This is a genomic window from Corynebacterium sp. 212_CJEI, assembly GCF_001055915.1.
Lineage (GTDB): Bacteria > Actinomycetota > Actinomycetes > Mycobacteriales > Mycobacteriaceae > Corynebacterium > Corynebacterium jeikeium_D.
Map to the genome: position 1 here is coordinate 1 of NZ_JVPT01000083.1, position 83,169 is coordinate 83,169.

Genomic DNA, 83,169 nt, shown 5'->3' on the forward strand with positions numbered 1-83,169 from the left:
CCCGTTACCTTGTGAGTGTCCCCGATAATGGGGATAGTCGCTGGTCCCGGTATGGCTTACCTGCCCTGTAGTTTCCATAATCCGGGGGGGTGTTGCCGCCGGGTGCCAGGACTTTCGATGACAGCTGATAAGGACACGGCCAGTTTTAAACTAGGTCTCTTTGTAACGTGGGTGCTTGCAACGAAGGTCATGACACCAGCGACTGGAACAACGCCATACCCATCTCGTTTTCTAGGAGCTCATCATGTCTCCGGAGCATTCCATCGACATATTCCTTGGGTTAGACGTCGGCAAATCTGAACACCACGCCTGCGCCTTAGACCGTGATGGCAACAAGGTCTTCGACAAACCGTTGCCTCAACTCGAATCCGAACTAGCAGGCGTTTTTCACCAGCTTCAGAAGCTTGGCACCGTGCTCGTGATCGTCGACCAACCCAACACCATCGGCGCACTACCGATTGCTGTAGCCCGGGACTGCGGTTGCGAAGTCGGATACCTGCCAGGTCTTGCGATGCGCAAAGCTGCAGATCTCTATCCGGGACGTGCAAAAACAGACAAACGCGACGCATTCATCATCGCCGACACCGCCCGCACAATGCCCCACACGCTACGTGCCGTCGACCGCAATGATGAGGTACTCTCCGCCCTAAAGATGCTGTCCGGCTTCGATGATGACATCGCCCGCGATTGCACTCGCACTGTCAATCGGCTTCGCAGTGTCCTCACCCAGATCTACCCCAGCCTGGAACGAGTTTTTGCTGGTAGCACCCTGACTCGCACGCCGATCCTGGAATTATTGATCCATTACAAGGGACCGCAGGGGCTAAAAAGAGCCGGATACCAACGAGTGTTGAACTGGATGATCAAGCGCACACGTAAAGACCCCACCCCGCTGGTAGACGACATTTTTACAGCGCTGAAAGCTCAAACAGTCACCGTGCCTGGAAGCGATGCCGCCGAGTTAGTAATTCCTCAACTGGCTGCAAACATCCAGGCCCTCAAAGAGCAACGAAACACCATTGCTGAGCAGGTTGAAGAGATGCTCGCTGATTTCCCTCTTTGTGAGGTCTTGATGAGTATGCCCGGAGTCGGCATCAAGACCGCAGCGCAGATCCTTCTTGCGATCGGTGATGGCTCCGACTTCGCTAGTGCTGGCCACTTAGCTGCTTATGCTGGAATAGCACCCGTGACTAGACGATCCGGTTCGTCGATCAGAGGTGAATTCCCGGCACGGTCAGGCAATAAACGACTGAAAAACGCCTTGTTCTACTCCGCATTCGCAGTTATCCGCAGCCACGAACCGTCACGGCGGTATTACGAACGCAAACGCGCTGAAGGAAAACGCCACAACGCAGCAGTCATCTGCCTGGCACGACGCCGATGCAATGTCATCTACGCGATGCTGAAAAACAAGGAGTTCTTCCGCGAAATCCCGCCACGCCCCGTCGCCGCATAAAGCCCCAAAGACGAAGCCGACCAGCACACGCTGGCCGGCTCCTAGGCACGCCTAAGAAACTACTCCCAAGACTGTGCTCGTCAACATCGGTCTGGCACTTGACAAAAACATAGGGACACCCCCCCGGGGTGAAGGATAAAAAGTGTGCCCGCATCAGCAGTGGGAGTTGGGCATAAGAAATTCCCCCGGTCAAACGACCGGGGGAATTTGTTCCTTGTTACTTAGACGCTCATTTTGATACAAGACTCTGGGTGGGTGCATGGAGCAGCAAGGTGGGTGCAGTTGGCGCGAGGGTGGGTGCACAATCGACCTTTCCCAGGCACGCGGGGCTGTCAGCTCTAAACGGTGCCGACTAGCAACAGATGTCAACTAGAGATGAGTCCCGACAGAATCTGCTCGAGGAACCGTACGTTGACGTTCCCTAAGTTCTCAGGGGTTTCATTACTAAGTTGCCCCATGAGGCCAACTGCTCGCTCTTTGTTTGTTTCAAAGACATCACGGATATCAGAGGTGAGCTTAAGGGAAATGAGCATGCCCATCATATTGATAGAGATCGCCAGCATTCTCGAAGCCATTTCTACCACTGCTTTGTCAGGTGGTATGTCGCCGGTCTGCCTTGCCTTCGAGAAGAACAACTTCACGAATTTATCGGCAGTTCCGAACGCTTTGTCTGCCTCGTCAATATTGCCAAGCCTCCAGTAGCATGACCCCAAGTTCATGTAGGCACGGCTGAGGATACCTAGATACAAGGCCCAGTGTTCCGGTATTTGGTCAAAGATCCTTTCGGTATCGCGAATCACAGCTACCTGATTGGCGATTTTGGGGAACTCTCTCCCGCCTTCGATGAACCAAAGTGGGTCACTGTCTACTCCAGTTCCGCTCAGGCGTCCGAAACGACCGTTCTTCTCTTGCACCAGAGGGTAGAAGTCAATATATTCCATTTCACTGTTTAGTTCACGCAATCGTGCATCGACCAAATCGATAAGTGTATATCCATTACTTGAATCAATAGTCAACGCTGCGCGTACCCTCATAAGTCGCTCAATAGCTTTAGCACCTCGCCCTTGAATTTGGTAGATCCAGGAGAGAAGGACTTCCGCTCGCACTGTGCTGCTTCCTGTAGCACCGACCGCGATGCGCGCGTTCTCTGTCAACGTTTCCAAAACAGACCGCGCCTCATCGAATTGCTCGAGTTGAAGCAACGCGTATCCAAGCTGGTGCGCGGCACGCAGGCCCAGTGGATCATAGGCTCCGTGGTGCCGATGGACGATGGAAAAGCAGGCAGATAGCCATTGCTGAGCATCGGCGAACCTCTTCTCGTTGAGAGCAATGCCTCCCGCCCAGATATACATATCGGCCCGGAGAGTTGCATGATTTCTCGACTCTGGGATTCTCCCATCCAAGTCACGGAACGCCTGCTCGACATCCGTAATCTGATTGGCATAATATCCAAAAACGATCACATCCGCTTCCACCTCGAGCGCAGCAGGCGAATCCTCGCCGACTGCTTTTCGGATTCTTGCTAGAAGTGCTTTCCCTTGGTCAAAGGCTTCATCGCTAGAGGAATTTCGTGCATTCACCGCCCTAAGTCGCTTCATCTGAAGCATGAGAGTCTTAGGAGAATCCTCCCCGAAAATCTCTGTCGCCGCACCGATACCTTCCTCGTAAAATTCGATGGCATCCTCGTATGCCCAATTCTCGAAGGCTACATCTCCCTTTAGCGTTACCAACGGGATGTATACAGCTTCCACAACATCCGCTGAAACTGGTTCGTCCGAGTACCTTTCTAAGAGCATCGCTGTGATGTGCATCAGGACTGGCATGGCTTCCAGCGGGTCTCCGCTCCTCAGCAGGAGTCTCGCGTGGAGGAGCTTGACCACCAATGTGTCAGGATGGTTTTGTCCATCCAATTTAATCTGTAACGGTAGAAGCTTCGAAAGGATCGCTTCGGCATCAGTAAACTCAGACATTGCGTAATAACAATCCGCAATTTGCCTGAGCACGAAAATCTGATCGCGTACGTCAGCGTCCCCGCCAAGAGCGCCAAGAGCAAAGTTGAAATGCTCGATCGCCTTTGAAAAATCAAATGCCGCTATGTTGCGTCTCGCAACGTGGATGTGCGCCGCCGCTGTTGTGAGAGGTAGCCCCTCCCCACCGAAGGTAAGATACCAGTCCACCACTGCATCTACTTGAGAGCTGCTGGGGAGATCGAGATGCTCACGCTGATCATCAAGCCAATGTGTGCAAGCTTGTTGCGCGAATCTTTGTGCATGCTTCTTTAAGGTGGACCGGTCTTGAACGGTTTTCCTCACGTGTCGGGTCAACAAGGGATCGGCGAAGTGGGCTACCTCTGTTGATCCCTTGCACCATCCGATGGGATTTCGAGCTTTATTAATCGCATCGTGAGCGCTTTCCGGTGACTCTTGGTAAATCTCGTTGATGACCTCGGCGATGACTGTCGGCACGAATCGATTAAGTATGTCCTGAGCTGGATCTGAGGGGTTTCCTGCGACCGCTGCCGTCAGCGCGTTTCTCACACCTTCAGGCAGAGCCTTCCAGCGGCTCTCGACTACTCGTTCGACACTGTCTGGTAGCTTGAAATCATCGGAAAGAAGAATTTTGTGACCTGATAGTCGAATCTCAATCGCAACGTTGGGGTCGGTAATCCAAAGAAGGAGAAACAATGGCGTATTAAGTTTCTCCACCACCTGTTTCGCAACGTCGGCAGACGTTTCTGGGGCATAGCGCAATAGGAGTTCGACGAGTGAGTTCTCCTTGAGAGAAGGGACATCCACATCAATAAGTTGCGCTTGAACATCCGAGTTTTCTTGCATGTCTGAATGCCATTGTTCGAAGTCGTCCTCGACCATTCCCTCAGGCCAGGCAGTACCAATCACCATCACGGGCCGCTTCAGGTCAGGCTCGCTGAGCACTGTCAGAAGCGAACGGAGTTCCGGCCCCATCAGGTGCATATCCTCGATGACGACAATTCCGGGGAGGCCTTTTGCAGTCAAGGATCGAATGGCTTCAGCTAGTTCCGCACCAGCGTCCTTCTTCGACTTGAGGTGCTGTTCCCCCATGTATACGTCTCGGTGAAGATTCTTCGAGTTCTTTCGTCTCTTGCCAAACCAACGAAATACATCGCCTAGCCACGATGTGAGAGTAGCTGGAAGCGGAATACCGATACTCAACGCTTCAAGAGAATACTCAAGCAATGTATCGGCTGCATCAGCCTGCAAGTCCTTGCGGACCCGAGGAACTACTTCAGAGAGCACTTTCCCAGCACGAGCGAGAGCTCCAGAGGCATCCCACCACGCCAACGACAAGGGGGCCAGGTGGGTCGCCATCTGTTTCTTACCCGTTGCCACGACATCGAGTTTTTGGTTGTTCCGCAGCTCTTGACAATTGAATGACCACCAACCAAACGTCGGGAGCGTGTCTTCCTTCCAAATGAAGGAATCCAAATCAGGGGAAAGAACCGCGCGGCCTCGTAGTGGGTCGGCTTCACCATCTGCGAAAGTCAGCTCGGGCCAGTATTGCCCATATCCGTCCTTGGATTTTTCCGCCTTATCCAAGCGAAGTAACTCGTAAAGGCGCTGAATGATAGCTGTCTTCCCAACACCGGATGCCCCCCGAAGCATCAAAACAATAGGACCGTCATAGCAACCGCCGGAAAGAGCCTTCACCCGATCATGCAGGTCTCGCGCGATCGATTCGTGTTGTCCAAGGAGCTCAGGCACCCTAGTTCCTCCCACAAAAAACGCATGGCCCAAAACCACAGTCACGTGACGTCACCGTCAAGATAAGGAGACCTAGAATAATCGCCATGTCAACTGCCAAGCTACATTCCATTCTCACCGAACATCGAGTGCTTCTCAACCGATCCTCTGAAACTGGCATCCTTAAACCCGATTCTGAGGGTGCCGTCCGTGTCGACCTCGGCGTGGTCGACGAGGGTGTTCCATGCTTGGTCGCTGTATTCGAGGGGTGGCTGGGTGGTGAGGAAGTCACGGACTTCTACGGCCTGGGCGCGGCGGCGACGCAGATCGTCAATCTGTTCAGTGATGTGCTGGTATTGGTTCTCCAGCTCGCTGTGCCGGGCTTCGAGTTGATGGTAGCGGTAGGTCGTAGTCGTCAGGGTCATGGGCTGTTGCCGCTGCAGACGCGATGAGTTGGTTCATCAGCGTAAGGGTTTCTTCGATCCGCTCTGTTAGGTCGGCCTGCTGGGTTTCCAACTCGTGGGTGTTGTAGACCGTTTCATCGAGCAGACGCATGGTGTCATCGGGCACGGCGTGGTCGGTGACGCGCCCGGTCAGGGCTTTGACGAAGGCTTCTTTGATTTGGTCGTCAGTGACGTGGGGCGTGGCGCAACGGTGAGTTTTCTTGTATTTGTTGTTGCAGCGCCAGATATGGTGGCGGCATTTGCTAGTGGAGTGCCAAACTTTCCGTCCAAACCAGCCGCCGCAGTCGGAGCACTTGATGCGGTTGGCGAACGGGTTGCTGTTGGCGGTTCCCCGGCCTGCGCGGCGTGCAATCCCTGCTTGAACGGCGTCCCAGGTAGCGGGATTGATGATGGGTTCGTGGTTACCGGTTACGTAGTACTGAGGACTTCGCCTTCGTTGACTTTCATGGTTTTGGTCAGAAAGTCAGTGGTGAAGCTCTTTTGCAACAGCGCATCGCCTTTGTATTTCTCATTGACAAGAATCGACCGCACAGTGGAGGGCGGCCACACTGTCTTGTCGCGCGGGGTGGCGATTCCATCGGCTGTGAGTTCGAGAGTGTCCGATAGTTTGTGTGCGGGGGTTTGGTTTACAAGTAGTCTGCGAATCGGTCTGGGTATGCCACGGCTAGTTGGTTGATGGCTTGTTTCCACCCGGTGGCTTTCGCTCCTTCAATATGGCAGTCACACTCAACGCAAACTTGGCAACGTCGTCCCAATGACTCGAATCGCAAGAGATTTAGCAAGGACACTCGTTGCAACTAATGTCAACTACTCAACTACATTCAAGCCTCATGAAGTTTCCGAGCTAAAGAAACATTATAATATTTACCTACGCGCCTACATTGAATTAATACTGGCTACTGAGCATGAACTCCGTCAGGCATGGGCTCTCTCTAAAACATTTACATTTCTTGAAAAAGATGATGACAACAGCGCGATAGAGTCCCTGAGTACGAGCCTAATTCAGGCCATTGCCACTTTCCAGGTACGCGGCAGCTTTACTGCATCACTAGGTCACGTGAACGAGGCTACGCTGAGAGAGAAGCTGCTCCTACTAGGGCTTGTTGCTGATGTTGACTTTAACCGAAATGATGTCGATGTTTCAGCAATACTATCTGCTACCGAACCAGAAGAGGTCAGCGCCCCAGAAGATGTGCCAGTAGGCAAAGTGCGTGCTTACGACTTCATCCTGCCCTTCCGAGTCCCTGGCTGGGGAGAGAAACCTCGCCTTTTTATTCAGTCTCAGTTCTATGAGGGCGACAGCGGAAGCGTCTCGCACAAGGTCGTCGATCAGACTAGTAGTTCCCGGATACAAACCCGAGAAAGTTACCCAAACTCGGCATTTCTCGAATACCTTGACGGCGCAGGGTACGCAGGCGCTTTGCGTGGCGATCTTGGACACATGCTTAAGTTTGAATCCACTGAGGATTTCATACAAGTAAAGTCCATTTTGGTGCGCCTACGTAGGGCACTTCAGCAGATCGGCTTCCTGACGCCTCTCGAAATCGAGCACGCGGTGCTGCTCTCACCAGACGGGGATCTACAAGGAGTCCGGCAGTACTTGGAGAACGACGGTTATTCTCCCGACGAGATCACTCGAGCTATTCAATCTGCAATTGTCGGTGGAAACATCCACAGCGAAGAAAACCGGCTCACCATTGCGCCAGAGAGGTTACCGATCGCACGTGCCCGCCTTCTCCTAGATCTTGTCGTTCTTTCGGCGCAGCTCCTTAATGTTCCACATGAGGACGCAGAAACAGTCTATATAGTCCCTGGGTACGGAGCCGACTTTGGCTGTACCCCAAGGTGAGCTGGTGCAGATGGTTGACCAAGCTGGTGCAAGCACCTTGTGGCCCGACGAAGCAACCCTTCAAGATGATCTTGAGTGGCTATTAGTCGAGCAAACGATTAGTAAGCGCCCAATCGATAACGAGTAGTGTCTTGGGATTTCTCAAACCGGGTGCGCGCACCTTTTGACGTCAGCCCGGACACTTTTGACGATGCCCTATAGATTTTGACGCCTGTCCAGAACAGCCCCACTACCCCGCTAGCCAACACCTAATCACGTCACACGAAACACCCTGAAACGCCGATGATCGCGCCTACTCAACGCCCTATCCACTCAAGAAACCACGTTTGACAAGACAAAACACACTCCACGTAAGGCAAACAATAAGACGCCCACTTTGTATCAAAATGAGCGTCTAAATGGTGGAGCTAACGGGACTCGAACCCGTGACCCCCACACTGCCAGTGTGGTGCGCTACCAGCTGCGCCATAGCCCCAGAATCAACACCGAAGCGGCTTACACCCTCCGTTGTGGACTCCTCAAAGGCTACATGGCGCTGTCATATATCACCAAATCCGCATGTAGAACACGCTTTTACATATCCTTCTGGCGCATCCAACAACATGACTTAAAGCTGAACTTCACAAAGCCCACAAGAGAACTAGCGCAGAGCCAGCTCGACCCACTCTCCCAGGCGACCGTCTTCGGAGATGTCTTGCAGAATGTCCTTACCATCGACAAAGACGTGCGGCGAGGAAACCTTGCCCAAGCGCTTCTCAAGGTCATCGAAGTTGGCGTTTGCACTTGCCTTGGCCTCGGTGGTGTCGATGCCGGAGCGGACTTCGCTGACAATATTGTCAGCAACACCGAGCTGCTCCAGACGGTCAGCCAGCTCATCATTGTCCCACGTGACGGAGTTCTGCTGGTCAGCCATCATCATTGTGTGGAAGTTCCAATATGCGCGAGCATCCCCGGTCTCAGCAATCTTGCGGGCAATCGCGAAGGCGCGAGTGGAGTGGCCGTCACGCTGCTCCTTCTCCTGACCATCCAGGAAGTTCAGCGTGCGGTATTCAGCGACTAGCTTGCCGTCGTTTAGTGCCTTGAGCTCATCATCGTGGCCCTCTTCGCTCATTTGAGCACAGTAGTGGCACGAGAAGTCCTCAAAAATCGTGGCTGTTTTAGCCCCTTCGGCGCCGTCCTTGCTCAGTCGGATGACATCGCCGTCGAGTGCGACGGAGAAGTCGACGTCCTCATCTGGCAGCCCCTCAATCGGCTGCGACCGGCCGATGTAGATAACGCCACCAATAACAACTGCAACGACAGCAAGAAGAGCAATCAGGCCGACGACGAAGCCACTGCCCTTTTCATTTGGGTTCTTAATCTTCTGACTCACACCGCTTACGATAGCGGTGTTTTCTTGCCAATGACACAATTGCGCCTGAGAAAACGGAAATGGTTACTAGGCCTATCACTAGACCCACCGCCTTGACCCCAGCCCCTTGTCCCTTCCCTCAGACTTCAACCTCTAGCGCGCGGGCTAGGCGTAAATGGCAAACTTCTTCCACGGCCACACGTACACAAATGCAGCCAAGGCCAGAAAACCTATATCTCGGGCGATTTCCGTCAGATACGTAGCGGGGCCAGCGTTCTCATCGTAGCCACCGCCACCAAAGCAACCGCAGTCAATCTGCAGGCCGCGCGCCCACGCCGAGATAATGCCGCCGATGAACGCCAGTAAGAGCAACCCCGACAGCACTGCTACCGGACGCAGGAAAAGCCCCAATACCAGTAAGAGTCCGAGGATGACTTCGAAGGCGGGCAGCGCAACCGCTACCATCGGCACCAAATCGCTCGGCAACAGCTCATAAGCTTGCACTGCCTGACGCGATTCCAGCGGGTTCAGCAGTTTGATAAGACCCGAGTACAACCAAACTGCAGCCAGGCCGAATCGTGCCACCACGCCTACGAAATTCTTCATGCACAGAAATGTTAGTACAGGCTAACTGTTTACAGCTAGCCCAACGGCTATCAATTACCCGTTCAGAACCGCGGAGACCACGTCCTGTGCCTCAGCCTGAACCTGGGCCAGGTGGTCCGCGCCCTTGAAGGACTCCGCGTAGATCTTGTACTTATCTTCAGTACCCGACGGACGTGCCGCGAACCATGCGTTTTCCGTAACCACCTTGAGGCCACCAATCGCAGCGCCGTTACCCGGTGCTTCGGTCAGTTTGGCTGTGATGGTCTCCCCAGCCAGGGTGTCGGCCTTGACCTGCTCTGGCGAGAGCTTCTTCAGGATTGCCTTCTGCTCACGGGTTGCGTCGGCATCGGTACGGGCGTAAGCCGGGGCACCGTACTTATCGGCGAGCTCTGCGTAGAGCTGCGATGGAGTCTTCTCGGTCACAGCCCTAATCTCGCTGGCCAGGAGGTCCAGGATGATGCCGTCTTTATCGGTGGACCACACAGTGCCGTCGTGACGCAGGAACGATGCACCAGCGGATTCCTCGCCACCGAAACCGATGGTGCCACCGAGCAGACCAGGGACGAACCACTTGAAACCGACCGGCACTTCCACGAGCTGGCGACCCAAATTGGCAACGACGCGGTCAATCATCGACGAAGACACCAGCGTCTTACCGACCGCGGTCTCCTGCGACCAGCCCGGACGGTGCGCGAAGAGGTAGTCAATGGCAACGGCCAGGTAGTGGTTCGGGTTCATCAGACCCGCGTCCGGGGTAACAATTCCGTGGCGATCCGAGTCCGCGTCATTACCTGTGGAGATGTCGAACTTATCGCGGTTACCAATCAGGGACGCCATCGCATTCGGCGAGGAGCAGTCCATACGAATCTTGCCGTCGGTATCCAGCGTCATAAAACGCCAGGTCGCATCGACCAGCGGATTGACCACAGTCAGGTTTAGGTTATGCGCATCGCCAATTGCGCCCCAGTAATCCACCGACGCACCGCCCATCGGGTCAGCACCGATACGCACGCCGGCATCACGGATGGCGTCGAGGTTGACAACATTCGGCAGGTCCGACACGTACGCATTGAGGTAGTCGTGCTTTACGACGAGGTCTCCTGCCTTATCCACCAGCTGGCGCTTAACCCCATCCAGGCCCTTAGCCAGGTATTCATTGGCACGAGCTGCAATCCAGTCCGTCGCATCCGCGTCCGCCGGACCACCGGTCGGCGGGTTGTACTTAAAACCACCATCTCGTGGCGGATTGTGGGAAGGGGTAATCACGATGCCGTCGGCACGCGCGGAGCTATTACCCGTCGGACCGCCCTCCACGTCGCTGTTGTACGTCAGAATCGCGTGGCTGACGGCCGGAGTCGGCGTGTAGCGATCCTGAGCGTCAACCATCACGGTAATGCCGTTGGCCGTGAGCACCTCGAGGGCGGAAATCATTGCCGGCTCGGACAGGCCGTGGGTATCGCGGCCGACGTAGAGCGGACCTTCAATGCCCTGGCCCTTGCGGTAATCCACGATGGCCTGGGTGGTGGCGTGAATGTGGTCTTCGTTGAAAGCGCCGTCGAGGGAGGAACCGCGGTGACCGGAAGTACCGAAGACGACCTTCTGGTCAGGATTAGTTGGGTCCGGGTGCTTTGTGTAGTAGGCAGTGACCAGTTCCGCGACATCGATAAGGTCGGATGGCTGGGCCAATTGCCCGGCGCGCTCATGAGCCATTGTGGGTATCCTCCTGCTAAATCAGCGAACTGCGCAACCGCCGATTTCATTGCCGACCAACCGGCCGGGACAAGGAAACCGAACTTAGATGCGCTTCCTCTTCCCAGTGTCCCCGTTTTAGGGCCAACGCGCATGGCCAGAACCACTCGGTAATGCAAACTCGCCCCTGCAATAGGGTGCATCAGATAGATTGCCGCGTGCCGACGGGAGCACCTTCTCGAGAGGATTCCGGGCTGCCGGCACCTGTCTCCTGTCTCCCCTTTAGCCGCTGTGCTAGCGTTTGCCCTGTGAATGAGGAATCTGTTGCTCCGAAGCTGCCATCAGCAGGACGAGCGCAGGTTCTGACAGCTCTGGCCGTGGCCGGCGGCGCCGCTGTTGGCGCAATATGTCGCTTTCTGTTCGGAGCGGCGATCGATGCAATCGTTGGCTCGGGAATTAGCGCAATCTCGACGACTGTCATCAACTTACTGGGCTGCCTTCTCTTCGGTCTGGTCAGCAGTATCGCGTTTGCTAATCCCCGGCTCGCCGCTTTCTTCGGCACCGGCTTTTGTGGCGGCTTCACCACCTTCTCCGCCTTTGTCATTCTCCTGTTGGCACAGGCCGACACGTCAGTCGCTCTTCTTATCAGTGTTGGGCTTATTCACCTGCTGTGCTGCCCTCTCGCCTACTGGCTGGGCACCAAGTGCGCACGGAAGGTCGCGGAATGACCGGCGATCTCCTCGACTCTTTTTCCTCGGCGCTGTCGGCCATCCTCGCTATCGCACTTGGCGCGGCAGTAGGTGGTGCGCTGCGCTATGCGCTGGCCGAGCTTGCGGTGAAGTGGGCTGATTCCAAACTGCCCGGAACGTGGACCGCGAATATGATTGCCTGCTTCGTCGCCGGTGTCGCTGCTGTGGTGTGGTCGCGGGGAACGTCGATAAGCAATGGCATGACACCTGCCCTGGCCTATGCGACGGTAATGATTGGCTTCGCCGGCGGCCTGTCGACGTGGTCCACACTCGCCGGAGAGATCACACGCCTTAAAAACCAACACTTTTGGAGGGCATGTGGGTACGTTGCTCTCACACTGATTGGCGGAATGATTTTTGCTTTCGCCGGAATACGTTTACCCCCACTTGTGGCGAATTAGTAGCACAATAATCATTTTCTGAGAATTTAATAATCGGGTTTAGGCTTTCTACCAGTAAAGTTCCACAGCATGGAAAGCTTCAGCGATTTTGCCTCAGCGGCGGATAGTTTTATTTGGAGTCCGTACCTCCTCATCCCCGCGCTGATCGGCACCGGAATCATCTTGACCATTCGCCTGGGCGCAATTCACCTGGTCAAACTCGGCCCGGCACTGCGCCTCGGACTCATCGACCGTAACGACGAAGACGCCGAGGGAGATATCACCAACTACCAGGCGCTTGCGACGGCTCTCGCGGCAACAGTCGGTGTCGGCAACATTGTCGGTGTCGCTACCGCGATCGGCCTGGGTGGACCCGGTGCGCTGTTCTGGATGTGGGTGACCGGCCTGCTTGGTATGGCATCGAAGTACTCCGAGGCATTCCTGGGTGTGAAGTACCGTCAGGTCGATGCAGCTGGCGAACAGTCCGGTGGCCCGCAGTACTACCTGCGCAAGGCCATCCCGAATGGTTTTGGTAAGACGCTCGGTATTCTCTTCGCCGTCTTTGCTGCGCTGGCAGCGTTTGGTATCGGCAACCTGACCCAGGGCAATGCCGTGGCCTCGAACCTGGAAAACAGCTTCGACATCGATCCGACGCTCTCCGGCATGATCATGTTCATCCTGGTAGGTGCGGCGCTGATGGGTGGCATTAAGTCGATTGGCCGCATCACCGCCGGCTTTGTGCCGATGATGATTGTGCTCTACATCGGTGCGGCCGTGTGGGTGCTCGTCGCCAATGTCTCGGCGCTGCCCGAGACCTTCAAGCTCATCTTCACCGATGCTTTCACCGGCACCGCGGCCGTTGGTGGGTTCGCAGGCTCCACGCTCATTCTCGCCCTGCAGATGGGTGTTGCCCGCGGCCTGTTCTCCAACGAGTCGGGCCTGGGTTCCGGTGCTATCGCCGCTGCCGCCGCATCGACCACTCACCCGGTTCGTCAGGGTCTGGTCTCCATGACTCAGACCTTCATTGACACCATCATCGTCGTGTCCTTCACCGGCCTGGTTATCATCAGCACCGGTGTTTGGCAGGATGGCAACGTCGACACTGGCGCTCTGACTGCTGAGGCATTCTCCCGCGGTCTACCTGGCCACTGGGGTGGCACAATCGTCACGCTGTCGGTTGTCTTCTTCGCATTCTCCACCATGCTGGGCTGGTCCTACTACGGTGAGCGCGCATTCGAGTCCCTGGTCGGTCGCCGCGGCACCGGTCTCTACCGTGCGGTCTTCACCTGCGTAGTCTTCGTCGGCGCTGTTACTCATCTGGAAACCGTCTGGTCCGTCGCCTCGGCTCTCAACGGCCTGATGGCGCTACCGAACCTCATCGGTCTGATTGTCCTGTCCGGGCTCATTGCGCGCGAGACAAAGGCCTACCTCAAATTTGACCCGCAGTTGCGCGCAACGGCGGCAGAGATTGATAAATGGCAGTCTCAGCAAAACTTCGAGGCCTTCAGCAAGAACTAGCTGAAACTAGCAGCTGCTCGTAGGGACTACGACAAAAACTACGAGCAGGTCTGCGCGGTCTCCGGCTTTTCGATTGCCGCAAGCGCGTCGTCAAGCACAGAGACCTTTACCAACTTCATATCGCCTCGGTCGGCAGTCACAGCCTCTGCGCAATTGCCTTCCGGCACGAAGAACATCTCGGCGCCCTCATCTCGGGCGGCCGAGATTTTGTGTGTAATGCCACCGATTTCGCCCACGTTGCCGGCAGCGTCAATAGTGCCGGTGCCAGCGAGGTGCTGCCCCTCGGTCAAATCGCCTGGACTCAGCTTGTCAATCACTCCGAGCGTCATCATGAGCCCCGCAGACGGACCTCCAATGCCGCTGAGCTGGTACTCAACCTTGGTGTCGTCCGCGGATTGCGCCCCCATCCCAACGCCGAGCAGCGCGGCATTCTTCTGATGCGGATTTTCCGCCAGTGTCACAGAAATATCGACGGCTTTCTCGGGGTCAGAGTCCTCGCCCTTAGCAGTCTTCTGCTTGTCGACGGTCGCAGACTTGACCCTCAACGTGACAGTATCGCCCGGGTTGCGTCCGGCAATAATCGCCTTGACTTGCTCAGGCTTGCTTACGGCCACCCCATCCACGGCGAGAATCACATCGTCTTCATGCAGTCGCCCATCGACGGGACTATCCGGCACTGTGTAGGCGACGGTGACTTCCATCGGCAACCCGAGATGTGCCAGCGCAGCGGAGGTGGCGTTGGCCTCTGACTCGGTGAATGCAGCCTTGTTCTCCTCTTCCACCTCGTCCTGACTCTGGCCCGGAGGGAAGACCGCCTCAATGGGGACGATATCGTTGTCACGATCGAACCACAGGCCAATGACCTGCGGCAATGTCAGGTTATGTCTGACTGCGACGGTTGTCATATCCAGCGTGCCCTTAGAGAGTTCGGAGTCCGCAGCACTGCCACTGACCGAGATAATGCTCTTGCCCTCGACATCGCTGAGAACATCGAAGACCGGGCCAGGCCCCTGCGCGGCATAGGGCACTGTCAGCGTTGGCAGCGAAAGCACAGTTGCCAACGCGGCGATGGGCACAGCGCCCGCAACAAGAGTTTGGGTACGACGATTCACAAATAACACCCTACATTCTCGCTATCTGCCTACTGGACACCTGATGAATCTTGTCCGTGTCTGTTCGCTGGGCGCGAAGTTGCCAATAAAGTGGTGCTTTTAAGTACTCACGCGGGTCATTGCCCGGTACGGTGGGAGCATGAGTTCTAACGGATTTGGCTTTGGTCCGAACGACAATGATGACGATCGCGACGACGCTGGCAACAATGACTCCGGCCAGGGCGGTCAGGGCGGCCAGGGCGGTCCTTTCGGTTTCTTCGGGTTTCCCTTCGGTGGCATGGGCGGCGCCGGTGGCTTCGGTTTCGGCGGCCCCGGGCAGCCCGGCAGCGGCGCCTCCGGCAAGGGGGACCAGCCGAACTTGGGCGATATTCTCAACCAGTTCGGCGAGATGTTCTCCGGCATGGGGCAGCGATTCCAGGAGTCTAACTCTGGCCCTGTCAACTACGACGCGGCCGAGCGCGTTGCGCGGACCCGTCTTGGTAACCCGGCTCCAGTGAAGGACTCGGCCCGCGAGGCGCTGACTGATTCCCTGCGCCTGGCAGAACTGTGGCTAGATGATGTCACCTCCCTGCCGGCTGGTGTCAACCGCGTAGAAGCGTGGAATAGCCTGCAGTGGTTGGAGAACACCAAGTCGACATGGACTCGCCTTGTCGATCCCGTCGCCAGCCGCATGAGTGATGCCTCCCTCGAGGGTGTTCCAGAGGAAGCTCGCGAGATGATGGGGCCGATGCTGGGCATCATGCGCCAGATGAACTCGATGAGTTTCGGTACTCAGCTAGGAAATGCGCTGGCGGAGTTGGCACAGACGAGCCTGACTGGTTCTGACCTCGGGCTGCCGCTACACACCACTGGTGCGGCGGTACTGCTGCCAACGCATCTCGTCGCTCTCGCGGAGGAACTCGAGGTTCCAGCGCGCGATCTGTTTATCTACGCCACTGCCCGCGAAGCTGCCCACCAACGTCTCTTCGACCGCGTGCCATGGCTGGCTGAACGCATGATTTCCTCTGTCGAGGAATACGCTGCCGGCATCGTCATCGATTACTCGGCGATTGAAGAGGCCGCCCGCGGTCTGGATATTGAGAACATGCAGGATCCGCAGCGTATGCAGGAGGCTATGAGCGAGCTGCAGAATATGGATCTGAGCCCGAAGATTCGTTCTCGTAACGAGAATGCTCGTACTCGTTTCCAGACGCTGCTAGCACTGGTCGAAGGGTGGGTGGACATGGTTGTCACCGATGCCCTCGGTGAGCGTCTATCGGGTGCCGCACAGCTGGATGAAGCCTGGCGTCGTCGCCGCGCCACCGAAGGTGCTGAACAGGCGCTGGAGAAGGCCACCGGCATTGACCTCGGATCCCCCAAGGTGCGTGAGGCAACCAACTTGTGGCACCGCCTGACCACCGCTGTGGGCATCGAGCGCCGCGACAAGGTCTGGGATCACCCGGACTTCCTGCCCGTGGCAGAGGATTTGGATGAACCCGCGGCCTTTATTGACTCGGTTCTTGGCGGCTCGGAAAACGATGACTTCGACCCGATCGCAGAGCTTGAAGAGCAGCTGCTCAAAGAAGCCGAAAAGCGCGCGGCTGACGGCAACGACAGTGACGCCGACGAGGACAATTCTGGCGACGCCGACGACGATAAGTAGCGAGTTAGCTCTGGGTTCCCCAGCGCTGATACGCCTCTAAATAGCCCCGTGCCCGTTCGTGGTACGGGGCTTTTGCCGCCCAATACCAAAACTCTTCGGTATGACCACCGTCGACGAAAGTGTGCACCAGTTCGTGCACAATGACGTCGTCGAGGACGTACCCCGGGACGTCGGCAAGCCTGTGCGAAATGCGAATGCGCCCAGGACTATCGACACCGCCGGTGACGGATGCCCACCTGCGCGACATGTTCTTGACCCATTTGATTGACTCGAACCGCGGGCGATCTTCCAGCACCGTACGAGAGAGCAGCCGTGCGCGGCGCTCCAGCTCGGAATTATCCAGGTTGCTGCCAACTTTCTTCCGCACTCGCGCAACAATTTCATTGACCTGCTGTTTTTCCGCAGCGGCGCTGAGATCGTCCGGAACCATGACAATGATCCGGTTTCCCTCCGCGCGGGCGGACACAGTACGGCGGCGGCGCTTCGAGCGCCGAACCTCAACATCCGGGCCGTACTCAGGTCGCTTGGTGCTCATGCTTTTTAAGCGTATATGCTCTGCGCTGCGATTGCGTAAAAGCTGGCCCCGGGGTAAAAGATATTTTTATGGGGGAATATAGGGATACGTCTCGGGGGCGGGATGGTACGGCTGGCGTAATAGGTTCGGACGCACCCGCGGCACAAACACTTGCCGCGCCTGCCACGGACTACGCGCTGCGGCCGGAGGTACCGATTGTCATGCGCCCAGGCGCGCGGATTCAGTTCGGCGTGGAACCGGAGCGCAGCATGATTCTGCCGCTTTCCGACGGCACCCCGCCGGGGCCTGTCTTCTCGGCGCTTCTTGCAGCTCATAGAGGTAGCACCTTAAGCGAGGCCTTTACTGACAGTCACGACAAACTGTCACCGCAGTTCATTACCGCACTTATCTCCGACCTTCACCGAGCCGCACTGGTCCAAAAACCACCGACACGGCGGAGGATTACGCTGATCGGTCGGGACAGCTTGCGCACCGGACTTTTAAAGGAGCTTCGTCGCACGGGTTGTGGTAGTTGGACGACGGCAATGTCGCCCACCCGCAATGCGACGCTGAAAATATCTCAATCCACACCGGAAGAGATCGGGCTCGCGGTGGTCACGGGCATGGAAGTACCGAGCATGCCCTTGGTTCGCGCTCTGTTTCATCGTGGAATTGAGCATCTGCACACGCATTTCCGCGATGGGGCACTGATTCTTGGGCCACTTGTTCAACCAGGTCAAGGACCCTGCTCGATGTGTTTCGAAGCTTATCGACGAGACCGCGACCCCGTCCGGGCACTGATTGCGCTACAGCTTCGCACTTTTACGCCCGTGGCCGCACCGGAATGGCTGAACACAGCGGTGCCACTGTTGGTTGGGCAGCTGCGGCGGCCGGATCTCTCAGATCTATGTGCAACGGAGGTGCGCATAGATCTGGAAAGCCTCGATATCACTCGCACTACTGTTGCTCCCCACCCGCAGTGCCCAGTGTGTGGTCATGGAAACTCGCAGATGCAGTTCATGTAATTCGAAGTGCCTTGAGCAGAATCTGACTAGGAATTCACGAAAGAATTGACGATTCCCAAGATGCCTTCGCCGAAATGATTGAGCTTCGCTTCTCCAATTCCGGGAATCTGCAGAAGTTCCTCCGGCGTAGTCGGCTGCTGCTCACCGATGGCCAGAAGGGTCGCATCGGAGAAGATTACGAATGCGGGGACCGTCATTTCCCTCGACATTTCCAAGCGCCATGCACGCAATGCTTCCAGTAGTGCAGGATCCGCACTGACTGGGCACTCTTCACAACGCCCTGAAATCCGCTCGGCATCGGTGTGCAATGGCTTAGTACAGCCCTTGCACTGTTTGGACTGCTGACGCTTACTGCGGGAACTAGAGCTCCTTGAGCTTCGCTGTGCCTCAGCCGAGTAGTCAGAGACATCAATGTCGAGTTCATCGAGGAATCGTGTGCGGCGACGTGACCTGCGGCCGCCTTCTGTCCGCGACAATGACCAAGATAGCTCCAGATGTTCGCGGGCTCGAGTAATGCCGACATAGAACAGACGGCGCTCTTCTTCGATGGCTTCCGCCCCCTGCGCAGGAGAACGGTCGAATTTATTCAGCGCATGTTGGATAGGCAGCGAACCGTCGGTAAGCCCAACGAGGAACACCGCATCCCACTCCAGCCCCTTGGCTGCATGCAGGCTAGCCAGCGTCACGCCATCCAGCGTCGGTGGATGTTTGGCCTGCTGCCGGGTGTGCAATTGGCCGAGGAGCGCCTGGATATTGACCTCGGTGTTGGCATGAACGATGTCTTTACACAGGTCAAATAGGGCGCGTAGTGACTGCCAACGTTCCCTGGCACCAGCGCCTTCCGGCTCTTGGTCAGTCATGCCAAGACCCGCGAAAACCTGCTTGACCAAATCCAACAGATTCGTGCCCTGCAATGTCGGAACAGTCCGTGAGGAACGGGAAACTCGCACAAGTGCAGCGATGGCATCGCGGATCTCGGGACGCTGGTAGAAACCGTCCCCGCCACGAACCTGGTAGGCGACTCCTACCTCGGACAAAGCCTGCTCAAAAACTGCGGACTGTGCGTTGATGCGGTACAAAACGGCAATCTCCGATGCCGGCGTTCCTGCGTCGATAAGCCGCTTGATGCTGCGCGCGGTCGCGCGAGCTTCCATCGGCTCATCGTCGTACTGGTTAAAAGTCGGCTCCGGGCCGTCTTCACGCTGCCCAATCAGCTTCAGCCGCGAGCCGGCGATACGCCCCTGCGCACGGCCGATGACATTGTTGGCCAGCTCGACGACCTGTGGGGTCGATCGGTAGTCCCGCTGCAGGCGGACAACTGTGGCTTCCGGGTAGTCCCGAGAGAAGTTCATTAGGTACTGCGGAGTCGCCCCTGTGAAGGAGTAGATCGTCTGGTTGGCGTCCCCGACAACTGTGAGGTTGTCACGGTCTCCCAGCCAGGCGTTGAGAACTCGCTGCTGTAACGGGGTGACATCCTGGTACTCATCGACGACGAAGCACCGATACTGGTTGCGGAATTCCTCCGCCACTGCACGGGAATTCTCCATCGCACCGGCGGTGTGGATGAGCAGGTCGTCGAAGTCAAGCAATAGCCCGTCAGGAGTGGTTTTTATGTCCTCGTAAGCGTGATAGCAATCGACAATTTTTTCCGCAGACAGAGGTGCCGTGCGCCCATGCTCCCGCAGCGCGGCCTGGTACTGATCCGCACCGGCCAGAGTGGCCTTCGCCCACTCAATCTCGCCCATGACATCGCGGATCGTTTCCTTGGAGGTGTCCAGGCCCACCCGGCGTACTGCTTGGGCGACAACACGGAATTTCTTGTCATCCAACAGCTGCCAGGGCATATCACCGGCGACTTGGGGCCAGAAGTAGCGCAGCTGGCGAAGAGCTGCCGAGTGGAAAGTACGCGCCTGGACTCCAGGCGTTCCCATCTTTGCCAGGCGGTCGCGCATCTCCCCTGCTGCACGCGAGGTAAATGTCACCGCTAATACCTTCTGCGGCTGCACAAACCCCTGGTCAATGAGGTACTTGATGCGATGAGTAATTGTTCGGGTCTTACCTGTACCGGCTCCAGCAAGAATGCACACCGGCCCCATCGGAGCCGTTGCTGCCTCGCGCTGGTCTGGATCCAGCCCAGCTAGATAATCCGGCTCGTTCACATCCGCCTCTGAGTAAGTCAAAAAGTTGTTAGACCCCATTTTTTAAACTGGTCGAGTGCTATTCGTCATTGCTGTAGACACGGCGGACGTACAGCAGCCGGTCGCCTGGCTCCACCGACTCACACTCCGGTGAATCAATTCGGTACAGCTCACCCGAGCGCACCACGCCGAGTGCAATATCCGCGAGGTGCCGTGGGCTGGCACCGATTTCCTCTTCGGTGACCAGCCTCTCTGCAACAGAGAATCCTTCATCCGGGCTCAGGAGGTCTTCCATCATCTCAACCACCGAAGGAGTCACCGTGGCCAGCCCCAGCATTCGGCCGGCGGTTTCGGAAGAAATAACCACTTGGTCTGCACCTGACTGCGTCAACAAGTGGCGGTTTTCTGATTCACGCACCGAGGCCACAATTGAGGCACCCGGCGCCAACTCACGGACCGACAACGTGACCAGCACCGCTGTGTCATCTTTGTTCGGTGCAACGACTATAGAGCGGGCACGCTGAATACCAGCTAACTTCAGCACATCGGATTTAGTAGCCGACCCATGCACCGTCGCCAAGCCTTGATTCGAAGCGTGGTCGAGTGCTTCCTTGTCCGTATCAATGACAACGATTTCTGCCGGATCTACGCCGTCCGCGAGAAGAGCTGCAATGGCAGAACGACCCTTGGTGCCGTATCCGATAACGACGGTGTGGTTGCGCAACTGTCTCCTCCAGCGCTGAATTTGCAGGGTTTTCCGAGATTCTTGGGTCAAAACGGTCAGAGTAGTACCGACCAAGAGAGCAAGGAAGGCCACACGCAGTGGCGTAATGATCAAAATATTGAGTAATCGAGCCCTCTGTGTCACCGGCGTGATGTCACCGTAGCCCGTCGTCGACAGACTGACAGCCGAGTAATACACCGCATCGATGAAGGTGAGAGGCTCCGTATATCCGTTGCGGTCGTAGTAAACCACGACGGATGCAATCAGCAGCAAAAATACGGCGTAGTTCAAACGACGTATGATTAGCCGCCAAGGATTCTTCGGCGCGGACTCAGGCAGGCCAATGACTCCCAGCAGTGCATGCCCGGGAAGATCATTGAGCCCGGTTTCGTATCCCGAAGATTTCCGAATTGGATTACGCAACCGCTCCTCGCCTGCCTTTCATGAAAACTCCTCCCGGTGAAAAATAGCGCATACAAACTGCTGCTTTCACCTGGATAACTGGCCACGGCCACGCGGCAGTTACATACGTAGATGATTATCCAATCAGCTCGCGCATTTTCCTGTCTAACTCTATCCTGCTTGGCAGTAGCGCTTCATCTGGTATTAGCGTCCGTCCTGCCGAAACGTAGAAAAACCCGGCTTCAATGTCTTCGGGGGCAGTTTCCATTCCCATCTCGCGCAGCCTATCCGACCACGCCAGGCGGTAAATCGCCAGCTGTAGCGCCGCTACTTCCCTTTCCTTTCCGCGCGGCATCTGGCCTGTCTTCCAGTCAATGACGCTCCACTTCCCGTTGTCGTTAAACACCGCGTCGATTCGGCCGACGACCCGCCTCTGCCCGATGGCAATTTCAAACGGCACCTCTACATGCGTTGGCGTGCGGTCAGCCCACTCAGATGCCTCGAAATTCGCCTTCAATTTCTCCAGTTCGCGTTCGGACGCGACTTGCTCTGTGCCGAGGAAGTCATCCAGTTGATCCCCGAAGAGATCCTCATCGTCCAGCAGACTGTGTGCACCGAAGCGATTCTCCAACCAAGCGTGGAATGCCGTACCTCGGCGCGCGAATCGGTTTGGCTTAAACGGCACCGGGCGTGCTTTCCGACGAGCAAACGCGACCGGATCCGCAATCATGGCTTGGTATTCGCTAGTGGACATGCTTGTCGGCATTGGTAGATGAATCTCCGCGGCCTTAGCTCGAAGGATTTCATCCACGAGAATGGTCGTTTCCGTTTCCCATACCTCAGACAGGTCACCTGCAATGGGGCGCTCATCCTGGTCTTCGCCCATGTAGCGCATGACGCTTTCGGCTGCTCGCTGCACACTATCTCGGCGGTTGCCCAGGGTATCGACGGGCCAGACCACCCCATCAACCGCAGTGTCGCAGTCCAAATCGACTTCAGTGTCCTCTACCTCAGGGTCCTCCCCATCTGTCCACGACACCACATAGTCACTGAATTGCGTGGCGATGGCTGCGAAGTCTGCCGACACGTCAGTGGGATTCTTCAAGCTCGGATTAGGCCGCCTGCTTGCAGTAACAATGAGCTTTTTTGCAGAGCGAGTCATGGCAACGTAGAAAAGGCGCTGCTTCTCTTCCCTTTCCACTTCTCGAAGCTCTTCCTTGTAGGCTTTGATCACCTTGTTGAGGTCGGTCTGGTTATCGGCGCCTGATATATCCAGTTCAGGGGCGTTGCTATCGACAGAATCAGCGACAGGAGTCCAATCGCCTGCTGCAAGCCGTGTTGCATCCTCTGTTGGTTCTGCACTAGCCGTTAGCGGATCCACCTGGGTAATTGCCCCAGGAGGAAGCTGAACTGAATTGGTGAGCCACGATGACAAATCAACTTTGTCGAACTTGCTGGTGGTGATGCCCGGAACAGCAACGGTTTCCCACTCCAAGCCCTTTGACTTGTGCATAGTCATGATTTGGACACAGTTTTCCGGCATGTTCATAGGTGCCCGTTCCAAGCCATCATCGTGTTCGACAGCGAATTCCAGATAGTTCAAAAACCCTGTCACATCGTCCGAGATATTTTGAGAATACGTCGCAGCGATATCGACAAACCTATCCAGATGTGCGGTTGTCGGCCTGGTTATCGCGGTAGCGGAACCGTACTGTCCAGCCGCTGCTTCTACGCGAATTCCAAACTCAGTAGCGATGTCCTCGACCAGTTCCGGCAGAGGCTTATTCAGCGAGAACCGGCGTAGTTTTCGTAGGCTTGCACCCAACTGTGCGATGCGCACCATTGCTTCATCTGTGTAGTTCAGTGACTCGCTGCAGACCAACCGCCCATTTTTTTCCACACTGCCGCGCGCCAGCGGGGTGCCGTCGTAAAAACGAATATCCGGGTCGGCGATGGCGTGCCCCAGCCCCACCGCGGACGATGCTGCTTCGGCATCTTCCACGAGCTTGTCATACTGGCGAGCGAGCTGGGAAAGCGGTGAGGAGTCTGAAGTCTCTTCGACGTTGCCCTTCTTGCGGGCCAACTCGTCCTTTCCTGCGATTGCCAGCTGATCTACACGAGTGCGAAGTGCCTCCACGTCTGCGGCACCCAAATTGAACTGTGGGCTGAGTAGCAGACGCAGAGCATCCTGGTCTGAACTGGGGTCGACCAATATCTTCATCACCGAGGTGATATCCATGACCTCGGGCAAGTGCAGTAATCCAGCGAGTCCTACAATGATTGCAGGCACACCCCGCTCAGACAGTGCATCTAAATAGACAGCCGATTCAGCATTTGTCCGAACCAGGATGGCGGCATCGAGCTTGTTGCCAGCTGCTTCACATTCGCGTAATTGCGCCTCCATGCAATCTGCGATGTATGCAACTTCTTCCTCACCGGTTGCAGTGAAAGCAAGCTGCACCTCGCCCTGGCCTGCTTTTGGCCCCGCATCCAGTGCCTCTACCGTACGAGCCTGCCCCGCAAAAGCACGGTCGGAGACTGCGTTAGCAAGCTGCAGCACTGACTGCGGGTTTCGCCAAGAAATGGTCAGTTGCTTTTTCTCCGCTGGCTGTCCATCCGACCGCGGAAAATCATTGACAAACTGCACAAGGTTTTCGGCCGTTGCTCCTCGCCAGCCATAAATTGCCTGCATCGGATCGCCGACAGCGGTGACACAACCACCGGAGAACAGCGCACGCAGGAACAGCCGCTGTGTATGCGACGTGTCCTGGTACTCGTCGAGCATGATGATCTTAAAGCGACGCCGCTCCTCCTCCCCGACTTCCGCGAAGTCGGTGGCTAGCCTGGCCGCACGAGCCATCTGCATACCAAAGGTGGCTACATTTTCTTCATTGCACCGAGCTCGAACCTGCTCTACCAGCGGCAAAATCTCTAATCTCTCCCGCTGCTTATCGACGATGCCCTGTAGATCGCCAATTAGCCCCTCGCGTTTACCCTTCTGCGGGGTCTGCTCAATATTGCTGATGAACGCTTCGGTTTCCTCGCGAATCGCCTGCGGGGTAGACAAGTTTGAGTCGATGTTCGACCCCAGCTCAATAATGCGACTGGCCAGCGTTGATGGCGCAATATCGACATCAATTTCGGTCACATTGCGAGCTGTTTCCCAGGCCAACTGCCACTGCGTCGCGCCATCCATAATGGTGACCCCCGGCTCCGTCGGCAGCAAAAGACCATAATTGCTCACGACTTCAGAGGCATAGGCATCGTAAGTAAGCGTGGTTGAGGCAATGACCTCGAGGCTTGCTAGCACCTCTGGTGAAGCTTGTGCACGAAATGCAGCGGAAGAAGCAAGGGCATTCAGCTGTTGGCGGATACGGACGCCGAGCTCGCGCGCTGCCTTCCTGGTGAAGGTCAAACCTAGAACTTCTTCTGGGCGGATAAAGCCGTTGGCGACCAACCACACAACACGGGCAGCCATTGTCGCTGTTTTACCAGCACCGGCACCGGCGACAACAAGCATTGGTTCCATCGGTGCACCGATTACCGCCGCTTGTTGCGGGGTGGGCGGAAAGTCCTGCCCCATCATCTCCGACAGGGTGACGGGATCAATGATGGTTCGTTCCTCCGACATGACTACCGATTCCCTTCTGCTGCCGGGCACGCCTTCGAAAGCGTGCAGAACTTGCAATGATCACCAGCGAGCGCCAAGGCACGCGGGCCAGACGTCGCACGTGCTACCTGCTCCACGCGACGCTCCCAGTCAGCCAACTTGTCTTCCGTGAGCTTTGACTGTTCGCGGCTAGTGATAATGGTCTTATTGTGTGACTTTCGCGGAAATACCAGGTATGCCCCAGATTGTTCAATGCCTTCGCCGTTGTCCACAGCGAGCCCATCTCCGCTTTCAACGAGCTTCCCCTTCGACAGCGCTAGTTGATATGTAGCTAGCTGTGCGTGTCCTTCTACTTCTTTACCGGAGGGCGCTGTCTTACCGGTTTTAATATCGACGATTTGAACTGCACCATCAGCGTCTTCAATCAACCGGTCGATTCGTCCGACAATCACGATGTCATCGTTGATGTTGACATTTACTGGGACCTCGGTTCCGATATCTTTCTTAGTCTCAATCCACCGCTGCCAATCCTCCAGCCCGGTCAACCAGGTCTCTTCCTCAGTACGCTTACGCCACTCCGGATCATCTGACAGGTCCCCAAAAACACGCCGGATCTCAGACTGAGCCTCAGGCACAGTCACTCCCTTGGCGACTGCTTCTACCGCCTGATGCAGTAGAGAGCCCAGATACATGGCCGATGTCGGTGCTGATTTATCCAACATGGCCTTCAACGGACAACTCAGGGTTGCTTCCACCTTGGAGGGATTGATCCTCATCGGCTTCTTGTCATTTACCGGCTTCGACGTCGACGGTGCACGGAGCCCCCACCAGGTGTCTGGATGTGCGCCAGCAACCTCAACCTGCGCCAATCGCGCGAGTTGACGTGCAGCTTGTCGACGCCGCGTCTCAGTCTCCGCATCGTCCACAACGGCTGCACGCAGTTCTGCCAGCAGTGACTCCACAGAGAGCACCCGTGGCAGGCCTTCACCGGCCCATGCGACATCTTCTGCCTCTGCAACATCCGGATTGCCGGCGTTTACTTCATTAGCCGTAGCCCCGACTCCGTTCGCAGACGACGAGGCTTCCGATTGTTTCGCCAGCTCCGTCACCGAATTACCGAGCTTTTCAACGAGCTCGATAATAAACGGACTGGGAACTCCAACATCGTCAGGAGAATCGACTGCGGTCAGCAGTACCCTGTCGCTCGCCCGTGATACCGCGACGTGCAGCAAACGACGTTCCTCCGCCAGCGCATCCGCCATGGAATTGATGTACTCCCGCGGCTCAATTCCGTGATCGACGAGACCGATGAACTCGTTCTGCTTCATCACCGAGCCAGTCACACCGAGGCTGGGCCACTGGCCTTCCTGGACTCCGACAACCGCTACTGCTTTCCACTGCCTGCCCAGAGCCGCATGGGCTGAGAGAATGCGCACGGCATCGCGCTCTACCCCGCTACGGTCACGTGCGCCGATGGGCAGCTCCTGCTCTTCCACAGAAGCGATAAAACCGTCAACCGTCAGTTTTGGATTCAGCTCCACACGGTCACCAGCAAAGTCGAACAGTGCCATCACAGCATCCAAATCGCGGTCAGCCGATGCGCCAGCTGTACCGCCGCGCAACGATGCCGCCACCAGATGGTCTGCCAAACCAGTGGACTGCCAAATTGCCCACAAAGTTGCTTCCACACCATCGCGCAACGCTTCACGAGCTGCGCTCAACAGATCCAGCGGCACCTGCAGCGCCTGACGTTCACGCTGCGACAGAGACTCAATAAGCTCCAGCTGTTCAGCTGTGAGTCCCTCTGCCTTCAAGATTCCGATGAGCTGAGTCATCGCGGCCCCGCCGAACAGGTCGGCCTTTCGGATTCCGCGCAGCAGACGCTCTTTGACAATCGGATCCATGTTGACCAATGGGCCGGAGAGGAACTCGTCCCACTCCACGTCATCGAGCTGGTTCATAGTTGCCCGCAACGCCACCATCAGCGCTCGCACCAATCGCTGATGACTTAGCACGATGTCCGTTGGGTCAATCTGCACAGGCACACCCGCACGCGACAACGCACGGAACAGAGAGGACTCCCCTGCACCGGACCGGACGATGACCGCCATATCCTTCCATGCCACTCCCTCGTCAATATGAAGGCGCCGGAAGTAGTCCGCGACTGTGGCTCGCTGTGCACGTTCAGAAGGATGAATAGCTATGCTTACTGCACTTTTAGCTGCGTACGAGTTTTCCGCTGCGACGGTATCGCTGTTGTTTCCAACTTCGGATTCACGAGCTTCCTGTGCTCCAACTGAACCGACAATGCCACGGTATGCAGGAGCCTTAGGCAAGCGCTGAGAAACTGCGTTGACTAAATCCGCGATATCAGCGTTACAGCGGTAAGACTGCTGCAAGTGGATTGCCTTGTACTCGACCTCACCAGTCCCCCGGAGATAGTCATTATTAGCACCGCGGAAATGGAATACCGATTGATCTTCATCACCAGTAATGACGGCTACGGCCGCCTGCGACACAAACCGATCCACAAGACGCGCAGCTTCCGGGGATAGGTGTTCAGCATCATCGACCAGCACCACCGACTTTCCCCACCGAGCCAGTGCTTGCGCGTCTGTATCCAGCTCCATCAATGCCGCAGAGACAATCTCTGCAGCGTTCAGGCTGGGCTCCCACGCCAACCGCATAGTCTGCTGATACTCCGCCATAAACTTGCCAGCCGCACACCACGACTCAATGCCATAGTCCACGCCGAGCTGCTGAAGCCTCGGGGCATCAATCCCCCGCTCAGCTGCACGCAGCAGAAAGTCACGAACCGCACGGGAAAAACCGACTAACGGAAGAGCCGGGCGCAACCGCTCTGGCCAATACGCACCACCATCTTCCGCATGACCGGCCAAAAGTTGCCGCACGACAGCATCTTGGCGTGCACCAGTGGTCAACGATGGTTCAGGCTCTCCCCGACTGACAGCGGCATCACGTACTACTGCATAGGCAAGCGAATGCACGGCACGCACCATGCCACCTTGACCTGCCCCGACCGAACCGCCTTCCCCCAGTTCAGAGGCAAAACGCCTGTCAATATCCCGCCTCAATTCCGCGGCGGCCTCTTTTGACTGTGACACCACCAAAATGCTGTCCGCCGGAATGCCCGCCTGCATGTAGTCCACCGCGAGATCTGCCAGCAGCGAACTCTTACCAGTCCCTGGGCCGCCTAAAACGCGCACAACAGACTGGTTTACAAGCTTGTTCTCTACCACGAGCGCCTGATTATGGGAAGGGAAAAGCGCCTCTACCGCAGTACCCAACCACTGCCGACGACGAGGAGGTTCCTCCTGGACGAACCGAACCTTCGGCATTCCATCTACGTTCATGTGCACCATTGTGGCACAACCTCCGGACCGATACTCGAACACCCATTCGAAATAAGGAGAAAAATACCCCCGCCCCAAAAACTCCCGTAAATACTGCCCGGCGTTACTTAGACACAAACGCGCGAACTAGCGAAGCCGCGCGGAACAGACCGCGATACGCACCCGGCTGCGATTCTGGACTAACAGCGTGGACAAAAAGTCGATAACACATCGCACGAACGAGCAACTGACCGAAATCCGGCAGGTGATCGAAGCGCCGCAGTAGCTCCTCATCAGCCCCCATCATGGACAGACAATCCACTGCCGCCAAGGCAGCTGTCCAACCACGGACATGCCACGCTGGCACGATATCGGTGAGAACCGGGGCGGCCGTGCCGTCGTAAAGCAGCGTGCCGACGAGGTCTGCGTGACAGACCTGCAGAAGCTCCGTTGGCACAACCATCTCTGCCCGCAGCTGGAGAAGATCACCGGAGATCGTGAGAGCCTCGGCACAATCGGCGCGGGGGACGCTATCCGCGTCGAGAAGCTGCTCGAGGATGCCGATTGGGTCAGAGTCCCAAGCTGCGCGATTACACATGACGAAGTAATCGGGCTCTTTATCAAGGAGGAACTGTGGCCGTTCAATACTGGCAAGCGACTCTTCCACGCGACCAGCGGCCACAATGGTTTCATCGGCACGTGGCGCGAATCCCCCCGGGATGAAATGACGAGCCTGCCACCCAGCAATAACCAAGCGGCCGTCACTGGTACGCACAGATTTCGCCACTCGGACGCCATCGACATCTAGCGCACTGCGAACCTTTGCAGACCACAGCGCCTGCGCCGAATTATGTACCGGCGAAAGGACAATGGAATCGTCGTAGACCCAGCCATTGTCCCAAGCTCGCCCGGCACGATGCGGCTCGCCCTCGGCACCAAAGGCCTCTAAAACACGGTCGGGAGGAGTGGCGATCATAATCTGCTACTACCTTGCTTTCTGAGTCGGTGCGGCCGTATCGTCGTCCGCCCCAAATGGGTACGGCCAGCCGTTGACAGAACACGTCTTACCATCGACCTGATAGACCTCGCTGCTGTCGATTTCGTGCAGTTCATCGTTCGACACGCTCAGGGTCTGCTGCATCATGATTGGCGCGATACCGCCGTCCCTCGGGCAGGGCTCGTGAACCGCGTACCCAAGTCCGTGACCAACCTCGTGATTAATAAGGTATTGGCGATACAATCCCAGATCCCCCTCAAAAGGCAGGGCACCTCGAACCCACCGGGCGATACTGACGACCACGCGCCCCGGCTCACCTTCCCGCTGCCCAGACAGGTAACAGGAGGTCTCCATTCCCAAGGTGTTGCCGCACAGCTGATGTGCGGTTCCAGTCGCGGAAAGCTGCACGACAATCGTCGGATCCTGGTCGCGAGGCACTGCCTCGAAAGAAAAATCTGGATTAGCTGTCCAGCCACGTGGATCGGCCAGAATCGAGTTCACCGTCTCTGCAAAGGCGCGCTCGCCACCAATCGAAGGAACATCAATGTTGTCTTCAATTTCCACGGAATAACTGACCGCATTGTCGCGCCCCTCCCCGACACGGGGATGCGCCACGGTGACATCTTTAAAATTTCCCGAGGGCTCCGTGGCAAAGGCCGGACCGGGTGGCAACTGCCCTCCCTCGTAACCATCACCGTATCCCTCACCGGGCACCGGACCAGGGCGACCATTGCCACTCTGCGAGGCGACAGTGCCAGTGCCGGAACCTGAAGAATCATCTTCAGCAGTGAAGATGTCGAAGAGAATGATGACTGTGAGCACCACAAGTACGGGGATGGCATAGGCTCGCCATCCCCAGCTCCTTGCAATGCGTACGAGAAAGGGTTCTTGCGTCATTAGGCGAAGAAGCCAACCTTACGGTCTGCGTTGTTACCGGTACGGACGTAGGCGACTTTGTCAGCATTAATCAGGTACTCCTGACCAGCGCCGTCGCTGAGCTCAATCACACCTTCGCCAGCAGCCAGCTTCTGAGAGATCGCAGCCTTGACCTCCTCGCCACCAGCGACGTTTTCAATGTTCAGCTCACGCGTATTGTCTGCAAATCCAATAGTGATGTCCATAGGTGACATCATAACCATTCCCAAAGCGGCTAGGATTAGAGAGACCGATTAAGCCGTCGTGTCACGTGAGGTTACAAACAGCAAAGGAGTCGCCGTGGCAGAGTCCCAGTCCCCGACATTCGTCGAATTGGGGGTCGCCGCGGAAATCTGCGACGCACTCGCCGACGAAGGAATCACCCGCACATTTGCCATCCAGGAACTGACGCTGCCCTTGGCGCTCGACGGCACGGACATCATCGGCCAAGCCCGTACTGGAATGGGAAAAACTCTTGGTTTTGGTGTCCCCCTTATTGACCGCGTCTTTGATGACGCCCGCATTCCAGAACCGGATGGCACTGCCCGCGCAATCATCATCGTCCCCACCCGTGAGCTATGTGTGCAGGTCGGCGAGGATTTGGCCCGCGCTGCGCACTCAACCAATCTGCGTGTGTGCACTATTTACGGTGGCCGCCCCTATGAGGAACAGATTGAACAGCTAGACCGCGGCGTGGACATCATCGTCGGTACTCCCGGCCGTCTCATCGATCTTTACCAGCGCAATAATCTAGAGCTGTCAGGCGTAAAGATTTTGGTTCTCGACGAGGCCGACGAGATGCTCGACTTGGGCTTCCTGCCGGACATCGAGAAGATTCTGGCTGCGGTGCCAGATGAACGTCAGACCATGCTCTTCTCGGCAACAATGCCGGGCCCAATTCTGACTCTCGCACGTACCTTTATGAATCGCCCGGTGCACATCCGCGCTGAATCAGGCGAGGAAGAGGCCACAGTCCACGAGACCACTAAACAGATTGTTTTCCAATCGCACCAGATGGATAAGGTCTCGGTCATTGCCCGCATCCTGCAAGCCAACGGTCGTGGTCGCACCATCATTTTTGCTCGCACGAAGCGCGGCGCCGCCTCGGTTGCTGAGCAGCTCGGCGAGCGCGGCTTCCTGGTCACCGCCGTCCACGGCGATATGGGCCAGCCTGCACGTGAGCGCTCGCTAACGGCGTTCCGCAATGGCGACGTCGACGTCCTGGTCGCAACCGATGTCGCGGCTCGCGGTATCGATATCGACGATGTCACCCACGTCATCAACCACCAGGTGCCCGATGACGAAATGACCTATGTCCACCGCATCGGCCGCACCGGCCGCGCGGGACACAGCGGTGTCGCCGTTACGCTCGTCGGCTGGGATGAAACCACAAAGTGGAAGGCTATTTCAGATGCTCTCGACCTGGACATGGCCGAGATTCCGACGTGGTTTTCCACCTCCCCCGAGCTCGCTGAAGCTCTAGACATCCCCGAGGGGATCGATGAGAAGGTCGGGCCAGCCCGCCCGGTGTTGGGTTCCAGACCACCTCGCGGGCGTGGCGGAAGAGGCCCGCGAAACAACCGCTCACAGGCTCATCATCGCAATCGCGGCCAAGGACGAAGCTCAAAGCGGGCCGGCCACTCCAATTCTCATCGTCGCAGCTAGGCCGCTGCGCGTGCCAACTCCCCGCCTCACCTCTCGCCACGACCACTCGTCGACAGGACATTCCAACCGTGCTGCAGTCACCACAAGCCAACGCTGAGCCCACCACTGCAGAGACCCGACTGCGCCGCAATCGAATCGCATCAGTAGTTCTCATCATCGCCGTAGTGCTAGTCGTCGGTTGGACATGGGTCGCTTCTCCGGCTCGTAAGGTCGATCGCACTGAATCCACGGCACCGACGAGCAGCACAGCGCAAGCCCCGGCCGCGAACGATCCGGAGGCAATGCCACATACTCTCCGGCCGGTGTGGTCCACTGAATCGTCGGCAAGCACAAGCACGCACACCATCTCCCCGGCGCCACTGGTGATGGACAACTCCCTCATCGTTGCTGAGAACAAGGGCGTGCGTGCTATCTCGCTTAACGACGGCACGGAGCGCTGGCACTATCGACGAGATATTCCGCTTTGTGCGCTCTCGGGCAGTGATGGCCAAGTTTTCGCGACTTTTCGTGGGGCAGCTGGCTGCGGTGAGACCGTTGCACTCAAGCCCGACTCGGGGCAGTATGTCGCGACCCGTAAATCGATTGCGGCTGACAGCCCTGCCGCCGTGCGCTCGAACTCATACGCGGGTGTCTACGACTCTGGATTCCTGGAGCTGTGGCGCTCTGACCTGGTCCGAGTAGTCGAGTACGGCAAGATTCCAGCGTCTCCGGAACCGAAGATGCAGCCGCATCCGGAGTGTTCGATTATCAGTGCGCTCACGCGCGTGGAGCTGCTGGCCGTCGTAAACAACTGCGATGGTCACGGGCGCCTGGTCATGCAGGCGGCAAATCCGGAGGAGTCTCGGAAACCGGAGGTCAAGAGCGATATTGACCTTGGTCCGGTAACTGCAGATATGTCACTGGTATCGATTGGCCAGGACACGGCGGCGGTACTGTCAGACAATCGCATCCGAGTTTTTCGTATGGACGGCACGATGCTAACTGAATTGGCGCTGGGTGAGACTACCCTGCGTCCAGCACCGGCTGAAGCTAACTCCGACGGCGATGCCCCGCGTGCGCCTTTTACAACGGATCTCCCCCATCACATGACGTGGTGGTCGCCACGTGGATTACTTGGCTTCCGTCCGAGCACCCTGGCACCGGATTTCGAGTTTCCTGAGGCCACAGGGACCCCAGCTCCATGGGGTGAGCATGTTTTCATGCCAGTCGCTGACGGAGTCGCGGTATTGAATGCCTCAACTCTCGAAATTATCGGCACACTCCCGTTGCCTGCAGCTGCGAAGTCCACTCATGCAAATGATGCGGACAAGCCGGAACTGCCCGTGCGTCTTGCAGTTGTCGGTGACACGCTACTGGTTCAGCGCGGTGAGTCAGTCGACGCGTTCGTCATCGAAATTTAAAAAGAGCGGGCAGCCCAGTCAATCGCCTTCGGACTAAACATACAGACCAGCGCCGCAATTGAAGCTGCCGCCGTCGGCAGAGCCAGCAGAAAAGCGCTCGAGCGGAACATGTAATAGGCCACACCCAGCAAGCAGAGGTTGAGCATAATAATCGGCCCGCGCCCCCAACGGGCGCCACGCAGCAACATAATCGCACCAGCGAGAACAGAGCCAAAAATGAGAAGGAACCACAGCGCGGTACCCCAACCGGAAATGACCGCGGCCTCGTCGCGGTACCCCATCAAATCACGAATCAGAAGGAAGACTCCGTAGCCCAGACCGAGGGTACATTCGGCGACACCGATCCACGCACCGACCATGACAACCTGAGGTGCGGCCATCGGCCCGTCAGTTACCGCAAGCTGGTCAGTAGTACGCGATTTGGACGCATTGCTGCTGTTTTTCTGGTTACTCACGCCCTACATGTTAGCCCGGTGAGAACCGATGAATACACTCTGGAGGCAAGTCGACCAATGCACCCATCACAGGTCTATTCATGCACTACTCTTGGTGCCTGTGCGTGCGTTGCTAATCTCCAATCCGAATTCGACCAGTAACTCTGCTCGACGCATGCCCAGCATTGTGCGGGCGCTTCGCTCAGTCGATGGGATCCGCTTGACATCCATGTTCACCGCTTACCCCGGCCATGCTGAGGAAATGGTCGCGGGAATAACGGTTCGCGATTACGACGTCATTATTTCCCTCGGCGGCGACGGAACCATTAACGAGATTGTCAATGGGCTCATGGACTCCAACCCATTCTCCGCACTGCCTGCCACTGACCTGCCTGCCATCGCAACAATTCCCACAGGCAGCGCCAACGTCTTGGCAGGTGCGTTGGGCATTCCCCGCGACCCCGTAGATGCCGCGTGGTACATCGCAAGCCTGCTGCGCTCCCGAACCCGCAGCGCTATTAGCGTTGGACATGCAGCAGAGCGATGCTTCGTCGTCAATGCCGGTATCGGCATCGATGCGGAAGTCATTTCCACCATGGAACAGCTCCGACATAACGGCACCCGCGCCAAAGCCGTGCGCTATTTGCCGGCAATTTTCACCGCATGGAACGAGTTGCGCAAAAGCCCGCCACAAATCACCGCAACTATCGACGGCAAGGAATTTGGCCGCGATCTCGCAATGGCTGTGGTGTCCAACTCCAATCCATGGACATTCCTCGGCGACCTCCCCATCGTCACCAACCCCACTGTGTCACTGCGCAGGGGCCTGGGGTTTTATGGCTTCACTTCTTTAAAGGGAGTGACGGGGCTTGTCGCCGCAGCCAATTTGGCCGGTTTCTTCACCCGACTGCGCTCCCCCTTCCACATAGAAGCCCGCGAACGACGCGTTGACAACGCTCAGCACATCCAGCTCACCGCTACTGCTCCACTTCGTCTCCAATTGGACGGCGAGTACATCAATCAGCGCGATTCCCTCAACATCCGCGTTAAGCAAGGCGCAATCAATTTTGTGGCGCGTGCCGACGATTACACCGAGGACCAGTTCACCAAGAAAGTCGCTACCCGCCCCGTGGACGAGCGCTTGCTCGTTGTGGTGACCAAAAAGGCCATGGATCGCACACGCCGCCTGTTCAGTACAAGCCAAAAGACCGAGGCAAACCCGGCTTAAGCTGTAACTGTTTACTGACAAGCCAACAAAAACGCGCCATACACCCTCACTACTGCAATTACCAAAACTAAAATCACCCCCACAAGGGGCTAGTTTTGACCTGGCGTTTTAACCAAAACTTCACTTTTCTGTGAGGTTTGGCACTTTTATTCATTTTGCTCTTTACGAACCGCCCCAGTCGTGAAAACATGTAAATCGTCAGCGAGACAGGCACGCAGTTCACTGGTTGTGTAACCATGCAAGTCTCGCCTTTTTAGGCGCAAACTCTTTGGTGAGTCCCCACTACCTTTCACGTCGTATAGGCGATGGAACAGGTGGCCCCTCCCAAGATGCCTAATACCCCTGGGCAACCGGGAATGAACCCCAAACCTTCGTTGAGATACGGCGATTTGTCGTGTCTGACGAAATCCATTTCCGGAGCTGCCTTCCCGCAAGGAAATTTAACCCTGCCCTCACCCGGGGCTCGTAATGTTTTAGGAGTTTGTCATGGATTGGCGTCACAAGGCCGTTTGTCGTGAAGAGGATCCGGAGCTGTTCTTCCCGGTCGGTAACTCCGGCCCGGCTCTCGCCCAGATTGCTAAGGCCAAGGTCGTTTGCAACCGTTGCCCCGTTACTGCTCAGTGCCTGGCCTGGGCACTTGAGACCGGCCAGGATGCAGGTGTCTGGGGCGGCATGAGCGAGGATGAGCGTCGCGCACTGAAGCGCCGTCGCAACCGCGGCCGCACCCGTCGCACTCGCACCAGCACCACGGTCTAATTAAAGGACTTACCCTCGTACCGTGTAATCTATACCGGTTGATACCTGTTTAACCCGATAGAAAGAGAGCCCAGCTATGAGCAAGCGTGGCCGTAAGCGCAAGGACCGCCGTAAGAACAAGGCTAACCACGGCAAGCGTCCGAACAGCTAAGTTGCCCTTAGTTGCAGCAGTCTTAGCCATCACCGGCTAAGACATCTCACTCCACTCCAGCACAACTCGGTATTGCACCGAGGGACGGGGTGGAGTTTTTTATGCCTCCAGCGGATACCTCAACGGGTAGCAGGTCTGAAAGTGACTAGGTTCATGACACATGAATTGAATTCACCCGCGGTTTTTTGTCATAAACCTAGTCACTTTCAACACCTTTTCGATGCCTCGTCGATACCGCATCCTCGCTTTCCGGATTAACCATCCGCCAGAACCTTACCAGCGAGTTTGGAGCCCAAACCCCACCGGAGTAACGTCTGAAAACAGAGCTTTTACAGCAGCTCCAGCTAGGTTGCTCGAAAGCAATGGGGCTATAGCTCAGTTGGTAGAGCGTCGCGTTCGCAATGCGAAGGTCAGGGGTTCGATTCCCCTTAGCTCCACAAATAGCTCCACAAAAATATCCCAGGCCACATCACCGTGACCTGGGATTTTCCCATTACGCATTTCGCATTACCGCATTACGCAACATCGCATTAAGCGTCAAAGGAATACACGCCAAAATCTAGCCGCCAGCAACTACCTGCGGTACTCCACCCGCGTATAGGACACGCGTATGCGGGTGGTAATGCGCTGGCGGAGGTCCTCAGGGGCAGGTTGCTGGCAGCACCGGCGCAGCAGCCGTCGGATAGCTTGCTCGGAACCGAACTCTTCTAAGCACTGAGGGCATTTGTGAATGTGTTCCTCGAGAAAGCGGCGCTCCTCCGAATCACACTCGCCATCCAAAAATGCGTGTAGGCGCGAGTGGACATCCTGACAGAAAGCATCTTCACAGGCGTGCCCGCGCTCTGGCGTCTGCTCCATATCTTGGCTCGACTCTCGGCTCATCGCGGAGAATCTCCCTTCTCTTCTTTCAAGAATCCACGTTCCACGGCTACGTTGTGCAACGCGTCTCGGAGCTGTTTTCTTCCACGGTGGAGCCGACTCATCACAGTTCCGATGGGCGTGCCCATGATTTCGGCGATTTCCTTGTAGGGCAATCCCTCGACATCGGCGTAGTAGACCACCATCCGGTAATCCTCTTTGAGACTCATCAAAGCGTCACGAATTTCCTCGTCAGGAAGCTTTTCCAGCGCTTCAACCTCAGCAGAGCGCAGCCCTATCGAAGTGTGCGACGCGGTTTCCGCGATCTGTGAATCGGTGATGTCATCGGTGGCGTACTCGGCAGGACGACGCTGCGCCTTGCGGTAGTTGTTGATGTACGCATTCGTCAGAATGCGGTAGAGCCACGCTTTCAGATTCGTGCCCGGCTTGTAGGAGCGGAAGCCCTGAAAAGCCTTTATATAGGTCTCCTGCACCAGGTCTTCGGCATCGGCGGGGTTGCGTGTCATCCGCAGCGCCGCTCCATAGAGCTGATCCAAAAGCGGCATGGCATCACGCTCAAAGCGCTGCGCAAGCTCCTCATCCGACTCATCAGTCCGGATGGCCGATGTTCCTGTCTGATCACCTGACATGCTACCTATCCTAAAACATCCGCACCCACGAGTCGGCAGACCCCCGTCACCAGGCATTTCGTAGCGTAATTGCGCTGGTGTGCAACGATGGGAAATTATGTCGAAGAAGTCCGCCAAAAAATCCGCTGCCGCCACCCCGGCTATCGCCTTCTGTCAGAACGCCGGAATCGACTTCCACGTTCACCAATTCCCCCACGGCAGCGACAACTTCGGCGAAGAGGCCGCCTCTTGGCTGCTAGAACACCTCGGCGTTGAGCCCGAACGCATCTTCAAAACTCTCATTATCGAGCTATCCGGCAAACGCACTGGGCTGGCCATCGCCGTCGTCCCCGCCACTGGAATGCTCAACCTCAAGGCCGCCGCCGCGGCTATCGGGGCTTCCAAGGCCACGATGGCCGACCCGCATGACGCGTCACTTGCCACCGGCTACATTCCCGGCGGCATCTCCCCGCTTGGCGGTCGCCGCAAGCTCCCCACTGTCATTGATGAGACAGCCACTCTCTCCGACACTGTGTTCGTCTCCGGTGGTCGCCGCGGGTGGGACATCGAAATGTCACCCGCTGATTTGGTTTCGCTTTGCGACGCCACGGTCGCCGACATCGCCCGCTAATCCTGCGGCTACTCCTGCAACCTCCCCGCTGATACGGCCTTAAAACAGCTCCTCGTTGTGGCCGGGTACCGCGCCATCGGGCTCATCCAACAGGTGCGACCCTTCATTCGCAACATTACCGACGACGCGGTTGACCGGTCGGATGGTCAGCTTGTCCACCACCTCGGCGCTGGTCACGCCAACATCTCCGTTTGCTGCCCAGGCCGAGAGATCCAGCCAATCGCTGACTTCATCGTCGGCAAGCACGCGCGGCATACGATGATGCAGATCCACGAGCTGTCCCACGGCGTCGGTGGTGAGAATTGTGGCGGAGACTATATCTCCCCAGCGTGCCCACAGACCCGCGACGGTGAAAAGCGGTGCGCCATCACCGAAGCTGACGAAGTAGGGCTGGCGACTTTTCCATTCATACCAACCGTTCATGGGGATTGCGCAGGGAAGGCCGTCCCGGAAAGTCGGTTTGGACTGCCAGGTTTCCGCACGGGCGTTGAAGAAAGGTGTCGTTGGCACTTCGCGGGCCCACTGCGGAATTAAACCCCAGCGCACGGTGGCTGCAATGGTTCCTGTGCGGCCGGGATGCTCGCGGGCAAGAGCAACTATTGGCATGGTCGGGCCGATGTTGTAGCGGGAGGTGGGCAACGGGCCGTCGGCACGCACGGGCGCCAAACCGGGAATTTCAGCCGTGGTGCTGAGCAGCTTTTCGGCGACTGTGAAATTGACGAAACGACCACACATACCAACTGATTGTGCCGATGTCTCCCCCTCTAGTCGAGGTATGGAGTGAAAGTGTTCCATAATTGGTTGTGTGTGTTCCCAAAATCAGAATTGGTCCGCCCCTACTGTAAGTGTCGACGGTGCCGAATCCGGTCGACAGCCTTTTAGCGCCACGGTGCAGATTGCCGGCTCGAAGTCGATTACGAACCGTGCTCTTGTCATCGCGGCGCTATCTTCGACCCCATCGGTTATCCATGGTGCTCTGCGCTCTCGCGATACCGATCTTATGATTCGCGCACTGCAGGCCCTGGGAACTGACATCAGTGCCGACTCGACATATTCGGGTTCCCCGAACCACACGCTCCGTGTCACTCCACGCATGCTCCGCGGTGGTGTCGTGGAATGTGGCCTTGCAGGTACGGTTATGCGCTTCGTGCCGCCTATCGCAGCTCTGGCACAGGGGTCGGTGTTCTTCGAAGGCGACGTAGAGGCCAAGGCTCGCCCGATGTCAGCCGTGCTGGATGCCCTGCGCAGCCTCGGTGTGAACATCGCTGGAAATGGGCTTCCTTTCACGGTCAATCCACAGGGGCCGAACCAGGGCAACCGCCTCGGTGACTCGGTCCAAGAGCAAGATCTGCCGGACATCGGCGGCGAAGTGGAAATTGACGCTTCGGCCTCAAGCCAGTTCGTCTCCGGCCTGTTGCTGTCAGCGCCGCGCTATGGCCGTGGCCTCGTACTTCGCCCGACCGGAGAGATTCCATCCCGCCCGCACATTGACATGACCCTGGACATGCTCCGTGAGGCCGGTGTGCAGGTCGACGAGACCACGGCCGACGCACCTGAGGGATCACGCACAACGTTCACCATTCACCCCACCGAAATGATGGGTCGTACTTGGCAGATCGAGCCCGACCTGTCCAACGCTGCCGCCTTCCTGGCCGCTGCAGCTGTCACTGGTGGCAGCGTCACCGTGCCCGACTGGCCAGAGCACACCACGCAGCCGGGCGACCGCATCCGCGAGATCCTCACCGCAATGGGCGCTACCGTGACGTTCAACCGTCACGAGGGTGGCCGCACCAGCCTCACCGTCGTGGGCCCAAAGCCGTCAGAGCTGCGCGGAATCACGATGGACATGTCCGAGATTGGCGAGCTGACCCCAACGGTCGCTGCCATCGCCGCCCTGGCCACCACCCGCACCGAGCTGACGGGTATTGCACACTTGCGCGGTCACGAAACCAACCGTCTTGCCGCGCTCACCACGGAAATCAACCGCCTCGGCGGTCGCGCTACGGAGCTTGACGACGGCATTGCGATTGACCCCGTTCCGCTCCACGGTGGCCTCTGGCACAGCTACGCCGACCATCGAATGGCCACCGCTGGTGCCATTGTTGGCCTGCGCACGGAGGGCGTGGAAGTCGAAAACATCGGTACCACCGCTAAGACCATGCCTGGATTCGACCTGCGCTGGCTGGAGATGCTCGGACTGGCCTCCCCCAGCCCTAGTTCGTTGGAAAAGTCGGTCGACACTCGACTTGATGGCATGGAGGACGGAACCGAGGCAGGGAAATAACAGTGGCGGCACGCAGGCGTGGACGGCAATGGGACGAGTCCGATGTACGCATCCGCCCCGGTAGAGGGTCTCGGCCACGGACGAAGGATCGCCCTAGCCACGCAGATGCCCACTGGGGCATGGTGGTGACCAAGGATCGTGGTCGTTGGGGTGTAGTCCTCGATAACAACGCTGATGTTGCAGTGACATGCATGCGTGCCCGCGAGCTCGGCCGCACCAATATCGTTGTCGGTGACCGTGTCGGTGTCGTCGGCGATGTCAGCGGCCGTGAGGGCACACTGGCCCGCATCGTCAAGCTGGCAGAGCGCAGCACGGTTTTGCGTCGCACCGCCGATGACAATGACCCGTATGAGCGCATTGTCGTGGCCAATGCCAGCCTGCTACTCATTGTGTGTGCAGTCGCCGATCCTGAACCCCGCACCGGTTTTGTCGAACGCGCGCTGGTCGCGGCCTACGCCGGCGGTGTCCGTCCCGTGCTCTGTCTGACTAAGTCTGATCTGGCTGACCCAGAGGAATTTGCCGGGGAGTTTTCCGCACTCGGAGTGGATGTCGTTGTCTGCGGTATTAACGATGACTTGGCTCCTTTGTCAGAGCTCATCGATGTTCCAGAACGAGTGACAGCTTTGGTTGGGCATTCCGGTGTTGGGAAATCAACCCTCGTCAACCGGATTGTTCCCGAAGCCAACCGTGAGACCGGCGAAGTCAGTGGTGTGGGTAAGGGCCGCCATACCTCCACGCAGTCGGTGGCGCTGATGTTGCCGTCGGAAAGCGAAAACAGCGCGCCCTCGTGGATCATTGATACCCCAGGCATTCGTTCCTTTGGCCTGGCTCATGTGACACCGGAGACGCTACTGGCAGCGTTTCCAGATATCCAGGCGGCAACAGATGGATGCCCACGTGGTTGCACCCATTTGGGACCACCCGCGGATCCAGAGTGCGCCCTGGACAAGTTGGAGGGAGTTCAGCACCGTCGAGCGATGGCAGTGCGTCGTCTATTGATCGCTATCAGCGACAACGAGGACTGGGAGCTGGACATTGAAAGAGACTAGCCACACCAATTCTGCGGAGACGCCCTCTGAAGCCTCGGCAAGTGCTGAGTCGAACAAAGAGGACTCCGGTCTCTACCCCGCTCCCGGCAGCTGGATTCGACTGTGCATCTACACGCTTATCGTGGGTCTTGCGACGGGGCTCGGAGCAGCCGGGCTCGCGCTGATTATGCACGGGATCGAGTACGCGGTCTACGGGCAGCACGAGGGTGACGTAGCGGTCGTGACCGATGGCACCACCGGCCTACAGCGCTTTGTCGGGATTGTGTTGGCGGGGCTGATTGCAGGACCAATGTGGGCCGCTTTGCGTACAAAGGCGAAGCCCATTGAAAGCGTTGAGGCGGGCATGCACGGCCGTCTCATGCCTGTGTGGTCGACTCTTGTCAATGTGTTTTTGCAGATGGCGACCGTAGCCGCAGGTGCATCCATGGGACGCGAGAATGCCCCGCGTGAGCTAGGTGCAATGGTGGCCTCACAGATGTCGCATCGACTACGCATCGATCCGCTACACCGCCGTATTCTGGTCGCAGCAGCGGCCGGTGCCGGCCTGGGGGCGATCTATCACATCCCGCTGGCTGGAGCGGTTTTCTCGTTGGAGATTCTGCTGGGCTCACTGAGCATTACCGCGGTGATGGTGGTGCTGGCGTGTTCGGCCATTGCGACGGTGACGTCGGGCATTGTGGTCGGAAGTAGCCCGCTCTACAGCCCAATCAATCTCTCAGACGGATGGGGCAACCTCGGTGCGGCACTGCTCCTCGGCGTTATCTGCGGCGCCATTGGCTACGCATTTCGCATTCTCAGCTCGCGGGTGTTAGACAAGGCACCGACTGGCTGGCATTCTGCCTGGGCCATCCCCCTCGCGTTCACGCTAGTTGGTGTGATTTCACTGTGGGTTCCAGAAGTCTTGGGCAATGGCCGTATCGCTGCGACCACAGTTCTCATGGACCGCCCGCTGCTGGGTTTTGCTGTCATCCTGCTGATTGCGAAGGCTATCGCGGTTCTCGTTACTTTCCGTTCGGGGGCCGTCGGTGGTCTCTTGACTCCCGGCTTTGCCCTTGGCGCGCTCAGCGGTTTCATCGTCGGCTGCTTCGTACAGCCATTGATGCCCTCAGTTCCGCTGAGCGACTTTGCGATTCTCGGCGCGGCGGCCTTCCTGTCGGCGTCCATGGCAGCTCCACTGTTCGCACTGATCGTGACCGTGGAGTTTACCGGCCAGAATTCCTCGGCTTACTTAGCGCTCTTCCTCGCTGGTGCAACTGCGACACTAACTGTGACCATAATTCGCGCCTGGCTACGGCTCCCCCACAAGCAATCAATGCCATGGAACCGCAAACCGGCAGCCGCAGCTGCGATCCGCAAGCGGGTCGAGGGCTAACCGTGCGCAGCAGTGTGCGTTGAGCGACCTGTATAGGCTCGGACAATTTCCCGGACGCCTGGGCGAAGACGGCGGAGCATTCGCAGCCCCGTCGCTAAGCCCTTGCGTTGCGGGGAACTGGACTGGAGCTCCGCTTCAACCTGCGGATACTTCTTGAACGCCGCCTCCGAACGCACCTCTGGGGCGTTGTCCGGGTCAGCGACTAAGAAGCGATTCGGCAGCGACAACTTTAGTAGTGTGCGCTGGACCTGGAAGAACTGCTTCGGGAACGACCCCGTGTTGTACGGCAGGTCGTATTCCCGGCAAATCTGCTGAACCTGCTTCGAAATCTGCATGAGCCTGTTGGATGGCATGTCTGGGAAGAGGTGGTGCTCAATCTGGTAATTCAGATTTCCCGAGAGCACCGACAACGCCAGCCCACCGTGGAAGTTCGCCGAGCCCAGCATTTGGCGCAAATACCACTCACTCTTGTCCTCGGTGTTGTACTGCTCCTTGGTGAAAGTCTCGGCATCATCCGGGAAGTGTCCGCAGAAGATGACAGCGTAGGCCCACAGATTACGGGCGAGGTTGGCCATCATGTTCGCAAATGCCACTTCGCGGTAACGCGGACCCGCCATCGCCGGGAAAAGAACGTAGTCCTTGACCACCTGGCGCCCCGACTTGTTGAGCACCTCCATGAGCTGCGGTCGGGCCTCATCCCAGGATTTCTTGCCGGCGAACACGCGCCCGAGCTCGACGTCATAGAAGGCCACTGCCCATTGGAAAAGGCTGGCCAACACCACGTTTGTCACCGGCTGCAGCAGCGTCGATGGCTTCCAACGGCGGTCACGAGTCACCCGGAGAATGCCATATCCCACATCGTTGTCCATACCGAGCACGTTGGTGTACTTGTGGTGGACAAAGTTGTGGGAGTGCTTCCACCCGCTGGATGGGCAGGAATTGTCCCACTCCCAGGTGGCCGAGTGAATCTCGGGGTCATTCATCCAGTCCCACTGACCGTGCATGGTGTTGTGTCCGATTTCGAGGTTTTCCAAAATCTTTGCCAACCCCAGCGCTGAGACGCCCGCCCATTTGAAACCCCAGTGCGCGGTGTTCTTCCACGACTTCGGCAGCATCCCCAATTTGTTCAGGGCCATGCCGGCGGTCGGCACCATCAGCAGGCCTCGACCAGTCACCTCAAGGGTGCGCTGAATGCGGATGAGCGTGCGGATGTAGCGAGCATCCTTCTGTCCCAGCGAATCGCGGTGTTGCTTTTCGATTTCCGCAAACCGACGCCCAATCTCTGCGACGTCTTCTTCGCTCAAGTGCGCATACGATGCGATATCGGAAATTGCCATGGGAAGGGTCCCAACTCCTTTAGGTAGTTTCTCCTGGTTAATGCAGGTTGAGATAGATGTGGGGCGAACTTACAGTTCGATACGCGCGTGCCCCGCCGGCGCACAGACGCACGTTCGGACCCGCTCGCCCGCCACAAACGTCGCCCCGGTGCGGATGTCCCGCGCTGCGCCGTCGGAGAGTTGCTGCACGCACGTCGCACAAATTCCCATCCGACAGCCGTACGGCAGGTCAACCCCGACGCTCTCGGCCGCCTCCAGGATGGTCGTTGCACCGTCTACGTCGATATCGCCTCGGCTGCCGAAACTCACCGTGCCGCCGACCTCCCCCGCCGCCGAGCGGTCAACGGTGAAACGTTCCGTCCGCAGCCCGGGAAACTCCGACTCAAGGTTCTTCAACAGTTCAACCGGACCACAGGAATAGGCGCTTGCCGACGATGCCAGCGCTCCAAAGTCAGCAATGATGTCGGTAACCGCCGCAGCGTCAATCCGCGGCTGCGTCTCGGTATTCCGGGCATGCAGGTGATACTTCAACGCGCTAGTAGCGCTGCGCTGTTCCAGCTCGCGAAGTTCGTTGACAAACACAGCTTCTGCCTCGCCGCGGTAGGAGTGAATGTGCTCGACTTCCACCGAGGCATTGCGAGCTGAAAGATCACGCAGCATCGAAATCACCGGAGTGACGCCGGAGCCTGCGGTAACAAACGCAATGCGGGCTGGGAGCGGCTCCGGAAGATGGAAATCCCCAGCCGGGGCAGCCAGGCGGACGACAGTACCCGGCTTGACATTGGCGACGAGGTGTTGGGACACGTAGCCGTCGTTGAGCGCACGGATGTTGATAGTCAGCAGCCCGTCATGAGGCCGCGGCGCATTTGTCAGCGAGTAGGAACGCCACAGGTATTTCCCCTTGACCTCTACGCCAAGTCCGATGAACTGGCCTGGCTTGAAGTCTGTTGGCATCCCCCAACCCGGACGGATTATCAACTCTGCTGAAGTAGGAGATGTGGGATTAATGGCCTCAATCTGACCGCGCAGCTCGCGACTTGACCACAGCGGATTTAGCAAATGCGTGTAATCATCGGGCAAAAGTGGCGTGGATAAATGCTTGAATACCCGGGAAACTTTGGTCTTAAGCCCCATTTTTGGCCCTCCTGACTGTCACGGGCGAACAAGTAATAACGCTGTTCATCAGTAGGCATGCCCCACCCGATTCATTATTACGTGTCCGTAGGTTACTTAGACGTAGACTACGGAGCGGTAAGTTATTGGTCAAGAGAAACAAATGATTTTGACACAAATAGCGAAATTGTCATTACCCCCACCCTCGTGCGAAACACCCCCTTTGACATGGAGCTTATCTACACAAAACAATCCCGCCTTTTATACCCCCGCCGAAAACACTTGTGCCATACAAAAAAGGGGCTGGGTTCCTAAACCCAGTCCCCTTCATCAACGCCAAGCACGCGCTACTACAGGAAGTCGACCACCATGCCGAGCTCAGCTACGTCGTACCACGCCAGCGGGATCTCCAGCGCATCGCCGACAGTGAGCTCCGCATCCTCGTCACCGAGATCTGCCTTATCGACGGCATCAATCGCAGCCTCAACCTTGCTTTCCGCCTCTTCCACATCAATGTGGAGCGCTGCAACGTCGGCAAGCGAAATTGGGCCGCCGACCTTAACCACGGCATCTCCCATATCCGACTGCGGCTCCGCCTCCACATCAACGGAAATGACCACTCGACGGTGCGGGAACTTCTCTTCTGCGGCATCGAGCAGACGGAGCGACGCACGCGCAGCCTCATCAAAGGCTACGTCTGCCAGTTCCTCATCATCGCCCTCAGTATAGAAATCGCGCAGCGCTTCAGTGACAGCAAAGCCCCAACCACCGCGGGCGTGGAAGAGCTCATCCTCCTTAAGCGCCTCAAGCATGGAGAAAGTCGCTGGGATATAGACGCGCATTAGAACTCGCCCTCGAGACCCAGTAGACCGGCAATCTCGACCACTGCGCGGTCGAACTGCTGATAGAAGACTCCCACCATGCCGTTAGAGACGGCCGCATGGATGTTCTCAATCGAATCATCTACCAGCACGCAGTCCCGTGCCGGCAGTTCAATAGCCGCAGCGGCTGCATTAAAAGCCTCTGCCGAAGGCTTCTCATGGCCAATTTCACCAGAGAGCACAACTGCGTCTACCAGGCCCTCATCTTCGAGCTTGCGAATCGGATCCGCCGATGGGCCACCTGGGTCATTCGACAGGACTGCCAGGCCAACACCATTTGCACGCGCCTCTACCAGCAAATTACGCCAACGTGCCTGGTCTTCATCCGTGCCGTCAAGGACACCACAGTAATCGATAATCATTCCGCGCATGACCTGTAGTTTATCGCATGACCTGCACGTTTGCCTTTTTTTCCAGTTCAGCGTGTTAATTGGCTGTTCGTTACGCCCATTTATAGACGACCAGAACGGCCTTGACGGAAACCGATAGGAACATTAACAGCGAAACACTCAGCCCATTTCGCGACTGCGCCTTCTCCCCAATCCCCCCCACGCCGGCCGTGAATTCCCCTTCACAAGCTGCACACTTAAAGCACTTGTAGGACAATGGTCTTCAGCAAGGGGGAACTTGCCAATGGAGCGTTTTTAGGGGGATTAATCCATGGCACCAACGTCTCACGTACCAAAATCTCAGACACCGATGCCCTACGCGCTGTCGCACGCCGCTGAGCACCGCTCCAGTGGCAGGGAATCCATTGAACCGGCAACGGGCTTTTCGCTTCTCCACACAATTCAACTCGGCCAGTCAGCTAATGCCGCCGCCTCTCAAACCGCAAAAGTGGCACCGACCTACAGCGGATGCTCGGCTGCCACCGGAGCCGCTGTCATGACGGCATTACCGCCCGTCGCGGCCACTCCTGCTGCGAAAAAGACGCCGCAAACACCGCACGTTGTCCAGCACTGTGAGCAGAATCTGAGACAGGAGCTTGGCACGATTACTCGCCGCGTCTTCGACATCATCGCGGGTCGCAGGCGAGTCAACGATTTGCGTCGCATCAATATCGACCCGATTATTCACGCTGCGATACTCACGCTGTCGAAGAACACCAGCCTCAAGGGTGTCGCGTTGCAATCCTTCCACGCCAGCGCTTCCGCGGACGGCAAAAAGGTCGAGTTCCTGGGTAGTTGCCGTGTCGGTCCGAAGGTTCGCGCGTTCACTGGCACGTTCCGCCGCGGAACAGCAAAAACGCGGCCATGGACCATGACCGCGTTTCGTGTGCTTTAGTGCTTAGCGACGGCGCTTGCGAGCCGCCTTCCGACGCTGTGCTCGGTTGCCCTCAGACTCTTGATCCACGCGCTGCTGCTCTGCACTGCCGTCCTCGCTGGGACCGGAGTAGGTCATCTGCTGATTTTGCTCAGCAGCTTCCGTCGGCAGAGCTGGAGCCTGGTTTTCCTGTCCCTCAGTGTTTTCCACTGCGGGCATAACCTGCTTACGGATTAGGAACAGCTGACGAACCGATTCTTCCTTGATGCCGTCCATCATCGCGGTGAACATGTCGTAGCCCTCACGCTGGTACTCCACCAGCGGGTCAGCCTGGGCCATGGCGCGCAAGCCAATGCCCTCCTTGAGATAGTCCATCTCGTAGAGGTGCTCGCGCCACTTCTGGTCCATGACGTTCAGGATGGTGAAGCGCTCGATGTTGCGCATCTGGTCGTCGCCGCCAATTGCGGAGACCGCATCCTCAAGCTGGTCGTAGCTGGCCGAGATGTCCGCGTGCAGAGCCTTGGACAGCTCATCGGCCGAGAGGTCACCCGGAGTACCGAAGTCAGAGCCATCAATGAGCTCTTGCGCGGTAAACGTCGGGCTATAGAGCTGCTCAAGGGCATTCCACAGCTCGTCGAGGTCCCAATCCTCCACGTAACCGTCAGCGGTGGCACCGTTGACATACGCATCGACTACGTCATCCTGCATGTCACGGACCTGAGTCTTCAAATCCTCACCTTCGAGGATGCGACGGCGCTCAGCGTAGATGACCTTACGCTGCTGGTTCATAACCTCGTCATACTTCAGAACATTCTTACGGATTTCGAAGTTCTGGCTTTCCACCTGAGCCTGGACGCTCTTAATGGAGTTGGAGACAACCTTGGAGTCGATAGGAACGTCATCCGGAACATTCAGAGTGTTCATCAGCGCTTCCATGCGCTGACCGTTGAAGCGAACCATGAGATCATCGCGCATGGACAGGTAGAAGCGGGTAACACCCGGGTCACCCTGACGACCGGTACGACCACGCAACTGGTTGTCAATGCGGCGCGACTCATGGCGCTCAGTGCCCAGGACGTAGAGGCCACCGGCCTCACGTACCTTGTCAGCTTCTTCCTTCGACTGCTGACGAACACGCTCAATCTCAGCGTCCCACGCCTCTTCGTACTCTTCCGGAGTTTCCACCGGGTCCAAACCACGAGAGCGCAGATTCAGGTCAGCGATGATGTCCGGGTTACCGCCCAGCACAATGTCAGTACCACGACCGGCCATGTTAGTTGCCACGGTAACGCCTCCGAGCCGACCCGCCACTGCGACAATCTCAGCTTCCTTCTCGTGGTGCTTAGCGTTCAGCACAGAGTGAGGAATACCTTCGCGCTGCAGGAGCTTGGAAAGGTACTCGGATTTCTCGACTGACGTCGTGCCAACGAGAACTGGCTGGCCCTTTTCATGGCATTCGCGGATGTCCTCGACAACAGCGGCGAACTTTGCCTCCTGCGTCTTGTAAATCAGGTCGGGCAGATCCTCACGCTGCTTCGGGCGATTCGGCGGGATCGCCATGACGTTCAGCTTGTAAATCTGGTGCAGCTCAGCCGCTTCGGTCTCAGCCGTACCGGTCATACCGGACAGCTTGTCGTAGAGGCGGAAGTAGTTTTGGAGCGTAACGGTTGCCAGCGTCTGGTTCTCGTTTTTAATCTCCACCCCTTCCTTGGCCTCAATTGCCTGGTGCATGCCCTCGTTATAGCGACGGCCTGCCAGCACACGACCGGTGAACTCATCGACAATGAGGATCTCACCATTACGAATAATGTAATCCTTGTCGCGGGTGAACAGTTCCTTGGCCTTCAGGGCATTGTTCAGGTAACTGACCAGCGAAGAGTTTTCCGGAGCATACAGGTTGGCAATGCCCAGCTGATCCTCAACGAATTCAACACCCTCTTCACGAATACCGATGGTGCGCTTACGCTCATCGACTTCGTAGTGAATATCGCGCTTCATACGCGGCACGATCTTGGAGAACGCCAGGTACCAGTGCGGATCGCCATCTGCCGGACCGGAAATAATTAATGGGGTACGGGCCTCGTCAATCAGAATCGAGTCAACCTCATCGACGATGGCGAAGTGGTGCCCACGCTGCACCAAATCGTCGAGCGAATGCGCCATGTTATCGCGCAGGTAGTCAAAGCCGAACTCGTTGTTCGTGCCGTAGGTGATGTCGGCAGCATAGGCCTTGCGACGCTGGTCCGGACTGAGCTCAGAGAGAATCACGGAAGTCTCAAGCCCCAGGAAGCGGTGGACTCGACCCATCCACTCCGCGTCACGCTTAGCCAGGTAGTCATTAACCGTAACGACATGAACACCCTTGCCTGCCAACGCATTGAGGTATGCGGGCAGCACACAGGTCAGGGTCTTACCTTCACCAGTCCCCATCTCGGCAACGTTGCCGAAGTGCAGTGCCGCACCGCCCATAACCTGGACGCGGTAGTGCTTCTGCCCCAGCACGCGCCAGGATGCCTCGCGCGCCGTGGCGAAAGCATCCAGCAGCAAATCGTCTACATCGGCACCGTCAGCCAGCTGCTTCTTAAACTCCTCGGTCTTGGCACGGAGTTCATCGTCTGAAAGAGCTGCGTACTCGTCTTCCTTGGCGATGACCTGATCTGCAATATTGCCAAGCCTCTTGACAGCGCGGCCTTCACCAATGCGGAGCAACTTGCTGAGCGAAAACACTAAATTGGGACCTTTCCGGCCGATTCACGTCGAACTTTAATGTGCAACGGTTGATTATACGACGAACCCGCCTTCCCTTCTAAGAGAAGACGGGCTCATGTGAGCAATTACTTACCAATACACAGCTCTGCGCGGTATTGCGTGCTCTTTTTGGTGAAGACTTACTTCTCGTCTTCGTCTGCCAGCTCAATCAGACCGTAGTCGTATGCGTGACGACGGTAGACCACGGACGGACGAGAGGTTGCCTCGTTAACGAAGAGGTAGAAGTCGTGACCGACGAGCTCCATCTCAGACAGAGCATCTTCCACCGTCATCGGAGTTGCGGAGTGCTGCTTGGTACGCACAACCTGGCCCGGGGTCACGTCCTCAACCAGATCCTCGTACGGATCAGCCTTTTCCGGAGCCGCTGCCTCAGCCTCTGCAACCAGCGAAGCAGTTGCCTCGCCGACGGACATCGGTGCACGGTGGCCAGAACGGCTAATCTTGCGGCGAGCCTTCACCTTACGCAGGGAGCGCTCCATCTTGCCCAGAGCAGACTCCAGTGCAGCGTAGAAGCTATCTTCCTTCGCTTCCGCACGAGCCAGGTGTCCCTTGCCAGTAGCGGTGATCTGAATACGGTCAGAGCGGTCTGCACGGCGCGGATTCGGCTCGTGCTGGAGCTCCACGTGGAAGAAGGTCAAAGTCGGGTCGAGGCGCTCAATCTTCGCCAGCTTCGCCTTAACACGATCTGCGAAGTGCTCTGGAACCTCAACATTGCGCCCGGTGATGGTCACCTGAGCGTTCGGGCTGAGTACCTCGTTGTTGTCAGCAGGTGTGGACACTTGCTACCTACCTCCCGGTATGGCCACCGCCCTTCCGTGAGCGGGATTACTCACGGCGTCTACGGTGACGAGTCTTTCTGCACCCCCAGGATACAGTTCCGGGGGTAACCAATGCCACGTTCCCCTCGTTTATTTTTCGCTTGCCGACGACACCCCTGCGTCTACGCCCGGGCGAGCACCAACACCATATCGATGCGAATCCCCAATGACGCTGCCACCAACTCGGTTTCCGCTGCAGTGGCACCAGTGGTGGCCACATCATCAACCAGAATTACTGTCGCCTGCGCACAGCGTTGTCGCAGCTTGTCGCTAATTCCGTGCTTGAATTGCGCCAGCGGCACAATGTGGCCAGAAAGATTTCGCCTGCGTTGAGAAGCCCCCAGCTCCGCGGAATCCCGCGTGCGCCCGCCAATGCGCACCAGGGGCAATACCGAACTGGAGGGGAGCTGACTGCAAGCAAAGTCGCAGGCAATTGTTACCGGATCCCCACCCCGTTGTCGACGGGATGACAATCTTGTCGGCGCGGGAATCAAAATGACGGGGGTAATTTCCGGGGGCATTATATGGCCGTCAGAGGCCAGCCTTCGTACCGCAGCGGCGAACACGGCCCCCATGATTCGTCTGGCTTCACCACTGCCCCGTTCTTTGGCCGACAAAATGAGATGTCTCCTCGCACCGGAGTACGGACCGCAGGTCCACGCTGCTGCGCGTAACGCAGCCCGCGGTGAAAACCGCACTGGAGGTTGCTGAAGATCGTCCTTGCAATCGCGACACAGCGCCCCGGAGCAGCCGCACACCGGACAGGTTTCCGGTATCACGAGGCCGATTGCATCGCGGGTGACGTCGTAAAGCGCGCGCAGTAATTCCTGCGATGACCTCCCCTGCGCCATTGATCCCCTCCCCGATTTGCACTTATTCCACAGACACCGGAGCCATTCGACCACGCGCACCCGGAACCTGGCGCCAGAACTGCTGCTGCCCCTCGCTGGAGATCAGCTCCATGACACCGGTGGCATCCAATGCGTAACGCTTCGACGAGGTCGCGGTAACTACAGGAATTGGCGGTGTCAGGTTGAGCTTCGGCAGAACGGAGCTGGTCGCACCGTCCGGGAAGGCACTCCACATCGGGGTGTCTCCGCTGTAACCGCCCACCGTGACCGTTTGATTCGGCGACCACGTCAGCGACACCGGGGAAACGTTTTCAGGGAGCGGCAGAGCACGCGGGTGCGTCAACTTCCACGGTTTATCGTCATGCCTTTCGATGGTGGCGATATAGACTTCACCAGCGATAATCATCGCTACCTGCGTGCCTGAAGAATCGACGCGGAATTCAGAAATGCCGGCGCTCGGGCGCCCCGTTCCTTCGCCGCCGTCAAGAAGGTGGCTGAGCTCAGAGGTATCAACCTCCTCCTGCTGAATCCGGGACGACGTCGACTGCCGAACCAGACGTACGACGGTTGTACCGTCCTTCACCGTCCAGACCGCCTCGGCATCTGGAGACCATGTCGGACGGGTGAGGCTCTCGCCAGTCAGCACAGGAACCGGCTGATCTTGTATTCCGCCCAGCATCAATGTGGACTCCCCGAGGTCGTACGAACCGGCACGACCATCCACGGCCGAACGGAACACGGCGGCAATAAGCTCGCTGCCATTGGGGTTGGTGCCCACTGCCGCGGAAAACACCGCAGTGCTGCCGCTGGCGGTCCAGCCGCGTCCCACAGGTGTAGCGTGGCCGTCAGCAATCTCGTAGATACCGCTGCGGTCGACCGTCCGCAACGGTGCGTTATCAGCCGGTAGATGATTCGGGTCGTAGAGCTGGATTGCGTCAGTGTCCTTCGTCCACGGCTCGTCGTGGCTGGCAACCAGTGGTTCGCCGTCGGCCATGAGGATCCACGGACCACGGAAATCTGCCGAGTCGAGAGTCCAGATAATCTGCGCCGCGAGCATGACACGCAGTTCCTCGGAAACATCACCCAACCCGGTGATTTCGACCCTGCGACCGTCCGCGTTGGACACAGGTCCTGCTTCCACCGCAATCGAGGCATTGGGCTTGAGCACGGTGGTGACGCCCGGTCGCAGTGGTGCTGATGGGCCGTTCTTCAGCTTCGTCAACAGATTGGTCGCGCCATCGGTGACGCCACGATAGAGCCAACGGCGATCTGTGACCAAATGATTACCCGCCGGGTCGAGGAAATAGACATTGCGAGGCACATTGTTTTCCAGGAATGCCTGACGCTCCATGACAACACCGTCGGGCAGCGAGGAAATGCGCCACTGCCCATCCGAACCGAGCTTCATCTCCACGGTTTCCTCATAGTCACCGGACTGGGGCTCATACGCACCATCAGTACCGAATTGACCAACGCTGCGACCTCGGGCAACGAAGGACTGTCGCGATCCTCCTTCATCCCTCTGGGCGATGAGGTTGACACCGTCGAGAATGCGGGCACTATCCTGCGGTTTCCAACTGGCCGCAAGTTCCGGGGTCATAAAGGCGCGCATAGCTTGAAAATCATCAACCGGATGCGCGGCCGCGGCGAAAAAGTCGCGCAGGACAATGTCTGCATTGACATTCGGACGTGGCTGCGGAACTTCAATACGAACTTGGGGCGGCTCAAACGGACGCAGCACCTGGGGGCTGGTGTTCCGCGGAATGGTGGTACATCCTGCGGCCGTGCCCAAAATGATCACCGAGCTAAGCGCCACTGTCTTACGCAGGACGCGACGAGCCTTCGACTGTTGCTGCGCCGTCATTTAACTATCCTCCTCTCGTGCCTGTTGGGATTCGCTATCGCTAGCCCTCTGCCCCTTACCCTGATCCTGGCTCTTGGCTTGCGGTGCATTCGATTCCGATTCCAACTCCCGTGCACCAATTTCCTGCTGGTGCGGAATCTGATCAGGCAGCGGGGGAACTTCCAGTCCGAGCGGATGCTCACCGAAGCTCGCATCGGGCTCCAGTGGCACAGTCAGACGGAAACAGCTACCGACCGTCGGCACGCCAAATGCCTCCAGCTCCCCACCGTGCAATTGTGCGTCCTCACGCGCGATCGCCAAGCCAAGTCCGGTACCGCCGGTGCGTCGGACACGCGAGGGGTCAGCACGCCAGAAACGGTTAAACACCAGTTCCTGCTGCTCCGGCTTTAGCCCCACACCGTGGTCAACGACCGTAAACGAAACCGCGGAATCGCTCGCCCGCACTGTGACATCCACCGGATTGCCCTCACTGTGGTCAACAGCGTTGGCCATAAGATTGCGTAGCACGCGCTCGATACGACGCGAGTCGACTGTTGCCATTACCGGTTCATCGGGCAGGTGGAAGCGGATGGGCGTACCGGTCTCCTTAGCCACGACTGTTACCTGCTGATAGGCAGCATCCACACAGCGACGGACATCGACCTTTTCTGCAGACAGGTCAGCAACGCCGGCATCGTGGCGTGAGATCTCAAGCAGGTCATTGAGAAGCATCTCAAAACGCTCAAGCTCCTCATTCATCAGCTCAGCTGCGCGGCGAGTCGCCGGATCGAGGTCCTCAGCGCCGTCCGCAATAAGATCGGCGGCCATACGCACCGTGGTCAGAGGTGTCCTCAACTCATGCGAAACATCGGAGGTGAACTGTCGCTGCAGACTGCCGTATTCCTCCAGCTGTCTAATCTGCGTCGACAGCGATTCGGCCATCTTGTTAAAGCTCATGGCCAGTCGCGCCATGTCATCTTCACCCTGCACGACCATGCGTTCGCGCAAGTGGCCGTCGGCAAAGCGCTGGGCAATCTGGGCGGCGGAACGCACTGGTGTCGTCACCTGATTGGAGAAGAACCAAGTAATACCGCCGAGAAGCGCCATGATGATTACTGTCGCACCGGCGAGCAGACCACGAACCAACTTAATAGTCGATTCCTCTGCGGCCATAGAGGTGACCAGATAGAGCTCGAGCCCATCAACCGAAGTAGAAGTGGGGCTACCGATAATTAACGCCGAGTACGTATCGCCGCGGTTATCAGTGACTTGGCGTACCTGATACGCAATTTGCCCTTGTCGGACTACTTCATGCAATCGTTCTGGGACATCAGCCTTAATCGGCGATGAAGCCAACACCGTGCCTCGCGGCACCGGCGCCACGAGCAGTGGTTCATAACTTGTCAATGGTGCAGCACCGGAACCGGCTGCACGGTTCACAAGGGCATCGCGCCCCACGTTGAGCAGAGCTTGCAGCTCGTTGGACGAAGAGTTCTCAATCGCCCGCTCCACCACTGCGCGAGCACGGTCAATTTCCTCGTCGGCAGCGGTAACCTTTGCGTCGATAAGCCGCTGGGTAACAATAGTCGCCAGCGCGAAACCGAGTACCGCAATCACCATCGCGCTCAGTACCACCACAGAGGTCAGAATGCGCGCTTGGATAGACGTGCGCCAGAGCGTAACCGCCCAGGTCACTCCCCTATTGGTGAAGTCTCGAAGCTTCGTTATTAATCGACGCAAGAATCGGCTCCCACTAAAGCTGACTGGCCTTGTTTAGTCACCCGTCTTGTACCCGACACCGCGGACGGTCAGCACAATTTGGGGGTTTTCCGGATCCAGTTCAATCTTCGAGCGCAGACGCTGAACGTGAACGTTGACCAGACGAGTATCCGAGGTGTGCTGATATCCCCAGACCTTTTCCAACAACTCATCACGGGAAAAGACCTGCTTCGGACGGGATGCAAGAGTGTGCAATAGGTCAAACTCCAACGGGGTCAGAGAAATCTCCTTGCCATCACGGAACACGGCGTGACCGGGCACGTCGATGGTCAAGTCGCCGACCTCGAGAGTCTCACTCGGGCTGTCGTCTTGACGACGCAGCCGAGCGCGCACGCGCGCCACGAGTTCCTTCGGCTTAAAGGGCTTTGTGACATAGTCATCCGCACCGGATTCCAGGCCGAGGACCACATCGACCGTGTCGGTCTTCGCAGTCAACATGATGATCGGCACCGCCGATGTCTCTCGCACAGTGCGACAGACATCGACACCACTCATGCCCGGCAACATGAGATCCAGCAGAATCAAATCTGGGTTCTCCCGCTCTGCTGCCTTGACAGCTTCGAGGCCATCGTCGACTACTACTGTGTCGAAGCCCTCGCGCTCCATCACCATCGTGAGTATTTCGGCGATGGCCGGATCATCATCAACAACCAGGATTTTTGAGCTCATGCGTCATATTCTAAACGTAAAGCTATCTAGTTCTGTAGTTTCCCGTTGAGGTGGCTAGCGCAGGCGTGCACTGATCCATTCCACAAGGCGGTCCGCCCCATCGTCCCCCGTAAGCATCAGCCATGGTGACTGCCACGAGCCTTCCGCGAACTTCTGGTACGCCGCTAGTGTGCGCTCCTGCAAACCCGAGTCCTTTTCGTAGGCATCCCTCGTTCGCTGCACATCAGAGGCTTCCCGCTTGCGTGCGCGGTCGGCTGCCACTCCCACCGACGTGGCCAGACAGACCTGAACGTCGGGAAGCGGAAGTTGGAAATCTCCGAATTCGGTCTTCTCAATCCACCCGACGATCGCCGGATCCTGTGTGCGCGCCAGGGAGTATGCCGCGTTGGATGCGACGTAGCGATCGATAATCAGAACATCGTTCTCGCGCACTGCATCAACAATCGCTTCACGACGTTCTTTGCGGTCCAGAGCGAACAGGAGTGCCATTGCCCAAGCGGAGTCCGCGGTGTCGCCGAGCTGACCGTGCAAGGCTTGATCGGCGAAATCAGCGAAGATTGTCTGCCGGTACGCCGGAAAGGTCATCGAAGAAACGGAGTGTCCTTGACTTCGGAGTTGATTGGTAACAGCTGTGACAAGCGTGTTCTTGCCAGCACCGTCGATTCCTTCGACTGCGATAATCAAGTTCTTCTCCTCGCACACATGGCTACGGCCTAGCCTTGGCTAGAACTAGTAGCGGTAGTGCTCTGGCTTATACGGGCCCTCGACGTCAACGCCGATGTATTCGGCCTGTTCCTTGGACAGTCGGGTGAGCTCACCGCCGAGTGCCTCGACGTGAATGCGAGCGACCTTCTCATCCAGAATCTTCGGCAGACGGTGGACAGTGTTGTCGTACTTATCACCGTTGCAGTAGAGCTCAATCTGCGCGATTGTCTGGTCGGCGAAGGAGGTCGACATTACGAAGGACGGGTGTCCGGTGGCATTGCCCAGGTTGAGCAGACGCCCCTCGGAAAGCACAATCAGAGAGCGCTCCTCGCCGTCTGCATGCGGGAAGATGTACTCGGTGACCTGCGGCTTGATCTCCACACGACGGACATCATCGCGGTGGTGCAGGCTGTGCATGTCAATCTCGTTGTCAAAGTGGCCGATGTTGCCCAGCAGCGCGTGGTTCTTCATCTGCTGCATGTGCTCGAAAGTAATGACGTCCTTGTTGCCTGTGGCGGTGATGACAATGTCGACATCTGCGATGACGCTCTCAGTAGCGACGACGTCGAAACCGTCCATCAATGCCTGCAATGCGTTAATCGGGTCGGCCTCGGTGACCTGAACGCGAGCGCCCTGCCCCGCCAGCGCCTCCGCGCAGCCCTTACCCACATCGCCGTAACCGCAAACCAGCACATTCTTGCCGCCAACCAGCATGTCGGTACCGCGGTTAATGCCGTCCAGAAGGCTGTGGCGGGTGCCGTACTTGTTATCGAACTTGGACTTGGTGACGGCATCGTTGACGTTCATGGCCGGGAATGGCAGCACGCCCTGCTCTGCGAAGTGGTAGAGGCGGTGGACACCAGTGGTGGTCTCCTCTGTGACACCCTTGACCGACTTTGCAATTCGGTGCCAACGGCCGGCATCCTTCTCCAAGCTGGCGCGAAGCATGTCCTTGAAGGCAATAAACTCGTCCGAATCCGACTCTTCTGCAGGCGGCACCAGGCCAGCATCCTCGAATTCCATACCCTTAATGACAGCCATGGTGGCGTCGCCGCCGTCGTCCAGAATCATGTTGGCATCTTCATCGCCCCAGTCAAAGATGCGGTCGAGGCACCACCAGTACTCCTCCAGCGTCTCGCCCTTCCAAGCGAAAACCGGAACACCCTGCGGATCCTCCGGAGTGCCGTTTCGCCCAACGACGACAGCCGCAGCGGCCTCATCCTGAGTGGAGAAGATGTTGCACGAGGCCCAGCGGACCTCTGCGCCCAGCGCCGTCAAGGTCTCGATGAGCACTGCGGTTTGAACCGTCATGTGAATGGAGCCGGAAATACGGGCACCGGCCAGTGGCTGCTGCTCTGCGTACTCTTCGCGCAGCGCCATTAGGCCTGGCATCTCGTGCTCAGCCAGACGAATCTGGTGACGACCGGCCTCAGCCAGGGAGAGGTCTGCAACCTTGAAATCAATGTTCTTCGAGGACATGTAACGCTTTCTCTAGATTCTTTGACGTGAGATTCTTCTTAAAGAATCACTACTGGGGACGCGAGAATTACTCTACCGCTTCGACGCAGTTTTCCAGCGCCGCCTGGTCAGACTCACTGAGTTCCCCCAGAAGACTATCGAACACCTCGGAGGCGATAGCCAACGCATCCTCCTCGCTGCCGTGTGCCTCCGAGATTCCCTCCCGAATGAAGCTGTAGTCCTCCACAATGTCACCGCCGCTAAATGGCGCACCATTCCAAATTGCAATAATCACAGCCGCCGCGAGTGCGCATGCTTTCTCATCGCTACTTTCGGAATCCACCCCAATGCGGCCAGCATCAATCAATGCACCAACGCGATCCTGCGAGTCGAGATCCTGAACCTCATCGAACAGTTCAATGACCGAATCGCTACCAAAAACCTCAGTCTCCCAGATGGACATGATAGGTGGCCACGCTCCTTTCGCGCTTCGAACCAATTGCCAGTTTTCGTCTTCGACGAGCGCTTTCCAAAGAGCGCTTTTCGACGAGCCCACGGTAATCTGGCCGCCGACCAAATAGCTGTCGCCTGCACGTACCGCTAGCCGGAAAACCGCATGTGGCCTTACCGAAGTTCTACCCGACTTTTCGCCACTTTTACAGTGCGAGAGACTTATTTAATCCCCTCAACACAATTTTCACCCTAGAGAGAAGATAACGGGCATGTTAAGTTAGTTCCCAGACCTCGTAATGTAACTGTTATCTTTTTCGTTACAGGGCGATTTCACGCATGACACGAAAGGAGTACCTACCATGGTGAAGAAGGCCTTTGGAGCTCTTCTGCTCGCAGCCCTTCCCCTGAGCGTTTCGCTCGTTGGCTGCTCCGATAGCAGTGCTGCCGAGGGTGCAAATCCGGAAAACGCCGGCTCTCAGTCGGAAATGGAGACCTCTGCTCCACTGCCTCCAGTTCCTAGTGATGCCGAGCTGCAGCAGACCACTGAACCGAATTCAGATTCCTCGCTGACTGAGACGAACGACAGTCTAGTATCTCGTCCGACCACGTCATCGAGCACCGAGATCGTTGAGGATCCGTACCTGCCACCGCAGGCGTACATCCCCCCGACTTCCACAAGCTCAAGTGCGACAACTCCGACGTCGACGACATCGACACCTCCGACGACCACGGAGACCACAGAGCCCACCTCTGACGACGTTTCTTCGCCGACGCCCAGCAAGCCGGTGCCACTGCTACCGGAAGATAACTCGGAAAAGCCGAACGACAGTCTTCCGGAAGGCGATGGTGGTGCAGCAGCTGAGCCGAAGCCGCCTTCATCGCAGGCGCAGTCCCAGTCGGGTACGCAAACCACAACTCCGTCCGAGACTCCTCAGAAGACTCCTTCGAAGGAGCCGACATCCCCGAAGGAGCCGACACCTCCGAAGGACCAGACCCCTTCGACGGAGAAGGACACCACTGGCGGCAATGGGGCTAGCAATAGCAAGATTTCCCCAATCCCGGAAAAGCCGAAGGACTCCGGATTCCTGGGAAATCTCTTCGATAACGACGAGGACTAACCCACCCGCGGGACGGTCGCGACAAAGACGGTTGCCCCGTCTTGGCGCGCAGTCAGCTCAATATCGACTGCGTCGACAGCCGGAACCCAGGCCGCATGGCCGCTGGGAACCTCAACCACGGAGTCGTCGTGACGCAACGCCACCGTGCCCGCTGTAGACAACACAACCGTGGCGGATTCTTCGTCGAGCAGAACATGTTCGCCCGGCTCCAGATCCCGCGAACGAAGGCGAAACTCGCGCACCGGCGCGTCATAGTCATTCCAGCCATCATCGGTCAGCCGCGACTGCAGCACCGGATCTGGCAGCGGTCGGAAAGAGAGCACGCGCAGTAGCTCCACGACATCGACGTGCTTAGAGGTCAGCCCTCCGCGCAGCACGTTGTCGGAGTTGGCCATGATTTCCACGCCCATGCCATTGAGGTAAGCATGCAGCTGTCCAGCACCAAGGTAGATGGCTTCGCCCGGCTGTAAGCGAAGGCGATTAAGCAGCATCGACCCCAGGACTCCCGGGTCCCCCGGATACTTTCGAGCCAATTCGCAAGTGGTCTCGGCTACTCGCGAGAACTCCTCGTCATCGCCACTGTAATCCGCGCACTTGGCAGCCACGGCCTCGACCAGCTCATCGAGGACATCCTGGGGCAACGTCAACCACGTTGTAAACAATGCCCGCAGAGCACTCTCGTCATCGGCGGCATCGAGCAGTCCCATGTAATGGTCGAGCTCCGGTACCGCCAGCGTCGCGAGCAACTCCTTCGTGCGCTCCACCGGGCGGAATCCGGCCAACGCGTCGAAGGTAGTCAGGGCGACAATAAGTTCCGGCTTGTGGTTGTTGTCCCGGTAATTTCGGAAATGTGCAGTGGCCGGAATGCCCTCCGCATTTTCGCGTGCAAATCCCTCCTGAGCTTCTGCCAAGGTGGGGTGTGCCTGCAGCGATAACGGCTCATCGGCTGCGAGCAGCTTCAACAGGAACGGCAGCCTGCCGTTGTCGGTGTCAATTGCATATCCGAGCGCAGCTGCCGGATCCTGCGCAATGAGCTCATCCAGCGGCGTGCCGGCCACCGTGGCCGATGCCAGTGCATGCGCACCAAACCACAGTTCCGCCCAGGGCTTCGATGTGGGAGCGTCCGCACCGGTGATTCTCGCCAAATGTGTACGAGACCCCCAGGGGTACGACTGCAGCACGGGGTCCAACAGCTCCATGCCCGTATCACTCCTCTAATAGTCACTTCTGGCGCGAGCACGCCAATCTCACCGAAGGCCCAAAAGCCTTCGGTGACACCCGGCGATTACGCAGAAAACGCCGCAATCGCACCAACTCTGGCTGCAGCAACACATACTTCAACCAATGGATGATGAGTCTCCGCATCGAGCGCAGGGCACTCCACACGAGCCCATCCAACCTCGCCGTAGTGGTCCCGGTAGTGGCCCACATTGTTCGGCGCAGCTAAAACAATCGCCCCCAACGGTAGCACTGTCGCCCCTTCATCCCCACCATCAATAAACGGGTCATAGAAAATATCGCGGCTTTCCTGGGGTTCTGCAGCGAGCAACGCGCCCACACTAAGAGACAATTCGCTTATCGACGACGCTGCCGAGACCACGCCTGCCTCAAGCATCTGTAACGATGCCAGTTCCGCTACCGGCGCCAGCGCCGAGGTCGTCGACACTGCAAGCATTCTGCGGCCTGCCACCCACTGCGCTACCTGCCGCGCGGGGTTAACTGTTTCATCTCGCTGCGGAGCACAGGCGGCAATATCGGCGTCCACCGCATCAGCGACTTCCTCCACTACCCCGGCCGGAGCCAGGGTGGTGGCACCGCATTCGGTGAGCGCGCTGGCGATGGCACCGACATAGGCGGTAAAGGACGCGGACTCCGCCATCGCCGGGCGCGGAACCACAACCGTATCGGGGCTACCGGCGGCACGCAGTGGCCCTTCACCGGGATCCACCACGACCGTGGCAGCACCTCGCCTATCAGCTTCAGCCAGAGCTGCCCCCAGTGGGCTGCCGGGGTTGTCGTCACAGACGATGACCAAGTCGAGGGCACCGACATAACTGGGCAACTGATGCGCAATTACCACCGGACAGCGGATATCGTCGGCAAGCGCGCGCACGGATTCGGCGGCGAGCTGCGCCCGACGATTTCCCACGAGGATGACCGCACTGCGCGGCAGTGAAAGTTGAGCAAACGCACCCCCGCGAGTCGCGGAAGCAGCAGCTCTGAGACCTGCACCGGCAGTGGCCATACGATAGAACAGGGCCTCTTGGCGCGGGTTATGGGAGGAGTCGAATGACGAGGTCATACTCCCAAGCATGCCTGAAAACGGGCGCGTGGGGTTGATTAACCGCGGATGATGCCGAGAACTTCGTCGACAAGAGCGTCGACCTCAGCACGCGTCGGAGCCTCGACGTTCAGACGCAGCAGCGGCTCCGTATTGGAGGCCCGGACGTTGAACCACGCCTTGGAGTCCGCCAGCTCAATGGTCAGGCCATCCATCCAGTCCGAGGACTCCGTGCGATCGGCAAACGCGGCCTCGATTTCCTTCTGCTTGGCCTGCTGCTCCTCGGCACTACCCAGGCGGGAGTTAATCTCACCGGAGGCCTCGTAGCGGTTGTACTCGGCCATGAATTCACTCAGCGGCTTATCCTGCTCGGCCAGTGCGGCCAGGACATGCATGGCAGCCAGCATGCCGGAGTCTGCGTTGAAGAATTCCTTGAAGTAGTAGTGCGCTGAATGCTCGCCACCAAAAACAGCACTGTGCTCGGCCATTTGCGCCTTAATAAAGGAGTGCCCAACACGGGTACGAACCGGGGTTCCGCCGTTTTCCACAATCATCTCCGGCACGACGTGCGATGTGATCAGGTTATGGATGATAGCCGCACCCGGGTTCTGCTCCAGGTAGCGGGTGGTCACCAACGCACAGATGGCCGATGGGCTGACCGGGTTGCCCTTCTCGTCGACGACGAAGCAGCGGTCAGCGTCGCCATCGAAGGCAATACCGATGTCTGCGCCCTGCTCCACCGTAAACTTCTGTAGGTCAACGAGGTTGGCGGGCTCCAATGGATTGGCCTCGTGATTCGGGAAGTTGCCGTCGAGCTCAAAGTAGAGATCAGCAACATCCATGTCTTCTCCGAGCACTGCCGGAACTGTCAGTCCCCCCATACCGTTACCGGCATCGACTGCAACCTTCAGGCGACGGCCGGAGCGAATGTCGACCAGCCCATGGAGGAACGCCGCGTAATCCTGCAGAACATCCTCACGATCAATTTCGCCCGGAGTGCCGGTGTACTCCGGGATTCCGTCGACAAGCAGATCCTTAATCTGAGCAAGCCCTGTCTCCTGCCCGATCGGGCGGGCGAGCGAACGGCACATCTTGATGCCGTTGTATTCAGCTGGGTTGTGGCTGGCAGTGAACATCGCGCCCGGGCATTCCTTTACTCCGGAGGCGAAATACAGCTCGTCCGTAGAGGTCAGGCCGAGCAGGGTGACGTTGAGCCCCTGTGCAGCCGCGCCGTCGGCGAAACTAGCCGCCAACTCCGGTGAGGACTCACGCATATCGTGGCCAACTACGGCACGTGTTGCGCCCTCTGAACGCATGATGTGTCCGAAGGCGGCGCCGATGGCTCCGACAAGATCCGCGTCGATGCCCTCACCGACAACACCGCGCACGTCATAGGCCTTGATGACGGCATCCAAATCGGAACGATTGTAAGTGCCCACGAAAAACCTCTCTGTGGCTAGTATCAGTTTTGTGAAAAATGATACTAGCCACAGAGAGGCTCTCACAAAGAAATGCCGCGGCAAGATGGCATGAGCTGGGGCACGGCGCCCGACCCGTTAGTCGTCCGAATCCTCCGGATCGCGAACTACATGCAGGTGACCGCGCGCGGATTTCCGCGTCGACGGGTGGCGGCTGGAATCAATCTTGTAGGTCTGCGGACGGTTGTCGACCTCATCCCGCAGCACCAGGCCAGTCGCGTTGCGGCCAGCTTCACGGACGGCTTCCGCCAGTGCGGTCAAATCATCATCGTCCTGGGCGGGCGTCGGCACGTCGTAACGCACGAGCTCCCACCCCAGCGGTGCGGTGATAGAACGCGCGTGCTTCTCACAGAGATCCCAGCTATGCGGTTCGGACGCGGCGGCGAGCGGACCCACCACAGCCGTCGACTCCGCGTAGGCATACGTCAACGTAGCTACGGCAGGTTTGCCACAGCCGGGCCGGCAACAACGTCTAAAAACACTCACGGCATCAAAGTCTAGACCCTAACTTTAAGTTTCGATAGTTTTTCTCCCACTCGGGCGTTTTTCGCTTTCCGACGCTCCCCCGGGGCACCCCAGCCTTACCCAGTAAACCTGCGACATGGCCGGAAGCTGGCCTCACCCACGTTGACGATCCGACCGATTAAGCTCAACAAATATGAATTCATCGGCTTATACTCCGCGCTCTTTGCGACGCTCACTGCGACGCGGTCGCGGACCTCGGGGTCCTCTGTTGCCGCCGGAGGTACCCCGCTGGAAGAGCCGTTCAGAAGCTTTTGACCAGGCGGTTATTGACGCCTACGCCCCATTGGATCAGCACTGGTCCCGGCAACTGTCACACCTGGACATCGCCATCGACACGATTCCTCGCATGCAGTTGCGCCCGGACATGTATTTCCCGGAAGAGATTGTCGCTGACGGACCTGTACCGCTGGGACGGCTTATCCCCGCTGGCATTGACCGCGTAGGCAACCCCACCCGCCCCTGCGTAGTAGTGTTCCGCCGCCCCATTGAGCGCCGTGTCTCGGGTCGAGTGGAACTGGACCAGATGCTGCAATATGTACTGATCCGCCTGGTGGCGGTATATCTGGGCATTGATCCGGTTGAGGTGGACCCTAGTTTCAACGAGAACTTCCTGTAGAAAGCTTTCTTCTAAGGAGCTCCCTAGAGACCGGGTTAATAGACAAACAGTGTGTGATTCTCAAGATAGTAACTGGTCAGGCCCCATAAATTACCGGCTGCACGCGTGAATACGGGCTGCAAATGTGAAACTGTGCAAGTTTATGACACTTTCAGGCCATTTTTCGGGCGATTTTTGTCATAAACGCAGTCAGTAACTCGCATTAAGAACTAAGCGACAAAAGGGCCCACCCAGCGACATGCTGAGCGGACATATTTTCGTCTATTAACCCTAGAGAGCAGGAAAAACTCGTTCACCGAAAAATCCCCCAGGGTATTACCCAAGGGGAAACTGTGGCATTGCGTGCACACGAAAAACTAGCCGCGCGATCCTAGCCAATCTGCCGCTTCAAACGGCGGCGCTCACGCTCAGAGAGGCCACCCCAAATACCGAAGCGCTCATCATGCTCGAGAGCAAACTCCAGGCATTCATCTCGCACACCACAAGCACGACAAATACGCTTTGCTTCGCGAGTGGATCCACCCTTCTCAGGGAAGAAAGCTTCTGGATCGGTCTGGGCACACAGAGCTTGCTCCTGCCAGTCCTGATCGACGGCTTCAAACAACCCCGAAAGGTCATCTGCCCACTCTGTCAACGGCCGAGGCTGGTTTTCAGAGGAGCTATCATTCACAGCGATGTCACCCGCATTCGTCTCACTATCCACAGCAGAGCCGCCATCAAACATGCTGGACTTTTCCATGCCGAGGGCCTCCTGATGGTTGTTGCTGCGGGTCTTTAAATTGGGCTTAGTGTGCGAAACACACATTTGTGATTACACACGTGTAACCCACCATCGGTCAAGCCGAATAGAGAATTTGCCCCAATACTTTTCATTGCCCCTGAAGCCCCTCCCCCCGCGTTGGGGATTAAGTTCAGGTTGAAGGATGGTGCCCGAACCCTAAACCTGCCACCCAAACTCAATCACATTCACCACATGCCTCTCACCAGCAACTTTGGCGACACTTCGGCAACTCTAATCAGATATTGCCGACAAAAGTCTGACACGCCGAAGGCTGCAGACTAGACATCCGTCGAAAAACGTACTCCGTGATCGGGGATCTGGACGCCCGGCCACACACGGATACCGTTGATCAATTCACAGCGCGCACCAACGACGGCACCCTCGCCGATAATGGCATCACTGATGACCGTTCGCGGGCCAATATCGGCACCATCGGCAATCACAGAGCGCTCGATTACAGCACCGGCACCGATGCGTGCGCCGTCGAAGATCACCGATTGATCAATCCGAGCTCCCGCACCAATCTCCGCCCCACGGCCGACAACAGAGCCACCGTAGAGAAGAGCACCGCCACCGACCGACGCAGATTCGTCGACAAGCGCTTCGCCGTGCTTACCCTCTAGAAGTGGTGACGGCGCGATACCGCGGACCAAATCAGAGGAGCCGCGGACGAAGTCACCCGGAGTCCCCATGTCACGCCAGTAGGCGTAATCAACGTGACCGTAGACGTTCATACCGCGGTCAAGCAGCGCTGGGAAGATTTCACGCTCAACGCTAATAGGACGACCAGCCGGAATCGATTCGATAATCTCGCGGCGGAACACGTAGATACCGGCATTAATCTGATCGGTTGGCGGATCCTGGGTCTTCTCCAGGAACTCCAGGACGCGCCCATCCTCATCGGTCGGGACACAGCCGAACGCGCGTGGATCCGGCACACGTACGAGGTGCATCGTGACGTCCGCATCCTTCTCCGCGTGAGTACCCAACACCGCACGCAAGTCGGTACCGCCGAGGACATCGCCGTTGAAAATCATCGCGGTGTCATAGCGCAGCTTGTCTAGGACGTTTCGGATACCGCCACCGGTACCCAGCGGCTCAGCTTCAAAGACATATTCAATTTCGAGACCCAAATCCGAACCATCGCCGAAGTGTTCTTCAAATACTTCAGCTCGGTAGGAGGTACCCAATACCACGTGCTTCATACCTGCTGCACGAATGCGGCCAAGCAGGTGCTCCAGGAATGGATGCCCTGCCGTGGGCAGCATCGGCTTCGGCGTATTCACAGTAAGGGGGCGCAAACGCGTACCTTGCCCGCCGACCAGAATGACAGCGTCAGTCTGTTCAGCCAACGTGGCTCCCGCCTGCTGTGCAGCATCCGCTCCCGGCTGGAAGGCGGAGCCATTCCCAGCACTCGGACGAACTTCGGTAGTCATGAAATCGGTAACTTTCTTCGATGGATTATTCCAACAGTTAATTAATTCCTACGCTTTTTGACCGCGATTATGACTTTGCCACGCAGGAACAGCCCCAAACGCAATGCCAGTCGCACAGGTGCCAGCGCCGGCCCCGGCAGGCGATCTGACATAAAACGGTATGCCGACTCGTGATGGGCCTTTACAGTAATTTCTGGGTGCTTACTGGCAGAATGCCCCTGCGCGTGACGAATCTCTGCACGAGGACAGAAAATATTCCTCCAACCAGCCTTGCCCAGTCGGTCGCCCAAATCCACGTCCTCCAAGTACATGAAGTAGCGGGTATCAAAGCCATCAATCTGGTCGAACGCATCCCATCGCAGCAGCAGGCATGCGCCCGACAACCAGCCGGCCGGTCGCTGGCGATCCATATCCGCGTCATCCCGATAGCGCCGTGAGAAAGGGTTAGTAGGCCAGATGTCGGCGAGCAGCGCGTGTCCGATACCGCTGACAAGCTCAGGAACCGCGCGTGCCGACGGGTACACGCTGCCATCCGCCTCGCGAATCAGCGGACCAATCGCTCCGGCTTTGGGATTGCGCTGCGCGCATTCCAACAGAACATCGATTGCGCCAGGGGCAAACACCACGTCAGGGTTGACCAGCATGACGTAGTCAGGATTAATCTCACCGGCACGGCGAGCCCGTCCCAGCTCCGCAATGCCACGGTTGGCGGCCGCGCCATAGCCAATGTTGCCGCCGGTGCGCAGAAGCTGAACATCCGCTCCGGTCTCCTTAGCCCGAGCTTCTTCCTTCTCCACGGAACCATCCGTCGAGCCGTTGTCGGCCATGATCAGACGCGTGGAGGCACTGGCGGCGGAGCCCAGCGAATCCACCAGCTTGCTCAGGTGCTCACCGGGCGAAAAGGTCACGGTGACCACACCGAGCGGAAGCTGCGAGGGTTGCGGGGAATTCGAGGTTGCATTCACAAACCTAGACCCTAGGTCAGGACTGCCCGCAAAGTGTCCTGCCACTCCGGAAGTGAATGTAGACCTACCTCACTCCATGCGGAACCATCCAACACGGACCAGGCCGGACGCGGGGCCGGACGAGGGAACTCACTGCTGGTACACGCCACCACACGCTGTGGATCGTGACCGATGAGCCGAAACACTTCGCGAGCCACTTCGAACCATGTTGACTCACCGCTGCCCGTGACATGGAAGGTGCCGGTCGGTGCGCTGCTCGGTTCGGACAACACGCGATCGCACAACTCCCAGATAGCTCCGGCGAGGTCACCAACAAAGGTGGGGTTGCCGTGCTGATCGTCAACGACCTTAATAATTGCCGGATTGCCCTTGTCATCAGTCGCCGTCTCCGCCAGACGCATCATCGTGGAGACGAAGTCCTTGGCCTCTGGCTGTGTGGGGCCCGACCAGACCCACGCCGTACGCAAAATAGCGGAACGCGCGCCCGAATCACGCACATTGTTCTCCCCCACTAACTTGGTACGTCCATACATAGTCTGAGGTGCGGTGAAATCATCAACTCGCAGCGCTCGGCGCTGCCCCGTCATCTCATCGATTGCTACATCACCGAAGACATAGTCGGTGGAGATGTGAATGAGATACGCGTCTTCCTTTTTCGCCCGAGCCGCCAAGTACTTCGGTCCGAGTGCATTGATTAGGTGTGCCGAACCGGGATCGGATTCTGCACCATCGACATCGGTCGCCGCTGCCGCGTTAATGATGATGTCGACGTCGTCAAGCAGAGGCGTTGCCTCCACAGCATCCGAATCAGTGATATCCAACTGTGCCCGAGTGAGAGCGCGCACCTCAACATCGGCGGCGAAAGAATCACGCTGAAGCGCAGTACCCAGCTGTCCAGCAGCACCAGTTATGGCGACAATGGGACGCCGCGAATTGCTGTGGGTTGGTCCATGAGTGGCGAAATGCGAGACTGATATTTCAGACATATTCTTCTTTATCACTATCGTAGATACGATTGACACTGTGTTGAGGTGCCACCGCACACGGTTGGACGGTTAAGGTTTATGTAGTTTCCGCAGCTGCTTACTGCTCTCCACGATGTGTGGAATGCCCACGCAGACATGCAGCACAAATTATATTTTCGAAAACGGTTTAAGAGGAGCCCCGGTTTGAGCAGCCACACGCCACGCGCGCGTCACGCACGCGATATTCAAGCGCCACCGTCCTCTGCAGAGAGTACCGCCCAAGCTTGGCCGCCGATGCTGCGCAATGCGCTTGTGCTGCTCTCGGCCATTATCCTGGTTATTTCCGCAGTTGGCTGGTGGACACTCGGTAGGACCACCGACAACTTGGGTTCGGGTGGCGACTTCGGTCTGGGCAGTGAGAAGGACGGTGCAACCGATATTCTGCTCGTCGGCTCCGACTCCCGCACCGATGCCCAGGGCAACCCGCTGACTCCGGAAGAAGTTGAGCTTCTGCGTGCCGGCGACGAAGAAGCCACGAATACAGACACGATTATTGTGATTCGTGTTCCTGCCGATGGTTCTTCAGCGACGGCAATTTCCATTCCGCGCGATACCTATGTCCACACCAATCGCCTAGGCAACACAAAGATCAATGGTGTCTACGGCAATACAAAGCAGATGGTGGAAGAAGAACTCGCAGGAAGCGGGGCCTCGCCGGAAGACATTGAGCGTCGCTCGACCGAGGCCGGACGTAGAGCTCTGATTGAGACCATTAGCGACCTCAGCGGTATCACCGTTGACCACTACGCAGAAGTTGGCCTGCTCGGCTTCGTCCTGCTCACCGACGCCATCGGCGGTGTCGATGTATGTCTGAATGAGGCTGTTTACGACGAGTTCTCTGGTGCGGACTTCCCGGCGGGCTCACAGACGTTGAAGGGTGCCGACGCGCTCTCATTCGTCCGCCAGCGCCACGGCCTGCCCCGCGGTGACCTCGACCGAATTACTCGCCAGCAGGTCTTCATGGCCTCGTTCACCAATAAGCTGCTCGGCGCTGGCACACTGTCCAATCCCGCGAAGCTGTCTGAACTGGGCAACGCTGTCCAGCGCTCAGTGGTGCTCGACGACAACTGGGATGTCACCGGATTTGCTACCCAGATGCAGGGCCTCAGTGGTGGCAACGTGAAGTTTGAAACTATCCCGGTGACCTCGATTGACGGTGTTGGTGACTATGGCGAGTCGGTGGTCACAATCGATAAGGGCCAAGTCCACCAGTACTTCGAGACCCTGCTGGGCACCAAGGAAGAAGAAGCTCCGACGAAGGAAGAAGACGATAAGAAGGCTGACCCCAACGCGGCTGAAACTACAGTCAGCGTTTACAACGCCACAGGCATTGAAGGTTTGGCCAGCGGCGTCTCAGGTTTCTTAACAGAAAAGGGCTACACCCAGGGAGAGGTCGGCAACGCTGAGTTCGCCGGCGTTGCCTCCAGCCAGATCAATGCGGCTGACCCAGAGGATCCGGCAGCTCAGGCCATTTCTGAAGCACTCGGTGGCGTACCGATTGTCCACGATCCATACCTCGATCCGCACCACATCTCAGTGACGATTGCCGGTGACTACGACGGCCCAGGATTGACATCAGAGGGAATGGCCACTGATTCGGGCGACGGTGCCGAACCTGCGCCTGAAGTTGAAGATGGTTCCAATGGCGACATCATCGGCCAAGAGGGCGGCGAAATTCCGCAGGAAGATCGCCCCGCTATTGACGCCGCTGGCGTGACCTGCGTGAACTAGGTCCGCCCCTTCGGGGAGACCTCAGCGACATGTTCGATGAGGTTATATTCCTCAATTGCGGCTAAGGACTCCTTGGCCTCCTGTTCGTCCAGCACGTTCATGATGAACCCGTTCTGGACGAACACCCAATCACCTGCCACCAGCTCAGGCACGTACATTGCCGAGCATTGCCGCTTCTGCCCCGCCATATCCACTGTCGCCATCGGCAGTGGACCATCGGCTATTGCCAAAACCCGGGCAGGAATTCCAAGACACATCGTGTTACTTCGTCCTCTCCGCTACAGTCGGGGCGTCCGCCGAACCACGGCTATCCGTTGTCATATTGTCCGCAGGTGCACCGGCATGTTCCTGCATCGTGAATGTCATCACTCCCGCAGGTGCCGAACTACACGGTAAGCACGGATCAGCGGCCCAGATGGACTTCTCGACCCCCGCAGCCTCTCCGCCGCCGCACAGCTGCTCGGTGAGCATACGAGTCAGCCAGGGTTCGTTCTGCGCAGTTGGTGTCATGATCTGACAATCCGTGATGATGCCGTCAGCCCCTGCCGTATAGCGATGCACTAACAGCCCGCGCGGCCCGTCAATCATCCCGACACCACTGCGATGCCCTTCAAAGTCAGCATTCTCAATCGCTGTCGCAGCATTCGGATCGCACACATGCTCGCCGAGCAGTTCCCCGTCGGAAAGCACCCGCCTCGCCCAAGCCACGGTGTCAGCGAGAAGCTGGCGTTGGGCGTCGCGTGGGCTCACCCCACGCTTATCGACGACAACCTGTCTGGAGACCGGCCCCACCCGGTAGAAATCGGCCCGCTGACCTTCACAGCCATGCTTGCCCAACTCCTTCGAGGCATCAAACACCGGTCTGGGAGCGGCATCGCCCGGACGGGATTCACGAACGCGTGTGGGCCAATCAGCAGCCGGGAAAATCTCCGCCGCGGTATCGGTGTCATGCCGCGCGACTGCGAGGTAATTTCCCAGCGGCGCAAGCTCACCGTCGGCATCGACAACTGCCACGTCGAGGCCGTCAAAAGTATCCGTCCAAGCATCAGGGGCATCGGGAGTGGGAAGAAGCTCCACTTCCTTGATTACCGCCGTCTCAGCCAGTACCTCCAGAGCAGTTTCTGCCTCAGAAACCAGCGTCTTATCCACTGTCGCGCGCACACCGCCGGGGACGGCGACATCCGGGAAGTGCGACGGTGCCCCCGCTGCACGCATCAGAGCTTTTCCGGCACGCTTCATTGCCCGCGCCCCCTCGCGGTCGACGGCCACAAATTTGGTCGCTAGATTATCCAAGGTCGACCCGGCCGCCAGCAGCTCTCGAATCAACTGTGCGGTTCGAGGAATGTCGAAGACCCCGTAAAGGTCCTCTACCGCCCGCACGCCTGCAAGATGATGCACAACCGGGCACAGGCCACACAGCCGCTTGGTGATATCTGGTACAGCCAGCGCCTGCTTGCCCACGAGCATCCCGTCGATACGCGGTAGCCCTGAAAGGTCGAAGGACACCTGTGTGATGGCGCCGTTGTCATCGCGATAGACATCCAGTCGTGCCTCGAATGGGTCAACAAGCTCATCGAGCTGGATGTGCTGGGTAACCGGAACGGATTTGGATGACATGGTCCGCCTGCGCCTCCTTTGCGCTGAGTGCTTCGCCATAATGGTATCTGTGCATGAGCTTGGATTGTTGACCAGCGTGGTGGAAAAGATTGCCGAGGTCTGCCCGGGACGCACCGTGACAAAGGTGTCAATGCGTGTGGGCGACCGCTCCGGAGTCGTCTACGATTCCCTCATCGCCGCGTGGCCCGTGGCCAGTGCCGCGACACAGTGTGAGGGCGCGGAGTTAGACGCCGAGCTCATTGTGTCGACGGTCTACTGCCCCACCTGCGAGGCCGAGCATGAGATCGATGAATTCTATGCTCTAACCTGCCCCGTCTGCGGCACCCCAACTGCGGATTTGCGGCACGGCCGCGAGTTTGAAATCTCCAGTATTGAGGTCAGCGCTGAGGGCGAGGGTTAGACGTCACTGTCGCGCTCGTCGGCAAGCCAGCTGTCGATGAGCTCGCGCGCAACCTCAGTCGCCTCCTCAATGCCGCCAAGTGCCGTGTTGCTGAGCCCCACCACCATGTCGGCAGACTCGTAGACCACTCCCACCACACCGACGCGCTCAGGCTCCTGCCCCAGCAGTCGCGCCGCGGTGAGCAAATCCAGCAAGCCGACCTGATGCGCGGACAGCTTTGCCGCCAATAGTCTAGGGATCTGGTCACCGACGAGCTTGACGACGGTACCGGGATCCCCCGGACCAGCGAGAGCGTCGAGCAACAATAGGTTCTTGGCCTCCTGCACGATGGGCAGCAACTCCATACCGCAGGTGCCACCATCGATGTAGGCAACCGCACCCGTCCATTCGTCCCCTCGCCCGGCGAGGTTCGCAGGATCATCGAGGTTGGAGGGCGACCAGACCAGATGCGCAGAATCCCCAGCCTGCGTTGTCTGCCCCATGCCTGCAGATTCCAGTTCTGGGGCAAGACGCCTCAGCAGCTCGAGACCAATGCCGTCGTCGCCCATGACGGGGTTGCCGATGCCAAGAACCGTCACCAACGGAGTGCCAGCATCAGCACCGGTGACTGCGTCGGACACCTTATCGTTACCCAATGATCTCCTATCCAATGCGTGGAGAGTCAACCGGTTGCGTGCCGCGCGGTAGCCAGACAGAGCCACCAATCATCGAGGACAGACCACCGTGGTTGTGCACCGCATCGGAGCGGATGACCAAGTAGACGTGAATGATGGCGAAGAGCCAAATCAGGTACATGATGATTGTGTGAATCAGGCGGAAGTAGCCGATGCCAATCCAGTGCGTCGGCATAGCCAGCAGCTGGAAGAACCAGTTGGACTGATCCATCATCGCGTATAGCGACAAACCTGTGAGCATCTGAATGAAACACATCGCATAAATGCCGGTGTACGCCAGCTGCTGCAGCGGATTGTGAGCGAAGTAGAACGGCCCTTCCTTGCGCAGGAAGAGGTAGTACTGCATCGTGTGCCAGAGGTCTTTAACATCCTGCTTGTTATAAATCGGCCATAGCGCACGCCATCGTGTTTGTCGGTCGTGGGTAACAAACAGCAGAATGACACGCCACAGCCCCACCGCAATCCATAGGAATCCGGCTAAGAAGTGCGCGAAACGGACATACCCCATCGCGAAGCCCGCGGCCGAGCCGTCATAGGTGCGCTCAGTCAAATAGGGCTGCATGATGTACCAGCCAGTAAAGGTCATCACCAACATCAGCGCCAGGTTCAACCAATGTTGAACGCGCAGCGCCCATCCCCACAGGTGAACCTCGACCCACGAACCGGAGCCCTTCTTGTTCTCCGCAATGGCCTCGTCGAGTTTCCGCAGCCCCATTGCCACGAATCCTTCGAAGATGAACTCTCCGATGATATTTCCGTCTTTGTCAATGGGCGCAAGCGCGACGCCCATGCTGCGGTGCCCGCGACCATGATGCATGTTCGCGTTACGACGAAGTAGAACGCCTTCCTCACGGGACATCGTGGATGCCTCAACGACCGCATTCAATTCACCGCGCATGATGGCGACATCGACCGTTTGATCCGCAATGTTGAGGCCGTGCACCTTGGCGATGGAGTAACGGCGGTCAGGTGTTGCCGGGTCGTAGGAATCCGGGGTCAGTTTCATCAGTGGCGTGCCGTCGAGATGGAAAAGATCGTCACGACGACGACGCAAGCTGACCTTTAGCGCAAGGTCGACAGGATCGCGGGAGTCGTCCGGGACAATTGCTGCGGCCTGAATGACCTCGGATGGCGACAACCAGTGGCTGGTGTGTGCGTCAATAACCGCAATAACCAGGGGGTTGCCCTTGGAATCTTTTAGTCGCAGTTCCGGATTTTCACTCACTGGGGGTGTCATGCCGTCGTCACCTTAAACATTTCCTGACCAGCCGGATCCAAAATGTGGACTGCGCAGGCCATACATGGATCGAAGGAATGAATCGTGCGAAGTGGTTCAAGCGGCTGCTCGGGATCAACCAGCGGATGTGTGCCATCGCCAGCCAGCGCGTGCTCGTATGGGCCAAGCTGCCCCTTCGGGTCACGGCCACCGGCCAGCCACGTGGTGGGAACCACGGCTTGGTAGTTGGTCACCTTGCCATTTTCAATTTTGACCCAGTGGCTGAGCATGCCACGAGCGACCTCGAGGAAGCCCACGCCCTGGCACTTTTCCGGCCACGTGGTCGGCTCCCAACAGCTGTTGTCGAAGACATCGATGTCGCCGTTCTTCAGGGCCTCAACGAACTCCGGGAAAATATGATCTGCCAAGTAATTGGCGGTGGTCACCGACTCCACAGCGCGTGCGTAGGTGCGTCCCGCAGTGGAGTTCATCTGCTCAATGCGCAGGTCGAGCTTATCCATGACCTCGTCGACCAGGCGCATTGTCTCCGGCTCCTTCTGCAGGTACGCCAACAGCACACGAGCAACCGGGCCAACTTGAACAGCGCGACCGTCGTAACGCGGCGCCTTCGACCAGGTGTACTTTTCATTGTCCGACAGCCACTCATACGGCGGCTTCGGGCCGGTATAGTTCACAGTTGTCTCGCCGTCGTACGGCTTCAGGCCGACATCATCGCCGGCTTCCTGCGTGTACCAGGCGGAGTTGATGAATTCCTCGATCTTTTCCGGCTGGAATGGGTGGAGCTTGGTGTAGTCACCGTCGAGAATGACACCGGGCTTGATGTCTGGATGCACGGTCTGGACACGGGACTTAGCCGGGTCGCCGGAGTAAGTGGCGCCGGCCATGCCTACCGCCAGGAAGCTGTCGGAGGAGCGACCGATGTCGAAGTAGTCCTTGTAAACGCTCATGATGGCGACTGCATCTGGGTAGAAGCAGTCATTGACGAACTCCACGATCTCGTCGATCCAGGACTTGATCTGATCAATGCCGACTTGGTTGACAGTCTCCGAGCGTTCCGGGTCGATGGAGCACGCCATGCCTCCGACCAGGAAGTTCGGGTGTGGGTTCTTACCGCCGAAGACGGTGTTAATGCGGATGATAGAGCGCTGGAAAGCCAAGGCGTCGAGGTAGTGCGACACTGCCATCAGGTTGGCCTCGGGCGGCAAGCGGTAGTCCTCATGTCCCCAGTAGCCGCCGGTGAAGATGGACAGCTGGCCGGAGTCCACAATGCCCTGCACGGTCTCCTTGACCCGGGCGAAGGTTTCTTCGTTATTGCCCTTCCACGTCGAACCGATCGACTGCGCGAACTCAACGGTCTTCTTCGGATCGGCCTCGAGAGCCTTCGTGACATCAATCCAGTCCAGACCGTGAAGATGGTAGAAATGCACGACGTGGTCGTGAATCTCCTGCGAGCCAATCACCAGGTCGCGAATACGACGTGCCTGCGGGGGCGGTGTCGAGCCAATGGCATCTTCGACAGCGGCAATGGACGCCACCGAGTGAGTACCCGTGCACACACCACAGATACGACCAACGAATGCCCAGACATCGCGAGGATCGCGGTTTTTCACAATGGTTTCGATACCGCGGAACTGAGTAGTCTCACTCCACGCGGTTTTGATCTGGTCTCCCTCGCGTTCCAGCTCAATGCGAAGGTGTCCCTCGATTCGGGTAATCGGGTCGATTACAACTTTTTCCGTAGCCATGTCCTATGCCCCCTTAGTTGTCCTTCGAATCGGATGCTGTCTCGCTCTGCGTGCCTGGTGCGTTTGAAGGAAGGTCGACCATCGGTGGCTTCCGGCCTTCCACACCACCAAACGCAGCCAACACCTTTTCTTCGCCGTTGGAGCGCCTTATCTTCAGTTCCTTCACCAATGTGAGTCCGCCATGGACCGCGGCACCCGCGGCAGTGGCAGCCAGCAGTCCAACGCCGACCGTGTTCACGCTGGACTCCACTCCAATACCCGGGATTCCCGGCAGCTTGTCGTAGAACGGAGTGAACTGGTCGAAGAAGTCCTTCTCAGTACAGCCAATACATGGGTGACCAGCACCAATTGGCCAACCGGACTTAAGGTTCCACTGCACGATTGGGCATGGGCTAAACGTGGATGGCCCCTTACAGCCGACCTCGTAAAGGCACCAACCGTTGCGTGCGCCCTCGTCGTCGAAGGTTTTCACGAACTGACCGGCATCGTAATGCGCACGACGCGGGCAGGAGTCGTGAATACGCTGGTCATAGGCAAACTTTGGCCGCCCCTCAGCGTCGACCTCCGGTGTCTTGCCATAAGTGAGTACGTACGTCAGGGTGGCCGTAATCACCTCACCAATCGGCGGACAACCAGAGACGTTAATCACCGGCTTGTCCTTGATAATCTCATCGACACCCTTGGCACCGGTCGGATTCGGCTTAGCAGCCTGGACAGAACCCCAGACTGCGCAGGCACCAACGGCCAGGATTGCCGTGGCCTTCTCAGCAGCCTCGAGCAGCACCTGTTCTGCCGACTTACCGCCAATGGTGCAGTACGCACCGTTCTCGCCGGTCGGAATCGAGCCATTGACCACCAGAATGTGATCCTCGGCATTCATGTCGTCCAAAGCCTTTTCAGCCGCATGCCCGGACGGTGCCATGAGCAGCTCGTTGTAGTCCATCGAAACCAGGTTCAGCACCACATCTTCAGCAGTGGTGCCTCCGGAACGCAATACGGATTCCATACATCCGGTACATTCCTGCAACTGCAGCCAAGCCACCTTCGGCTTCTTTACAGCCGAAAGCTTATCTGCGATTTCCTCCGCCGAGGGAGTCAGTGACTGCGCCGCAGCCTCACCGACATTCGGAGTTCCGGCGGCAAAAATTGCCGCCATAGTGCCACAAAACTTCATGAAACTGCGCCGTGAGACACCAGCTCTAGCGAGGTTTTCGCCGAGGGTCCCTTCCTGCCAATTCGCGCCACTAATCATTTTTTTCGCTGCGCCTTCTGCTTAGTTATTAGGAATATTTGGTTTCGAGGTTTTACAACTACCAAGGCCCATTGCCTATACATGGTCAAGTATAGCGACCTAAGAACAAGCTGAATAACGTCGCTGCGCTGCGGTTATAACAAAATAATATGCAAGATAAATGTTGCGTAAATATAGCTCCAGGTACAAGTAATGAACGTGAAAAACTGCCGCAGATTACAGCGGGATATCACCTATCCCCCACTAAGGTGGAGCGAAGCGAGGGGGGGGTAACGGGGCCGTCGTCAAGCATGCCGTGACGCCCCCATTGCTTCACGACGGCCCCCGGCGCGCGCTTAATCAACCAGCGCAGGGTTGACCCAACGGAGCCATTCGTCGATGCCCTCCCCGGTCTTAGCGGAGACCTCAATCACCTTCACGCCTGGATTGACCTTTTCCAGGTTGGCGCGGAAGAGCTCCATGTCGAAGTCAAGGTACGGGGCAAGGTCCATCTTGTTGATAACCACTACCTGCACAGAGCGGAACATCACCGGGTACTTGACAGGCTTATCCTCCCCCTCGGTGATGGAGTAGACCATTGCCTTGCGAGTCTCACCGACCTCAAACTCAGCCGGACAGACAAGGTTTCCCACATTTTCAATCATGACCAGGTCAAGCGTGGCCAAATCCAGCCCCTCGAGCGCGCGGGAGACCATCGGGGCGTCCAAGTGGCATTCACCACCGAATCCGTTGCCCGTGTTCAGCAGCGAAATCTGTGCCCCGTAGCCCTCCAGGCGGTCGGCATCGAGAGCCGTCTCAATATCGCCCTCGATAATGCCGACGCGCCGCTTTCCCTGCGCAGCCGCCAGTGTCTTCTCCAACAGCGCAGTCTTGCCTGAGCCCGGGGAGCTCATCAGGTTGATGGCTTCCACGCCATGTTCAGCAAGCAGCTCGCGATTATGCTCCGCGCGATGGTCGTTTTCGCTGAAGATGTCCTCGAGGATGGTCACGCGTTCCACGCCGGTTTCATAACCCGAATGGTCGCCGTGGCTAGTGTCATCGGGATCGGCGAGATGAACGTGGTCATGGCCGTGATGGTGGTCATGGTCATGGTCGTGGTCATGATGATGGTGGTGATGGTGGTGTGCGTCATCGCCGTCATGCCGGTGGAAACGTCCCATGATAAAACCGTCTTTCCTACTTGTGCGTGTCGACGTCGATGTCGACGATTGTGAACTCTTCCCCCGAGATTACGCGTCCTGGCTTTCCGCACGTGGGGCACAGCAGGCCGTCGAGTGGCCCCACCTGTTCGCGATGCCCGTGCGCGCATTCGACAACCGCAGGTACCCAGTCAATATCCAATTTCGCGTCCCCCAAACCGGTATCGCGACTGACGAAATCCCACGCGTATGAAAGGGTTTCTGGCACAACCTGCCGTAGAGCGCCTATCCGCAGGTGCACAGTGCGTACAGTTCGACCTTCGGCTGCTCTCGTGACAACCTTCGCTAACTGCATGCTCAACGCTACTTCGTGCACAATCTCCAAACTAGCAGTGCGAACGGACCCGAGGCGCTTACGTAAAGTTGAGCACATGGAAAAAGCAGGCACGACCGGGGCGGGGATGGGTACGAGCATTCAACGCATTCGCTGGCGTATCGAAGGAATCGTCCAGGGGGTCGGATTCCGCCCTTTTGTCGCCACCATCGCCCGGCGCGCGGGTCTCGTCGGCTTCTGCGGCAACGATGAGCAGGGTGTATTCATCGAGGTAGAAGGAACGTCGGACGCTCTCACGGCCTTCCGCAGCCAGCTTTTCACCGACCTGCCGGCGCTTGCCCGCATCATCAATCACTCCGCCGAGCACATCGCGACGCTGGGCCATGAGCGCGAGTTCACCATCGTGCCCTCTCGCCACAACTACTCCGGCCGCGCGCTGCTTCCGCCCGACACTGCACTGTGCCCGGACTGCCGCCGTGAGTTTTTCGACCCTACCAACCCGCGCTACCTCTACCCTTTCATCTCCTGCACCAACTGCGGACCGCGCCTGTCCATCATCACTGAACTGCCCTACGACCGCCCGCGCACCACTATGGCGGCCTTTCCGATGTGCACCCCGTGCGAGCGCGAGTACACCGACCCCACCGACCGCCGCTATCACGCTCAGCCAATCAGCTGCTTCGACTGTGGCCCGCGTCTGAGCTGGCACGATGCAGGCGGCACCATCACCGCCACCTCCCGCGAGGAGGTTCTCGCGCTCTTTCGTCGCGCACACGCACTGCTTGACGACGGCGCCCTGCTCGCCGTCAAAGGTATTGGTGGTTTTCACCTGGTCTGCGATGCCACCAATGACGCTGCCTGCGAGAAACTGCGGATGCGCAAGCGTCGACCCGACAAACCGTTGGCGGTAATGGCTCCCACTGTTGACACCGCTGCCCAACTGGTTGAGTTAACTGAGCAGGAGAAGCGTTTTCTCGACTCCCCTGAGGCACCGATTGTGATTGCACCGAAGCAGCGGTCGGGGCCGCTTTCCAATCTCATCGCACCGGGCCTCGACAGCTTCGGGATTATGCTTCCGTACTCAGGCATTCACCTGTTGCTTTGCGATCGCCCGCTCGTGGTCACCAGCGGCAACCTCAGTGGCGAGCCCGTGTGTACCGACAATGTCGATGCGCTGAAGAAGCTCGATCACATCGCCGACGCTTTCATCCTCCACGACCGCGAAATCCACGTACCCGTTGAAGATTCGGTTTTCATCGGCACCGCCCCATCGCGCCGGTCCCGCGGCTTCGCTCCCGTCCCCGTTTCAATCACGCCCACCGATTCTCGTAGCCACACTGGCCCTGGCCCTGGCACTGACGCTGGCCCTGGCACCAGCGCCCGGAACACGTCCCAACCCACCATTTTCGCGACCGGCGGAGAGCTGAAGAACACTTTCGCTATCGCGCATGGGGACCTCGCTCACGTCTCCGCGCACATTGGCGACATGGGTTCGTGGGCCAGCCAGAAGGCCTACCAGAGAGCAGTTGACCAGCTCCTTTCCATGCGCGATGCGACCCCGGACCTTGTCGTCTGCGATCTTCATCCGGGCTACGCCACGACCGCCTTCGCCGAACGCTTCGCCGCCGAGCACGACATCGAACTCCTCGCAGTTCAGCACCACTTCGCACACGCGCTCTCCCTACTCGCGGAGCACCGTCTCCTCTCCCCCAATGCGGGTCATGCAGTTGTCGCCACCCTCGACGGCACCGGCTATGGCACTGATGGCACCATCTGGGGCGGCGAGATCCTCACGCTCAGTCGCAGTTCCGCAAACTGGGAACGCACCTGGCACTGCCCCACTTTCCCGTTGGTCGGCGGAGATCGCGCCGTCACACACCCGTGGCGGCTCGCCCTCGGTCTCACTCACGCATGGGAGCTTAACGACGACCACCTTGTGCGCAACCTCTCCAACGAGCGCGAAGTAGCCCTGGTTAAAAGCCAGTTGGCGACGGGAGTTGGCACAGTGCAAACTTCATCTCTCGGCCGCATATTCGATGCCGCCGCAGCACTGCTGCTTCCTCGCTGGCGCGGTGGCGGAGCCATCAGCTACGAGGCGCAAGCGGCCATGGAGTTGGAGGCAGCGGCGACTCGCTACGTGAGGTCACATGCGGAAGCGCTTGGAGCGGTCAGTTCAGAGACCAAGCCAGTGCCCTTCCAGGACGTCATTCGGGAAGCGGTAGCTTCGCCTGACGCTGAGCAGGCCGCATTTGTGTTTCACGGTGGGGTCGCGGGTGTCGTCGGCAAGCGATTGGTGCAGGCTGCGGAGGAAGCCGGCACCGATGTTGTCGGCGTCAGCGGGGGTTGCGCGAATAATGCGCTGTTGATGGAGCTGCTGCGGCGCGAAGTTGCAGCTGAGGGCATTACTCTGTTGCAGCATCAAATTGTGCCGCCGGGCGATGGCGGATTGAGTCTTGGTCAGGCGGTGGCCGGCCGCCTGCTGGCGGCAACGGGCATGGATGTCTAGCAGATGCGCGGCAGCGGGTCGCCGACCAACATGTCCACCATGCGGGTGCCACCGAATCCGGTGACCAGTACCACGGAAGCGGCGGGCTCGTCCTCGATGGAGCCGATATCACAAGCCTCGGAAGCCCCGGCTGCGTGGAGCGCACTGAGCGCTGCCTCGGATTGCCCGGCGGGGACAACGGCGACGAAGGTGCCTTCATTGGCGACGTAGAGCGGATCTATGCCGAGCATGTCACAGGCGCCACGGGTCATTTCACGGACCGCAATGGAATCGTCGTCAAGTACGACACCAAGACCGGTGCCACGGGCGAGCTCGTTGGCGACCGTGCCGAGGCCGCCACGAGTGGCATCGCGCATCCAGCGAGTGCCGGGGGCAGCTTCAAGTAGTGCCTCGACCAGGCCGTTGACGGCACGGGTATCGGACTCGATAGGCGCGGCCAGAGCCAAGTCGCCGCGGGCGAGCATGACGGCCATGCCGTGATCGGCGATTGGACCGGAGACGAGGATGCGGTCTCCGGCCTCGATGTTTGCGTAGACAGATCCTTTCGTAGCGGCACCGGCGTAGTCGCCGCGGACCACGCCCATCCCGGCCGTGGTGATGTAGACCTGGTCACCTGCGCCCTTCGGCACAACCTTGGTGTCGCCGGCGACGATGCTCACCCCTGCGGCATCGGCAGCGACGCGCATACTCGCCACAATGCGGCGCAGAGTCGCAATCTCCAGCCCCTCTTCCAGAATGAACGATGCGGTCAGCGCCAGGGGCCTGGCTCCAGCTACCGCCAGATCGTTAATCGTGCCGTTGACGGCCAAATCCCCGATGTCGCCGCCCGGGAACTCGATGGGATTGACCACATAGGAGTCGGTGGACATTGCCAACCGCGCCCCACCATGTGCAGAAGCTGCCGCAGCCTCGACGACGGCTTCGGCAGCGAACAGCCCGGAGTCGCCACCCTGCCCTAAAATTTCATTGCCATAGGCGTCGAAAAAGACCTGTTCAACCAGAGCTGCGGAGGCCTTTCCACCGGAGCCGTGTTGCAAGGTGACGTAATCGTCGAGAAGCCTGAACGGACGTGCCCGAACGCGACCAATATTGGTGTTTACCTTGGCTTCGTTGGTGTTCAGACGATTCTTCGGCTGCATGCTCACTATCCCTAACTTCACAGCTGGTGGCGGACAAAACTGCTTGCGTCACTCGTCCTTCGAAAACGAGGTTCGCTGCCTCTGATGGTAGTCTCGATAAGTATTGCAAACGAGGAGAAGCGTATGTGTCTTGGTGTCCCTGCCGTCATCACAGAAGTCCACGATGCTGCCCGTGCAACAGTGGAAATTGGTGGCGTCGCACGCATGATTTCCACCGATTTACTTGTTGACGAGAACCTCACCGCCGGTGACTGGGTTCTCGTACATGTCGGTTTCGCCATGAGCAAGATCGACGAGGAAGAAGCCAGACTTTCGCTCCAGCAAATCAAACAGCTAGGCGGCGACACTTACGAGGATGAGCTGGAATCCTTCTCATCGTCACAGATCAACTGAGGGGCTGGACGGCACCATGAAATACGTTGACGAATTCCGCGACCCCGCCGCTGCGAAGAAGCTGCTCGCACGCATTGAACGCGAGGCCACCAAGCTGGAAAAGCCCATCGCGCTGATGGAAGTCTGTGGCGGGCACACGCACACCATTTACCGTTACGGCTTGGAAAA

73 protein-coding genes, 2 tRNA genes and 1 pseudogene are annotated in these 83,169 nt (G+C 58.0%); 26 read left to right on the forward strand and 50 right to left on the reverse strand.

What is annotated here, in order from left to right:
* The first annotated feature begins 244 nt into the window (after nt 1-244).
* Nucleotides 245-1,456 (forward strand): IS110 family transposase, encoded by a 1,212-nt coding sequence (locus ADB02_RS10720; protein WP_011273191.1) that lies wholly within the window; start codon nt 245-247, stop codon nt 1,454-1,456.
* Between the two features lie 365 nt (nt 1,457-1,821).
* On the opposite strand, the gene ADB02_RS10725 is transcribed toward ADB02_RS10720, so the two are convergent.
* Nucleotides 1,822-5,196, reverse strand: a complete 3,375-nt coding sequence (locus ADB02_RS10725; RefSeq protein WP_049191083.1) for a tetratricopeptide repeat protein — start codon at nt 5,194-5,196, stop codon at nt 1,822-1,824.
* Between the two features lie 86 nt (nt 5,197-5,282).
* Here ADB02_RS10725 and ADB02_RS11520 point away from each other — a divergent pair, with 86 nt between their 5' ends.
* Nucleotides 5,283-5,627 carry a hypothetical protein gene (locus ADB02_RS11520; protein ID WP_049191086.1) on the forward strand — a complete coding sequence of 115 codons (345 nt, stop codon included), beginning with the start codon at nt 5,283-5,285 and terminating at the stop codon, nt 5,625-5,627.
* Here ADB02_RS11520 and ADB02_RS11860 read toward each other — a convergent pair.
* A complete protein-coding gene (locus tag ADB02_RS11860) occupies nt 5,515-6,030 on the reverse strand; it encodes a zinc ribbon domain-containing protein (protein WP_080969629.1) in 516 nt (171 codons plus the stop codon). The two genes, ADB02_RS11520 and ADB02_RS11860, sit on opposite strands and share 113 nt — an antisense overlap.
* Nucleotides 6,031-6,047: 17 nt before the next feature.
* Nucleotides 6,048-6,188: a hypothetical protein gene (locus ADB02_RS11865; protein ID WP_241482483.1), complete on the reverse strand. Its 141-nt coding sequence runs from the start codon at nt 6,186-6,188 to the stop codon at nt 6,048-6,050.
* 205 nt (nt 6,189-6,393) lie between these two features.
* On the opposite strand from ADB02_RS11865, the gene ADB02_RS10735 reads away from it, so the two are divergent.
* Complete coding sequence (locus tag ADB02_RS10735; RefSeq protein WP_049191087.1) at nt 6,394-7,488, forward strand: hypothetical protein; 1,095 nt, start codon at nt 6,394-6,396, stop codon at nt 7,486-7,488.
* Between the two features lie 399 nt (nt 7,489-7,887).
* Here the strand turns inward: ADB02_RS10735 and ADB02_RS10740 are convergent.
* From ADB02_RS10740 to pgm, 4 genes are all read right to left on the reverse strand, one after another.
* Nucleotides 7,888-7,963, reverse strand: a tRNA-Ala gene (locus ADB02_RS10740).
* A 165-nt stretch (nt 7,964-8,128) separates the two neighbouring features.
* Nucleotides 8,129-8,860, reverse strand: coding sequence for a DsbA family protein (locus ADB02_RS10745; protein ID WP_049191089.1), 732 nt, complete (start codon nt 8,858-8,860; stop codon nt 8,129-8,131).
* A 144-nt stretch (nt 8,861-9,004) separates the two neighbouring features.
* Entirely contained in the window at nt 9,005-9,445 is a 441-nt protein-coding gene (locus tag ADB02_RS10750) for a MauE/DoxX family redox-associated membrane protein (protein WP_049191091.1), read from the reverse strand.
* Nucleotides 9,446-9,499: 54 nt separating this feature from the next.
* Nucleotides 9,500-11,155, reverse strand: coding sequence for a phosphoglucomutase (alpha-D-glucose-1,6-bisphosphate-dependent) (gene pgm, locus ADB02_RS10755; RefSeq protein ID WP_049191092.1), 1,656 nt, complete (start codon nt 11,153-11,155; stop codon nt 9,500-9,502).
* A 287-nt stretch (nt 11,156-11,442) separates the two neighbouring features.
* Between pgm and ADB02_RS10760 the strand changes: the two genes are divergently transcribed.
* The 3 genes from ADB02_RS10760 (at nt 11,443) to ADB02_RS10770 (ending at nt 13,781) form a co-directional block, all read left to right on the forward strand.
* Nucleotides 11,443-11,862 carry a CrcB family protein gene (locus ADB02_RS10760; RefSeq protein WP_241482475.1) on the forward strand — a complete coding sequence of 140 codons (420 nt, stop codon included), beginning with the start codon at nt 11,443-11,445 and terminating at the stop codon, nt 11,860-11,862.
* Nucleotides 11,859-12,284 carry a fluoride efflux transporter FluC gene (locus ADB02_RS10765; RefSeq protein ID WP_049191094.1) on the forward strand — a complete coding sequence of 142 codons (426 nt, stop codon included), beginning with the start codon at nt 11,859-11,861 and terminating at the stop codon, nt 12,282-12,284. The genes ADB02_RS10760 and ADB02_RS10765 overlap by 4 nt, the downstream gene beginning before the upstream one ends.
* A gap of 69 nt (nt 12,285-12,353) precedes the next feature.
* Entirely contained in the window at nt 12,354-13,781 is a 1,428-nt protein-coding gene (locus ADB02_RS10770) for an alanine/glycine:cation symporter family protein (RefSeq protein WP_048733326.1), read from the forward strand.
* A gap of 38 nt (nt 13,782-13,819) precedes the next feature.
* Here ADB02_RS10770 and ADB02_RS10775 read toward each other — a convergent pair whose 3' ends face one another.
* Nucleotides 13,820-14,893, reverse strand: a complete 1,074-nt coding sequence (locus tag ADB02_RS10775; protein ID WP_048733327.1) for a YlbL family protein — start codon at nt 14,891-14,893, stop codon at nt 13,820-13,822.
* A gap of 139 nt (nt 14,894-15,032) precedes the next feature.
* On the opposite strand from ADB02_RS10775, the gene ADB02_RS10780 reads away from it, so the two are divergent.
* Nucleotides 15,033-16,535, forward strand: coding sequence for a zinc-dependent metalloprotease (locus ADB02_RS10780; protein WP_049191096.1), 1,503 nt, complete (start codon nt 15,033-15,035; stop codon nt 16,533-16,535).
* A 4-nt stretch (nt 16,536-16,539) separates the two neighbouring features.
* On the opposite strand, the gene ADB02_RS10785 is transcribed toward ADB02_RS10780, so the two are convergent.
* A complete protein-coding gene (locus ADB02_RS10785) occupies nt 16,540-17,070 on the reverse strand; it encodes a YgjP-like metallopeptidase domain-containing protein (RefSeq protein ID WP_016422236.1) in 531 nt (176 codons plus the stop codon).
* A gap of 68 nt (nt 17,071-17,138) precedes the next feature.
* Here ADB02_RS10785 and ADB02_RS10790 point away from each other — a divergent pair, with 68 nt between their 5' ends.
* Nucleotides 17,139-18,074: a TOMM precursor leader peptide-binding protein gene (locus ADB02_RS10790; protein ID WP_049191098.1), complete on the forward strand. Its 936-nt coding sequence runs from the start codon at nt 17,139-17,141 to the stop codon at nt 18,072-18,074.
* A 26-nt stretch (nt 18,075-18,100) separates the two neighbouring features.
* On the opposite strand, the gene ADB02_RS10795 is transcribed toward ADB02_RS10790, so the two are convergent.
* The 7 genes from ADB02_RS10795 to ADB02_RS10825 form a co-directional block, all read right to left on the reverse strand.
* Nucleotides 18,101-20,272: an ATP-dependent DNA helicase UvrD2 gene (locus ADB02_RS10795; RefSeq protein WP_080969625.1), complete on the reverse strand. Its 2,172-nt coding sequence runs from the start codon at nt 20,270-20,272 to the stop codon at nt 18,101-18,103.
* A gap of 19 nt (nt 20,273-20,291) precedes the next feature.
* The gene (locus ADB02_RS10800; RefSeq protein ID WP_016422233.1) at nt 20,292-21,359 is read right to left on the reverse strand and encodes a potassium channel family protein; all 1,068 of its coding nucleotides are present in this window, start codon (nt 21,357-21,359) and stop codon (nt 20,292-20,294) included.
* Nucleotides 21,360-21,474: 115 nt separating this feature from the next.
* The gene (locus tag ADB02_RS10805; protein WP_049191099.1) at nt 21,475-24,969 is read right to left on the reverse strand and encodes an ATP-dependent helicase; all 3,495 of its coding nucleotides are present in this window, start codon (nt 24,967-24,969) and stop codon (nt 21,475-21,477) included.
* Nucleotides 24,970-24,971: 2 nt separating this feature from the next.
* Nucleotides 24,972-28,322, reverse strand: a complete 3,351-nt coding sequence (locus tag ADB02_RS10810; RefSeq protein ID WP_241482476.1) for an ATP-dependent helicase — start codon at nt 28,320-28,322, stop codon at nt 24,972-24,974.
* Nucleotides 28,323-28,425: 103 nt separating this feature from the next.
* Entirely contained in the window at nt 28,426-29,277 is an 852-nt protein-coding gene (locus tag ADB02_RS10815) for a TIGR02569 family protein (protein WP_049191104.1), read from the reverse strand.
* A 9-nt stretch (nt 29,278-29,286) separates the two neighbouring features.
* Nucleotides 29,287-30,195, reverse strand: coding sequence for a DUF3152 domain-containing protein (locus ADB02_RS10820; protein WP_049191106.1), 909 nt, complete (start codon nt 30,193-30,195; stop codon nt 29,287-29,289).
* Nucleotides 30,195-30,419, reverse strand: coding sequence for a DUF3107 domain-containing protein (locus ADB02_RS10825; protein ID WP_042388469.1), 225 nt, complete (start codon nt 30,417-30,419; stop codon nt 30,195-30,197). Before ADB02_RS10825 ends, ADB02_RS10820 begins: the two co-directional genes overlap by 1 nt.
* Nucleotides 30,420-30,513: 94 nt before the next feature.
* On the opposite strand from ADB02_RS10825, the gene ADB02_RS10830 reads away from it, so the two are divergent.
* Both ADB02_RS10830 and ADB02_RS10835 read left to right on the forward strand, forming a co-directional pair.
* On the forward strand, nt 30,514-31,878 hold the full coding sequence (locus ADB02_RS10830; protein ID WP_049191109.1) for a DEAD/DEAH box helicase: 1,365 nt from the start codon (nt 30,514-30,516) through the stop codon (nt 31,876-31,878).
* A 68-nt stretch (nt 31,879-31,946) separates the two neighbouring features.
* Nucleotides 31,947-33,278 carry a hypothetical protein gene (locus ADB02_RS10835; protein WP_049191111.1) on the forward strand — a complete coding sequence of 444 codons (1,332 nt, stop codon included), beginning with the start codon at nt 31,947-31,949 and terminating at the stop codon, nt 33,276-33,278.
* Here ADB02_RS10835 and ADB02_RS10840 read toward each other — a convergent pair.
* Nucleotides 33,275-33,733 carry a hypothetical protein gene (locus ADB02_RS10840; RefSeq protein WP_241482478.1) on the reverse strand — a complete coding sequence of 153 codons (459 nt, stop codon included), beginning with the start codon at nt 33,731-33,733 and terminating at the stop codon, nt 33,275-33,277. The two genes, ADB02_RS10835 and ADB02_RS10840, sit on opposite strands and share 4 nt — an antisense overlap.
* Before the next feature lie 100 nt (nt 33,734-33,833).
* Here ADB02_RS10840 and ADB02_RS10845 point away from each other — a divergent pair, with 100 nt between their 5' ends.
* From ADB02_RS10845 to ADB02_RS10855, 4 genes are all read left to right on the forward strand, one after another.
* Nucleotides 33,834-34,940, forward strand: a complete 1,107-nt coding sequence (locus ADB02_RS10845; protein ID WP_241482479.1) for a diacylglycerol/lipid kinase family protein — start codon at nt 33,834-33,836, stop codon at nt 34,938-34,940.
* Between the two features lie 486 nt (nt 34,941-35,426).
* Complete coding sequence (locus tag ADB02_RS10850; RefSeq protein ID WP_016422223.1) at nt 35,427-35,696, forward strand: WhiB family transcriptional regulator; 270 nt, start codon at nt 35,427-35,429, stop codon at nt 35,694-35,696.
* A gap of 76 nt (nt 35,697-35,772) precedes the next feature.
* Nucleotides 35,773-35,847, forward strand: coding sequence for a 50S ribosomal protein bL37 (locus ADB02_RS11870; RefSeq protein ID WP_014300525.1), 75 nt, complete (start codon nt 35,773-35,775; stop codon nt 35,845-35,847).
* 364 nt (nt 35,848-36,211) lie between these two features.
* Nucleotides 36,212-36,284, forward strand: a tRNA-Ala gene (locus ADB02_RS10855).
* Nucleotides 36,285-36,420: 136 nt separating this feature from the next.
* On the opposite strand, the gene rsrA is transcribed toward ADB02_RS10855, so the two are convergent.
* Together rsrA and ADB02_RS10865 are read right to left on the reverse strand one after the other, a co-directional pair.
* Nucleotides 36,421-36,729: a mycothiol system anti-sigma-R factor gene (gene rsrA, locus ADB02_RS11875; protein WP_016422222.1), complete on the reverse strand. Its 309-nt coding sequence runs from the start codon at nt 36,727-36,729 to the stop codon at nt 36,421-36,423.
* Nucleotides 36,726-37,355, reverse strand: coding sequence for a sigma-70 family RNA polymerase sigma factor (locus ADB02_RS10865; RefSeq protein WP_016422221.1), 630 nt, complete (start codon nt 37,353-37,355; stop codon nt 36,726-36,728). The genes rsrA and ADB02_RS10865 overlap by 4 nt, the downstream gene beginning before the upstream one ends.
* 97 nt (nt 37,356-37,452) lie before the next feature.
* Between ADB02_RS10865 and ybaK the strand changes: the two genes are divergently transcribed.
* Nucleotides 37,453-37,965, forward strand: a complete 513-nt coding sequence (ybaK, locus tag ADB02_RS10870) for a Cys-tRNA(Pro) deacylase (protein ID WP_049191118.1) — start codon at nt 37,453-37,455, stop codon at nt 37,963-37,965.
* 39 nt (nt 37,966-38,004) lie between these two features.
* Here the strand turns inward: ybaK and ADB02_RS10875 are convergent, their stop codons facing one another.
* On the reverse strand, nt 38,005-38,700 hold the full coding sequence (locus ADB02_RS10875) for an SOS response-associated peptidase (protein WP_049191121.1): 696 nt from the start codon (nt 38,698-38,700) through the stop codon (nt 38,005-38,007).
* 70 nt (nt 38,701-38,770) lie between these two features.
* Between ADB02_RS10875 and aroA the strand changes: the two genes are divergently transcribed.
* The 3 genes from aroA to ADB02_RS10890 are packed head-to-tail and all read left to right on the forward strand — an operon-like array spanning nt 38,771 to nt 42,670.
* A complete protein-coding gene (aroA, locus tag ADB02_RS10880; protein WP_080969626.1) occupies nt 38,771-40,249 on the forward strand; it encodes a 3-phosphoshikimate 1-carboxyvinyltransferase in 1,479 nt (492 codons plus the stop codon).
* 2 nt (nt 40,250-40,251) lie between these two features.
* Nucleotides 40,252-41,298 carry a ribosome small subunit-dependent GTPase A gene (rsgA, locus tag ADB02_RS10885; protein ID WP_049191126.1) on the forward strand — a complete coding sequence of 349 codons (1,047 nt, stop codon included), beginning with the start codon at nt 40,252-40,254 and terminating at the stop codon, nt 41,296-41,298.
* Nucleotides 41,285-42,670 carry a chloride channel protein gene (locus ADB02_RS10890; RefSeq protein WP_049191129.1) on the forward strand — a complete coding sequence of 462 codons (1,386 nt, stop codon included), beginning with the start codon at nt 41,285-41,287 and terminating at the stop codon, nt 42,668-42,670. Before rsgA ends, ADB02_RS10890 begins: the two co-directional genes overlap by 14 nt.
* Here the strand turns inward: ADB02_RS10890 and ADB02_RS10895 are convergent.
* From ADB02_RS10895 to ADB02_RS10910, 4 genes are all read right to left on the reverse strand, one after another.
* Nucleotides 42,667-44,007, reverse strand: coding sequence for a fatty acid desaturase family protein (locus ADB02_RS10895; protein WP_049191131.1), 1,341 nt, complete (start codon nt 44,005-44,007; stop codon nt 42,667-42,669). The genes ADB02_RS10890 and ADB02_RS10895 overlap by 4 nt on opposite strands.
* A 69-nt stretch (nt 44,008-44,076) precedes the next feature.
* Nucleotides 44,077-45,141 carry a flavin reductase family protein gene (locus ADB02_RS10900; protein WP_049191133.1) on the reverse strand — a complete coding sequence of 355 codons (1,065 nt, stop codon included), beginning with the start codon at nt 45,139-45,141 and terminating at the stop codon, nt 44,077-44,079.
* A 329-nt stretch (nt 45,142-45,470) separates the two neighbouring features.
* Nucleotides 45,471-45,962, reverse strand: coding sequence for a DUF6912 family protein (locus ADB02_RS10905; protein ID WP_049191135.1), 492 nt, complete (start codon nt 45,960-45,962; stop codon nt 45,471-45,473).
* Nucleotides 45,962-46,423: an HAD-IA family hydrolase gene (locus ADB02_RS10910; RefSeq protein ID WP_343217398.1), complete on the reverse strand. Its 462-nt coding sequence runs from the start codon at nt 46,421-46,423 to the stop codon at nt 45,962-45,964. The genes ADB02_RS10905 and ADB02_RS10910 overlap by 1 nt, the downstream gene beginning before the upstream one ends.
* 238 nt (nt 46,424-46,661) lie before the next feature.
* Here ADB02_RS10910 and ADB02_RS10915 point away from each other — a divergent pair, with 238 nt between their 5' ends.
* Nucleotides 46,662-47,285: a hypothetical protein gene (locus ADB02_RS10915; protein WP_049191138.1), complete on the forward strand. Its 624-nt coding sequence runs from the start codon at nt 46,662-46,664 to the stop codon at nt 47,283-47,285.
* Between the two features lie 3 nt (nt 47,286-47,288).
* Here ADB02_RS10915 and secA read toward each other — a convergent pair whose 3' ends face one another.
* The 9 genes from secA to ADB02_RS10960 form a co-directional block, all read right to left on the reverse strand.
* The gene (gene secA / locus ADB02_RS10920) at nt 47,289-49,991 is read right to left on the reverse strand and encodes a preprotein translocase subunit SecA (RefSeq protein ID WP_016422211.1); all 2,703 of its coding nucleotides are present in this window, start codon (nt 49,989-49,991) and stop codon (nt 47,289-47,291) included.
* A gap of 161 nt (nt 49,992-50,152) precedes the next feature.
* Nucleotides 50,153-50,812 (reverse strand): ribosome hibernation-promoting factor, HPF/YfiA family, encoded by a 660-nt coding sequence (hpf, locus tag ADB02_RS10925; RefSeq protein ID WP_016422210.1) that lies wholly within the window; start codon nt 50,810-50,812, stop codon nt 50,153-50,155.
* Nucleotides 50,813-50,973: 161 nt separating this feature from the next.
* A complete protein-coding gene (locus ADB02_RS11415) occupies nt 50,974-51,231 on the reverse strand; it encodes a hypothetical protein (RefSeq protein WP_152682043.1) in 258 nt (85 codons plus the stop codon).
* Between the two features lie 493 nt (nt 51,232-51,724).
* Complete coding sequence (locus tag ADB02_RS10935; protein WP_049172806.1) at nt 51,725-53,566, reverse strand: LpqB family beta-propeller domain-containing protein; 1,842 nt, start codon at nt 53,564-53,566, stop codon at nt 51,725-51,727.
* Nucleotides 53,567-55,240 (reverse strand): MtrAB system histidine kinase MtrB, encoded by a 1,674-nt coding sequence (gene mtrB, locus ADB02_RS10940; RefSeq protein ID WP_049191142.1) that lies wholly within the window; start codon nt 55,238-55,240, stop codon nt 53,567-53,569.
* A 78-nt stretch (nt 55,241-55,318) separates the two neighbouring features.
* A complete protein-coding gene (gene mtrA / locus ADB02_RS10945; RefSeq protein WP_049191145.1) occupies nt 55,319-55,993 on the reverse strand; it encodes an MtrAB system response regulator MtrA in 675 nt (224 codons plus the stop codon).
* Between the two features lie 54 nt (nt 55,994-56,047).
* Nucleotides 56,048-56,677, reverse strand: coding sequence for a dTMP kinase (locus ADB02_RS10950; RefSeq protein WP_049172929.1), 630 nt, complete (start codon nt 56,675-56,677; stop codon nt 56,048-56,050).
* 45 nt (nt 56,678-56,722) lie between these two features.
* Complete coding sequence (ahcY, locus tag ADB02_RS10955) at nt 56,723-58,177, reverse strand: adenosylhomocysteinase (protein WP_049172800.1); 1,455 nt, start codon at nt 58,175-58,177, stop codon at nt 56,723-56,725.
* Between the two features lie 67 nt (nt 58,178-58,244).
* The gene (locus ADB02_RS10960) at nt 58,245-58,619 is read right to left on the reverse strand and encodes a DUF4259 domain-containing protein (RefSeq protein ID WP_049191146.1); all 375 of its coding nucleotides are present in this window, start codon (nt 58,617-58,619) and stop codon (nt 58,245-58,247) included.
* A gap of 349 nt (nt 58,620-58,968) precedes the next feature.
* On the opposite strand from ADB02_RS10960, the gene ADB02_RS10965 reads away from it, so the two are divergent.
* A complete protein-coding gene (locus ADB02_RS10965; RefSeq protein ID WP_049172796.1) occupies nt 58,969-59,727 on the forward strand; it encodes a hypothetical protein in 759 nt (252 codons plus the stop codon).
* Here ADB02_RS10965 and manA read toward each other — a convergent pair.
* The 4 genes from manA to ADB02_RS10985 form a co-directional block, all read right to left on the reverse strand.
* Nucleotides 59,724-60,926 carry a mannose-6-phosphate isomerase, class I gene (gene manA, locus ADB02_RS10970; RefSeq protein ID WP_049172794.1) on the reverse strand — a complete coding sequence of 401 codons (1,203 nt, stop codon included), beginning with the start codon at nt 60,924-60,926 and terminating at the stop codon, nt 59,724-59,726. The genes ADB02_RS10965 and manA overlap by 4 nt on opposite strands.
* An 86-nt stretch (nt 60,927-61,012) precedes the next feature.
* A complete protein-coding gene (locus ADB02_RS10975; protein WP_049172792.1) occupies nt 61,013-62,029 on the reverse strand; it encodes a hypothetical protein in 1,017 nt (338 codons plus the stop codon).
* Nucleotides 62,030-62,067: 38 nt separating this feature from the next.
* Nucleotides 62,068-63,447: a phosphomannomutase/phosphoglucomutase gene (locus ADB02_RS10980; RefSeq protein ID WP_080971513.1), complete on the reverse strand. Its 1,380-nt coding sequence runs from the start codon at nt 63,445-63,447 to the stop codon at nt 62,068-62,070.
* 117 nt (nt 63,448-63,564) lie between these two features.
* Complete coding sequence (locus ADB02_RS10985) at nt 63,565-63,972, reverse strand: DUF3499 domain-containing protein (RefSeq protein WP_005509890.1); 408 nt, start codon at nt 63,970-63,972, stop codon at nt 63,565-63,567.
* 172 nt (nt 63,973-64,144) lie between these two features.
* Between ADB02_RS10985 and ADB02_RS10990 the strand changes: the two genes are divergently transcribed.
* Nucleotides 64,145-64,627 (forward strand): metallopeptidase family protein, encoded by a 483-nt coding sequence (locus ADB02_RS10990; RefSeq protein WP_049172790.1) that lies wholly within the window; start codon nt 64,145-64,147, stop codon nt 64,625-64,627.
* 370 nt (nt 64,628-64,997) lie between these two features.
* Here ADB02_RS10990 and ADB02_RS10995 read toward each other — a convergent pair whose 3' ends face one another.
* The 4 genes from ADB02_RS10995 to rfbD all read right to left on the reverse strand — a co-directional run bounded on the left by ADB02_RS10995 (nt 64,998) and on the right by rfbD (nt 68,795).
* Entirely contained in the window at nt 64,998-65,366 is a 369-nt protein-coding gene (locus ADB02_RS10995) for a WhiB family transcriptional regulator (RefSeq protein ID WP_005510060.1), read from the reverse strand.
* 320 nt (nt 65,367-65,686) lie between these two features.
* Entirely contained in the window at nt 65,687-66,844 is a 1,158-nt protein-coding gene (locus tag ADB02_RS11000) for a sugar phosphate nucleotidyltransferase (protein WP_049191147.1), read from the reverse strand.
* Between the two features lie 41 nt (nt 66,845-66,885).
* A complete protein-coding gene (locus ADB02_RS11005) occupies nt 66,886-67,809 on the reverse strand; it encodes a glycosyltransferase family 2 protein (protein ID WP_049191149.1) in 924 nt (307 codons plus the stop codon).
* 11 nt (nt 67,810-67,820) lie between these two features.
* On the reverse strand, nt 67,821-68,795 hold the full coding sequence (gene rfbD, locus ADB02_RS11010) for a dTDP-4-dehydrorhamnose reductase (RefSeq protein ID WP_049172786.1): 975 nt from the start codon (nt 68,793-68,795) through the stop codon (nt 67,821-67,823).
* Between the two features lie 135 nt (nt 68,796-68,930).
* On the opposite strand from rfbD, the gene ADB02_RS11015 reads away from it, so the two are divergent.
* Entirely contained in the window at nt 68,931-70,565 is a 1,635-nt protein-coding gene (locus ADB02_RS11015) for an LCP family protein (RefSeq protein WP_370449382.1), read from the forward strand.
* On the opposite strand, the gene ADB02_RS11020 is transcribed toward ADB02_RS11015, so the two are convergent.
* Nucleotides 70,562-70,822: a HypC/HybG/HupF family hydrogenase formation chaperone gene (locus ADB02_RS11020; protein WP_049172782.1), complete on the reverse strand. Its 261-nt coding sequence runs from the start codon at nt 70,820-70,822 to the stop codon at nt 70,562-70,564. The two genes, ADB02_RS11015 and ADB02_RS11020, sit on opposite strands and share 4 nt — an antisense overlap.
* Nucleotides 70,823-70,826: 4 nt before the next feature.
* Complete coding sequence (locus ADB02_RS11025) at nt 70,827-72,182, reverse strand: nickel-dependent hydrogenase large subunit (protein WP_049172780.1); 1,356 nt, start codon at nt 72,180-72,182, stop codon at nt 70,827-70,829.
* A gap of 40 nt (nt 72,183-72,222) precedes the next feature.
* Here ADB02_RS11025 and ADB02_RS11030 point away from each other — a divergent pair, with 40 nt between their 5' ends.
* Nucleotides 72,223-72,582, forward strand: coding sequence for a hydrogenase maturation nickel metallochaperone HypA (locus ADB02_RS11030; protein ID WP_172954599.1), 360 nt, complete (start codon nt 72,223-72,225; stop codon nt 72,580-72,582).
* Here ADB02_RS11030 and ADB02_RS11035 read toward each other — a convergent pair.
* The 6 genes from ADB02_RS11035 to ADB02_RS11060 all read right to left on the reverse strand — a co-directional run bounded on the left by ADB02_RS11035 (nt 72,579) and on the right by ADB02_RS11060 (nt 79,104).
* Nucleotides 72,579-73,163, reverse strand: a complete 585-nt coding sequence (locus tag ADB02_RS11035) for a hydrogenase maturation protease (protein WP_049191165.1) — start codon at nt 73,161-73,163, stop codon at nt 72,579-72,581. The genes ADB02_RS11030 and ADB02_RS11035 overlap by 4 nt on opposite strands.
* 61 nt (nt 73,164-73,224) lie before the next feature.
* The gene (gene cybH / locus ADB02_RS11040) at nt 73,225-74,493 is read right to left on the reverse strand and encodes a Ni/Fe-hydrogenase, b-type cytochrome subunit (protein ID WP_016422187.1); all 1,269 of its coding nucleotides are present in this window, start codon (nt 74,491-74,493) and stop codon (nt 73,225-73,227) included.
* On the reverse strand, nt 74,490-76,238 hold the full coding sequence (locus ADB02_RS11045) for a nickel-dependent hydrogenase large subunit (protein ID WP_049191152.1): 1,749 nt from the start codon (nt 76,236-76,238) through the stop codon (nt 74,490-74,492). Before ADB02_RS11045 ends, cybH begins: the two co-directional genes overlap by 4 nt.
* 13 nt (nt 76,239-76,251) lie before the next feature.
* Nucleotides 76,252-77,490, reverse strand: a complete 1,239-nt coding sequence (locus ADB02_RS11050) for a hydrogenase small subunit (RefSeq protein WP_016422185.1) — start codon at nt 77,488-77,490, stop codon at nt 76,252-76,254.
* Between the two features lie 335 nt (nt 77,491-77,825).
* Entirely contained in the window at nt 77,826-78,650 is an 825-nt protein-coding gene (gene hypB / locus ADB02_RS11055; RefSeq protein ID WP_049191154.1) for a hydrogenase nickel incorporation protein HypB, read from the reverse strand.
* 16 nt (nt 78,651-78,666) lie between these two features.
* Nucleotides 78,667-79,104, reverse strand: a complete 438-nt coding sequence (locus ADB02_RS11060) for a hydrogenase maturation nickel metallochaperone HypA (protein WP_343217397.1) — start codon at nt 79,102-79,104, stop codon at nt 78,667-78,669.
* Between ADB02_RS11060 and ADB02_RS11065 the strand changes: the two genes are divergently transcribed.
* Nucleotides 79,061-81,469 (forward strand): carbamoyltransferase HypF, encoded by a 2,409-nt coding sequence (locus ADB02_RS11065; RefSeq protein ID WP_049191159.1) that lies wholly within the window; start codon nt 79,061-79,063, stop codon nt 81,467-81,469. The genes ADB02_RS11060 and ADB02_RS11065 overlap by 44 nt on opposite strands.
* On the opposite strand, the gene hypE is transcribed toward ADB02_RS11065, so the two are convergent.
* Nucleotides 81,466-82,608, reverse strand: a complete 1,143-nt coding sequence (gene hypE / locus ADB02_RS11070; RefSeq protein ID WP_049172775.1) for a hydrogenase expression/formation protein HypE — start codon at nt 82,606-82,608, stop codon at nt 81,466-81,468. The genes ADB02_RS11065 and hypE overlap by 4 nt on opposite strands.
* A gap of 123 nt (nt 82,609-82,731) precedes the next feature.
* Here hypE and ADB02_RS11075 point away from each other — a divergent pair, with 123 nt between their 5' ends.
* Together ADB02_RS11075 and ADB02_RS11420 are read left to right on the forward strand one after the other, a co-directional pair.
* A complete protein-coding gene (locus ADB02_RS11075) occupies nt 82,732-83,001 on the forward strand; it encodes a HypC/HybG/HupF family hydrogenase formation chaperone (protein ID WP_049172773.1) in 270 nt (89 codons plus the stop codon).
* A 16-nt stretch (nt 83,002-83,017) separates the two neighbouring features.
* Nucleotides 83,018-83,169, forward strand: a pseudogene (locus ADB02_RS11420) (hydrogenase formation protein HypD); the annotation flags it as partial.

Coding starts and splice junctions, on each gene's coding strand:
- ADB02_RS10720 (WP_011273191.1), top strand. CDS start 245: ATGTCTCCGGAGCATTCCATCGACATATTCCTTGGGTTAGACGTCGGC.
- ADB02_RS11520 (WP_049191086.1), top strand. CDS start 5,283: ATGTCAACTGCCAAGCTACATTCCATTCTCACCGAACATCGAGTGCTT.
- ADB02_RS10735 (WP_049191087.1), top strand. CDS start 6,394: ATGACTCGAATCGCAAGAGATTTAGCAAGGACACTCGTTGCAACTAAT.
- ADB02_RS10750 (WP_049191091.1), bottom strand. CDS start 9,445: ATGAAGAATTTCGTAGGCGTGGTGGCACGATTCGGCCTGGCTGCAGTT.
- pgm (WP_049191092.1), bottom strand. CDS start 11,155: ATGGCTCATGAGCGCGCCGGGCAATTGGCCCAGCCATCCGACCTTATC.
- ADB02_RS10765 (WP_049191094.1), top strand. CDS start 11,859: ATGACCGGCGATCTCCTCGACTCTTTTTCCTCGGCGCTGTCGGCCATC.
- ADB02_RS10770 (WP_048733326.1), top strand. CDS start 12,354: ATGGAAAGCTTCAGCGATTTTGCCTCAGCGGCGGATAGTTTTATTTGG.
- ADB02_RS10780 (WP_049191096.1), top strand. CDS start 15,033: ATGAGTTCTAACGGATTTGGCTTTGGTCCGAACGACAATGATGACGAT.
- ADB02_RS10785 (WP_016422236.1), bottom strand. CDS start 17,070: ATGAGCACCAAGCGACCTGAGTACGGCCCGGATGTTGAGGTTCGGCGC.
- ADB02_RS10790 (WP_049191098.1), top strand. CDS start 17,139: ATGGGGGAATATAGGGATACGTCTCGGGGGCGGGATGGTACGGCTGGC.
- ADB02_RS10795 (WP_080969625.1), bottom strand. CDS start 20,272: ATGGGGTCTAACAACTTTTTGACTTACTCAGAGGCGGATGTGAACGAG.
- ADB02_RS10805 (WP_049191099.1), bottom strand. CDS start 24,969: ATGTCGGAGGAACGAACCATCATTGATCCCGTCACCCTGTCGGAGATG.
- ADB02_RS10810 (WP_241482476.1), bottom strand. CDS start 28,322: ATGAACGTAGATGGAATGCCGAAGGTTCGGTTCGTCCAGGAGGAACCT.
- ADB02_RS10815 (WP_049191104.1), bottom strand. CDS start 29,277: ATGATCGCCACTCCTCCCGACCGTGTTTTAGAGGCCTTTGGTGCCGAG.
- ADB02_RS10820 (WP_049191106.1), bottom strand. CDS start 30,195: ATGACGCAAGAACCCTTTCTCGTACGCATTGCAAGGAGCTGGGGATGG.
- ADB02_RS10825 (WP_042388469.1), bottom strand. CDS start 30,419: ATGGACATCACTATTGGATTTGCAGACAATACGCGTGAGCTGAACATT.
- ADB02_RS10850 (WP_016422223.1), top strand. CDS start 35,427: ATGGATTGGCGTCACAAGGCCGTTTGTCGTGAAGAGGATCCGGAGCTG.
- rsrA (WP_016422222.1), bottom strand. CDS start 36,729: ATGAGCCGAGAGTCGAGCCAAGATATGGAGCAGACGCCAGAGCGCGGG.
- ADB02_RS10865 (WP_016422221.1), bottom strand. CDS start 37,355: ATGTCAGGTGATCAGACAGGAACATCGGCCATCCGGACTGATGAGTCG.
- ybaK (WP_049191118.1), top strand. CDS start 37,453: ATGTCGAAGAAGTCCGCCAAAAAATCCGCTGCCGCCACCCCGGCTATC.
- ADB02_RS10875 (WP_049191121.1), bottom strand. CDS start 38,700: ATGTGTGGTCGTTTCGTCAATTTCACAGTCGCCGAAAAGCTGCTCAGC.
- ADB02_RS10895 (WP_049191131.1), bottom strand. CDS start 44,007: ATGGCAATTTCCGATATCGCATCGTATGCGCACTTGAGCGAAGAAGAC.
- ADB02_RS10900 (WP_049191133.1), bottom strand. CDS start 45,141: ATGGGGCTTAAGACCAAAGTTTCCCGGGTATTCAAGCATTTATCCACG.
- ADB02_RS10905 (WP_049191135.1), bottom strand. CDS start 45,962: ATGCGCGTCTATATCCCAGCGACTTTCTCCATGCTTGAGGCGCTTAAG.
- ADB02_RS10915 (WP_049191138.1), top strand. CDS start 46,662: ATGGCACCAACGTCTCACGTACCAAAATCTCAGACACCGATGCCCTAC.
- ADB02_RS10935 (WP_049172806.1), bottom strand. CDS start 53,566: ATGACGGCGCAGCAACAGTCGAAGGCTCGTCGCGTCCTGCGTAAGACA.
- mtrA (WP_049191145.1), bottom strand. CDS start 55,993: ATGAGCTCAAAAATCCTGGTTGTTGATGATGATCCGGCCATCGCCGAA.
- ahcY (WP_049172800.1), bottom strand. CDS start 58,177: ATGTCCTCGAAGAACATTGATTTCAAGGTTGCAGACCTCTCCCTGGCT.
- ADB02_RS10960 (WP_049191146.1), bottom strand. CDS start 58,619: ATGTCCATCTGGGAGACTGAGGTTTTTGGTAGCGATTCGGTCATTGAA.
- ADB02_RS10965 (WP_049172796.1), top strand. CDS start 58,969: ATGGTGAAGAAGGCCTTTGGAGCTCTTCTGCTCGCAGCCCTTCCCCTG.
- manA (WP_049172794.1), bottom strand. CDS start 60,926: ATGGAGCTGTTGGACCCCGTGCTGCAGTCGTACCCCTGGGGGTCTCGT.
- ADB02_RS10975 (WP_049172792.1), bottom strand. CDS start 62,029: ATGACCTCGTCATTCGACTCCTCCCATAACCCGCGCCAAGAGGCCCTG.
- ADB02_RS10990 (WP_049172790.1), top strand. CDS start 64,145: ATGAATTCATCGGCTTATACTCCGCGCTCTTTGCGACGCTCACTGCGA.
- ADB02_RS10995 (WP_005510060.1), bottom strand. CDS start 65,366: ATGGAAAAGTCCAGCATGTTTGATGGCGGCTCTGCTGTGGATAGTGAG.
- ADB02_RS11000 (WP_049191147.1), bottom strand. CDS start 66,844: ATGACTACCGAAGTTCGTCCGAGTGCTGGGAATGGCTCCGCCTTCCAG.
- rfbD (WP_049172786.1), bottom strand. CDS start 68,795: ATGTCTGAAATATCAGTCTCGCATTTCGCCACTCATGGACCAACCCAC.
- ADB02_RS11015 (WP_370449382.1), top strand. CDS start 68,931: ATGCAGCACAAATTATATTTTCGAAAACGGTTTAAGAGGAGCCCCGGT.
- ADB02_RS11020 (WP_049172782.1), bottom strand. CDS start 70,822: ATGTGTCTTGGAATTCCTGCCCGGGTTTTGGCAATAGCCGATGGTCCA.
- ADB02_RS11025 (WP_049172780.1), bottom strand. CDS start 72,182: ATGTCATCCAAATCCGTTCCGGTTACCCAGCACATCCAGCTCGATGAG.
- ADB02_RS11030 (WP_172954599.1), top strand. CDS start 72,223: ATGGTATCTGTGCATGAGCTTGGATTGTTGACCAGCGTGGTGGAAAAG.
- cybH (WP_016422187.1), bottom strand. CDS start 74,493: ATGACACCCCCAGTGAGTGAAAATCCGGAACTGCGACTAAAAGATTCC.
- ADB02_RS11045 (WP_049191152.1), bottom strand. CDS start 76,238: ATGGCTACGGAAAAAGTTGTAATCGACCCGATTACCCGAATCGAGGGA.
- ADB02_RS11050 (WP_016422185.1), bottom strand. CDS start 77,490: ATGATTAGTGGCGCGAATTGGCAGGAAGGGACCCTCGGCGAAAACCTC.
- hypB (WP_049191154.1), bottom strand. CDS start 78,650: ATGGGACGTTTCCACCGGCATGACGGCGATGACGCACACCACCATCAC.
- ADB02_RS11065 (WP_049191159.1), top strand. CDS start 79,061: ATGGAAAAAGCAGGCACGACCGGGGCGGGGATGGGTACGAGCATTCAA.
- ADB02_RS11060 (WP_343217397.1), bottom strand. CDS start 79,104: ATGCTCGTACCCATCCCCGCCCCGGTCGTGCCTGCTTTTTCCATGTGC.
- hypE (WP_049172775.1), bottom strand. CDS start 82,608: ATGCAGCCGAAGAATCGTCTGAACACCAACGAAGCCAAGGTAAACACC.
- ADB02_RS11075 (WP_049172773.1), top strand. CDS start 82,732: ATGTGTCTTGGTGTCCCTGCCGTCATCACAGAAGTCCACGATGCTGCC.